Source organism: Sorangium sp. So ce204 (assembly GCF_051526795.1).
GTDB lineage: Bacteria > Myxococcota_A > Polyangia > Polyangiales > Polyangiaceae > Sorangium > Sorangium cellulosum_B.
In genome coordinates this window covers 922,743-1,038,085 of the sequence record NZ_CP150317.1, presented here as the reverse complement: position 1 = coordinate 1,038,085, position 115,343 = coordinate 922,743, and the positions used below count along the sequence as shown (strand labels likewise).

87 protein-coding genes and 1 tRNA gene (2 of these 88 cut by a window edge) are annotated in these 115,343 nt (G+C 71.4%); 31 read left to right on the top strand and 57 right to left on the bottom strand.

Features of this window, described 5'->3' with window-relative positions; all coding sequences use genetic code 11:
* Both WMF22_RS03840 and WMF22_RS03835 read right to left on the bottom strand, forming a co-directional pair.
* Nucleotides 1-167, bottom strand: partial view of an FAD-dependent oxidoreductase gene (locus tag WMF22_RS03840; protein WP_438034872.1) — the 5' end (the start) only. 2,149 nt of this gene lie to the left of the window's left edge; only the first 167 of its 2,316 coding nucleotides appear in the window; the start codon lies at nucleotides 165-167; its stop codon lies off the left edge, out of view.
* 459 nt (nucleotides 168-626) lie between these two features.
* A complete protein-coding gene (locus WMF22_RS03835) occupies nucleotides 627-2,159 on the bottom strand; it encodes a hypothetical protein (protein WP_438034871.1) in 1,533 nt (510 codons plus the stop codon).
* A 545-nt stretch (nucleotides 2,160-2,704) separates the two neighbouring features.
* On the opposite strand from WMF22_RS03835, the gene astD reads away from it, so the two are divergent.
* A complete protein-coding gene (astD, locus tag WMF22_RS03830; RefSeq protein WP_437297758.1) occupies nucleotides 2,705-4,174 on the top strand; it encodes a succinylglutamate-semialdehyde dehydrogenase in 1,470 nt (489 codons plus the stop codon).
* Between the two features lie 246 nt (nucleotides 4,175-4,420).
* Here astD and WMF22_RS03825 read toward each other — a convergent pair whose 3' ends face one another.
* The 4 genes from WMF22_RS03825 to WMF22_RS03810 all read right to left on the bottom strand — a co-directional run bounded on the left by WMF22_RS03825 (nucleotide 4,421) and on the right by WMF22_RS03810 (nucleotide 8,880).
* The gene (locus tag WMF22_RS03825) at nucleotides 4,421-5,710 is read right to left on the bottom strand and encodes a cytochrome P450 (protein WP_437297757.1); all 1,290 of its coding nucleotides are present in this window, start codon (nucleotides 5,708-5,710) and stop codon (nucleotides 4,421-4,423) included.
* 437 nt (nucleotides 5,711-6,147) lie between these two features.
* Nucleotides 6,148-6,840, bottom strand: coding sequence for an ROK family protein (locus tag WMF22_RS03820; protein ID WP_437297756.1), 693 nt, complete (start codon nucleotides 6,838-6,840; stop codon nucleotides 6,148-6,150).
* Between the two features lie 250 nt (nucleotides 6,841-7,090).
* On the bottom strand, nucleotides 7,091-8,188 hold the full coding sequence (locus WMF22_RS03815) for a pectin acetylesterase-family hydrolase (protein ID WP_438034870.1): 1,098 nt from the start codon (nucleotides 8,186-8,188) through the stop codon (nucleotides 7,091-7,093).
* Nucleotides 8,189-8,274: 86 nt separating this feature from the next.
* Nucleotides 8,275-8,880, bottom strand: coding sequence for a hypothetical protein (locus tag WMF22_RS03810; RefSeq protein WP_437297754.1), 606 nt, complete (start codon nucleotides 8,878-8,880; stop codon nucleotides 8,275-8,277).
* 365 nt (nucleotides 8,881-9,245) lie between these two features.
* Here WMF22_RS03810 and WMF22_RS03805 point away from each other — a divergent pair, with 365 nt between their 5' ends.
* The 6 genes from WMF22_RS03805 to WMF22_RS03780 all read left to right on the top strand — a co-directional run bounded on the left by WMF22_RS03805 (nucleotide 9,246) and on the right by WMF22_RS03780 (nucleotide 17,325).
* The gene (locus WMF22_RS03805) at nucleotides 9,246-10,187 is read left to right on the top strand and encodes an aldo/keto reductase (RefSeq protein ID WP_437297753.1); all 942 of its coding nucleotides are present in this window, start codon (nucleotides 9,246-9,248) and stop codon (nucleotides 10,185-10,187) included.
* 5 nt (nucleotides 10,188-10,192) lie between these two features.
* The gene (locus WMF22_RS03800; protein ID WP_438037233.1) at nucleotides 10,193-11,026 is read left to right on the top strand and encodes a 3'(2'),5'-bisphosphate nucleotidase CysQ family protein; all 834 of its coding nucleotides are present in this window, start codon (nucleotides 10,193-10,195) and stop codon (nucleotides 11,024-11,026) included.
* A gap of 6 nt (nucleotides 11,027-11,032) precedes the next feature.
* Complete coding sequence (locus WMF22_RS03795; RefSeq protein WP_437297751.1) at nucleotides 11,033-12,181, top strand: NAD(P)/FAD-dependent oxidoreductase; 1,149 nt, start codon at nucleotides 11,033-11,035, stop codon at nucleotides 12,179-12,181.
* A 117-nt stretch (nucleotides 12,182-12,298) separates the two neighbouring features.
* Complete coding sequence (locus WMF22_RS03790; RefSeq protein WP_437297750.1) at nucleotides 12,299-13,141, top strand: SDR family NAD(P)-dependent oxidoreductase; 843 nt, start codon at nucleotides 12,299-12,301, stop codon at nucleotides 13,139-13,141.
* A gap of 220 nt (nucleotides 13,142-13,361) precedes the next feature.
* Nucleotides 13,362-15,116, top strand: a complete 1,755-nt coding sequence (locus WMF22_RS03785) for a hypothetical protein (protein WP_438034869.1) — start codon at nucleotides 13,362-13,364, stop codon at nucleotides 15,114-15,116.
* 262 nt (nucleotides 15,117-15,378) lie between these two features.
* Nucleotides 15,379-17,325, top strand: a complete 1,947-nt coding sequence (locus tag WMF22_RS03780) for a sigma 54-interacting transcriptional regulator (RefSeq protein ID WP_437297748.1) — start codon at nucleotides 15,379-15,381, stop codon at nucleotides 17,323-17,325.
* A 412-nt stretch (nucleotides 17,326-17,737) separates the two neighbouring features.
* Here WMF22_RS03780 and rsgA read toward each other — a convergent pair whose 3' ends face one another.
* On the bottom strand, nucleotides 17,738-18,802 hold the full coding sequence (gene rsgA, locus WMF22_RS03775; RefSeq protein WP_438034868.1) for a ribosome small subunit-dependent GTPase A: 1,065 nt from the start codon (nucleotides 18,800-18,802) through the stop codon (nucleotides 17,738-17,740).
* A 713-nt stretch (nucleotides 18,803-19,515) separates the two neighbouring features.
* Between rsgA and uvrB the strand changes: the two genes are divergently transcribed.
* From uvrB to WMF22_RS03755, 4 genes are all read left to right on the top strand, one after another.
* On the top strand, nucleotides 19,516-21,675 hold the full coding sequence (uvrB, locus tag WMF22_RS03770) for an excinuclease ABC subunit UvrB (RefSeq protein ID WP_437297746.1): 2,160 nt from the start codon (nucleotides 19,516-19,518) through the stop codon (nucleotides 21,673-21,675).
* 142 nt (nucleotides 21,676-21,817) lie between these two features.
* A complete protein-coding gene (gene serB / locus WMF22_RS03765; protein WP_438034867.1) occupies nucleotides 21,818-23,002 on the top strand; it encodes a phosphoserine phosphatase SerB in 1,185 nt (394 codons plus the stop codon).
* A gap of 292 nt (nucleotides 23,003-23,294) precedes the next feature.
* The gene (locus WMF22_RS03760) at nucleotides 23,295-24,314 is read left to right on the top strand and encodes a LacI family DNA-binding transcriptional regulator (RefSeq protein ID WP_437297744.1); all 1,020 of its coding nucleotides are present in this window, start codon (nucleotides 23,295-23,297) and stop codon (nucleotides 24,312-24,314) included.
* Nucleotides 24,315-24,503: 189 nt separating this feature from the next.
* On the top strand, nucleotides 24,504-26,441 hold the full coding sequence (locus WMF22_RS03755; RefSeq protein WP_437297743.1) for a glycoside hydrolase 5 family protein: 1,938 nt from the start codon (nucleotides 24,504-24,506) through the stop codon (nucleotides 26,439-26,441).
* A gap of 20 nt (nucleotides 26,442-26,461) precedes the next feature.
* Here WMF22_RS03755 and WMF22_RS03750 read toward each other — a convergent pair whose 3' ends face one another.
* From WMF22_RS03750 to WMF22_RS03740, 3 genes are all read right to left on the bottom strand, one after another.
* Nucleotides 26,462-27,145, bottom strand: coding sequence for an extensin-like domain-containing protein (locus WMF22_RS03750; protein ID WP_437297742.1), 684 nt, complete (start codon nucleotides 27,143-27,145; stop codon nucleotides 26,462-26,464).
* Between the two features lie 325 nt (nucleotides 27,146-27,470).
* Nucleotides 27,471-29,672 (bottom strand): ABC transporter permease subunit/CPBP intramembrane protease, encoded by a 2,202-nt coding sequence (locus WMF22_RS03745; RefSeq protein WP_437297741.1) that lies wholly within the window; start codon nucleotides 29,670-29,672, stop codon nucleotides 27,471-27,473.
* Between the two features lie 6 nt (nucleotides 29,673-29,678).
* A complete protein-coding gene (locus WMF22_RS03740) occupies nucleotides 29,679-30,464 on the bottom strand; it encodes an ABC transporter ATP-binding protein (protein WP_437297740.1) in 786 nt (261 codons plus the stop codon).
* Nucleotides 30,465-30,664: 200 nt separating this feature from the next.
* Between WMF22_RS03740 and WMF22_RS03735 the strand changes: the two genes are divergently transcribed.
* From WMF22_RS03735 to WMF22_RS03720, 4 genes are all read left to right on the top strand, one after another.
* Nucleotides 30,665-30,889, top strand: a complete 225-nt coding sequence (locus tag WMF22_RS03735) for a hypothetical protein (protein ID WP_437297739.1) — start codon at nucleotides 30,665-30,667, stop codon at nucleotides 30,887-30,889.
* An 82-nt stretch (nucleotides 30,890-30,971) separates the two neighbouring features.
* Nucleotides 30,972-32,174, top strand: a complete 1,203-nt coding sequence (locus WMF22_RS03730; RefSeq protein ID WP_438034866.1) for a hypothetical protein — start codon at nucleotides 30,972-30,974, stop codon at nucleotides 32,172-32,174.
* Nucleotides 32,175-32,365: 191 nt separating this feature from the next.
* Nucleotides 32,366-33,193: a bifunctional hydroxymethylpyrimidine kinase/phosphomethylpyrimidine kinase gene (gene thiD, locus WMF22_RS03725; RefSeq protein ID WP_437297737.1), complete on the top strand. Its 828-nt coding sequence runs from the start codon at nucleotides 32,366-32,368 to the stop codon at nucleotides 33,191-33,193.
* Nucleotides 33,194-33,518: 325 nt separating this feature from the next.
* A complete protein-coding gene (locus tag WMF22_RS03720) occupies nucleotides 33,519-35,204 on the top strand; it encodes an FHA domain-containing serine/threonine-protein kinase (RefSeq protein ID WP_157906421.1) in 1,686 nt (561 codons plus the stop codon).
* A gap of 185 nt (nucleotides 35,205-35,389) precedes the next feature.
* On the opposite strand, the gene WMF22_RS03715 is transcribed toward WMF22_RS03720, so the two are convergent.
* The 8 genes from WMF22_RS03715 to WMF22_RS03680 all read right to left on the bottom strand — a co-directional run bounded on the left by WMF22_RS03715 (nucleotide 35,390) and on the right by WMF22_RS03680 (nucleotide 42,413).
* A complete protein-coding gene (locus tag WMF22_RS03715; RefSeq protein ID WP_438034865.1) occupies nucleotides 35,390-35,968 on the bottom strand; it encodes a hypothetical protein in 579 nt (192 codons plus the stop codon).
* 407 nt (nucleotides 35,969-36,375) lie between these two features.
* Nucleotides 36,376-36,948 carry a hypothetical protein gene (locus tag WMF22_RS03710; protein WP_437297735.1) on the bottom strand — a complete coding sequence of 191 codons (573 nt, stop codon included), beginning with the start codon at nucleotides 36,946-36,948 and terminating at the stop codon, nucleotides 36,376-36,378.
* 322 nt (nucleotides 36,949-37,270) lie between these two features.
* Nucleotides 37,271-38,605 carry a tolB protein gene (locus tag WMF22_RS03705; RefSeq protein ID WP_438034864.1) on the bottom strand — a complete coding sequence of 445 codons (1,335 nt, stop codon included), beginning with the start codon at nucleotides 38,603-38,605 and terminating at the stop codon, nucleotides 37,271-37,273.
* A complete protein-coding gene (locus WMF22_RS03700) occupies nucleotides 38,596-39,456 on the bottom strand; it encodes a TonB C-terminal domain-containing protein (RefSeq protein ID WP_437297733.1) in 861 nt (286 codons plus the stop codon). Before WMF22_RS03700 ends, WMF22_RS03705 begins: the two co-directional genes overlap by 10 nt.
* A complete protein-coding gene (locus WMF22_RS03695) occupies nucleotides 39,453-39,950 on the bottom strand; it encodes a biopolymer transporter ExbD (protein WP_438034863.1) in 498 nt (165 codons plus the stop codon). The genes WMF22_RS03700 and WMF22_RS03695 overlap by 4 nt, the downstream gene beginning before the upstream one ends.
* Before the next feature lie 20 nt (nucleotides 39,951-39,970).
* Nucleotides 39,971-40,711, bottom strand: coding sequence for a MotA/TolQ/ExbB proton channel family protein (locus WMF22_RS03690; protein WP_437297731.1), 741 nt, complete (start codon nucleotides 40,709-40,711; stop codon nucleotides 39,971-39,973).
* Between the two features lie 150 nt (nucleotides 40,712-40,861).
* Nucleotides 40,862-41,410, bottom strand: coding sequence for an OmpA family protein (locus WMF22_RS03685; RefSeq protein WP_437297730.1), 549 nt, complete (start codon nucleotides 41,408-41,410; stop codon nucleotides 40,862-40,864).
* A 187-nt stretch (nucleotides 41,411-41,597) separates the two neighbouring features.
* Nucleotides 41,598-42,413: a hypothetical protein gene (locus tag WMF22_RS03680; protein ID WP_437297729.1), complete on the bottom strand. Its 816-nt coding sequence runs from the start codon at nucleotides 42,411-42,413 to the stop codon at nucleotides 41,598-41,600.
* A gap of 625 nt (nucleotides 42,414-43,038) precedes the next feature.
* Here WMF22_RS03680 and WMF22_RS03675 point away from each other — a divergent pair.
* The gene (locus tag WMF22_RS03675) at nucleotides 43,039-43,473 is read left to right on the top strand and encodes a DUF6918 family protein (protein WP_437297728.1); all 435 of its coding nucleotides are present in this window, start codon (nucleotides 43,039-43,041) and stop codon (nucleotides 43,471-43,473) included.
* A gap of 102 nt (nucleotides 43,474-43,575) precedes the next feature.
* Here the strand turns inward: WMF22_RS03675 and WMF22_RS03670 are convergent, their stop codons facing one another.
* From WMF22_RS03670 to WMF22_RS03660, 3 genes are all read right to left on the bottom strand, one after another.
* Entirely contained in the window at nucleotides 43,576-44,859 is a 1,284-nt protein-coding gene (locus WMF22_RS03670) for a hypothetical protein (RefSeq protein ID WP_438034862.1), read from the bottom strand.
* Between the two features lie 43 nt (nucleotides 44,860-44,902).
* On the bottom strand, nucleotides 44,903-46,990 hold the full coding sequence (gene fusA / locus WMF22_RS03665; RefSeq protein ID WP_437297726.1) for an elongation factor G: 2,088 nt from the start codon (nucleotides 46,988-46,990) through the stop codon (nucleotides 44,903-44,905).
* A gap of 176 nt (nucleotides 46,991-47,166) precedes the next feature.
* Nucleotides 47,167-47,634, bottom strand: coding sequence for a Tudor-knot domain-containing protein (locus WMF22_RS03660; protein ID WP_437297725.1), 468 nt, complete (start codon nucleotides 47,632-47,634; stop codon nucleotides 47,167-47,169).
* Nucleotides 47,635-47,874: 240 nt separating this feature from the next.
* Between WMF22_RS03660 and WMF22_RS03655 the strand changes: the two genes are divergently transcribed.
* Nucleotides 47,875-48,375, top strand: a complete 501-nt coding sequence (locus WMF22_RS03655; protein WP_437297724.1) for a YchJ family protein — start codon at nucleotides 47,875-47,877, stop codon at nucleotides 48,373-48,375.
* Between the two features lie 44 nt (nucleotides 48,376-48,419).
* Here the strand turns inward: WMF22_RS03655 and WMF22_RS03650 are convergent, their stop codons facing one another.
* From WMF22_RS03650 to WMF22_RS03515, 28 genes are all read right to left on the bottom strand, one after another.
* Nucleotides 48,420-49,661: a patatin-like phospholipase family protein gene (locus WMF22_RS03650; protein WP_438034861.1), complete on the bottom strand. Its 1,242-nt coding sequence runs from the start codon at nucleotides 49,659-49,661 to the stop codon at nucleotides 48,420-48,422.
* Entirely contained in the window at nucleotides 49,658-50,533 is an 876-nt protein-coding gene (locus tag WMF22_RS03645; RefSeq protein ID WP_437297722.1) for a CPBP family intramembrane glutamic endopeptidase, read from the bottom strand. The genes WMF22_RS03650 and WMF22_RS03645 overlap by 4 nt, the downstream gene beginning before the upstream one ends.
* Nucleotides 50,534-50,616: 83 nt before the next feature.
* A complete protein-coding gene (locus WMF22_RS03640; protein ID WP_438034860.1) occupies nucleotides 50,617-52,293 on the bottom strand; it encodes an L-aspartate oxidase in 1,677 nt (558 codons plus the stop codon).
* Between the two features lie 1,182 nt (nucleotides 52,294-53,475).
* Nucleotides 53,476-54,027 (bottom strand): PP2C family protein-serine/threonine phosphatase, encoded by a 552-nt coding sequence (locus WMF22_RS03635; protein ID WP_438034859.1) that lies wholly within the window; start codon nucleotides 54,025-54,027, stop codon nucleotides 53,476-53,478.
* 1,078 nt (nucleotides 54,028-55,105) lie between these two features.
* Nucleotides 55,106-56,677, bottom strand: coding sequence for a PGRS family protein (locus WMF22_RS03630; protein WP_438034858.1), 1,572 nt, complete (start codon nucleotides 56,675-56,677; stop codon nucleotides 55,106-55,108).
* A gap of 20 nt (nucleotides 56,678-56,697) precedes the next feature.
* Nucleotides 56,698-57,060, bottom strand: coding sequence for a hypothetical protein (locus tag WMF22_RS03625; RefSeq protein ID WP_438034857.1), 363 nt, complete (start codon nucleotides 57,058-57,060; stop codon nucleotides 56,698-56,700).
* Between the two features lie 658 nt (nucleotides 57,061-57,718).
* Complete coding sequence (locus tag WMF22_RS03620) at nucleotides 57,719-59,194, bottom strand: hypothetical protein (protein ID WP_438034856.1); 1,476 nt, start codon at nucleotides 59,192-59,194, stop codon at nucleotides 57,719-57,721.
* Nucleotides 59,195-59,319: 125 nt separating this feature from the next.
* A complete protein-coding gene (locus WMF22_RS03615; protein WP_438034855.1) occupies nucleotides 59,320-60,015 on the bottom strand; it encodes a hypothetical protein in 696 nt (231 codons plus the stop codon).
* A gap of 1,056 nt (nucleotides 60,016-61,071) precedes the next feature.
* Nucleotides 61,072-62,631 carry a hypothetical protein gene (locus WMF22_RS03610; RefSeq protein ID WP_438034854.1) on the bottom strand — a complete coding sequence of 520 codons (1,560 nt, stop codon included), beginning with the start codon at nucleotides 62,629-62,631 and terminating at the stop codon, nucleotides 61,072-61,074.
* 56 nt (nucleotides 62,632-62,687) lie between these two features.
* Nucleotides 62,688-63,650 (bottom strand): PEGA domain-containing protein, encoded by a 963-nt coding sequence (locus WMF22_RS03605; RefSeq protein WP_438034853.1) that lies wholly within the window; start codon nucleotides 63,648-63,650, stop codon nucleotides 62,688-62,690.
* A 568-nt stretch (nucleotides 63,651-64,218) separates the two neighbouring features.
* Nucleotides 64,219-65,775: a hypothetical protein gene (locus WMF22_RS03600; protein WP_438034852.1), complete on the bottom strand. Its 1,557-nt coding sequence runs from the start codon at nucleotides 65,773-65,775 to the stop codon at nucleotides 64,219-64,221.
* 32 nt (nucleotides 65,776-65,807) lie between these two features.
* Complete coding sequence (locus WMF22_RS03595; RefSeq protein ID WP_438034851.1) at nucleotides 65,808-66,737, bottom strand: PEGA domain-containing protein; 930 nt, start codon at nucleotides 66,735-66,737, stop codon at nucleotides 65,808-65,810.
* 565 nt (nucleotides 66,738-67,302) lie between these two features.
* On the bottom strand, nucleotides 67,303-68,883 hold the full coding sequence (locus WMF22_RS03590) for a hypothetical protein (RefSeq protein ID WP_438034850.1): 1,581 nt from the start codon (nucleotides 68,881-68,883) through the stop codon (nucleotides 67,303-67,305).
* A gap of 20 nt (nucleotides 68,884-68,903) precedes the next feature.
* Nucleotides 68,904-70,025 (bottom strand): PEGA domain-containing protein, encoded by a 1,122-nt coding sequence (locus WMF22_RS03585; protein WP_438034849.1) that lies wholly within the window; start codon nucleotides 70,023-70,025, stop codon nucleotides 68,904-68,906.
* Nucleotides 70,026-70,039: 14 nt separating this feature from the next.
* Nucleotides 70,040-71,095, bottom strand: a complete 1,056-nt coding sequence (locus WMF22_RS03580; RefSeq protein ID WP_438034848.1) for a hypothetical protein — start codon at nucleotides 71,093-71,095, stop codon at nucleotides 70,040-70,042.
* Nucleotides 71,096-71,124: 29 nt separating this feature from the next.
* Nucleotides 71,125-73,728 (bottom strand): protein kinase domain-containing protein, encoded by a 2,604-nt coding sequence (locus WMF22_RS03575; protein WP_438037232.1) that lies wholly within the window; start codon nucleotides 73,726-73,728, stop codon nucleotides 71,125-71,127.
* Complete coding sequence (locus tag WMF22_RS03570; RefSeq protein ID WP_438034847.1) at nucleotides 73,728-74,216, bottom strand: hypothetical protein; 489 nt, start codon at nucleotides 74,214-74,216, stop codon at nucleotides 73,728-73,730. Before WMF22_RS03570 ends, WMF22_RS03575 begins: the two co-directional genes overlap by 1 nt.
* Before the next feature lie 255 nt (nucleotides 74,217-74,471).
* On the bottom strand, nucleotides 74,472-74,723 hold the full coding sequence (locus WMF22_RS03565) for a hypothetical protein (RefSeq protein WP_438034846.1): 252 nt from the start codon (nucleotides 74,721-74,723) through the stop codon (nucleotides 74,472-74,474).
* Nucleotides 74,724-75,051: 328 nt separating this feature from the next.
* Nucleotides 75,052-75,873: an ATP-binding protein gene (locus WMF22_RS03560; protein WP_437297344.1), complete on the bottom strand. Its 822-nt coding sequence runs from the start codon at nucleotides 75,871-75,873 to the stop codon at nucleotides 75,052-75,054.
* Nucleotides 75,870-77,459 carry an IS21 family transposase gene (gene istA / locus WMF22_RS03555; protein ID WP_438034845.1) on the bottom strand — a complete coding sequence of 530 codons (1,590 nt, stop codon included), beginning with the start codon at nucleotides 77,457-77,459 and terminating at the stop codon, nucleotides 75,870-75,872. The genes WMF22_RS03560 and istA overlap by 4 nt, the downstream gene beginning before the upstream one ends.
* Nucleotides 77,460-77,595: 136 nt before the next feature.
* Nucleotides 77,596-78,015: a hypothetical protein gene (locus WMF22_RS03550; protein ID WP_438034844.1), complete on the bottom strand. Its 420-nt coding sequence runs from the start codon at nucleotides 78,013-78,015 to the stop codon at nucleotides 77,596-77,598.
* Between the two features lie 1,072 nt (nucleotides 78,016-79,087).
* Complete coding sequence (locus WMF22_RS03545; protein ID WP_438034843.1) at nucleotides 79,088-80,665, bottom strand: PGRS family protein; 1,578 nt, start codon at nucleotides 80,663-80,665, stop codon at nucleotides 79,088-79,090.
* Nucleotides 80,666-80,685: 20 nt separating this feature from the next.
* On the bottom strand, nucleotides 80,686-81,717 hold the full coding sequence (locus tag WMF22_RS03540; protein WP_438034842.1) for a PEGA domain-containing protein: 1,032 nt from the start codon (nucleotides 81,715-81,717) through the stop codon (nucleotides 80,686-80,688).
* A gap of 496 nt (nucleotides 81,718-82,213) precedes the next feature.
* On the bottom strand, nucleotides 82,214-83,803 hold the full coding sequence (locus WMF22_RS03535) for a hypothetical protein (RefSeq protein ID WP_438034841.1): 1,590 nt from the start codon (nucleotides 83,801-83,803) through the stop codon (nucleotides 82,214-82,216).
* 28 nt (nucleotides 83,804-83,831) lie between these two features.
* Nucleotides 83,832-84,959: a PEGA domain-containing protein gene (locus WMF22_RS03530; RefSeq protein WP_438034840.1), complete on the bottom strand. Its 1,128-nt coding sequence runs from the start codon at nucleotides 84,957-84,959 to the stop codon at nucleotides 83,832-83,834.
* 14 nt (nucleotides 84,960-84,973) lie between these two features.
* Nucleotides 84,974-86,104: a hypothetical protein gene (locus tag WMF22_RS03525; RefSeq protein ID WP_438034839.1), complete on the bottom strand. Its 1,131-nt coding sequence runs from the start codon at nucleotides 86,102-86,104 to the stop codon at nucleotides 84,974-84,976.
* A gap of 29 nt (nucleotides 86,105-86,133) precedes the next feature.
* Nucleotides 86,134-88,746 carry a protein kinase domain-containing protein gene (locus WMF22_RS03520; RefSeq protein WP_438037231.1) on the bottom strand — a complete coding sequence of 871 codons (2,613 nt, stop codon included), beginning with the start codon at nucleotides 88,744-88,746 and terminating at the stop codon, nucleotides 86,134-86,136.
* Nucleotides 88,746-89,939 carry a serine/threonine-protein kinase gene (locus WMF22_RS03515; RefSeq protein ID WP_438034838.1) on the bottom strand — a complete coding sequence of 398 codons (1,194 nt, stop codon included), beginning with the start codon at nucleotides 89,937-89,939 and terminating at the stop codon, nucleotides 88,746-88,748. The genes WMF22_RS03520 and WMF22_RS03515 overlap by 1 nt, the downstream gene beginning before the upstream one ends.
* 369 nt (nucleotides 89,940-90,308) lie before the next feature.
* On the opposite strand from WMF22_RS03515, the gene WMF22_RS03510 reads away from it, so the two are divergent.
* The 7 genes from WMF22_RS03510 to WMF22_RS03480 all read left to right on the top strand — a co-directional run bounded on the left by WMF22_RS03510 (nucleotide 90,309) and on the right by WMF22_RS03480 (nucleotide 98,112).
* Nucleotides 90,309-90,617, top strand: coding sequence for a hypothetical protein (locus tag WMF22_RS03510; RefSeq protein ID WP_437297710.1), 309 nt, complete (start codon nucleotides 90,309-90,311; stop codon nucleotides 90,615-90,617).
* Nucleotides 90,618-90,667: 50 nt separating this feature from the next.
* Entirely contained in the window at nucleotides 90,668-91,306 is a 639-nt protein-coding gene (locus tag WMF22_RS03505) for a sigma-70 family RNA polymerase sigma factor (protein WP_438034837.1), read from the top strand.
* Nucleotides 91,307-91,572: 266 nt separating this feature from the next.
* On the top strand, nucleotides 91,573-92,388 hold the full coding sequence (locus tag WMF22_RS03500; RefSeq protein WP_438034836.1) for a hypothetical protein: 816 nt from the start codon (nucleotides 91,573-91,575) through the stop codon (nucleotides 92,386-92,388).
* Nucleotides 92,389-93,061: 673 nt separating this feature from the next.
* Nucleotides 93,062-93,889, top strand: a complete 828-nt coding sequence (locus WMF22_RS03495) for an electron transfer flavoprotein subunit beta/FixA family protein (protein WP_437297707.1) — start codon at nucleotides 93,062-93,064, stop codon at nucleotides 93,887-93,889.
* A 99-nt stretch (nucleotides 93,890-93,988) separates the two neighbouring features.
* Entirely contained in the window at nucleotides 93,989-94,993 is a 1,005-nt protein-coding gene (locus WMF22_RS03490; RefSeq protein WP_437297706.1) for an electron transfer flavoprotein subunit alpha/FixB family protein, read from the top strand.
* 181 nt (nucleotides 94,994-95,174) lie between these two features.
* Entirely contained in the window at nucleotides 95,175-97,922 is a 2,748-nt protein-coding gene (locus tag WMF22_RS03485; protein WP_438034835.1) for an ATP-binding protein, read from the top strand.
* Between the two features lie 34 nt (nucleotides 97,923-97,956).
* Complete coding sequence (locus WMF22_RS03480) at nucleotides 97,957-98,112, top strand: hypothetical protein (RefSeq protein WP_438034834.1); 156 nt, start codon at nucleotides 97,957-97,959, stop codon at nucleotides 98,110-98,112.
* A gap of 112 nt (nucleotides 98,113-98,224) precedes the next feature.
* On the opposite strand, the gene WMF22_RS03475 is transcribed toward WMF22_RS03480, so the two are convergent.
* Nucleotides 98,225-98,298: transfer RNA gene (locus WMF22_RS03475), tRNA-Pro, on the bottom strand.
* A 457-nt stretch (nucleotides 98,299-98,755) separates the two neighbouring features.
* Between WMF22_RS03475 and WMF22_RS03470 the strand changes: the two genes are divergently transcribed.
* A complete protein-coding gene (locus tag WMF22_RS03470) occupies nucleotides 98,756-99,364 on the top strand; it encodes a response regulator (RefSeq protein WP_012233257.1) in 609 nt (202 codons plus the stop codon).
* A 77-nt stretch (nucleotides 99,365-99,441) separates the two neighbouring features.
* Here the strand turns inward: WMF22_RS03470 and WMF22_RS03465 are convergent, their stop codons facing one another.
* Nucleotides 99,442-100,200, bottom strand: coding sequence for a TlpA family protein disulfide reductase (locus WMF22_RS03465; protein ID WP_438034833.1), 759 nt, complete (start codon nucleotides 100,198-100,200; stop codon nucleotides 99,442-99,444).
* 77 nt (nucleotides 100,201-100,277) lie between these two features.
* On the opposite strand from WMF22_RS03465, the gene WMF22_RS03460 reads away from it, so the two are divergent.
* A complete protein-coding gene (locus tag WMF22_RS03460; protein ID WP_438034832.1) occupies nucleotides 100,278-101,525 on the top strand; it encodes a chorismate-binding protein in 1,248 nt (415 codons plus the stop codon).
* A gap of 10 nt (nucleotides 101,526-101,535) precedes the next feature.
* On the opposite strand, the gene WMF22_RS03455 is transcribed toward WMF22_RS03460, so the two are convergent.
* From WMF22_RS03455 to cysS, 4 genes are all read right to left on the bottom strand, one after another.
* Nucleotides 101,536-102,981, bottom strand: coding sequence for a protein kinase domain-containing protein (locus WMF22_RS03455; protein ID WP_438034831.1), 1,446 nt, complete (start codon nucleotides 102,979-102,981; stop codon nucleotides 101,536-101,538).
* Between the two features lie 200 nt (nucleotides 102,982-103,181).
* Entirely contained in the window at nucleotides 103,182-104,249 is a 1,068-nt protein-coding gene (locus tag WMF22_RS03450; RefSeq protein WP_438034830.1) for an AgmX/PglI C-terminal domain-containing protein, read from the bottom strand.
* 50 nt (nucleotides 104,250-104,299) lie between these two features.
* Nucleotides 104,300-105,256, bottom strand: coding sequence for a DnaJ C-terminal domain-containing protein (locus tag WMF22_RS03445; RefSeq protein ID WP_438034829.1), 957 nt, complete (start codon nucleotides 105,254-105,256; stop codon nucleotides 104,300-104,302).
* A gap of 158 nt (nucleotides 105,257-105,414) precedes the next feature.
* On the bottom strand, nucleotides 105,415-106,992 hold the full coding sequence (gene cysS / locus WMF22_RS03440; RefSeq protein ID WP_438034828.1) for a cysteine--tRNA ligase: 1,578 nt from the start codon (nucleotides 106,990-106,992) through the stop codon (nucleotides 105,415-105,417).
* Nucleotides 106,993-107,055: 63 nt separating this feature from the next.
* On the opposite strand from cysS, the gene WMF22_RS03435 reads away from it, so the two are divergent.
* The 5 genes from WMF22_RS03435 (at nucleotide 107,056) to WMF22_RS03415 (ending at nucleotide 111,780) form a co-directional block, all read left to right on the top strand.
* The gene (locus WMF22_RS03435) at nucleotides 107,056-107,832 is read left to right on the top strand and encodes a rhomboid family intramembrane serine protease (protein WP_437297698.1); all 777 of its coding nucleotides are present in this window, start codon (nucleotides 107,056-107,058) and stop codon (nucleotides 107,830-107,832) included.
* Nucleotides 107,833-107,985: 153 nt separating this feature from the next.
* Entirely contained in the window at nucleotides 107,986-108,546 is a 561-nt protein-coding gene (locus WMF22_RS03430; RefSeq protein ID WP_437297697.1) for a hypothetical protein, read from the top strand.
* Complete coding sequence (locus WMF22_RS03425) at nucleotides 108,543-109,496, top strand: MlaE family ABC transporter permease (RefSeq protein ID WP_437297696.1); 954 nt, start codon at nucleotides 108,543-108,545, stop codon at nucleotides 109,494-109,496. The genes WMF22_RS03430 and WMF22_RS03425 overlap by 4 nt, the downstream gene beginning before the upstream one ends.
* A gap of 26 nt (nucleotides 109,497-109,522) precedes the next feature.
* Nucleotides 109,523-110,026, top strand: coding sequence for a hypothetical protein (locus WMF22_RS03420; RefSeq protein WP_438034827.1), 504 nt, complete (start codon nucleotides 109,523-109,525; stop codon nucleotides 110,024-110,026).
* Nucleotides 110,027-110,121: 95 nt separating this feature from the next.
* Nucleotides 110,122-111,780 carry a phytoene desaturase family protein gene (locus WMF22_RS03415; protein WP_438034826.1) on the top strand — a complete coding sequence of 553 codons (1,659 nt, stop codon included), beginning with the start codon at nucleotides 110,122-110,124 and terminating at the stop codon, nucleotides 111,778-111,780.
* 34 nt (nucleotides 111,781-111,814) lie between these two features.
* Here the strand turns inward: WMF22_RS03415 and WMF22_RS03410 are convergent, their stop codons facing one another.
* Nucleotides 111,815-112,231: a YkgJ family cysteine cluster protein gene (locus tag WMF22_RS03410; protein ID WP_437297693.1), complete on the bottom strand. Its 417-nt coding sequence runs from the start codon at nucleotides 112,229-112,231 to the stop codon at nucleotides 111,815-111,817.
* A gap of 23 nt (nucleotides 112,232-112,254) precedes the next feature.
* Nucleotides 112,255-115,343, bottom strand: the 3' portion of a protein-coding gene (locus WMF22_RS03405) for a hypothetical protein (RefSeq protein ID WP_438034825.1). Its footprint extends 2,968 nt past the window's final position; only the last 3,089 of its 6,057 coding nucleotides appear in the window; the start codon falls outside the window, past its right edge — the gene reads right to left on this strand; the stop codon is at nucleotides 112,255-112,257.

Sequence of the window (115,343 nt, the reverse complement as noted above, 5' to 3'; positions counted from 1 at the left end):
CTCCAGAGCAATTGGTCGAGTCGGCCTCTTGGAAACTCGGGGACTTCCTGGTCGTACCGGCGACCACGCTCGAGCACGGTCACCGCAAATCCGGCCTGCGCGAGACGACAGGCAGAGACGGCTCCACCAAACCCCGTCCCGATCACGATCGCTCGATGTCGTCCCATGGCTCCCCCCTGGTTCGATGCTGTTCCATGGCTCCCCCCTGACAGACGCGCTGTCGACCCATAGCCGCGGCCCCAATAGACGGGCCGCGATCGCCGGCACCGTCCAGAATCGAGCCTAGTGACCGCGGCGCCTCCCCGCCATCGGGGGTGGAGAACGGAGCCAAGCAACACGATGGAAAAATAACAACGATCTCCGGTTCTCCACAGGAGCCCATCTGGATCTCTGGACCGACAAACGTGCTGAATCCGCCCCGCAGGCTGTGCAGCGAGGGCGGCGCCTCGTGGAGAGCATCAGCAGGAGTTGATGTCGTTTGACCAATCGAGCCGCGACGGCGCTCGCGGACGGGGCCGCCGTTGCCACGGTCGGTGGAGGCCTGGTGCCCCTGGAGAGCAGCAATCCCCTTTGTGAGCGTGCTCCGCGTCGTATCTCTCGATGGGCGCCGGCGGGGCGCCGGCGGACTAACCGCGCAGCGCGGCCGTCGCCTGGGGCCGAAGCGCGGGGCGCGGGCGCTTGGCCATCTCGGCCTTTCTCGGCACGGACGGCCTCGCGTCGGCTCGCCAGGGCTGGAACCGCTCGTCCTTCCACATGACGAGGCCGCCCGACAGGGGCGCCTCGGGGCCCGCATCGTCCTCGGACCGCAGCCAGACGAGCGGGCGCGCCTCGAAGACGGGCTGCGTGCACGCGATGTCCTCGAACGCCGCGGACCAGGAGCCGGTGTTCCCGAAGAACACCCCGCCTTCCCAGCTCCCCTCCGGGTTGTGGGTGTGCCCGAAGATCACGGCCTTGGCGCCGTGCGCCCTGGCCACGGACCGCGCCGCCCGGTTCACGCCCTGCCAGACCGCGTCGAGCGTGGGCTTCGGCACGGCGCACTCGTACGCGACGAGGAGCGTCGGCGCGAGCAACGCCGCCGCCGCGAGCCCCCCCGGCATCCAGCACAGGCACGCGAGCGCCGCGAGGATCCCGACCGCCGCGAGCCCGAGGCGATCCAGCCAGAGCTCGCGCGCCACGCGGCCGAGGCAGTCCTCGGCCGGCCGCGCGAACAGCCGCGCGTGCTTGACCACCGCCGGGAAAGGCGCGCCCGTCTCGCGGGCGGCCGCGGCGAGGTCCGCGCGCCGGAGCGCCCGGCGGCTCGGGTCGCGCCGGCGCACGAGCTCGATCATCGTGCGCAGCGCGCCCACGCCGAACGCGAGCACGAGGGAGCGGCCAGAGAACAGGTAGTACCGCGTCCAGTGAGAGAGGTAGCCGAAGCCGGAGAGCATGAACGACGAGTCGACGTGCGGGTTGAAGTACCCCATGCGCGACACGAGCAGGCGGCTCACGAGCGAGCCCATCGTCGGCTGGATCTCCCCCGGGTTCCGGCCGAAAGGCGCCATCGGGTAGCGATAACAGCAGTACGAGTCGTACTGATTGCCGTGCTCGACGATGACGCCGTCGTGCGTGCGGTGGAACCAGGCGCGGAAGGCCACCCGCGCCGCGAGCGCCGCGCGGAGCTCCTCGGTCGATCCCGCCGGAAGGCCGCCGTCCCGGGTGGCGAGCTCGTGCATGGCCGCGTCCACGACGCTCCGCTGCACCGCCTCGCGCACCTCGGGCAGCGTGAGCTGGATGTCGTGGTTGCCCGCCACGAAGACCGCGGTATGCCCGTCCGCGACGATCCGGCCGACGGCCGCGACGAACACCGGGTGATCGCGCAGGATGGCCTCCATCGCCGGCACGGCGTGCTCGGCGGTGCGCGGCAGGTCGTGGACCACGCTCTCGTTGCCGATCACCCGGGGCGCATCCAGGTCGAAGATGTCGCCGTTCAGGACCAGCGTCAGCTCGTCGCGCTCCGCGCCGAGCCGCCCGGAGCCGCCCGCCCCCTTCCGGACCTCTCCCCGGAGCGCGTCGAGCATCGCCGCGATCTCCCCGTCCGGGGAGTACGGCGCCTGCCGATAGCGCATCCAGAGACCGTCGGTCGGCTCGAGCTCACATAGATGGATGTCTGAGATAGCCACCGTGTGATGCATTGGCGGGAAAACTGACATGAGCACGTCTCCACGCCAGCCACAGGACCGTCAAGACTTGGTGTCACCGGGCGTGGAGAGCGCCCTGCTGCAGTGCGCCCGGAGCGTGATCCAACGCGCACTCACGCTCAGCACACCTGCTCGCCACGGTGCATTCCCGTGAATGTCGCGCGCCCGCCACGAGCGGACTCGGAACGATCGAGCACGAGGCGCATTGAGATCTCGGCTCCTGGATTCTCATCAAGAGAGCAACTGACCGCGCAGACCCCTCTGGTTGGGGCTCAGTCGCGCCGGAACACATGATGTTGTGGTCCCCCCTGACGCGGCGAAGCCCTGGCGAGCTCGGCGAGCGGCCTCATCTTTCCTGGGCGGTCGCCGGCGCGATGCTCCGCCCGGGGGCGCGCGAGCCCTGGGGGCGCCGGCCTCTGGTACGATGCACACTGGCGAAGCGAGGTGGACGCAAACCATACTGGGTGGACGGACTGTTGAGCCCGTGTGGTGTTCCGCGGGGGGAGCTCCGCGACAGAGAGGTGACCATGTCGACCCATTTCATCGACGGCAGCTGGGTGACCGGCGCGGGCGAGCCGTTCGCGAGCCGGAACCCCGTGACGCAGGCGGTCGTCTTCGAGGGGCGCGCCGCGAGCGAGGAGCAGGTCGACGCGGCCGTGACGGCGGCGCGCGGCGCGTTCGCTGCGTGGCGCGATCGCGGCCTGGAGGAGCGGGCGGCGCTGGTGAAGCGGTTCGCCGGCCTCCTGGGCGAGCACAAGGCCCGGCTCGCGGACGTGATCGGGCTGGAGACGGGCAAGCCGCGCTGGGAGGCGCTCACCGAGGTCCAGACGATGATCGGCAAGATCGACGTGTCGCTGATGGCCTGGCGCGAGCGGACGGGCGAGCGTCAGGCCGAGGCGGGCGACGCGACGGCCGTTGTGCGCCACCGGCCGCACGGCGTGGTCGCTGTGCTCGGCCCCTACAACTTCCCGGGCCACCTGCCGAACGGCCACATCGTCCCGGCCCTGATCGCGGGCAATTGCGTTGTGTTCAAGCCCTCGGAGCTCGCGCCGAGGGTCGCGGAGGAGACCGCGCGGCTCTGGGAGGCGGCGGGGATCCCGGCCGGGGTGCTCAACCTGGTCCAGGGGGGGAGGCGCACCGGCGTCGCGCTCGCCGGTCACCCGGGCATCGACGGCCTCTTCTTCACAGGCAGCTCCGGCACGGGCAACGCGCTGCACCGGCAGCTGGCGGGCCAACCGGAGAAGATCCTCGCCCTGGAGATGGGCGGCAACAACCCGCTCATCGTCCAGGACGTCGCGAACACCGAGGCGGCGAACCACCATATCCTTCAGTCGTCCTTCATCTCGGCGGGCCAGCGGTGTACGTGCGCGCGGCGGCTGCTCGTGCCGGCGACGCCGGAGGGCGACGCGCTGCTGGGGCGCCTGGTCGAGGCGGCTTCCCGGCTCAAGGTGGGCAGGTACGACGACGCGGAGCAGCCGTTCATGGGCGCGGTGATCTCGCTCGCGGCGGCGGATCGGCTGCTCGCGGCGCAGGCGCGGCTGGTCTCGCTCGGCGGCGAGGTGCTGCTGGAGATGCGCCGGCTCGAGGAGGGGACCGCGCTGCTCTCGCCCGGCATCCTCGATGTGTCGGCGATCAAGGAGCTCCCGGACGAGGAGCATTTCGGGCCGCTCGTGCAGGTGCAGCGCTATACGAGCTTCGATGAGGCGCTCTCGCTGGCCAACCGCACGCGTTATGGGCTCGCGGCCGGGTTGATCTCGGATCGCAGGGAGCTCTACGAGCGGTTCTGGCGGGAATCCCGGGCGGGGATCGTCAACTGGAACAAACCGCTGACGGGGGCGTCGAGCGCGGCGCCGTTCGGGGGGGTCGGGAGCAGCGGGAACCACCGGCCAAGCGCGTATTACGCGGCGGACTACTGCGCATATCCGGTCGCGGGGCTGGAGGCGGCGGCGGTGGCGCTGCCTGGGCAGCTGGCGCCGGGGATGCGGCTCAACAGCTAGAACCAGAGCCAGGGGGCAACGGCCGCCGGGGAGAGGGGAGGGGGCGCGCGGGGGCGAGGGGGGCCCTTCCCGCGGACTCGCGCCTTGTGGTGGCTATGGCCGGCTGTACGGGACGGGGAGATCTGAGGGCGACAAGCTGCGGTGCGGGCCGGCGCTCGGATCCGCGGGGCCCTTCCCCCTCGCCCCCGCGCGCCCCCTCCCCTCTCCCCGGCGGCTCCAGGATGGAACGGGCGGGGTGGAGAGGGGTCAGGAAGCGGAGCTCTGCGGGCCTAGCTCTATCGGGAGGGCGGTGAGGCCGCGCATGCCGGGGCTCATGCGCCAGGTCAGCGGCCCAGGAGAGAGCTCGGCGTCGGGGAAACGGCGCAGGAACGTGGAGATGACCGCCTGGGCCTCGACGCGGGCGAGCGCGGAGCCGGCACAGTAATGGACGCCCAGGCCGAGCGAGATGTGACGGATGTCCGTGCGGCGGAAGTCGAGCTTGTCGGGGTCGGGGAACTGCGCGGGATCGCGGTTCGCCGCGCCGAGCACCAGGAAGGCACGATCGCCCTTCGGGATGCGCACGCCGTCGAGCTCGATGTCGTCGAGCGCGACGCGGCTCATCCACTGCACCGGAGAGTCGTATCGGAGCAGCTCCTCCACCGCCGGGCCGATCAGCGACGGGGTGGCGCGCAGCGCTTCGCGCTCGGAACGGTGGAGAAGGAGCGCGAGCAGGCCATTGCCGATGAGGTTCTTCGTCGTCTCGTGGCCGCCGAAGAGGAGCATGCAACACGTCGAGAGCAGCTCCTGCTCGCCGAGGATCATGCCCTGCTCCTCCGCGAGGATGAGCTGGCTGAGCAGGTCGTTGCCAGGGCTCTGCCGCCGGGCCGCGATCACGCCGCGGAAATAGTCCTCCAGCTCGGCCACGGCGCTCAGCGCGCCCCCCGCGATCTCCAGCGTCGGCCGGCCCGCGCCAAGGAAGCCGCTGAGCGCGTTGGACCAGCCCTTCAGCCGGTGCCGGTCCTCGGCAGGTACACCGAGCACCTCGCCGATCACGAGCAGCGGCAAGAGATCGCCGAGATCGCGGAGGACATCCATCCGGCCCGCCGGGGCGACCGCGTCGAGCAGCTCGTTGACCAGCGTCTCCACCCGGGAGCGCAACCCCTCGACGAGCCGCGGCACGAACGCCTTGTTGATCAGCGAGCGGATGCGCGTGTGCTCCGGCGGATCGAGCAGCAAGGCCCACGACGCCAGGTTGCGGCGCAACGGCTCCAGCCGCTGCCGCACCTCGTCAGGCAGCTTCGTCACGAAGGCGCTGGAGCGCTTCGCCGACAGGCGCGGGTCACGAAAGCCCGCCGCGACCTGATCGTAGCGGGTGATGAGCCAGCCGTTGTAAGCCGCGCTGAAGTACACGGGCGCTTCCTGGCGCAACCGGGCGTACACGGGGTACGGGTTCGCGAGCGTCTCCGGCGACTGGAGGCGAAACGGATCGAGATCGGCGTCCGCCGCTGGATTGGCCGCGGGCGGTGCGTCGGGCTTCGGTGCGTCGGGCGAGTTCATCGGGCCAGGGTACGACGGTCACGCCCGCTTGGGAACCGGCGCGACCCACGCCCCCGCAGGCCCGCCCCAGGCCGGCCTCTCCGCCAGCGCACGGGCGCGCGGCCGCCCTTGGCTACAGCGGCTTCCGCCCCCCTCTGCCCCATGCCGAGCCGCAGCAGAGCGGCGGTCTCCCGAGCCGCAGCAGAGCGGCGGTCTCCCGAGCCGCAGCAGAGCGGCGGTCTCCCGAGCCGCAGCAGAGCGGCGGTCTCCCGAGCCGCAGCAGAGCGGCGGTCTCCCGAGCCGCAGCAGAGCGGCGGTCTCCCGAGCCGCAACAGAGCGGCGGTCTCCCGCACAGGAGACGGGCCCAGATCGGCGTTTTCGGCGCGCAAGCGCACTCCTGTGCGCTGAGCACCGAAAACGTCGAGGTGGGCCCGTCTCCGAAGCGGGTGACCGCCGCTCTAGGACCAGAGCTTGATTCCGCCGAGCAGGCCAGCGACGTTGTCCACCACGACGACGTTCTCGGGCAGCCGCGAGGCGTCGAGCAGGCGCGCGTTGCCGCCGCCGAGGTAGAGCTTGCGGTAATTGAAGATCGGCTCGAGCTGCTCGATCATCTTGCGCACGCGCTTGTTCCAGCGCTTCGGGCCGATGCGCTTGCACTCGGCGTCGAACACGCGGTCCTCGTACTTCAGGTCCCTCTTTCCGTACGGATGGTGCCCGAGCTCGAGGTTCGGCACGTAGCGGCCGTCGATGTACAGCGCGCAGCCGAGCCCCGTGCCGAAGGTGAGCACCATCTCGAGCCCCTTGCCCTCGATGACGGCGAGCCCCTGGATGCCCGCGTCGTTGGCGACGCGGACAGGCTTGCCAAGGCGGCGCTCGACGGCCTCGCCGAGCGGGTAGCCCTTCCACTTCTCGTTGTCGAGGTGCGGCGCCGTCTTGGTCACGTTCTCCATCACCACCCCGGGGAAGCCGATCGAGACGCGATCGAACTCCCCCTGCGCCCGGGCGATCTCCTCGATGAGGTCGAGGATGGGGTCCGGCGAGGCCGGCTGGGGCGTCAGCACGCGCACGGGATCCGTCATCGGAGTCCCCTGCTCGTCGAGGATGGTGGCCTTGATCCCCGTTCCGCCGATATCGATACAAAGCGTGCGCATGGATCCCTCTGTCTCCCCCCGGAGCTCTTCCTCCAGGGCCGCCGCGGACGCGCCCACGCGCCCGCGTTCGCAGCGGACATAATCTAGAGCTCTGGCTGCGCGTCAACTGGCGCCGCGACGGCGCACGCCCGAGCGGGCGATCACGCCCCCTGAGCCCGCCCTCCCGCGCACACGCCGCCCGGCGCCGACCAGCGGGCACCCCCGCTGCCCCGGTGCCCCGGCCGCCGCGCCGCCCGCCCCCGGGCGACGCTCAAGGCGAGCCGCAAGCGTCGCACGCGACGCTCGGCGGCGGCGCACCGTTTGCGAGCCCGTCGAGCCATTGCACGAGGCGCGCTCCGCGCGACTCGAGGGTGTAAAATTCCGGCCGCCAGAGGATGCAGTGCGCGGAGCCGGCGGCAAGGAACGACCTGAAGTTCGGCGTCGACGCCTCGATCTCGGCGATCTCTGCCCTCATGGCGTCGGACCACGCCTGGGCGTCGCCGCCGCCCATCGCGTTGAAGAAGAAGGCCTGGTCCTCATCATAGACGGTGTTGTACTGCGACAGGCGCATGTCGGGGTAATGGGCGCCGATCTTCTCGTAGAGCGCCGACAGCCGCGCGAGCTCGGCCGGGTCGAGGCCAGGTATCCATGTGGGATAAGCGCCCTCGGGCTTCCAGGAAGGAAGGCTGTCCCTGAAGAACGTCTCCGTGATGATCCCTGCCCCGCTGTCGGCGAACTCGATGACCGACGCGCTCTTGTAGTGCTCTCGCAGGTGCGCGGACCAGAGGATGGCGCCATACGCGCCCGCGCTGCAGCCCGTCACGAAGATCTTCTCTGGCGCGGAGACGTTCTCGTAGATCCAGCCGAGCGCCGCGCGGACGTTGACGGCGCCCTTGTGCTGGATGGTGACGGCCTGGCTCCCCTCCCCGTACGTGGCCACGTTGTCGCCCCAGTGGACGTCCGCGGTGCAATAGGGGATGTACACATGGTGCCAGTCCTTGAAGGGGTTGTCCGGGTTCTCATGATCGTAGATCCCGGTCGTCAGGGCGTCCTCGCCGACCGTCTCCTGGAAGAGCGCTCCCGCGAACGAGCACGTGGTTGCGTCCCAGCACGCGCCGCCGCCGCGGAACTCGACGATGAGGCGATTGACGGTGCCCGGACGGACGAAGTACTTGAAAGGATCACCGCGCGAGCACGTCGTCTCGCCGCCCGGCTCGATGGAGCTCCAGCCAGACGGCAGGCTCAGGATCCCGCCCCGCGGCTCGCTGCTCGCGTCTTCGTGCTCGGCGGACGCGCCGCCACAGCCGAGGACAGCGAGCGGGCAGAGCAGGAGTCGAACCGGGAGGGGCGGAACGATCTTGAATCGCATGGAGGGCAGACAATACCACTCCATGCCGCGCGGGCATCACCCGCCGGTGACGGCCCGCTCGGCGCCCGCTCGGCGGTGCCGTCGCGTCATGGCACAGGGGCGTGCTCTGCCCACAGCTGCGACGCGGCCTCGCCGACGGCGCGGCGGATCGACCCCTCGTCGAGGCGGGCGCGGTCGCGCGGCGCGAGGGCGGCGCAGACGCCGAGCGCGACGAGGTAGAGGGCGCCGATGAGGCCGATCCAGCGCAGGCCGGACGCACCCAGGCGTGAGATGATCTCGATGGGCACGATCTGCGCGCGGATCTGGACGGCCCCGATCACGATCACGGCGCGGTCTCCCTCCTGGAGCTCGATGTCGGCCGGGCCCGTCAACAGGCGCGCGAGCCCGTCGGCGCCGTGGAGGCGCGCCCGCGTCCGCCGCGGGACGTGCAGCACGTAGCGTGCGCCGATCACCTCCGCGATGACCGGGGCCGCTCTATCGAGCTCCCCCGACGGCACGCGCACGATGGACGCGGGCGTGTCGCCGATGTGCGCGCGCCCCTCCGCGAGCACATGGCGGACGCCGAGCACGTCTTTGCCTCGGACGGCGACGAGCTCCAGCGCGCGCCGCGCAGAGGCGCTCGCCGCGGGCGGCCGCGACCTCCGGTCGCTGATGGGTTCGGCCGCCGATGCCTCATTAGGCCCTTTCGCCATACTCTCCAGCCCCCTTCGTCGGCCACCGGCAGGGCTCGACTCGACATGTCACCTGAAGACCCTGCCCCCCGCGGCGCTGCCCCGCGCGCTTCCGCATCACTCCCCTTCCCTGGCTCTCTGGCATGGAGCGTTCCGTGGCCGAGCGCGCAGGGACGTGGCGGACCGACGGCCCGCGCCGGCCGCGTGAGGCCCCGGAGGACGCGCCCTGCCACCGCGCGCCGAGGCGCGACGGGAGACGCCCGCCCCGGGGCAGCTCCGCCGCTCCGGGAAGGGCCCGCGACGCGGCGCGCCGTGCCCGGAGCTCCGCCCCGGAGCTCCGCCCCTATTTCGTGGCGCCCTCCCGGCGCTGGTGTAGATCGCCGCCCGTGAGGAAGCGCCCCCTCGGCAAGACGACCCTTCAGGTCTCGGAGCTCGCCCTAGGCACCTGGGGACTCTCCGGCGACGGCTACGGCCCCATCGCCGACGTCGAGATCGATCGCGTCATCGATCGCGCGCTCGCGGTCGGCATCGACCTCTTCGACACCGCCGACGTCTACTGCCGCGGCGAGATGGAGCGCTGCCTCGGCAGGCGGCTCCAGGGCGCCGGCACGACGTTCGTCGTCACCAAGATCGGCACCGTTCGCGACGGCGATCCCCCGACGAAGCGGTTCGACCCGGCCCACCTCCGCACCGCGTTCGAGCGGTCGCAGGAGCGCCTCGCCCGCGAGGTGGTCGACGTCGTCCTGCTCCACAACCCCACCGTGGCCGCGATGCAATCGGGGGAGGCCCTCGCCTTCCTGAAGGACCTCAAGCAGGCCGGGAAGATCCGCGCGTACGGCGTGAGCGCCGGCTCCGCGGACGTCGCCCGCTCCGCGCTGCGCGACGAGGTCGACGTCATCGAGATCGCCTACAACGCCTTCTTCCCCGGCGACCTCCACGACGTCGCCGGCGACGTCTCCGAGTCCGGCGCGGGCGTCCTCGCCCGATCGGTGCTCGCGCACGGGCTGCTCGCCGGCCAGTGGAGCCCCGAGCGCGAGTTCTACCTCGACGATCACCGCTACCAGCGGTGGACCCGCGACGAGCTCAAGACCCGCATCCGCCAGCTCGACGCGCTCAGGCCGCTCGTCACGGGCGCCGTCACCTCGCTCCGCTCGGCGGCCCTGCGCTTCGTCCTCGCGAACCGCGTCGTCTCTTCCGCCGTGCTCGGCCCCCGCTCGGTCGCCCAGCTCGACCAGCTCGTCCGCGAGGCCGGCATGCCGCCCTACCTCCAGGACACGGCGCTCACGGAGCTCTCCGCGCGCCTCAAGCAGGCCGGGATCGAGGTGTGAGCACGATGGACCAGAACGACAGGGAGCTCGACGAGATCGTCCGCATCGCGCGCGCCGCGGCGGCGATCGTGATGGACGTGTACGCGACGCCGTTCGCCGTCGAGATGAAGGGCCCCGGCGACCCGGTGACCCGCGCCGACCGCGAGGCGAACGCGCTCATCTGCAGCGCGCTCGAGGCCGCGTTCCCCGGCGAGGCGATCCTCGCCGAGGAGAGCGTCCCGACCGGCGACGAGCTCGCCTCGCGCCTGGGGAAGGAGCGGGTGTTCTTCGTCGACCCGCTCGACGGCACGCGGGAGTTCGCGGACAGGAACGGCGAGTTCGCCGTGATGATCGGGCTCGCGGTCCGCGGCCGCGCGGCGCTGGGCGTCGTGGTGATGCCCACGACGGGCGAGGCGCTGGCCGGCCGCGCCGGCGAGGGCGGCGCCGCCTTCCTCGAGGCGAGGGACGGCAGCCGCAGGCCGCTCCGGGTCTCGGCCGTGAGCGCTCCGGCCGACGCGACGCTCGTCGTCTCGCGCTCGCACCGGCCGAAGGAGCTCGAGCCGCTCCTCGCGCGGCTCGGCATCTCGAAGGTCGTCCCCTGCGGCTCGGTCGGCGTGAAGATCGCCCGGATCGCGACCGGCGAGGTCGACCTCTACGTGCACGGCGGCGGCGGCGCCAAGCTCTGGGACAGCTGCGCGCCCGAGGCCGTGCTCCTCGGGGCGGGCGGCAGCTTCACCGACCTCTCGGGCGCGCCCATCGACTACAAAGGCCCCGGGCTCAAGCTCGGCCGCGGCATCATCGCCTCGAACGGCGCCCTCCAGGCCGCCGTCGTCGCCGCGGCGAGGTCGGAGCTCGGCTGAGGCGCGATGCGGGGGCAGGCCGAGATCGTCATCGTCGGCGCGGGGATCATGGGCCTCGCGATCGCGTACAACCTCGCGCGGCACCACGGCGTCACCGACATCGTCGTCGTCGACCGGAGCTACCTCTGCGGCGGCGCCAGCGGGCGCAACGGCGGCGGGGTCCGGGCGCAGTTCTCGAGCGAGGGCAACATCCGGCTCATGCAGGAGAGCATCCGCATCTGCCGGGATTTCGCCCGCGAGATGAAGATCAACATCTGGTTCCGGCAGGGCGGCTACCTCTTCCTCGTGCGCAGCGAGGCCGGCCGCAGGACGCTCGAGAAGAGCGTCGCCGTGCAGAACGCGTGCGGCCTCGGGACGCGGATGCTCACCGCCAACGAGGCGCGCGCGATCGTGCCGCAGCTCTCGACCGACGGCGTCGTGGCGGCGAGCTACAACCCCGACGACGGCGTCGTGTTCCCCTGGCCGTTCGTCTGGGGCTACGCCGAGCGCGCGCAGAAGCTCGGCGTCGACATCGCCACCTTCACGAACGTCCTCGGCTTCCGCACGCAGGGCGCGCGGATCGACGCCGTGGTCACCGATCGCGGCGAGATCCGGACGAACAAGGTCGTCAACGCCGCCGGCGCGTGGAGCCCCGAGATCGCGCGCATGCTCGGCGTTGAGCTGCCCAACCACCCGCACCGCCACGAGATCTGCTCGACCGAGCCGCTCAAGCCCTGGCTCGGCCCGCTCGTCGCGGATCTCTCGAACGGCCTCTATTTTTCGCAGTCGATGCGCGGCGAGATCGTGGGCGGCATCTCCAACGAGGACGTCCCCGACGGCCTCGACATGGGGTCGAGCCACAAGTTCCTCGCCCTGTACGCGCGGGCGCTCGTCGCCGCGTGCCCCCTCCTCGGCAGCGTGAAGGTGCTGCGGCAGTGGGCCGGCTGTTACGACCTCACCCCGGATCAGAACCCGATCGTGGGCGGGGTCGACGAGGTCGAGCACTTCTACCAGGCCTCCGGCTTCATGGGGCACGGCTTCATGATCGCGCCCGTCATGGGCAAGCTCCTCGCGCAGCACATCGCCGAGGGCGCCTCCCTCCCCCTGTTCGATCGCTGGAACCTGCGGCGCTTCAGGGAGGGCCGGCTCCTCAGCGAGGCGATGATCATCGGCTGAGCGCCTGCCCCGGCGGCGCGGCGGCGGCGGCCCTTCAACGCGGTGCGCGCCGCACATGCCGCACATGCCGCGCTCCCCCGCCGCGTCGCGCTTCGCCTATACTCGCGCCCCTTCGCCATGGGTCACCTCGTCCTCGTCACCGGCTCCTCGAGCGGCATCGGCCTCGCGACCGCGGTCGCGTGCGCGGCCGCGGGCCACCGGGTCATCGCCACGATGCGCCGCCCCGAGAAGGCCGGCGCGCTCCTCGCCGCCGCCGGCGCGCGGGGCGTCACGATCGAGATCGAGCAGCTCGACGTCGCCGCGGCGAGCGCGCCCGACAGGGTCCGGGAGATCCTTGAGAAGCACGGCCCGGCTTACGCCCTCGTCAACAACGCCGGCATCGCGGTCGGCGGCGCCTTCGAGGAGCAGGCGGACGGCGACGTCCGGGCGCAGTTCGAGACCAACGTCTTCGGGCTGATGGCCGTGACGCGCGCGGTGCTCCCGGCCATGCGCGGCGCGGGGCGCGGCCGCATCGTCAACGTCTCGAGCATCTCCGGGCTCGTCGGCCTCCCCGGCGTGAGCGCCTACGCGGCGACGAAGCACGCCGTCGAGGGCTTCAGCGAGGCGCTGCGCTGGGAGGTCGCCCCGTTCGGCGTCCACGTCTGCCTCGTCGAGCCCGGCACCTTCAAGACCGAAATTTTCTACGAAAACCAGCGACGCGGCGCCCACGTCTCGCTCGACGGCCCTTACGGCGCGATGACCAGGGCGATCGAGCAGATGATCCTGAAGGACGCCGCCAAGGCGCCGCCGCCCGCCCCGGTCGCGGCGGCGATCCTCCGCCTCATCGACGACGCATCGCCGCCTTTCAGGACCCTTGTCGGCCGGGACGCACGGGCGCTCGTCGCGCTGCGCCGTGTCATCCCCGACCGGCTCTTCGCCACGGGGATCCGCCGGCTCGTCTCGGCGCCGCGCTCGCGTTGACACGTTCTCTGACGGCGAATAGCGTCGGCTTCGCCGTTTCCATGGCGGAGCGGCGCCACGTCGTGGCCGAAGGGGGGCCGCGCCCCCTGCCGCGCGCTGTTTTTGTCCACTTTCGTCCCCTCAGGCTAACGAAGGCTAGCCGCTGACCGCCTCTCCTGAAGCGCGCCGTGCGACGGCGAGGTCAGGCCGGCAGCATCACCGAGGTCCCGGAGGAAACACCATGTCCCGCTCAGCACGCAGCATCCTGCCGCTCCTTCGCTCGCTCCTCCTGGGGGCCGCCACCGCGTCGTCGATGGCGCTCTCCGCAGGGGTCATCGTCGGATGCGGCGACGAGAACGACCCCGAGACGCACGTCAAGCGGCTCGACGACCCGGCCACGCTCACCGCCTCCGTCAACCGGCTCGTCCAGTTCTTCGAAGACGCGATGACGCGTGACAACAAGGACCGGAACGGCCCGACCGTGAAGCCGCTCCTCGACAAGATCATCGAGCCGATGACGCAGAAGTGCGTCGCCGGCGATCTCGACGAGCGCACGAACTCGAAGCTCATCAAGTTCATCTCCGACACGAGGGACCCGCGCGGCGAGGCCTGCCTCATCAAGGCGCTCAAGGACTACAAGCCCGAGTCCACCGAGGAGGACGTCCGCTGGGCCGTGCGCGGCCTCGGCGCGACGAAGTCGGAGAAGGCCGCCGAGCCGCTCATGGCCGTCTTCTCGAAGCTCCAGCACGGCAAGCCGAAGGGCTCGACGATCTCGCGCGACGTGCACGACGCGATGGTCGACATCAACAGCAAGTCCTGGGAAGACGGGCTCATCACGATGATCGGGCGCCCGATCAACGACCCGAAGGACGTCGGCACGATGCGGAACGAGCTGTTCTGGCAGATCACCGCCGCGGAGCTGCTCGGGTGGCAGCGCAGCGAGAAGGCGGTCGTGCCGCTGCTCAAGGTGGTGCTGTCGCCGTTCAAGGCGGACGCGGCCACGACGGCCATCCTGGCGCTCACGAAGATCGGCAAGCCCGCGATCCAGCCGACGATCGCGCTGCTCCAGGGCGACCAGAAGGAGCTCGTCGAGTACTCGAAGGTCGAGAACCTGAAGGGCGCCGGCGACAAGGCGAGCGCGGAGCAGAAGAAGGCCGCGGAGACCGCCCACGTCGCGGCGGCCGCGCTCGTCCTGGCGACGATCGGCCGGCAGGAGTCGTCGCAGCCGCTGCTCGCCGCGCTCGGGAAGGCCGAGGACGTGCCGCGCGCCATCATCGCGCGCGAGCTGACCAAGGTGCCGAGGACGCCGGAGACCCTCGCGGCCTTCCAGGCGGCCTACGAGAAGACGCCCGCGGGGCTCGAGATGCCGCCGGCCGGCATCAACGCGCGGGTGATGCTCGCCGAGGCGGCGAGCAACTTCTTCGACGCGAGCCTCGTGCCGTGGCTCGTGAAGACCGGCCTCGAGGCGCGCGGCGAGGAGGACGACGTCGCGCAGATCCGCGACGTCTCGCTGCAGACGGCGCTCAAGCTGATGAAGCCCGACCAGATCGCCGACGTCGACCGGCTCGCGGGCACCCGCACGAGCGGCGGCGGCACGGTCGGCAAGTCGATGGAGAAGGAGATCAAGATCGCAAAGGAGCTGCTCGGGGCCTGCGGCACCAAGCTCGAGTGTTACGTCGGCAAGCTCGGCGATCCGGCGTCGCAGGCGAAGGAGACGCAGTTCCAGGGGATCAAGTCCGCCTACATGGCGGGCGTGCTCGGCACCCCCGAGGTCCGGCAGCAGATCATCGACGCGATGCCGAAGGTCTCGAACGCGGCCGTCCGCTTCGTCTCGGTCTCGGTCATCGACGCCCTCTCGCCGAAGGGCGACGCCGAGGTCGCGACCAAGCTGCAGAAGATCGTCGACGACGGCGAGGCCTCGAAGGATCCCGAGAAGATCGCCGGCAACGCGCCCTTCAAGACGGTCATCTACCGCCTCACCGCCCGCGCTCAGTGACCGCCGCAGCGCCGTGCGCCCCGTCCCGAGGTCGGGCCGCACGGGGCGCACGGGGCGCATGAAACGCGCAGTCGGGCATATCACTTCGATCCAGATTTTCCTTGATCGACGCCACCCGGGCGCGATGCTTGCGTGAAGCCCGCGCGAAGCCCGCGCAAAGCTTCACCGACGCGCCTGGCTCCTGATTTTTCCTGGCGTCTCCGCCGTCTTGACGGTTTACTCCGGCCCTTGTCACGGGGTCTTTCCGGCTGAAGAACGAACCATGATCGTGCTCGAGGTAACCCAGGGTCTCGCTGCCGGGCGCACCTTCGAGCTCCAGGGCGAGCTGATCACGCTCGGGCGCTCGTCGGACAACCGCGTCGTCCTCGACGATCGCCACGTCTCCGGGGCGCACGCGCGCATCGTGAGCGGCGCCGACGGGGTGATCCTCGAGGATCTGCGCTCGACGAACGGCACGAGCGTGACGCGGCGGGGCGAGCGGCTGGAGCTCGGCGCGGGGCGCAGCGCGCTCGCCCTCCAGACGGGGGACGTCATCGAGCTCGGCTCCGGGGACGCTGTCACCCGGATGGTGGTGAAGATCCCGGAGGAGGCCGACGACGCGCGGGTCGTCTCGATCCGCCGCCTCGACGAGATCGAGCCTGCCGAGGCGAAGATCGAGCGCGACCCGAGCGCGCTGTCGGCGATGTACGCGGCGCAGAAGCGCATCGGCGCGGCGACCGATCTCGACGAGGTGCTCGCCGAGATCGCCGACGCGGTGCTCGCGCTGGTGCCGAGCTCGACGCACGTCACGGTGGTGCTGCGCGACGACGACCAGGAGCCGGGCGCGGCGCCGGCGGCGTTCGTGCCGGTGCTGACGCGGGTCCGGTCCGCGTCGGGCAAAGGGGGGCCGCCTGCAGGGCCGGTCCCGATCACGCGCAGCGTGTACCGGAAGGTGATCAAGGAGCGGGCGGCCGTGCTCGCCGCCGACGCGCCGATCGAGGTCGGGCAGTCCGAGTCGCTGATGGGCGCCTCGATCCGCAGCACGCTCGCCGTCCCGCTCTGGAAGGGCGAGGAGATCATCGGCGTGCTCCAGGCCGACAACCGGAGCGTGCCCGGGATGCTGAACGCCGGCGACCTGGAGACGCTCCTCGTGCTGGCCGCCAACGCCTCGCTCGCGGTGGCGAACGCCCGGCTCATCAAGCGGCTCGTGCTCGCGGAGGAGCGGCTCCAGAAGGAGAACAGCTTCCTCAAGGGGCGCGAGGAGCGCCGCCGGGGCGGCGGCGGGGGCGCGGTCGACATCATCGGCAACAGCGACGCGATGCGCAAGGTGATCGGGCAGCTCGACAAGGTGGTCGACACGCGCGTCACGGTGCTGATCGAGGGCGAGACGGGCACGGGCAAGGAGCTCATCGCCGCCGCCGTCCACTACCGCTCCCGCCGCCGCGACAAGCTGTTCGTTGCGCAGAACTGCGCGGCGCTGGCCGAGAGCCTGCTGGAGAGCGAGCTCTTCGGGCACAAGAAGGGGTCGTTCACGGGCGCCACCGAGGAGAAGAAGGGGCTGTTCGAGATCGCCGACGGGGGCACGCTCTTCCTCGACGAGATCACCGAGACGCCGCTGTCGCTGCAATCGAAGCTGCTCCGGGCGCTCCAGGAGGGCGAGATCCGCCCCGTGGGCGCGACGAGCCCGAAGCACGTCAACGTGCGCATCGTCGCCGCGACGAACCGGAACCTCGAGGACGAGGTGGCCAAGGGGCGGTTCCGCGAGGACCTCTACTACCGCCTCAAGGTCTTCCCGATCCGGCTGCCGCCGCTGCGAGAGCGGCGCGACGACATCTCGCTGCTCGCGGCGCACTTCCTGGAGCGCTACGCGGACGAGATCGGCAAGCCGTGCGGCGGGTTCAGCCAGCAGGCGATGGAGCTCATGGTCGCGTACGACTGGCCGGGCAACGTGCGGGAGCTCCAGAACGAGGTGCAGCGGATCGTCATCCAGCTGGAGCCGGGGGCGTTCGGGACGCCGGAGCTGCTCTCGCCGAGGATCCGGCAGGTCGAGGGGCTCGTCGCGCGGGCGGGGACGCCGAAGGGGTCGCTCAAGGAGATGATGGACGCGGTCGAGAAGTTCTTCCTCCTGGAAGCGCTGCGCGGGCACAACAACAACAAGACCAACGCGGCCAAGTCGCTCGGGATCACGCGCGAGGGGCTGCACAAGAAGCTCCGGCAATACGGGATCTGACGGGGCACGGGGCACGGGGCACGGGACACGGGACACGGGACACGGGACGGAGGGGGAGGGCTTCCCAGGAAGCGAGGGAGCCCTCGGGAGGGGGTGTCGCGCGCGGGGCCGGCGGGGGGCCCTTCCCACGAACTCGCGCCTTGTGGTGGCTATGGCCGGTTGAACGGAGGTAGGAGAACCAGGAGCGAGTGGCTTCGATGCAGGCCGGCGCTCGGGTTCGTGGGGCCCTTCCCCCGCCGGCCCCGCGCGCGACACCCCCTCCCGAGGGCTCTTTCCAAGGGATGGGAAAGAGCGGTTTCGAAGGTGTGCGCGGGCGGGGGCGGGGGGAGGATGCGGGGATTTGCTGGGGGTGTCTACGCGGCGTGGCGGGGACGCTGGGGTCTGGCCGCGGGAGACGGGAGGGCGGCTCTGCTTATCGCTTCGGATTGGAGCGCATCTGCTTCGAGATCTGCTTCCAGCGCCGCTTCTCCTCGATCCTCGCGCGCACGTCCTGCTGCCCGGCGAGGTGGCGTCGCTCGGCACCCAGCTTGAGGTAGGCGCCGAGGCGCTCGGGATCGAGGTCGCCGTCCTTGATGGCACGGAGCACCGCGCAACCGGGCTCGCCGTCGTGCGCGCAGTCCCGGAAACGGCACGCCGCGGCGTGGGCCTCGACGTCGTCGAAGCCGGCCGGGGCGCTGCCGCCCGCGGACCAGAGGCCGAGCTCCCGTATGCCCGGCGTGTCGATGAGGAGACCACCGCCAGGGATCAGGAACAGCTCCCGGTGAGCCGTCGTGTGGCGGCCACGCTCGTCCGACGCCCGGATCGCACCCTCCAGCTGGACCTCCGCGCCAAGCAGGCGATTGCTGAGCGCGGACTTCCCCACGCCGGACGAGCCGACGAGGGCAATGGTCTCCCCTGCCCCGATCTCGGCGCGGAGCGCGTCGAGGCCGGCGCCGGAGAGCGCGCTGACGAGCGCGATCGGGGCGGCAGGGGCGACGTCCCGCGCCGCGTCGATGTACCGCGCCGGATCCGGGCAGACATCGGCCTTGTTGAGCACGAGGACCGGGCGAGCGCCGCTGTCGAGGACGGCGTCGATGTAGCGCTCGAGGCGGCGCAGGTTGAAGTCGGCGTTCAGCGACGTGACGATGAACACCTTGTCGATGTTGGCCGCGAGCACCTGGGCCTCCACCGTGGGCCCAGCGGCCTTGCGGCGCAGGCACGTGCTCCGCGCGAACGTGTGCACGATGTACGAAGGCCCAGCGCCGTCGCCAGGCCTGAGCCCCACCCAGTCACCGACGGTGGGGAGCGCCGCGCGATCCGCGGCCTCGTGCGCGAGGCGACCGCTGACCACCGCGAGGCGCGGGCCATCCGCGGTCTGAACGTGATGCCTGGACGCGGACGCGAGGACGACGCGCGCAGGCTGCACGGCATCCTTGAGACAGGCGAGCTGGCTCGCGAAGAAGGGAGTCCATCCGAGCCCGACCAGATCGGGCCGCATTTCGTGCTGCAAAGACGGATCAACGAGAGAATCGAGGTGAGTTTGCATGACGGACGAGCGCTCCATGGCGTTCGGCCGCGCCCGAGCTTCGGCGCGCGGCGATCGACGGACAGGGCGCGGCGGCGCACAAGCGCGCACGCGCCGGCCATTCCACACGCGGGGCCACCGCGGAGCGGAGCTCGTCGATCGATCAGGACGTCATGCCAGAAGGCACGCCCGGCCAGGGCAGATCCCTGGGAGGGGCACGCGCTCAGGGCACACACGCGCCCCTCAGGGCACGCGGGCGACGTCGCGGAGACGTGGAGACGAGCTCAGCCGGCCGCGGCGGAAACAACGGCGGCGGCGCAATGGGTGTGCGATGTGTTGGCACTCATGACCTGACCTCCGCGTTCGGCTCACGTCACCACGACGCGACAGCACCTAGAATCCTATGGCCCCGCGCCGACGTCAAGCGCTCTCGGCTCGGCCCGGCCGTGTGGACAGCGAGCACAGCGCGCGCGGGACGTGGGGCGCCCTCGTTCCAGGTGAACGACAGTGGGTCGACAATTTCCGCTCGGCCAATGGTTGCCGATAGTTGGAAGACCGACGAAGACCGACGAAGACCGACGAAGCCGGACGAGACCGCGCCTTCCCGGTGAGGCCACCCCGCCCTCCGGCCCTGACGGCCGCGGAGGTTGCGAGGAGCGCCTCGCCGCACTAGGGTCCTCCGCTCCATGCCCACACACTTCGAGCTCGTCTCCGAATTCAAGCCGTGCGGTGACCAGCCTCGCGCGCTCCAGGAGATCTGCTCCGCGTTCGAGCAGGGCGAGGCCTTCCAGGTCCTCCTCGGCGTCACGGGCAGCGGCAAGACGTTCACCGCCGCCAAGGTGATCGAAAAGCTGCAAAAGCCGACCCTCATCATGGCGCCGAACAAGACGCTGGCGGCCCAGCTCTACGGCGAGATGCGGGAGCTCTTCCCCAACAACGCCGTCCACTACTTCGTCAGCTACTACGACTACTACCAGCCCGAAGCCTACGTCCCGACGAGCGACACGTTCATCGAGAAGGACGCGATCATCAACGACGCGATCGACCGCATGCGCCACGCGGCGACGCACGCGCTGCTCTCGCGGCCGGACGTGATCATCGTCGCCTCCGTGAGCTGCATCTACGGCATCGGCTCGGCCGAGAGCTACCACGGGCTCCTGATCAAGCTCGAGCGCGGCACCGAGATCCGCCGCGACGAGCTCCTGCGGCGGCTCGTCGACATCCAGTACACGCGGAACGACGTCGATTTCCACCGCGGGACGTTCCGCGTCCGCGGCGATGTCGTCGAGATCTTCCCGGCCTACGAGGAGGCGCTCGCGATCCGGGTCGAGTTCTTCGGCGACGAGATCGAGGCCATCAAGGAGGTCGACCCGGTCCGCGGCAAGGTGGTGGGCCAGCTCGATCGCTACGCGGTCTTCCCCGGCTCCCACTACGTCACCGAGCAACAGCAGCTCAGGCTCGCGATCCAGGCGATCCGCGAGGAGCTGCGCGAGCGGATCGACTTCTACGACAGGGCCGTGCGCTTCCTCGAGAAGCAGCGTATCGAGCAGCGCACGATGTACGATCTCGAGATGCTGGAGCAGATGGGGTTCTGCAACGGCATCGAGAACTACTCGCGCCACCTCTCGGGCCGGAAGGCCGGCGAGCCCCCGCCGACGCTGATCGACTATTTCCCGAAGGACTTCCTCCTCATCATCGACGAGTCGCACCAGACCGTCCCGCAGGTCGGGGCGATGTTCCGGGGCGACCGGGCGCGGAAAGAGACGCTCGTCGAGTACGGGTTCCGGCTCCCCAGCGCGCTCGACAACCGGCCGCTCCAGTTCGAGGAGTTCGAGCAACACTACGCGCAGGTCCTCTTCGTGAGCGCGACGCCCGGCGACTACGAGCTGCAGAAGTCGGCCGGGTCGGTCGTGGAGCAGATCATCCGGCCGACCGGGCTCATCGATCCGCAGATCCACATCCGCCCGGTGTCCGGTCAGGTCGACGACCTGCTCGCGCGCATCCGGGAGCGGGTCGGCCGCGGCGATCGCGTGCTCGTCACGACGCTGACCAAGCGGATGGCCGAGGATCTGACCGAGTACTACACGGAGCTCGGCATCCGGGTCCGCTACCTCCACTCGGACGTCGACACGCTCCAGCGCGTGGAGATCCTCCGCGATCTCCGGCGCGGCGAGTTCGACGTGCTGGTCGGCATCAACCTGCTGCGCGAGGGGCTCGATCTGCCCGAGGTGTCGCTGGTCGCCATCCTCGACGCCGACAAGGAGGGCTTCCTCCGGAGCCCGCGCTCGCTCATCCAGACGATCGGCCGCGCCGCACGCAACGTGCACGGCGAGGTCGTGATGTACGCCGATCGCATCACCGAGGCGATGAAGCGCGCGATGGACGAGACGAACCGGCGGCGCGCGATCCAGGAGGCGTACAACAAGGAGCACGGCATCACGCCGGCCACGGTGAAGAAGGCGATCCTCGACCTGTCGCCCACCTCGGGCACGCGCGACTACTACGCCGTCCCGAAGGGCCCGGCGAAGCCCGCGGCCGATGCGGCGCGCGCCGCGGTGGACCTGGTCGACCAGATCGACGCGCTCCGGCAGGAGATGTTCGCGGCGGCGGAGAACCTCGAGTTCGAGAAGGCGGCGCGGCTGCGCGATCAGCTCCGGCAGCTCAAGGCACAGCAGGGGGACGGGGACGCCGGCGCGGCGCGCGAGGCGGCCGAGGAGAAGCCGGCGCGGGCTGGGCGGCCGGCGAGCCGGCGCGGGCCGGGCGGCAAGGGGGGCGGGAGGCCGGCGGCGGGCGGCAAAGGGGGCGGACGGGCGGCGGCGGGGCGAGGGGGCGGGCGCTACCGATAGCTACGGAGCCCGCGGGGGAGGAGGCTGCGCGCGCGGGGGGCGGTGGTTTGGCAAACGCTCTTTCGGTGAAGCATCGTTTTGCTTCGTGCGGCGAGCTATCGGCGTCGACCCTGCCGCGCGACGCTGTTAAGGGGGCCCCGGCATGGCAGTCTCGTCCGATCCGATACTCGTCACCGTCACCGGCAAGGACCACCCCGGCATCACCGCTCGCCTCACGGGCATCCTCAGCGATATCGGCGCCACGCTGCTCGACATCGAGCAGGTGGTGGTGCACGGAAACCTGAACCTCGCGCTCCTCGCGCTCTTCCCCGAGACACGCAGCGGACTCAAGGAGCTGCTGTTCGCCGCGAAAGAGCTCGGCGTGACGCTCGACTTCAAGCCGCTCGACGGGGGCGCGCCGCGGCGCACGCCGGGGAGCCGGTACGTGGTGACAGCCATCGGGCGCGAGCTCGGCGCGAAGCCGCTGCACGACGTGGCCTCCACGCTCGCAGCCCACGGCGCGAACATCGAGAAGATCGCGCGGCTGTCGGTCGAACGCCTCTCGTCGGTGGAGATCCAGGTGCTGCTCCAGCGCGAAGAAGCGGCCGACGCCCTCAAGCAGGCCCTCCTCGCCCTCGCGACGCAGAACAGCTTCGATCTCGCGCTGCAACGCGAGGGGCTCTTCCGCCGGAGCAAGCGGCTCGTCGTGATGGACATGGACTCGACGCTCATCCGGATCGAGGTGATCGACGAGCTGGCGCGCGCGAAGGGCGTCGCGGAGCAGGTGGCGAAGATCACCGAGCGCGCGATGCAGGGGGAGATGGATTATGACGAGTCGCTCCGCCAGCGGCTCTCGCTGCTCCGCGGCCTCGACGTCGGCGTGCTGCGGAAGCTCGCCGCAGAGCTCCCCATCACCGAGGGCGCAGAGACGCTCATCCGGGTGCTGAAGCGGCTCGGCTACCGGACCGCCGTGATCTCCGGCGGCTTCTCCATCGCAGCGGAGGCGCTGAAAGCGCGGCTCGGGATCGACTACGCCTACTCGAACGCGCTCGAGGTCGTGAACGGACAGCTGACCGGCCGGGTCACAGGGCCGATCGTCAACGCACAACGCAAGGCCGAGCTGCTCGAGACCATCGCCCAGGCAGAAGGCGTGTTGCTCGATCAGACCATCGCCGTGGGCGACGGCGCCAACGACCTCCTGATGCTGCAAAGAGCCGGCCTCGGCGTCGCGTTCCGCGCAAAGCCCAAGCTGCGAGAGGCCGCCGACACGTCCCTCTCCGCAAGCGGCCTCGACGCCATCCTCTTCCTGCTCGGCATCACCGAACGCGAGCTCCTCGAGGTGGCATGAGCCGCACGACACGGCCCGTCCGCCCAGCAGCGGAGTCCCACGGGACGCAGCGCCGCGCTCGACAGCGGCGCGCTGACCGGGCCCCCGCGGCCGTCCGGCGCGGCGCCTGACCCGCCTCGCCTGGCCAGGCGACGGTGTGGGAGGGGCTGCGCTGGGCGCGTCGCTCGCTCGCGGCGCTCGGCCGTGCGCGGCGTTCGGCTCGCCAGCGGGCCGCCGTGCTATCCACCGGGGCCATGCGGCGGAGCGGGTTCACACGGCAGGCGCGCTCCGTCGCCCGGAGCGGAGGTGATGCGTGAAGCGTCCGACGATCACGGACATCGCGTGGCGGGCGGGGGTATCCAAAGGAGCGGTGTCGTATGCGCTGAACGGCAGGCCCGGCGTGTCGGAGCCGACGCGCGAGCGGATCCTGGCCATCGCGGCGGAGCTGGGCTGGCAGCCGAGCAACGCGGCGCGGGCGCTCTCCGACGGCCGCGCCGGCGCCGTCGGCCTGGTCATCGATCGGCCCGCGCACATGCTCGGCATCGAGCCGTTCTTCATGCAGCTCATCTCCGGCATCGAGGCGGAGCTGTCCGAGAAGGCCGAGGCGCTGCTGCTCAAGGTCACGGAGGATCGCGTGGCCGAGGTGGAGACCTACCGCCGCTGGTGGGCCGAGCGGCGGGTCGACGGGGTGATCCTCGTCGACCTCTGCGACGACGATCCGCGCGTGAAGCTGATCGAGGAGCTGAAGCTCCCGGCGGTGGTGATCGGCGGGCCGGCGGGCAAGGGGCAGCTGCCCGCGGTGTGGAGCGACGACGCGAGCGCCATGCGGGCCGTCGTCGACTACCTGGCCGCGCTGGGCCACCGGTCGATCGCGCGGGTCGCCGGCCCGGCCGAGTTCGTGCACACCGCGGTCCGCACCAAGGCGTTCACCGCGGCCGCGCGCCAGCGGCGCCTGGATCGGGTGCAGACCGTCCACGCCGACTACACGGGCGAGGCAGGCGGCCAGGCCACACGGCGGCTCCTCGCCGAAGCCTCGCCGCCGACGGCCATCGTCTTCGACAACGACGTGATGGCCGTGGCCGCGCTCGCGGTCGCCCACGAGATGCGCGTCCCCGTGCCGGAGCGCCTCTCGATCGTGGCCTGGGACGACTCGGCGCTGTGCCAGCTCGTCCACCCCGCCCTGACCGCGGTGCGCCGCAACATCGCCGAGCACGGCTCCCGCGCCGCCGCGCTGCTCCTCCGCCTCGTCGCCGGAGAGCCGGTCGCCGACGACGAGTGCAGCGCGCCGACGCTCGCGACGCGGGGCAGCACCGCCCCGCCCCCCCGCGCATGAGCCGGCCCGGCCCGAGCGAGGGCCCTGCCCCCCCGCACGGGCGCATAGACTGAACCGATTAAGTAGCGTAAACTGAACCGATTAAGTCACCTGCCCGCCGCTCGCGCCTGGAGCGCGCGGCCCGCGCCGCGAGCAGGAGGACGGACGGTGTTCGAGAGCGCCGCTCTGCATGACCAGGACGAGAGGACTATGCACCGCAATTTCGCCAAAGTCGCAGTTCGTCAACAGGCGGTCGCCTGGCTGGGGGCCAATTTCTGGTCGAGGCGCGGCGGCCCGCTCATGTGGCAGAGCTATGATCCGTCCGTGGTCCGGGAGGAGCTCCGGGTGCTCGCCGATCACGGCCTGACCATGACGCGGTCGTTCTTCTACTGGCCGCATTTCATGCCGGAGCCGGACCGGATCGACGAGGACTGCGTCGCGCGTTATGCCGATTTCCTCGAGGCGCATGTCGAGGCGGGCCTCACGACGATCCCGACCCTCCTCGTCGGCCACATGTCCGGCGAGAACTGGGACCCGGCATGGCGGCGCGGGCGGGATCTCTACGGCGATGTGTGGATGGTGGCCCGGCAGGCCTGGTTCGCCGAGCAGATGGCGCGGCGCTTCGCGGGGCACCAGGCGGTGACGGGCTGGCTCGTCTCCAACGAGATGCCGATCTACGGCGAGCGCGAGCGCTCGATCCGCGAGAACGTCACGAGCTGGGCGAGCCTGGTCGTGCAGGCGCTGCGGGCCGGCGGGGCGAGCCAGCCAATCTCGATCGGCGACGGCGCGTGGGGCATCGAGGTCACGGGGAACGACAATGGGTTCTCCGTCCGCGATCTCGGCGCGCTCGTCGACTTCCTCGGCCCGCACGTGTACCGGATGGAGAACGACCTGGCGCGCCAGCACTACGGCGCGGCGTTCGTCTGCGAGCTCACGGGCTTCCTCGGCAAGCCCGTCGTGCTGGAGGAGTTCGGCGTGTCGTCGGCCTTCGCGTCCGACGAGAACGCCGCGCACTACTACCGGCAGGTCCTCCACAACACGCTGCTCGCCGGCGCCACCGGGTGGATCGGCTGGAACAACACCGATTTCGATCTCATTCACCAGGATCCCTACAGGCACCACCCGTTCGAGCTCCACTTCGGGCTGACGACCGTCGAGGGCCGCCCCAAGCCGCAGCTCGAGGAGATGGCCCGCTTCGCCAAGGTGCTCTCCGACATCGACGTCCTCGGCTGTGAGCGCGAGCCGGCCGACGCGGCGCTGATCGTCCCGTCGTACCTGGAAGGCGCGTTCCCGTTCACGGAGGCGGAGGACCGCAGCTACCTGTTCACGATGCTGCGGCAGGCCTACATCGCGGCGAAGGAGGCGGACCTGCCGGTCGGGCTGACGCGGGAGCGGGACGGGATCGCCGAGGACTGCCGGCTTTACCTGCTGCCGTCGGCCAAGCAGCTGACCGCGCCCACATGGCACCTCCTGGAGCGGCTGGCCTCCGCCGGCGCGGTCGTCTACGCGTCGTACTGCCACGGCACGCACGGGTCGCAGCGCGGGCCGTGGTACGCGCACCTCAACGCGCTGTTCGGCGTCGAGCACCAGCTGCGCTACGGGATGATCGATCCGATCGAGGACGATCGCGCGAAGCTCACCTTCGAATGCCAGTTCGGCACGATCGCGGCGGGCACGACGCTCACATTCCCGGTCTCCGGCACCGAGCACAGCCGCGCTTACCTCCCCGTGCGCCCGAGGGGCGCGGAGGTCGTCGCGGTCGACCAGCGCGGCCGGCCGGCGCTGCTGCGGCGCAAGATCGGGAGCGGCAGCGTCGTGCTCTGCACGGTTCCGATCGAGCACTTCGCCGCGGCGACCCCGCGGATCAACCCGGAGCCAACCTACACGCTCTACGACGCGCTCGCCGAGCTCGCCGGCGTGAAGCGGCCGGTCACGGTGGACGATCCGCGCGTCGCGGCCGACACGCTGCGCCACCGCGACGGCCGCCGCTTCGTGTTCCTTGTCAGCCAGGCGGATCAGCCGCTCTCGGTGGAGCCCGCCGCGGCCTCGGGGCACCTGACCGAGCTGGGCGGCAAGTCCCCCGTCCAGGCCGTGGAGCTCGCGCCGTACGACGTGCGGATCCTCGAGCTGCAGCCGGGGCCGCGGTAAGCGCGGGGCGGCCAGCCGTCTCAGTACCAGCGCGGCGTGCCGCAATCGATGTGCAGGTGGTCCCGGTGGCTTGCGTCGAAGTCCGGGCCGAGGACGCGCGCGGCCGCCCCGTCGGCGCGGAGCCGGCGGGCCACGCCCCGGAGGAAGCGGCCCTCACGGGTGCTCGGATCGTCCCCGTGGAGCACGTAATCGCGGAGCACGCTGATCGCGCGGCCGCGCTTCGGCGAGAAGCGCGCGATATCGAATGCATTGCCGAACGAGTGCTCGCTCAGCCCCTCGCTCCACGGGCGCATCCTGCCGACCACTTCGCGACAAGCATAGCTCCCCAGGGTGTTGATGCGGACGATCTGCGAGCTCAGGTGCGCCTCGGCCTCTTCCTGGATCACGCGCTCCATATCGGCCAGCCGGAGGGCGAGCGAGCAATCGACTTGCAGCGGCGGCGAGTAAACGATGCCGGTCGGCCCGCGGCTCAGCAGCACGCCGTGGGGGATGCCACACCCCTTCTTGTTGGGCTTCACGGTGTCCGGCAGCGACTGGAACCGCGCCCCCGCAACCTTGAGGGCATCGCGGCAATCCGCCCCTGCGGCCGCGGCGATGTGGTTCCACTGGCGCTGCGCCCGCGGAGGCCGCTCGCGGAGGCCGGCAGCGTCCGCGAGGTGCTCGATCCAGGGGCCGGCCCATCCCGGCGATGTCGGCGGCGTCACGGGTGGTCCTGCGGCACCGGCGGGCGCCGCTTCCGCGGAGACCGGCGCCCCCGCGGCCTCAGCCGGTGCTGCTCCAGCGATTCCAGCGAGGGCAGGCGCTTCGCCGGGGGCCGGCGCCGCGAGACGGCCGGGCGCGGTTCCTCCGCGCTCCGCGAGCGTGGGACCGCCGTGAGAGCAGGACAGCGCCGAGGTCATCGCCGCCGCAGCGAACCCCAGAAGAAAGCGTGCGTGCACATCGATGTCCGTACCGCCGCCAGCGGCCGGCGCAAGGTGCGCGATTCCCCTCCACGCGCACTCGCCCACACCGCTGCCGCGTTCGCCAGCCTCAGCCCTGCGCCGCGCCGCCTCCGCCGGCCGCTCCCCCGCGACGCTCGCGCTCGTCCATCTTCGCCTTCCCGTCCGGTTCCGGTTCCGGTTCCGGCGCGCTCGGCGCCGAGAACCGGAGCAGGAGCAGCCCGGCCAGCGAGACGACCATGCCCGCGAACGTCACGCTCCAGGGCAGGAGCTCTCCTTCGAGGAGGCCTTGCGCCCATGACGGCTTGAAATAGAGGAGCGACACCGCGAGCCCGTTGTTCAGGGCGTGAAGCAGCGCCCCGGGCAAAACGGAGCCGGTGCGGTGGCGCGCGTAGCCGAGCGCCAGCCCGAGCGAGAACGTCGGCAAGAGCCGGTACACCGACCCGTGCGCGAGCCCGAAGAGGAGCGCCGATACGCCGATCGCCACCGCGGGCCCGGCGCGGCGCAGGCCTGCGTAGACGAGGCCGCGGAACAGGAGCTCCTCGCAGACGGCCGGCGTGACGGCGACGAGCAGCAGGACGACCGGGTACGGCTGCCCGCCGAGCAGCACGAGCTCGCCCAGCTCGCGGGCGAAGGGCTCCGGCGCCGGGAACCACCGGAGGACGGTGCCGCCGATCGCGGCCCACGCCGCGACCCCGAGGAGCAGCGCCCCGGCGAGGCCCCGGACCGAGGCCAGCCTGAGGCCGAGCGTCGCCCGCGGCGAGTAGCCGAAGCCGGCGACCAGCGCGAGGGTCGGGACCAGGAAGAAGCCGACCTGGGAGACCGCGAGCTGGACCGCCACGCTGGTGCGGGCGATGAGCAGGCTGCCATAGAAGAAGAGCACCTGGACGCCCGCGAACGCCGCCAGCGAGAAGCCCGCCGAGGGCGCCCCGCCGGCCCGGCGCCCCAGGCCGAGCACGGCGCGCGCCGACTCTTGCCCCCCGAGGAGCACGCTCTCGCGCTCGAAGACGCGCGCGGCGAAGAGGAGCGCGAGGCAGGCATAGAGCGCCGAGGAGACGAGCGCGGTGAAGAGGAGATCGGCCGGCGCCTCTCCGACGAACAGCGCCTTGATCAGCACCGCGATGTTGAGGACCGGGGCGTAGGCCGTCCACGGGTTGAGCTCGACCACCGGCAGGGCCGTGATGCCGGCGAGCAGCGAGAGCGGCAGGTACGCCGGCATGAGCGCGTTCTGACCATCCTTGAAGTCCTTCGCGAACACGGCGAGCGCGAGGAACAGCGCCGAGAACAGCAGCGTGACCGGCACGAGCAGCACGAACGTCAGCGCGAAGGTGCCGGGGCCGACGACCATCGCGTCCGGCAGCAACCGGCTCACCGTGAGCGACATGCTCACCACGTTGCCGAGCGCCGTGAGCAGCGAGATGACCCACACGGCCAGGAACTTGCCCGAGATGATCTCGATGGGCCGCACGGGCGCGCACAGCAGCGTCTGCATCGTGCCGCGCTCCTTCTCGCCCGCCGTCAGATCGATCGCCGGGAGGAAGCTGCCGAGGAGCGACATCAGGATCAGCAGCATCGGCATCATCGCGCCGAGGATCTGGCCGACCTTGCGGCTGTCCGCCGCGACGTCGCGCGGCACGACGTCGAACGCGCGCGAGAACCCCTCGGGCAGGCCGCGCTCCGCCTCTCGATCCGCGACGATGGCCCTGCGGGCGCGCTGCAGCGCGCCCTCGAGGCGCGCCTCCGCCGTGGCCGAGTCGGCGCGGACCGAGTCGAAGTAAATCGCGACGGCGCCCTTCCCGCCGCGCCCGAGCTCGGCCCCCATCGATGGCCACGGCACGAGCACCGCGTCGACCTTGCGCTCGCTCACCGCGGCGCGCGCCGCGGCGAGCACGGCGTTCTCCGGCTCGATCCACCTCGGCGGCTCGGCCTCGGCCTCGGGGGGCGCCGCCTCGCCGTCGTCCGGCGCGGGCTCTGGCCCCGCCGGCGGCGCGAGCGCCCCGGAGAGGAGCCCCTCGCGCACGTCGGGGGGCGCGCCGGCCCACGGCGCGAGCTCGATCTTGCCCGCCGCGGAGAGCCTCGCCTGCAGGCCCTCGGCGAGCTCTCCCCAGACCGCGATCCTGGACGGGCGCGCCTCGCGCGCGGCCGCCTCGACGCCGACGAGCTTGCTCATCGCGAGCGCGAAGAGCGGATAGAGGAGGAGCGGGACCACGACGAGGCGCACGAGCGTGCGCCGATCCCGGAGCGACTCGACGAGCTCCTTGCGGAGGATCGTCCAGACGATGGCGAGCCTCACGGCGCGTCAGCTCCCTGGCGCGGGCGCGCCGGCGCGCTCGGGCGTGTCGCGCGCCGCGCCCGGGCGGCTCCGCTCCACGTGGTGGAGGAAGGCGTCGGTCAGGTTCGTCGTGCCGGACCGCCCGAGGAGCTCGGGCAGGGTGCCGGCGTCGACGACGCGCCCCTCGTGCATGAGGGCGATGCGGTCGCAGAGGTACTCGGCCTCGCTCATGATGTGCGTCGAGAAGAGGATCGCCCTGCCCGCGGCGCGCTCCCGCCGGATCGACGCGACGATGAAGCGGCCGCTGAGGATGTCGAGCGCGGTCGTCGGCTCGTCGAGGATGAGCACCTCCGGCTCGTGGAGGAACGCGCGCGCGATGTTGGCGCGCTGCTTCTGCCCCGTGGAGAGCGTGCCGCACGGCCGCGAGGCGAACGCGTCCATCTCCAGGTCGGCCACGAGCGCGTCGATCCGGCGCGAGAGCGCCGCCTCTTCCATGCCGTACAGCCGACCGAAGTAGCGGAGCACCTCGCGGGGCGTGAGCCGCTGGTAGAGCTGCGTGTCCCCGGAGAGGAAGCCGAGGCGCTGCTTCGCCTCGAGCGGCCTCGCGGCCAGGTCGACGCCGCCGACCAGGATCTGCCCCTGGTCCGGCGACAGGATGCCGGCGAGCATCCGCAAGGTCGTCGTCTTGCCCGCGCCGTTCGGCCCGAGCAGCCCGACGACCTCCCCGGCGTACACGGCGAGATCGACCCCGTCCACGGCCGTGACGCCGCCGAACCGCTTCACCAGACGCTCGGCGTACAGGGCGGGGCGCATGGAAGCGTCTCCTAGTTCGGCCCGCGGCGCGGCGCAAAGCGCCCGTCGGACGGCCCCGCACGCCGCGCGTGCCGCGGCGCGCCGCCCATCTGCTCGCGCCGCCCGGTCGCCTCCGTCCAGGCAGCGTCGCGGCGCCGCCCCCTCGACGTCCGCCGCGGCCCCCCTAGACTACGCTGACGTCCATGCCAACGAGCCCGTCGATGCCCTATCGCGACCGTACGACGCCCGAGCCGGTCCAGTGCCCCTGCGGCCATGGTCGCGATCATTACATGGTGAGCGCCGAGGCGGAGTACCGCGTCCTCGGGTACATCCAGCTCGCGTTCGGGATCTCGGCCCGGCCGACGAAGGTGAAGTACAGGTGCCGGCGCTGCGACACGGTCTTCGCGACGACGAAGGATCCCACGGTCCTCGACAAGCATTACTGACGCCGAAGCCTCCAGCGCGGTCAGGCACCTCCCCCTGCCGTGGTCGCCTCGCTCGGCGCGCCCTGTGGCATACTCGTCGCTGATGCGACAACGGCTCTTCGCGATATCGTTCGTGATGCTCGGCGCGGCGGCCCTCCCGGCCGGCTTCCTGGCGGTCGCCTGCTCACCGGCGGAGCGCTCGTTCGGCGATGCCAGCAGCGGCGGCGGCGGGACCGGCGGCGCGTCGCCGGCCGGCAGCGGCGGTGCATCGCCGGCCGGCAGCGGCGGTGCATCGCCGGCCGGCAGCGGGACCGGCGGCGGCGTGAGCGCCGGCGAAGGCGGGGGAGGAGGAACGGGCGCAGCTGGCGGAGGGGACACGCAACCATCGCCCCCGGAGGTCGTCGCCACGGGCCTCGACGACCCGTACTCGATCGCGGTCGACGACCAGAGCGTCTTCATCCTGTCCACCTCCACGTTGCTGCGTTGCCCCCTGGCAGGCTGCCCGGCTCCGGTGGTCCTCGCCGAGGGGCTCGGGCCTCCCTCGGGCGCCGCCATCGCCTCTCCCTACCTCATCGGGGTGGATCCGAATTTCGTGCACTGGCTGAGCTCCCCCAACGATGGAGGGTCCCGCCGCTACTACCGATGCCCGGCGGCCGGCTGCGTCTTCCAATCGCCGGTGCAAGTGTGGGAGTCCATCGCGAGCAACCTGAATCAGATCCAGGTGAGCGATGACGGCGTGGCGCGCATCTCGGACAAGTTCGATGTCCTGGAGTGCGATAACGGCCAATGCGAGCGGATCCGCTGCGTGAACGCGGACGGGATCCGTTCGTTCGTCATGGATGGGACGACCGTGTACTGGGCCCACGCCACCGATCCAGGAGGCGTCTATTTCTGCGATCCCGGCAATGCCGACGGCGCGATCCAGCTCCACGCCGAGCACGGCGTCGTCATGGCGATCCACGACGGGATTCATTACGTGATGAACGCGGCCAAGAGCACCATTTTCGCGTGCAAGAAGACCGGGTGCGGCGGCAGCCCGACGACCTTCGTCGAGGGCGAGCCGTCATTGACCAGCATGGCTGTCGGCCCCACAGGCGTGTACTGGACCGCTCTCGGCACGGGCACGAGCGCGGACGGCGTCGTCAAGATGTGTCCGCTGGACGGCTGCGGCGGCGGCCCTCGGGTCATCGCCTCGAACCAGGCGCGGCCGACGAGCGTCCGCCTCCGGAACGGCTTCGTCTACTGGTCCAACCGCGGCCTGGCCGGGAGCCCGATGTCGGGTGAGATCGTGCGCGCTGGCCTCTGACGCCCGGCCGGGATCGCGGCGCGGGCGCCTCCTCTCGCCGCGCCAGCAAGAACCCCTCGCCACTCGCCGCATTTCAGGACACCCTGCGCGCTCGCCATGCGCGCCTCTCGCAGCTCGCTCCCCGCTCTCCCAGCGCACCTGCCGCGCGGGGGCCGACCGGCCTCCGCGACCGCCCGCCGCCGGAGCGCGCCATGAAAGGACGCGTCCTCATCGTCGCCGGCTCCGACTCGGGCGGCGGCGCAGGAATCCAGGCCGATCTCAAGGCGGTCACCGCGCTCGACGCGTTCGGCGCGACGGCGATCACCGCGCTCACCGCCCAGAACACCCGCGGCGTCGACGCCGTGTTCCCGGTGCCGCCCGACTTCATCGGCCGCCAGATGGAGGTCGTGCTCGACGACATCGGCGCGGACGCCATCAAGACCGGGATGCTCCACTCGGCCGAGGTCATCGACGAGGTGGCGCGCGTCTACGAGCGCCTCGGCCGCGGCGCGCCGCTCGTGGTGGACCCGGTGATGGTCGCCAAGGGCGGCGCCCGGCTGCTGAAGTCCGACGCGGAGGGCGCCCTGCGCGCCCGGCTCCTGCCGCTCGCGGCGCTGCTCACGCCGAACATCCCCGAGGCCGAGGCGCTGACCGGGGTGGTCATCGACAGCGTGGACGCGATGCGCGGCGCCGCAGCGCGGCTGCTCGCCATGGGTCCGCGCGCCGTGCTGCTGAAGGGGGGCCACCTCCCGGGCGCGACGGTCGTCGACGTCCTCCGGGCCGCGCCGGGGCCCGGCGCCTCCGGGCTGCCGGAGGGCGAGCAGCTGTTCGAGGACGCGCGCATCGAGACGCGCGCGACCCACGGCACGGGCTGCACGCTCGCCTCGGCCATCGCCGCTGGCCTCGCCCAGGGCCTCGCCCTCGTCCCGGCGATCGGGCGCGCGCGGCGCTACCTCCGCGAGGCGATGCGCTCCGCGCCGGGGCTCGGCCAGGGCCACGGGCCGCTGAACCACGCCCACACGGCGCGGCCGTTCCCCTGAACAGCGCGGCGCGCCGCGCGCGTCTGTGGACGGCCGCGACGGCCGCGACGGCCGCGACGGCCGCGACGACCACGCCGGCCCCGCGCCGCGGGCCCCGCACGGCGGCCCCGTGCCGCGGGCCCCGCACGGCAGCCCGGCGGCTCTGCGAAGGAGCGGCGGGGCGGCCCGGTGCGGCGCCGAACGGGCCGCGTGCAGCGCTTGTGCAACGACTCGTTGCGCCCGGCGCGCGAATGGACGACCCTGCGCGCAGTCCGTATCGGCGTCCCGGCGCGTCTCCTTCGGCGCCGTCGCGGAGCTCTTCCTCACCCTTCGTGCGCCCGTGGCCGTGACCAAAGATCCCCTCCCTCCCATCGACGTCGGAACGGTCATCAACGACCGCTACGAGGTCCTGAAGAGCATCGGCAAAGGCGGCATGGGCGAGGTGTTCTTGGCCTTCGACCGCCTGACCCAGCAACAGGTGGCGCTCAAGGTGGTGCCCGAGGCCTCCGCCATGCCCGGCGACGACGAGGCGCTGCGGCAGGAGGTGATCCTCGCGCAGAAGGCCCGCCACCCGAACGTCTGCCGCGTGCACGACCTCGCCCCGAGCCCGTGGGGGCCCATCCTCGTGATGGAGTACATCCCCGGGCAGACGCTCCACAACCACATCCGCAAGCGCAAGACGTCGGGCGGGTTCAGCGCCGACGAGTTCCGGAAGATCTCGACCGACGTCTGCGCGGGGCTCGCCGCGATCCACCAGCAGGGGCTCGTGCACGGCGATCTGAAGCCCGGCAACGTGATGGTCGCCGACGATCGGGCGGTCATCCTCGACTTCGGCTTCGCGAAGGAGCGCGCCCGCGCCGCCGTGCGCAAGCCGGGGGCGCCTCCGGACGGCGGCACGCCTCACTACATGTCGCCGGAGCGGCTGCGCAGCGGCGGCGCGAGCCCGGAGGACGACGTCTACGCCGCGGCGCTGACGCTCTGGGAGATGTGGACCTGCCGCGTCCCCGAGCCCGGCTACAAGCCGCGGCTCAAGACGATGAAGCAGCAGATCACGTTCGACGTGCCCGCCGCGCTGACGAACGACGAGATCAGGCAGATCTTCCGCGCGCTGAACCCGGATCCGCAGATGCGCCCGCAGGCGCGGCACATGCGGTTCTTCAACCCGACGCAGACCGCGACCGCGCCGATCCAGCTGCCGCGCGAGCGCATCGATCCCGGCCCCGCGCCTGGGCGAGCCATCAAGACGCAGTTCACGCCGGGCGCGCAGTCGCTGCTCATCACGTACGCCACGAACGCGCCCGACAGCGTCGCCACCCTGTTCCCGCTGCAGAAGCCGGTGCTCTCCATCGGCCGCCGCAGCGATCAGGACCTCGTCCTCGCCGAGGCGACCGTCTCCGGATCCCACGCGCTCCTCCGCTGGCAGACGGGCTCCTGGCTGGTCGAGGATCTCAACAGCACGAACGGCACGTACGCGGACTTCCCCTTCGAGCGCAAAGCGCAGGTCTCGCTGCTCCATGGGGCCGAGGTGCAGCTCGGCGAGTGCCGTCTCATGGTGGTCACGTTCGGGCCCGACTCGCCGCACCACGACAAGGCGAAGCGTTACCTCGCCCGGCGCGACGGCCTCACGGGGCTGCTCGTGCGCGAGCACCTGATGAAGGCGATCGACGAGGATGGCTTCTTCGCCGAGTGGGGCGAGGTGCCGATGCAGATCGCGCGCTTCGAGCTCCGCGGCCAGAACGGCCTCGTGAGCTTGCGACCGACGATCCTCGAGATGCTCGCGCTGCGCAAGGCCGCGCTTCAGGTCGTCGATTTGACCCAGACGCTGCTGCTCAGCCTGACGCCGGCCGCGGCCGGGCGCACCGGCCCGCTCACGTTCGTCGTCTCCATCGTGGGTCCCAACCTGGACGAGGCCCAGCACGTGGTCGAGCAGGTCGTCGCGCAGGTGCAGGGCACGCTCCCCGAGACGCTCGAGCTGACCGCCACGCTCGTGAAGTGCGAGCCTGGCCGCCCCGCGCGCACGCTGATCGACTGAAGCAGACCGCCGGGTCGTCGCTCGACCGTCGCTCGACCACCGGGCGGTGGCTCGAGCGCGTGTTCCGTCACGAAGCCACGGAGCCCATCACCAGGCGCACCGCGCCGGCAGCGCGCCGCGCAGCGCCTGCACCCTGCGAGCGCTCCTGCGCAACGGGGCCGCTCCCAGGCCGGAGCAGCAAGCGGCTACTGGACGGCGAGCGGATGCTGGGCGGTGAGCGGCTGCTGGGGCCCGCTGCAGGCCTCGCCCGGAGCGGCGACACGATCGAGCATCACCTCGCCGGCCGACTTCCGGACGTCGATCTCGCCCTGCCAGATGAGCTCTGCGCTGCCCTGCGCGTCGACGACGTCGCGCAGCAGCCGCACGTAGACCTTGCGCTGGGCGACCTCGGGGATCGCCACCGCGAAGTCGAACGCGCAGACCGAATCACACCTCGGGTTCGCCGCGTCGGGCTCGTCCCGCTCGGTGATCTCGTAGATGCTGTCGATCCTGTCGACGTGCATCGCGCGCTGGCCGCAACAGTTCAGCAGGAGCCGGCTGTCCGCGATCTTCAGGGCGCCGCTCGACGGGTCGTAGCGCCAGCGCAGGACCTCGGCCCCGCAGTAGCTCTCCTCCCCCTCGGAGGCGAGCCGCCGCTCCGGATCCACGAACCCGCCGGCCTCGCTCACGAGCCCCACGTGCGCGGGCTCCGCCTCCAGGCACGCGCTCAGAGCGAGCAGCGACCCCACCGTTGCAAGCGCTCCACAGACCCCCAGGTACTTCATGCCCCGATTTCCTTGACTGTCCGCGACACGGTTAAAATTCGACCAAAAGGCAAAGAACCAGGGCCTCTAGAAACGCGCTTCACGTATCCGCTACGTGCGCCTAGGGATTCAGCTGCAAGCCAACGTACACAAGGTGCGCACATGCGCCGCACCCCGGAGCAGCTGTACGCATATTCGAGTGTGATTTACGGGTTTCTGGAAACCTTGTCCAGGCGAAAGTGGCAGAGTTAGCCCGATTCTCTGACCATGAACGTCATGGCCAGCCAAGCTCCTCCACCGCCCTCCATCATCCCACCCCATGACGCGCTGCCGTGTGCTGCCATGCGCGGCGGGACATTCACGAGCTCCCCCTGCCGCCCGCGGACGCGAGGTGCTGCGGAGCGATCCGGGGGCGTGTGCTCAGCGCCTCATCGCGCGGCGACCGTCTTGCTGCGCTGGCGCGGGGAGCCCTTCGCCTGGCAGCCGGCTTCCGCGGGCGTTTCGTCGAGTACGACCGCGCCGGCGGAGCCCCCCAGATCGAGGGAGCCGCTCCAGATCACGGCCGGGCCGCCCTGCTGATCGACGACGTCGCGCAGCAGCTTCACGTAGACCTCGCCCCGCGGGACGTCGTGCACGCCGACGGACAGATCGAAGGCGCACTGCTCACTGCAGCGACCTCCGGCGCCGTCCGGCGCGTCCCGCTCGGTGACCTCGAAGAGGCTGTCGATCCTCTCGACGTGGATCGCGCGCTTCCCGCAGCAGTCGAGCATCAAACGGGCATCGGCGAGGCGGAGCGTCGCCGCCGGCTCATCGTACTGCCAGCGCAGCACCTCGGCGCTGCAGTAACCCCCGTCCTCTGCCGCGGCGAGCCGGTGCTCCGGGTTCCTGAACCCCCCCTGCTCGCTGATCCTCGCCTCCTGAACCGCCGCCACCTGGCTGCAGCCACCGGAACAGAAGGCCCCGACGATCGCGATGGCGGTCCAGATACGGCTCGACACCATGCACTTCTCCATTTCCTCTTGGCTGGCTGGCCAGGGCGGTTCGTCCCAGCTTCGGTGCAATTTTCCAGCCAACTCTCCCCCTGAGCAGTCCGGAGGCTAACCGCGACCGACGCGGTGGGCCAAGGAAGCGGGGGCTGCCAGCGGTCTCCCTTCACCTTCGCTCGCAGCAGCGGCGCGGGAGGGCGCGCAGGAACTACCCACGTCAGACGTGCCGGGACGTAAAAAGTTGTCGGAGAGAGAACGCCTGGCTCAGCCACGACGTGGGCGGCCCTCGATCGGACACACGCCGGATGTCCGGGCCGTGCCCCGCGGCTCGCCCGCGTCAGTTCTTCGCTTCGACGGCCTTGCCGGGCGGAAGAGGATCCCAGCGCAGCGAGTCCCCGAGGAGGTTCGAGATGCGCTTCGGGCGCTGCCCGTCGACGCGCATGACGTAGAGCCCTGGCCCCTCGCCGGAGGTGCGCGTGGAGAAGAACGCCACGAGCCGCCCGTCGGGGCTGCAGGCCGGGTACCCGTTCCTGCCCTGATTCTGGGTCAACCGCACGAGGCCGCCGCCCGTCTCCCCCGAGGCGACGAGGTCGGTGTTCTTTCCAACGCCGACGGCATAGACGGCCTTCACGCCGTCGGGGTGGTTGCAGAACGTGGGCGCCGAGGCGAAGAGCCCGTCCGGAGAGATCGCCTTGTCGCCGACGTAGATGCGCTGTCCGTACCTGCCCTCGCCGGAGAAGGCGAGCTTGCCGGTCGGCGTGAACACCGGGTGGAGCGCCATCCCCACCTCGGACGCCGGCTTGATGCTCTGGAGATCGGGCCCGGAGAACAGCTTGATCGTCGACCCCACCCCGATGCTGAGGGCGACCTGGGCGCGATCCTTCGAGAACGCGATCCCGTAGACCGAGCCCTTCACGGGCAGCGCGAGCGGGCCGCCGGCGGGCGTGAAGACCTTGTACTCGTCGCCCTTCACGCTCGCCGCGTAGTGGAGCTGCTCGTTCTTCCCGAACGCAGGGGCGATGGCGGTCTGGTCGGGCGGCGAGACGGCCCTGGCGTCGTGGCCGTCGGCGTCGATCGTGAAGACACGCCGCAGCGAGCCCGAGCCCGAGGCGAACGTCATGTGGCTGGCGAAGCCGCCGTTCTGGCCGGTGAGCGCGCCGATCAGCTGGTCGGCCACCCGGTGCGACTCGAAGCGCACGTCGCGGAGGGGCACGATGAACTTCTTGTCGAACACCGGGGCCTGCCCGCGGTTCACCAGGAACGCCTGGCCGACGAGCTCGACCTTGTCAGCGGCGACCTTCTTGCCGCGCACGCTCACGACCGCCTCGACCCCTTTCGCGGACCACGCCTTCACGTCCACCGGGCTGTCGGAGAGGTACAGGCCGTCGGGCGCGGCGCTGTCGGGCAGCACCTCGAACTCGCCGCACAGCTCGAGGTCGCGCCGGACCACGCTGTGGATCGTCACGTCCTCGGGGTCCGAGACGAGCGACGGCAGGACGCCGATCTTCGGGAGCGGGCGCGTCGCGCCGGCCACGACCGTGATGTGGCCGAGCAGCTCGTCCGGGTTGGGCGGCGCCGCCGGGGAGGCCGGCGCCTGCGCAGGAGCAGGGGGAGCAGCGAGCGCGGCGGCGGCGAGCGCCAGGGCGCCGAGGGCAAATCGAGCTAGTCGCATGTGGTCTCTCTACAGACGAACGTGACGCTGACCTGCTTCTGCCCGAGGTTGGGATAATTCTCGGGCGGCGGCGGCAGCGCCTGCCCCTTCGCCGCCTCGAGGGTCGCCTGCGCGGCCGCGTCGAAGGCGGGATTCCCGCTCGGCGTCAGCGTGTAGCTCACCATCTGCCCGTCGGACAGGACGATGACCGCGCGCGGCTTGTGCTTCGTGAGCTCCTCCGGCGGGAGCCCCGAGCCGTTCACGCGGAACCTGCTCGAGAACCACCCCGCGATGCGGGCCAGGTACAGATCCACCGCGCGCGCCTTGAGGGGATCGGTCTCGGTCCCCTCCTTCACGCCGTCCTCGTGGCCCTCCTGGTCGACGTTGGCGGCCGGGGCGGCGTCGGTCTTCGGATCGAGCTCGGTGTCGACCTGCTTCGCGATCTCGGCGTCGGGCGGCGGCGGCGCGGTGCCCGCGTCGGCGATCTTGACCTCCTTGGGCGGGATGTCCGCCTCGGTCTTGCCCGCGCTCGGCGACACGAACGCCTTCTGCTCGACGCGCGGCTTGGGCGCCTGGCGCACCCACCGGTCGGGCAGCTTCATCTTGTCGCGCTTGCCGCCCAGCTTGAGCAGCGGCGTGTCCATGTCGAGCACCGGCACGACCTTCACCGGGACGCTCGGCCCCTTGTCGATCTCGGGCGCCGCCGCGGGCACGGTGAGGTCGGCCAGGCTGACCGCGACGGCGGCCCCCGCCTGCACGGCCATCGCCACCGCGACGGCGAGCGCGATGTCCCGCGGGCGGAAGTCGCTCGCCGGCCGGCGCTGCCCCGGCGGCGTCCTCGGTCCGGGCGCGCGCGCCGCAGCCGTGCTCACGGCGCCGCACCTCCGGGCCGCGGCGCGGCTCCCCCAAGTCGCGGCGCCGTTCCCCCGGGCGGCGGCGGCGCGCCCTCCGGCTCGATCTCCGGCTGGACGAGGAGGTTCAGCCCCTCGACCCCGGCGGCCCGGGCGGCGGCGACGACGCGCGCCACGGCGCCGTAGCGGGCGTCCTTGTCGGCGCGGATGTAGAGCTCCTTCTCCTTCTGGACGCGCCCGTTCGAGGCGAGCACGCCCTCGATGTCGGCGGTCGCGTCGTCCTCGCCGAAGAGGATCTTCTCTTCCTTCGTGACGGTCACGACGAGCTTCGTGTCCTTCGTCGGCGCCTCCTCGGCGGAGACGTTGGGCAGCTCGACCCGGAGCCCGGCCGTGAGCAGCGGGGCCGTGACCATGAACACAACGAGGAGCACGAGCATCACGTCCACGAGCGGCGTGACGTTGATGTCGCTGAAACCGCCGCCGCCGCGCCGCCTGCGCCCTCCACCGACCGACATGCCCATGATCGGCCCGCCCCTCAGCCCTTCGGCATCACCGGCGTGGGCCGGTCGCTCGACCGCTGGAGCGCCAGCGGGATGGACTCCTGCATCCCCCGCGCGGAGAGCGACGCGATCTCCACCCAGCCCTCGCTCGCGGCCTCGAGCGCGGCGAGCAGGTCGTCGACGCGCTTGTTGATCCCGTTGTACGCGATGACCGCCGGGATCGCGGCGAACAGCCCGATCGCGGTCGCGATGAGCGCCTCGCCGATGGCCGGGGCGACGACGGGCAGCGACGCGCTCTTCTGCTGACCGATGCGGAGGAACGCGTCCATGATCCCGTAGACCGTGCCGAACAGGCCGATGAACGGCGACGCCGCCGCGATCGACGAGAGCGTCGGCATGAGCGCGCTCGCCCGCTGCGTCTCGGTCACGATCGCCCGCTTCGCGATCGAGTCGAGGAGCCGGCTCGTCCCGACGCGGCGGCTGAGCTCCATCACGACGCGGGCGCCGGGCGCGTCCGCGTGCCGCTGCGCGAGCGCGAACAGCTGATCGGGCGAGTGGGCGTGCGCCGACTCTTGCTCGAACCGCGCCTGCAGAGAGGCGAGCCGCGCGAGCTGGAGGACCTTGAGGACGGCGATCACCCAGACGAGGATGGCCGCGAAGATCAGCAGCCACACGACCAGGAAGACGGGACCGGAGGCGTGGAGGACCAAGGAGACGGGATCGAGCTTGATCGGGACCGTCATCGCCGGGTCAGGGGCGCTTTGCAGGAAGGCCATTTCGATCTCTTCGGGTCAGGGAGTCGGCTCGTCAGGGTTCCGCGCGCGCGGGCCCGTTCAGTGGAGTTTGCGGCCGCGGCCCCCTCTCTCGCCTGGAAGCGCGGCCGTGGCCCTCTTCAAGTTCGCCCGGCGCCGCACGCGGCGCGGCGCTCAGTCCGCGAGCAGGATGTCGACCTTCCGGTCGCGCGCCCAGCCCTCTTCGTCCGTGCCGGTCGCCTCGAACTCGCCCTTCGACGAGGTCGCGATGCGGCCCTGCTCGAGGCCCTTCTTGCCGAGGTACTCCGCGACGCTGCCGGCGCGCTTCTGGCCGAGGCCCAGGTTGTACTCCGTCTCCCCGCGGGGGTCGGCGTGGCCGATGAGCTTCATCCCCTTGCCCTTGAGCGGACCCGAGACGAAGCAGCGCGCGAGCGCGTCGAGCGCGCCCGCCGCCTCGCCCTCGATCGACGTCGAGTCGAACGCGAAGCGGGCGGTCGGTAGATCGCCGCAGGCCTTGAGGATCTTGTCGTCGATGCGGATCGAGCCGCTCGTCGGCTTCTCGGTGTCCTGCTTCGGGGCAGGCGGGGCGGCGGTCTTCGCCACCGGAGGGGGCGCGACGTCGCTGGCGACATTCGCCGGCGGCTGCGGATCGGAGCCGCAGCCGGCCGCGAAGGCGGCAAGGGGCGCCGAGACCACGAGGATCAACGCAGGCAGTTTTGTCATGGGCATGCCGTTACCACGCCGGGAGGCGCGTTGCAGCATTTTGAGCGCTCGCCGGCGAGCCGGCGCGCCCGGATGACAGGCATTCCGTTAATAGTGCCGCGATGAATCGCTCGATTCCGGCGCGGGAATATTTTGGGCACCAACGGGTTGGCCCGCCCCGCGCCGAGCGCGCGCCCTCCGGCGCGGGCTATTCCTCGCTGGTGTCGGCCTGGCGCCGCGTCTCCGCAGCGGCGGGCGCCGGAGGATCGGCGACGGCTGCAGCCATCGCGTCGGTGAGCGACATCGGCGCCTGAGGCCGCGATACCTCCTCGGACGCGAGCGGAGGCGGCGGCTGACGCTCAGGCCGGGCGCGGGCCCCCGAAGCGGCGGGCGGGCGCACCCCCGCCCCGGAGGCCTCGCGCGCGCCCGCCTCCGGCGCGGCGCGCGGCCGCGGCGCCGTGGCGGGCTCGGCGGCGCCGGCCTCGTCCTCGTCGGTTGCTTGCGCGCGCGCGTCGAGCCCGCGCAGCGCCGTCCTCCGGGGGCCGGGCGCCTCGACCGGCACGCGCACCTCGCGCGCGATCTCCCCGGCCCGGGACACGCCGCGCTGCGCTGCAGGCGGCACGTCATCCCGCGGCGCGCGCGACATCCGGCCAACGACCAGCGTGAGCCCGACAGCGATCACCAGGGCGCCGGCCACGGTCGCCGCCGCGAGGATGCGCACGCGGGCTCGTGATCGCGCCCGCGAGGGCACCGCGACGGGCACGAGCGCGTCGTGGACGCGCATCACGTCGCTCACGCTCGGCGCATCGACCACGACCGGCGCCGTGCCCGCGAGCGCGCTCGAGGCGGTCGCCGCGGTCGACTCCGCGCCCCCGATCGCCTGTGGCGTCGTCAGGCCCACCGCCGCCGGAGCGACAGGGCCGCTGCCCGGCGCGACCGAGCCCGCCGCCGACGCGCTCGACGTCGTCGTCGCGGCGGGAAGCGTCGCGATGAACGACTTCAGCGCGAGCGACCGGAGATCCATGATCGTCGGGTCATCGTCGCTCCGTGGCACCGAGGGCGCGCTCGATCGCCGGAGCGGCGGCGGAGGCCGGCTCGATCGCCGGCCGGCGCCTCCCGCCGGGGGCGCTGCCGCACCCCTCCCGTGCGCACGGAGCATCGCACCGCCGCAGACGCTGCACTCGAGCGCAGCCCCGCCGCGCGCGTCGCTCGACACCGTGGTGACGATTCCGCAGATTTCGCAGGTAACGTCCATGAGCCCCCCGCAGGCCTCGCGACACGACAGCGGCGAGCGCCCGCCACGCCAAACTGTGATTCAAATTACATCTTGAGTATGGCGCGCGAGCGGCGGCCATGCATGCGGTCTCCGCGCGGCATTTCAGAGAATCGAGCGCGTGACGGCGCTGCAATGCCATCCCGGACGGTCGACATCGGACGAGAGCCGTCCTGGACCGAAGGTTTCCCGGGTGGGCGCTTGCGATGCCGGCCTTCGGGCCGCTGTGGTAAGAGCCGCGCTTCGATGTGGTCGGGAGCGGACCACCGGTCCGCTCGACGTGGTCGCGGCTCCCTGCCGGGGGTCACGCGGGGGTCACGCTGACATGGGTCTGGGGGCCGCGACCGGCCTCCGAAGCGCCCGGAGGAGTTCGAGAATGGGTCTCAGCGAAACGCTGCTCGATGCGAACAAGAAATCCAAGGTCGTCGCCGACTGTTGCACGCTGGTCGACGAGGAGGTGGCTTCGAAGAGCGGACTCTCCGGCCTGGCGGTCAAGGCCGGCTACGCGGCCGTGAAGGGCATCAAGCCCGGCTTCATCCAGCAGGTGGTCGAGAAGCTCCTGCCCGAGTTCGCCAAGAAGCTCGACCCCATCTGGACCGAGGCCGCGAGCAGCGGCAACCCGAGCTCCTTCTTCACGTCGAACCGCTCGCGGATCGCGGACGCGCTCCTCAGCATCACCGACGAGAAGGCGAAGTCGTCGTCGAGCGGCGTGGTGCGCGGCACCTACGAGAAGCTGCGCGGCTCGGCGAAGAAGAACGTCGAGGAGGCCGTTCCGCGCCTCGCCCAGCTCATCCAGAAGCACACGGCCTGAGCGGCTCGGCGCGGCAGGCCCGCTCGCGCCGGCCTGCTGCGCGCCGCAGCGAGGCGCCCCCGCGGCCGCGTGCGCGGCGGAGGGCGCCCCCGCGATCGGCGCTCAGCCAGGCTCGCCGAAGCTGCGCGCGAAGAGGTCGCGGATCGCGTCGCGGCCGGCGTCGTTGAGATCCTGCGTGCCGATGCCGGCGAAGTTCTCGCAGGTGATGCTCGGCTGCCGCGCCATCTCCCAGGCCGAGCCGCTCCAGCGGAACCAGCCGCGCTTCTCCTGATCGTAGACGAACAGCTGCTTCTTCCAGAGGCGCGCGAGCTCCGCGCCCCAGCCGGTGCCGCCGCGCACGGTGCCGTCCTCCTGGAGCGTCCCCACGACGAAGACCTGGCTGGCCGCGTTGATCTGGTGCCAGATCGTCTGGAGGATGTTGCGCACGAGCGGGATCTCGCTCAGCACGCGGCCGAGGCGCCGCGACACGTAGACGAGGCTGAAGTCGCCCTTGCGCAGCTCGTCGTCCCCCAGCACGACCACGCCGCGCTGGCGCTCGAGGAGCCGGTGGCCCTCGAAGCTGTAGTTCAGCTCCTGCACCCCGTACCGCTCGGCGCACGCGCCGAACTCGGCCTCCGCCCCCTTGGCGCCGCCCGAGTGCACGCGGAAGGTCCGCGGGTCCTTCGGCCGCTCCGAGGGGGGCCGCACGTCCTCGTCGATGACGCGCATCGAGTGGGGATCGAGCCGCAGGTGGAGATCGGCGAGATCCTTGTTGCCGTGGTCCTTCAGCAGCCGCAGGCGAACCACGTCGCGCTCCGGCTGCAGGTAGACGACCACGTTGAGGTGGCGCTCGACCCCCTGGAGCGCGGCAGGCAGCTTGCCGGGAGGGCCCGCCTCGTCGACCTGGGCCGCGACCCAGACCTCGGCGGAGCGCTCCTTCGCGAGCCGCCCGAGCGCCTCCATCGCCTGCTCCGACGCGACCGCCACGTCGAAGCCGTCGACGATGATCACGTCGGGCTCGAAGTGGGCGACGCCGCGCGCGAACGCCACCGTCTCGAGCATCTTCTCGACCCACAGGCGCGCCGCCTCTTCGGGCGCGTCGGCCGACGCCTTCACGTGGCCGAGGTGCGAGTAGATCTGCCGGTGCCGCTCGACCTCGAGCCGGACGGCCTCCGGCTCCTCGAGCCGCATCGACTGCGCGAGATCGTGGAAGATCTCGTCGTAGTACGCGCGGACGTGATCGACCGCGTTCTCGTGCGAGATGTGGAGGACCCGGCGATCCCGCAGCAGATCGTCGAGCGCGATCTGCACGAGCAACGCCGTCTTGCCCACGCCGGGCCGGGAGACGATGACGCCGACGTTGCCGCGACCCAGCCCGCCGTGCATCGACCCCTCGAAGACCCGCATGGGGCTCCGCTCGTTTACCTCTTTGCGGTACATGCCGACCCCCTCACTTGGCCTTCTTCGCCTGCTCTTCCCGGTATTTCTTGATGAGCTCCTCACCAAGCGCCGCCGGAAGAGGAGCATAGCGCGAGAACTCCATCGTGAACTCGGCTTTGCCCTGGGTCGCGGAGCGGAGGACGGTCGAGAAGCCGAACATGTCGGAGAGCGGCACCTCCGCCTCGACGCGGCAGAAGCCGTCTGCCTCGGTCGAACCGACGATGATGCCGCGCCGCTGCATGAGGATGCCGACGATGCCGCCCTGGTACTCGCTCGGCCCCTCGCAGGCGACCTTCATCAGCGGCTCCAGGATCTGCGGGCCGGCCTTGGGGTACGTCTCGCGCCAGGCGCCGCGCGCGGCCTCCTGGAAGGCGATGTCGGACGAGTCGACCGCGTGGGCCGCGCCGTCGTTCAGCGTGACCGACACGCCCGTGACGGGCGCGCCGATGAGCTGCCCCTTGGCGAGCATCGACACGAAGCCCTTCTCGACCGCCGGGATGAACTCGCGCGGGATCGCGCCGCCGACGACCTGATCGTCGAACCGGAACGGCGCCTCCGTCCACGGCTCGATGAAGCCGCCGACCTTGCCGTACTGACCGGAGCCGCCGGTCTGCTTCTTGTGCGTGTAGTTGAAGTCGACGCGGCGCGTGATCGTCTCGCGGTACGCGACGCGCGGCGGGCTCGTGACCACCTCGGCCGCGTACTCGCGCTTCATGCGCTCGATGTAGACGTCCAGGTGGAGCTCGCCCATGCCCTGGATGATCGTCTCGCCGCTCTCCGGATCCGCCCCGACGCGGAAGGTCGGGTCCTCCTTGGTGAAGCGGCGCAGCGCCTTCGACATGTTCGCCTGGGCCTTGTTGTCCTTGGGCGTCACCGTCAGCGAGATGACGGGGTCGGGCACGTGCATCGACGTCATCGCGACGCTCAGGGTCCCGTCCGTGAAGGTGTCGCCGGAGTTGCAGTCGATGCCGAACATCGCGACGATGTCGCCCGCGCCCGCGGAGTCGATGTCCTCCATCTCGTCCGCGTGCATGCGGACGAGCCGGCCGACCTTGTGGCGCTTGCCGGTGCGGGTGTTCGTGATCTCGCCCCCGCGGGTGAGGTTGCCCTGGTAGACCCGCAGGTACGTGAGCTGGCCGAAGCGCCCGTCCTCGAGCTTGAACGCGAGCATCACGAGCGGCTTGTCCGAGTCGCTCGACAGCACGACCTCGGCCTCGTCCTTGTCGAGATCCACGGCCTTGTTCGTGATGTCGGCGGGCGTCGGCAGGTAGCGGGTCACGCCGTCGAGCAGGACCTGCACCGCCTTGTTCTTGTAGGCCGACCCCATCATCACCGGGACGATCTGGAGCTTCACGGTCGCCTCGCGGATCGCCTTCTGGAGGAGCTCCTCGGTGACGCGCTCCTCGAGGATCGCCTCCGTGAGCTCGTCGGAGTACATCGAGAGCGCGTCGAGCATCTCCTCGCGCGCCGCCTTCGCCTCGTCGGCCATGTCGGCCGGGATGTCGCCGACGACGATCTTCTCGCCGTTCGCCCCCTCGAACCGGTAGGACTTCATCGCGATGAGGTCGACGACCCCCTCGAACTTGTCCTCGAGCCCGATCGGCAGCTGCAGCAGGACCGGGTTCAGGTTGAGCTTCTCGCGCAGCTGCGCGCGGACCCGCAGCGGGTTCGCGCCGGCGCGGTCGCACTTGTTCACGAACGCGATGCGCGGGACGCCGTAGCGGCGCATCTGGCGGTCGACCGTGAGCGACTGGCTCTGCACGCCGGCGACGGCGCAGAGGACCAGGATCGCGCCGTCGAGCACGCGCATCGCGCGCTCGACCTCGATCGTGAAGTCCACGTGGCCGGGCGTGTCGATCACGTTGATCTGGTGCCCGTTCCAGAAGCAGTGCGTGGCCGCGGACTGGATGGTGATCCCGCGCTCGCGCTCGAGATCCATCGAGTCCATCTTCGCGCCGACGCCGTCCTTGCCCTTGACGTCGTGGATGGCGTGGATCCGCTTGGTGTAAAAGAGGATGCGCTCGGTCAGCGTTGTCTTGCCCGAATCGATGTGGGCGCTGATCCCGATGTTGCGCAGCTTGGACAGTTCGCTGATCACAGAAGGCTCCCCGCCGCGCACCCGTGAGGGCGTGCCCGTGGAGGGCGTGCGGCACGCATCGAACGTCAGCCAGGCGGCGCACTCTTGCGATCGCCCAGTCAGAAATTCGGCGCGGCTCTTAATTCGGCCCCATGGCCAGCGCCAGGGGGAAAATGATCGCGCGTGAATATTTCACGCTACTTGGCTTGAATCCTGGAAAGCCCGACCGTCTCGTCCCACTCGGATCCGTAGCCGTCGTAGTGGATGCGGTAGCGCTCCTGCCCCACGATGCCGGTGACGACCGCCGGGTACATCTGCCCGTGCCACTCGACGCGGACCCTGTCGCCGATCTTGTAGACGTTCGTCTGCGACGCCTGCAGCCCCTTGCTCCGGACCTTCGGCGGCGGCGGCGGGTGGACGACGTTGCCCTCGACGAGGCCGCGGATCCGGTCACGAGGTACAACTTCGTCCCAGATGTCGTCGTACCCCTGGTAGTGGATCTTGAACTTCGTCGGGCCCAGGACCTCGATGACCTCGGCCGGGTAGACGTTCCCTTCCCACGTCACGAGGACGTGATCGCCGATGGCGTATTGGCGCTTGCAGCCCCCCAGAACCAGGGCGAGGGCCAGGAGGAGGGCCGCGGCGTGAGCGCGCGCTGCGGGCATACTTCCCGCCCGCCTTACCGTCCTCGCCGGCGCCCCGCAAGAGGCTTCGCTCAGGGACGCGCGCGGGTCGGCGCTGGACGGCGCGACGGCGCCGGGCCACGCCGTGCCGGGTCGTCCTGCGGCAGGCCGCGCCATGCCGCGGTGAGCCGTCCTGTCGCGCGCCCCGCCACGCCCGCCGCGCCCCATCTCGACGCCTCCCAGGGCGCTGCACCGGGGCACGAACCCGTGTAGAGAACGCCCATGACCCGAGATGTTCGTCCTGGTACGGGGACCCTCTCCCGCCCGTGCCCGTGCGGCTCGGGGCGCTCGTACCGCGAGTGCTGCGCCCCCTGCCATCTGGGCGATCGCGAGGCGCCCGACGCCGTGGCGCTGATGCGCTCGCGGTACGCCGCGTTCGCGGTCGGAGACACGGCCTACCTCTGGCGGACGCTGCACATGGGCCACATCGACCGCGGGCGCGACAGGGACCAGGTGCTCCGCGAGCTGAAGGTGACGATCCACCACCACCGGTACCGGGGCCTCCAGATCCTCGACAGCCTGCAGAGCGGCGACTCCGCGTCGGTGCTGTTCCTCGCCAAGATCTTCGAGGCGGGCGTCGATCGATCGTTCGTCGAGCTGTCCGATTTCCTCCACGACGGCGAGGGCTGGCGCTACCTGCACGGCGTCGCCATCCCGCGCGCCCGCATCAGCGTCCCGCCCGACGAGCTGACGATCGCCCGGTTCTCCTCCCTCGCCAGCTGACCGGCCTTCGCCGGCCGAGCGGGCGCTCGGGCGACCGATGCGCCTCAGCCGGCCGACGGGCCCGACGCGCGGGCCTCGTGCCAGCCCATCGCCTCGACCACGGCGCGGTTCTTGTCCATCCACACCGCGATGCGCTCGCGCGTCGTCCGGTAGGCGTATTCGAGGATGGCGCGCCGCGCGCGCAGGTTGGCGGGGTTGTGGAGGAACAGCAGCGCGTCGTTCCGCGCGGGCTCGAGCACGAGGACCTGCATCTTGCCCTCGGCGAGCGCGCGTCCCACCGCCTGGTGGAGCCGCGCGTGCGCGCCGATCCGCATCGCCTGGTTGAAGATCCAGAGCATGCCCTTGTCGCGCACGCTCTCGCGCACCCCGTGCCCTGTCGGGACGGGGCGGTGCGCGGTGGAGACGGGCACGAGCGGGCTCACGACGATCGTGAGCTCCACGCCGGCGGCCTGCGCGAGATCGAGGTGCGCCACGTGGCCCAGCCCGCCGTCGAGGTAGTGGCGGTGCTCGACGCGCACCGGCGAGAAGAACAGCGGGAGCGCGAGCGACGCCGCGCAGGCGAGCGACACCGGGACGTGGTCGAACCCCTCGGCGCCGAAGACCACGCGCTCGCCCGAGTCGAGGTCGTGCGCCGGGATGCGCAGCGTCCGCGGCATCGCGCGGAACGAGTTCGGGATGCCGCGCCGCAGGAAGAACTCGCCGAGGAACCGCTCGTAGCGATCGAGCTGGAAGAGCCCCGCGGGGAGCGAGTCGTTGAAGCGATCGAGCTGCTCGAACAGGTACTGCTGCGCCGGCGCGTTCGGGGTCGCGTCGCCCCGGGTCGTGAGCCGGACGATCGCGTGGCGGAGCGCGACCATGCTGGTGCTGAGCGCGCGCCGCCACTCGCCGACGTCGAGGTGGAGGAGGTGGCTGCGCTCCAGCGGGAAGAAGTTGTCGACCGGATCGAGCAGGGCGCGGTAGAGCCGCTCGATCGGGATGCCGCCCGCCAGGGCCGCGGCGACCGCGGCGCCGCTGCCGTGCCCGAGGTAGAGCGAGAAGCTCTGGTTGTCGATCCCCTCGACGCCATCCTCGAGCGCCGCGAGCGCGCCGATCTGGTAGAGCGCGCCCGTCAGGCCGCCCCCTGGCAAGCAGAGGCTGACCCGCGCCCGCTTCGCCCCGGCGCGCGGGGCGGCGCGGCCCTCGCCGCCCGCGTCCACGGTCCCGGAGGAGCGGCCCTCGCCGTCCCCCGCTGCGATCTGCGCGGATCGGCTCGCGCCGCCGCCTTGGCTCCCGAACGCCGGCATCATGAGAGGTCCTTTTCCCTCGCGCGGGCCGCCCCCTCGGCGCGACGGCCGAGGACGCAGGCGAGCGCGGTCAACACGAGCGCGGAGGCGGAGCTCGCCGCCACGAGCCACGCCGGGCTCGCCGCGGCGTCGGGCAGCGCGGCGCCGGCGGCCGAGGGCGCGCCGTCGGCCGCCCCCGCGCCCGCCGCGGAGAGGAGCGCGAAGCACTGGATGGCGTTGTAGGTGCCGTGGAGGAGGATGGACGGCAAGAGCGACCCGCTCGCGACGCGGAGCACGCCGAGGGCCGCGCCGAAGATCCCGATCGGCAGGAACTTCTGCCACCCGACGTGGGCCACCGCGAAGAGCGCGGCCGTGATCGCGATCACGAGCGGCGCGCGGTGCGTCCAGCGCAGCGGGCGGGCGAGCGCTCCCCGGAAGAAGACCTCCTCCAGCGCGGGGCCGAGCACGATGAAGATGAGGCCGAGCGCGGCCCGCTCGGGCGCGCTCGCGTCGACGAAGACCCGGACGAGCTCGGCGTCGTCGATCCCCGACGGCCAGCGCGCCTCGATCGCCGTGTAGAGCGCGGCGATGGGCCCCTCGAGCGCGAAGCCGAGCGCGATCGCGAGCGGATAGAACGCCACGTGCGTCCCGCGCACGCCGAGGAACTGCCGGATCGACGCGCGCGGCGCGTGCACCTGGAGCACGCCGAAGAGCCCGAGCAGGTACGCCGCGGCCTGGCACGCGAAGCTGCCGATGACGTCGAGCTTCGGCGCCGCCCGGAACGAGCCCGCGCCGTCGAGCGCCGGCTCCATCCGGAAGGAGGAGATCAGGCCGAGCAGGAACAGGAACAGCGCGGTGACGCCCACGGTCCAGCCGATGGCCCCGGGGATCGACATCGGTCGCTCCTCGCCGCCTGGCCGGACGAGCGGACCGGGCCCTCCGCCGCTCGGCGGAGGGTCGGGGGTGCCGTGAAGATCGCTCATCGACCTCGCAGATAAGGCACGACGCCCCGCTTCACGACCGTGTCCGTGCCGAGGCGATCGCTCGTCTCCGGGTAGTCGATCGTCGTGTGCAGCCCCCGGCTCTCGTGCCGGGCGGAGGCGCAGCCGACGATGAGCTCGGCCACGGTGGCGATGTTGCGCAGCTCGAGCAGATCCCGGGTGACAAGGTGCTTCCAGTAGTACTCGCGGATCTCCTCCTGGAGCAGGGAGATCCGCCGGGCGGCGCGCCGGAGGCGGGCGTCGGACCGGACGATGCCGACGTAGTTCCACATGGTGCGGCGCAGCTCGTCCCAGTTGTGGGCGACGACGACCTCCTCGTCGCTGGCGACCGCGTTGCCGACCTGCCACTCGGGCACATCGGGGAACGCGCTCTGCCGGAGCTCGGCGATCTGGGTGCCGAGGCGCGCGGCCGCGCGCTGGCCGAAGACGAGCCCCTCGAGCAGCGAGTTCGAGGCGAGCCGGTTCGCGCCGTGCAGCCCCGTGCACGTGCACTCGCCGATCGCCCAGAGCCCGGGGATGGTCGTCCTGCCGTAGAGGTCGGTGGTGATCCCGCCGCACATGTAGTGGGCGGCCGGCACGACGGGGATCGGCTGCGCGGTGATGTCGATGCCGTAGCGGAGGCACTGCGCGTGGATGGTCGGGAAGTGCTCGCGGACGAAGCTCGCGGGCCGGTGGGTGATGTCGAGCAGCACGTAGTCCGAGCCGGTCCGCTTCATCTCGAAGTCGATGGCCCGCGCCACGATGTCGCGCGGCGCGAGGTCCTTGCGCGGATCGTGGCTGGCCATGAAGGCCGTCCCGTCCGGCAGCCGGAGGATGGCGCCCTCGCCGCGCAGCGCCTCGCTCACGAGGAAGCTCTTCGCCTCCGGGTGGAACAGGCACGTCGGGTGGAACTGGTAGAACTCCATGTTCGCGATCTCGGCGCCTGCCCGGTAGGCCATGGCGACGCCGTCGCCCGTCGCGACGTCGGGGTTCGTCGTGTAGAGGTAGACCTTGCCTGCGCCGCCGGTGGCGAGCACGGTCGCCCGCGCGAGGTAGGTCTCGACGACGTGCGGCTTCGAGGCCGGCCGGTGCCGGGGCGCCGGCCGCTCCGAGTCGCGCTGCCGCGGCCCGTTCAGCGCGGCGTCGGTCTCGTCGAGCACGTAGGCGCCGGCGCAGATGTCCGGCCCCCCGAACCGGGAGAGCGGGATGAGGTCGATCGCCGTGTGGTGCTCGGCGAAGCGGATGTTCGGGTTCTGCCGGGCCTGATCGAGGAGCGCGCGCTCGATCTCGAGGCCGGTGGCGTCGGCGGCGTGCACGATCCGCCGCGCGGAGTGCCCCCCCTCGCGCCCGAGGCGCACCTTGCCGTTCTCGTGATCGAACTGGGCGCCCCGCGCGATGAGCTCGCGCACCCGCTCGGGCCCCTCCCGCGCGCAGATCTCGACGACCACCTCGTGACAGAGGCCCGCCCCCGCCTCGAGCGTGTCGGCGATGTGCGCCTCGGGGGAGTCGTCCGGGGCGAAGACCGCGGCGATGCCGCCCTGGGCGTACTTCGTGTTGGATTCGTCACGCGCGCGCTTGGTGACGATGATCACCTCGCCGTGCTCGGCCGCCTCGAGCGCGAAGGTCAGCCCAGCCACACCGCTACCGATGACGAGGAAATCTGTCGTTATCGCCACGGCCAGGAGGGTAGCAGGAGCGGGGCGCACGGAGGTAGGCCGTGGTGCGCTTCCTGCGTGCGACGGCGCTGCGGCCGGGCGTTCGGGCGGGAGGCCGGCGTGGCCGGGGAGAGCCGAGCGCCGGCGTGAGCCTGCGCGAGGTGTGGGCGCGCGCACGGGCTGATCGCGCTCATGGAGGAGCGCCTCGGCCGTTGTCGACGCGCGCCGGGGCGCACGTCGCGCGCTCGGGGTCACAGCGCGAGCTCATGAGCGCAGTCCATCCATCAGAAGGCGCGACTCACGAGGCGCAGCGGGGATGCCGGAGATGCGGTGTTCTGGCACAACACGGCAGGTTCCCGGAGAGCACATCAGAGCCGGCGTCCCCCACACCATCGATGTCGACTCGCTCGACTCGCTCGCTCCAGACCCTTCGTGAAGGGGCCTCCCGCTCAAGGGTCCTCGCCTTTGCGGTGCACCGAGGGAACGAGCATCAGCTTGGGGCGACGCTTGCTTCGCGCTTTAGGACCCCCTGCCGGGCGTGGGATCTTCGCCCACAAGAGGCTCTGCGACGCGGGCAGTCTGGGCCCTGACGGCGGCGCAAGCTCCTCCGCCGCAGCTTCGCGAGCTTCCCGCTCTGCGATGCAGTGCACGCAATACTTCTCGGGATCCCAGTCGATGTCCTCGAGACCCAGCCTCCGTACCCACATCCGCTCCCACTCCCCCATCTTGCTCAAGCTGGGGCGCTTACCAGAGGGAGGAGGGTTGTCTCCGCGGGACCTTCGGTGCTTCGGCATGGGGCTCCTTGAATTCGGGCGGCGCCCATTCTGCCGGCAACGAATGAGCTCGCCAAGGGGTTTCTTCGAATCAGGATTGCCGTTTTGTCGAGTTACGTTCAGCCGTCCGAAATTGTCACGAAATCATACAGCCTCTCATTTTTTCTGCAGCGCTCGCCGCGATCAGCGCGATCAGCAGTCCAGCGGGCTCTGCTCGCCTCTCCCGCCCCCTCCCCGGGCAGTCCGCCGCGGCCGCGGGGTTCGCCGCGGCCTCCGCTCGCTCCGGCGCCGGCATGGCTCCCGGGAAGATCGCCGCCCCACCCTTCGCGCCGTCACCTTCGCCCACAAGAAGGCTGCCCACCCCGGCCCGTGCTCGGCCCTCCGGGCCCGCGGGCGCTCCGGCGCTGCTGCACCGCGCCTCCTGACGAGTTCAACCCACAGACCCCGCAACACGTGCCAGGACGCACATTGCCTGCTCGGGCTCGCCGTTCTCATGAGCGCAGTCCATCAGCAGGCTCGCCGCAAGGCGCAGCTCACGGTGCGCTGCGAGGATGCCGGCGATTCGCTGCTCGGACATCGAGCCCCGGAGGCCCCCCGAGCACGCGAGGAAGATGTCGCCCGGCTCCGTGTCCTCGACCTGGGCCGTCATCTCCACCGCTGCGTCGCAGCCGAGCGCGCGTGTGGCCGCGCTGGCGTGTTGCCCCAGCACGGCTGGGGCATCCGGCGAGGTGGATCCGTCCAGCGCCCCACCGTCGAGCGCCGCATCTTCACGCGTTCGCGCCTCCAGCTTCCCCCCACGGAACCGGTAGATGTGCATATCGCCGGCGTAGGCGATGTACGCCGCCCCGGGCGCGAGCAGCACACCGGCGAAGGTCACCTGCACGCCGCTCGGTCCCGGCCCCGGACGTTCGTCCTCGGAGCGGCCTGTTCGGCGCGGGCTCATCATGAGCCGCACTTCGTCCCGGCACTGCGGCGCGATCATCGCACCAGCACCAAGGTCGTCCACGCTGGCTGCCTCGACAGCGGGATGCACCATCTCGATCGCCGTGCGGGAGACGGCCTCTCCGCCAGGCCGGCCCGTGACCAGGAAGAGCCCCAGGCAAGGCAATTCCCCGGAGCGCTCCTCGTTGCTCGCACGACGCCTCGACACGAGGGCCTCCGCCCCTGCCTCGATGGCGATCGTTGGACGCACCATCCTCCACCTCGCACGCTCGTCGCAAGGACGAGCCGAGTCAGCGCGCACCACGCTCGCGGTGCGCCGGTCTCCTGTTCTGTCGCCCAGCGCGCGGCGCCGTCGCCGTGCGCCCTCTCGGCGTGCTCAGGTCGTCAGCGGCTGCTCGCTCGAGCTGGGAGCTCGCGACGGGACCTTTCGCTCAGGCGCTCAAAAATCTTCGCGCACGAGACGCGCCAGTCGCACCATCTTCAGCAGCAGCCGCCTGCAGCGGCCCTTGCTCCGCCTGCTTCGCCGACCCGCCCTCGGCGGAATCTTCTCCCACCCAGGGCTCAGCCGCAGCTTCGGCCGGCTCCCCGACCGTGCGGCAAGCTCCTCCATCACCGCTTCCCAGGCCGCTCGCTTCGCGATGCAGTGCTCGCAGTGCAGCTCGGGGTCCCACTCCACGTCCTCGAGACCCAGCCTGCGCACCCACATCCGCTCCCACTCCCCCATCCCGCTCGGGCTGGGGCGTCTTCCGGAGGGAGGGGCATCGTTTCCACTGGAATTCCGGCGCATCGGCAGGGCGCTCCTTGGATCGAGCGGCGCGCATACTGCCGGCCACGAACGGGCTCGCCAAGCGTTTTCGTCCAGAAATCGATGTCTTTCGATTACTTACGCGCAGCCAGGTCGGGTCGTCACAAAATCGTACGGTCGTCCTCACTTTCTTCACCGCTCGCCGGTGGCAGCAGCCCGGCGGGCGCGGCTGGCCGCCGTACATGTCGCCGGCGGGGGCGCGTTGCCTCCTCGATGGCGCGTCGCGTCGCGCGATCGTCGGGGTCGCCTCCGCCACAACTGCGCGGCGGCAGGCGGCAGCAGCGACGAGACCGCCCGCTACCTCGTCGCTCATTTACGGAAGTTGCTGCTCCGCCGCCGCCGTGCCTTCCACGCCCGCGTTGGCCGCCACGTTGTTGCTCCCGCCGGGACCTCCGGCGCCCGGCGTGCCCGGTTGCAGCATCGTCTGCCCTTCCTGCTTCACCGCCTCGCCTCGGTACGCGATCGCGAACGACGGCCCGCCGAGGCCTCCTCCTCCTGGACCACCGTTGCCTCCCTGACCTCCATGCCCACCAGCGCACGCGTGCTTCGACCCGCCAACCCCGATGCCGCCAGCACCGCCGAGCCCGCCCGATCCGCCCGGCTGGAGGTCGCCGCCGGCACCTCCCTTGCCCCCATCGCCCGCCTTCAGCACGCAGTCCTTCAGCGTCACCTTCCCCTCCACGCTCGCCAGCGCGATGCTCGCTCCGCCGGCGCCGCCGCCTTGCCCGGGCAGCCCACCGCAGCCACCAGGGCCGCCGCTGCCTCCGCTCGCTCCGGCTCCGGGCATGGCGCCTGGGCAGATCGCCGCGCCGCCCTTGGCGCCGCCGCCTCCGCCTCCGCCTTGTCCCGGCTTGCCCGGTTCGCCGGCTCGGCCGCTCACCCCCGTGTAGCCCGACGAGCTCAGCGCGCCTAGGCCGCTCGCGGCAACGCCGGCGTCGCCGCGAGCGCCGTTGTCACCAACACCAGCGCCACCATTTGTGCCGCCGACATTGCAGTTCCAGCCATCGCCACTCTCTCCGAGTCCGCCAGATCCATTTCCCGCGCTCACTGGCGTTCCGATATCTCCGCCAGTACCATTCAGCACATTTCCATCACCACCACCACCGCCGATCGACAGCCCCCCGCTGCACTCGTTGACCACTTGGGCGCCACCGGACAGCGTTGTGTCTGGCCCCGGCGTGCCATCAACATCGCTACACGCGTTCGTTCCGGCATTCCCAGGCGACGCCTGCGCCGACGCCTCGCTCGGCGCATCCTCTCCCTCCGCGCCATCCGCTCCGTTCCCCGCGATCAACTCGCACCGCGCCAACTCTGCCGTTGCTCCATCGACCAGCACCGCGATCGACGACGCCCCCGGCGCCCGTGCATCCGTCGCGCGCACCGACACGTCCTCGATCCTCACCGCGCCCTCGCCCCGCAGCACCGTCAGCACGATCCCTTCCTCCCCTGGGGCCACGACCGTCTTCGCCGTCTCGCCGATCCAGGTCCACCCGTTCGCGCAATCGAGACCGCCGAACAGCTTGGCTCCCGCTGGCAGCTCGATCGCCTCCGTAAACGTTTCGGCGCACGCGTAGACTCCGCGACCTTGCTCCTCCGCGCGCCGGAGCGCTTCGGCGAGCGTCGCCACCGGCTCCGCCCGGGTACCTGCATTGTCGTCGTTGCCGCTCGAAGCCACGAAGATCCCGCACGTATCCTCCGCGGCGCCCTCGATCTCGCTCGGCACGCACCCGGAAGGCGCAGCCTCACTGCCCCTGCCCCGGTACTCCTCGCAGGTGAGCATGAACTCGCAGTCGTCCTCGACGTGATACCAAAGCCCGTCGCAGCCGCCGGGGACCAGCGCAATGGCGGCGATCGTTCCAAGCAAGGTTCGCCTGAGCGTTCTCATCGTTCTTCCTCCGGCACCACTCACCATGCGTTCACCATCACGACGCTGACGCCCTGTACCCGCGGATCAGGAAGCACGAGCAACGCTGTAGAGCCCTGCGCGCTTTTCCTGGGCCACAGGGCATACGTCACGGCGCCCGTCGCCAGCAGGCCCGATAGGATGTAGCTGCCTAGCGCGATGTCCCCCAGACGACCGGCGCGCTCGCCGGAGCGTTGGAGCTCGGCGCATCGCTCGGCGAACGACGGCGACGCCACGCAGCTGCCGCCTGCGGCGAAGATCTGGTGCCGTTGAGCACGACCTTCCGAGTTCGCATCGTTCGACGCGACGGTCATCAGCACGCCCACCCCGAGCCACACCGCGCTCACTGCTCCCAGCGCGATCACGGGCCCCCAGCTCCTCTTCTCCGGCAGCGGCTGCGCCTCTACCGACACCACGAGCGGCCCCGCCGCGGGCCCTTCGGCCCCCGTCACCGGCACACGCTCTTCGCACCAACCCACACGCGCAGGCGCACAGCACAGAACTACCGCGAGAAGGTAGCTGCCCACCCCCGGCCCGTGCTCGGCCCTACGGGCCTGCGCGCGGTCCGCCCCTCCCACGTCCCACGCTCCGCGCGGGACGGGAGGGGCCTCGGTTGCAACGGCGGTTCGGGATCCAGCGCCACTGCGCCTCTGCTCCGCCGCCACGGCACCGCGATGCTCCGACGCCGCGCAAAAGCGATCTGCTGCCGGGCTGCCTTCAGCGACCGTAGGATGGTATCCGGGTTTGCGGCCCGACGCAGAAGCAGTCAGCAGATCATCGGTCCCTCCGCCCGCGCCTCTTGCGATCCACGCCAGGGTGGTGAAGTTTTCAGCGCCGGGCAGCCCACCGAGCCGCGTCTCCGCGACAAAAGAGTCCCTATCACCCCAGCTCGGGGCGTGTCCATTCATTTATTGTCTCCTCCTTCAGTTCAGCTGCTCACGGAGCACCGCGCTCGTCCGTCGCTCCTCCGCATTGCGCTCAGCCACGAAGAATTCTCACTTATTCTCACCACGCCGCTTCACTTCACCGGCCGCAGCTCGCATTGCCCATGAAGTCCCAACATTCTCCGCTCACGCCTGCGTCGCCGGCGTTTCCTCCCGGCGCCGTGCCTCCGCCATCGCCCGCTGTACCCTCAATGAAGTTCGCCAGCATCACCGCAGCGCCCGGCGCCGCCGCGTAGGCGATGCCCACCGCGTGGCCGCCTCGGCCGCCGGCTCCGGGGCCGCCCATGCCTCCCTGACCGCCATCGCCGCCTCGGCAGCCGATGGATCCACCAAGGGGCGAAGCGGTACCTCCGGTCGCGCCGCTGCCTCCAGGAGCGCCGCCTCTCCCGCCGGCTCCGTTGCCCCCCTTCCCCGCCGTGCCCACCGCGACGGTCACCTCCTTCAGCACAAGCTTCGTCCCGAGACTCACGATCCCGAGGCTCGATCCACCGGCCTTTCCGCCGCCGCCTCCTTTACCGCCGCAACCTCCGGCGCCACCGCCGCCTCCGCTGGCGCCGGGGCCGTCGAAGGTGTTCGCGCCGGCCTGGCAGAAGTGCCCTGCCTTCGCTCCACCGCCTCCGCCGCCCCCTTGACCGCGGGTTCCCCTCTTGCCACTGCCTCCGTCACCGCCAGCGATGCCGGCCAGCATCAGCTGCGTGTCGCTGCTACCGGCGCCGGAATCGCCGCCAGTGCCGGGCAAGCCATCTTCTCCACGCCGGCAGTTGGCGTCGGCCTGCCCAGCGCCACCGAGGCCGGACGCGTCCGGGTTCGGCTCTGGCAACGGCATACCATCCGCCCCCTTCTGCCCGTTGCCGTCGTCGGTACCCGTGATCCCGCCAAGCCCTCCGGCGCCCCCGCGCGTCTCGCCGTCCTCGCACGCCGTCGCGCCGGGATCGCCGCCGTGCACGAGCTCGTCCCGTGCACACGCCGCCGATGCACTCGTCATCGGCGCGCCCGCCCCGCCCTGCGGCGCCTCCGTCGGTGTCTCGCCGTTTGCACCGTCGATCGCATCGCCCGCCGTCACGTCCACCTGCGCGAGTTCCGCCTCGACGTCCGCCACCACCACGCCGATCGACGACCCGCCCGGCTCCGTCGCGCTCGCCGCACGGATCGCGAAGCTCCTCACCGTCGCCCCGCTCGCGCCTCCCGTCATCGTGAGCGCCACCGCGCCCGCCGGTCCCTCGATGGCGCTACGCGTCTCTTCGCTCCACGGCCACTCCGCTTCGCAGTCGAACCCCCCGATCACCTCGACCCGAGCCTCAATCGTCACGCTCTCCGCGAAGGCTCCGCTCGCGCACGCCAGCACCCGTTTGCCGTTCGCTTTGGCTACGGCCTCCCCGAGCGACGCGTACGGCTTCGCCTTCGTCCCGTCTCCCCCCGCCTCCGCCGTCGCGCTCGCGAACACCGCGCACTCGTCTGTCACCGTGCTCGCGTCCTTCGTCGGATCCGGCTCGCATGCGGGGTTCGGCACGCTGCCTCCGGTGCCTGCGGAAGCAAAGTGATCGCAGGTCAGCATCCGCTCGCAATCTCCTGATACGTCGCTCCATATAACGTCACAGCTGCTCGCAACAAGAAACAGCACGACATTCGCCACAATCCAGCGCCTTGCTTTCGTCTTCATCACGTCCTCTCCCGAACTCATCACCACGTACCGAGCACGACGACGGCAGCCCCCGTCGGGAGTGCGCTGGCAGCCACGCGTGCCTGCCCGATAGCCTTGGTTTCATCGCCCGGCCACAGCGCATACGTCAGCCCCGCGGCCGCAAGTACGCCCGATGCGATATATGCGACACCTGCCACACTACCCATCGTGTCGACTCGCTCTCCAGCGCTGTTCAGCTCTGCGCAAACGTCAACAAAAGCCGCCGGCGGCCTCGCGCACTGCCCGCCAGCGTCAGCGATCGCCTGCCTCTGCACGCGCAGTTCGTCGAGCACGTTGCTTCCCGCCATTGTCGCCCAGATCCCCAAACCGAGCCCCAACGCACTCGCCACATCCAGCACAACCGCCGGCACCCAGCTCCTCTTTGTCGGCAGCGCTACCGGCTTCGCAGGTGCCTCCCGCGCAACCGGCCCGCCAGCCCCCGGCCCCGGCGCGGCTCCCTCTTCGCCTCCCTTCGCCGACGGTGTCGCCAACTGCGCCTCGCTTCTCGCCAGCGCCACGTCGACCTTCCCTCCCTTGGCCACCTTCACCGTCTGGCTCGCTGGCACATATCCATCCAGCCTCGCCTCTGCCGAATGCATTCCTGTCGCCGTGACGCGCGCGGCATCCTTCTCCTCGCACCACGCGGCCCGTGCTGGCGTGCAGAGCAGGACGGAGAGCACGATAGCGATGCCCACCCCCGGCCCGTGCTCGGCCCTACGGGCCTGCGCGCGGTCCGCCCCTCCCAGGTCCCGTGCTACGCGCGGGACGGGAGATGTCTCGCCTGCAACGGCAGTCCGAGTACCAACCTGGCGGCGCTCCCATCCCCCTGCAGCCGCGCCTCGAAGCTCTCCCGCTACGCAAAAGCGATCTGCTGCCGGGATCCCTTCAGCGACCGTCGGATAACATCCGCTCTCGCGGCCCGACGCAGAAGAAGTCAGCAGATCAACGGTACCTCCGCCCGCGCCTTGGGCAGTCCACTCGGACGGGGTGAAGTTGTCAGCGCCGGGAAGCCCACCGTGCCGCGTCTCCGCGACAAAACGGTCCCTACCACCCCGACGCGGGGTGCGTTCAACCATTTCTTGTCTCCTCCTTCAGCTCAGCTGCTCACAGACTGCAGCCCTCGTCTGCGACTCATCGCATTCCCTTGAGCACTACACAATTGTCACTCGGCAGCACTTATTTCTCGCCGCCCAGGCGGCCACAATCGAGAGCATTCCCTTGAGAACTAGGAAATTGTCATGCAACACCACTTTTTCTCTCACTGCCACAGCCCTCGTTTCCACCGAAGCTCCGGCACGCTCCGCTCGGCCCCAGTTCGCCAGTGTTCACCCGGCCTCGTGTTGCCTCCGTCGCGTGCGGTACCGGCGGAGCAACCGCTTGCGGCCGCGCGGGTCACCCGCAGGACGCACCTCTCCCCGTCGATCGCGTTCCATGCAATCGACAACGCCTTCATCCACTGCACTTCGCGCTGGCGAGCGACGCCATCGACGACGACGCCCGCTACCTCATCGGTCGCTTACGGAGACGCCTGCTCCGCCGCTGCAGGGCCTTCCGCCCCCGCGCTATCCGACACGTTGTTGCTTCCGCCGGCTCTCCTCAACGCCCGGCGTGCCGGGCTGTAGCGTCGTCGGATCTTCCTGCTTCACCGCCCCGCCTCGGTAGGCGATCACGAACGACGGCCCACCGAGGCTTCCTCCTAGAATTGCATTCCGTTGAGCTCTACGAAATTGCCACGCAGCAACACCTTTTTCTCACTGCCCGCAGCTCTCATTTCCACCAAAATTCCAACACGCGCCGCTGACTCCGGGCGTACCCGCATTCCCGCCCGGCCCCGCACTGCCGCCGTCCCCAGTTGCGCCTTCGGTGAAGCCCTTCAACGCAACCGCTGCGCTCGGCACCGTGGCGTATGCGATGCCCACCGCATGGCCGCCTCGACCGCCTCCCCCGGGTCCACCCGCTCCGCCTTGACCACCTCGACCGCCATCGCAGCCCCGGGTCGAGGGAGAGGTTCCCGAAGCAGTTCCGCCGGCGGCGCCGACGCCGCCATCGGCACCGCTCTGTCCGGCCACTCCATCTCCTCCCTTCCCCGCCCTACCCACCGTGACGCTCACCTCCGTCAGCACCAGCTTCGTCCCCAGGCTCACGATCCCGAAGCTCGACCCGCCGGCCTTCCCGCCTCCGCCTCCCTTGCCGCCACACCCGCCGGCCCCGCCACCGCCGCCGCTCGCGCCGACACCGTCGACGAGAGTCGAGCCGAGCGAGCAGAAAATCCCCGCCTTGGCCCCACCGCCGCCACCGCCCCCTTGGCCGCGGCTGCCCGTCATGCCTTGGCGGCCGTCTCCACCGCTGAGCCCGGCGAGCGTCAGCGTCGCGTCGTTGTTAGCAGGGCCGGCGGCACCGAGCGCACCGGGCGCACCATCTTCTCCACGCCGGCAATTGCCCGCCGTGGTCTGTCCAACCCCGCCGAGCCCGTACTCCTCGAGGTTTTCTTCCGGCAACGGCGCACCGTCCTTCCCGCGCGCTCCATTGCCCTCTTCCGTCCCCGTGATCCCCCCGGTTCCGCCGTCTCCCCCGCGCGTCTCGCCGTCCTCACACGTCGTTACACCCGCGGTGCCGCCGATGACCAGGTTCGGCGCCGCACACGCATTCGACGGCCGCGTCTGCTCCGTGTCTGGTGCGTTGGCTCCCACCTGCGGCGCCTGCGTCGGTGTCTCGCCGTTTGCACCGTCCATCGCATCGCCCGCCGTCACCTCCACCTGCGCGAGTTCCGCCTCGACGTCCGCTACCGCCACGCCGATCGACGATCCTCCCGGCTCCGTCGCGCTCGCCGCGGTCACCGCGAAGCTCCTCACCTTTGCTCCGCTCGCACCTTCGCCCAGCGTGAGCGCGATCAGGTTCGCGGGCGCCTCGATCGCGCTCCGCGCCTCATTGCTCCACGTCCACTCCGCCTCGCAGTCGAAGCCCCCGATCACCTCGACCCCAGCCTCGATCGTCACATTCTCTCGGAAGGCTGCACTCGTGCACGCAAGCACCCGCTTGTTCCCCGCGTTCGCCACCGCCTCCGCGAGCGACGCGTACGGCTTCGCCTTCGTCCCGTCTCCCCCGGCTTCTGCGGTCGCACTCACGAACACTGCGCACTCGTCCGTCACCGTGCTCGCGTTCTGCGTCGGATCAGCCTCGCATCCGGGGTTCGGCACACTGCCGCCATTACCTCCAGATGCGAAGTGATCGCACGTCAGCATCAGCTCGCAATCCTCATCCATATTGTCCCAGAACCCGCTGCACCCGCAAACTGCCGTGGCGAGTCCCAAGCCTGCTACGATCCAACACCTTCGGCCCATGGTCGTTGTTCCTTCGCTCGAGCTCACTACGCACCCAACACGTCGATTCCAACACTACCTGCCTGAACCCGGGGCAATGCGCGAACGCGCTCCGTTGGTGTCGCTTTGGTTCGAGGCCATACGGCATATGTCACCGCAGCGATCGCCAGTGCTCCCGATGCGATGTAGGCCACCCGTGCAGCGTCGCCCAACGTCGCGCCTCGCGAGCCGATGCTCTGAAGCTCTTCACATGGCTTGACGAACGCGGAAGGTGTCGCGCATTGTCCGCCGGCGCTAAGAATCACTTCGCCTTTAGAGCGTGCGTCATCGTGCGCGCTGTTCCTCGCCACCGTCATCGCGATCCCCACGCCGAGCCCCACCGCGCTCGCCGCGCCCAGCGCGATCACCGGCACCCAGTTCTTCTTCGGCGGCGGCCCCACCGGCCCCGCCGGCGGCTGCCCCATCACCGGCCCCGCCGGCGGCTGCCCCATCACCGGCGCACCGGCCGCCACGCCCGCCGCGCCCGCGCCGCCCTCCGTCATCGCGCCCGCCGCCTGCGCCTCGCTCTTCACCGGCACCATCGCCAGCCCCACGTCCGCCGTCTCTCCCTTGGCGCTCTTCGCCGTCTGGCTCACCGGCGCGTACCCCTCCAGCCTCGCCTCTACCCGGTGCTCCCCTGGCTCGACGAACACCTCTCCTTCCAGCGGCGCTCGGCCCACGGCCTTGCCGTCCACAAGCACTTCCGCTCCCGCCGCGCTGACTGTCACCCTCAGCGCACCCACCTGCGCTCGCGACTCCGCCAGCCGCTGCTCCGCCGTCGGCTTCAGCTTCGCCACCGTCTTCACCAGCGGCCAGTTCCTCAGCGCGAACGACAGATGCTCCGCTGCTTCTCGGTACTTCTTCAGCTGGTACTTCGTGTTCCCGAGGTTGTACGCCACGTCGAACGTCGGGTTCAGCTCCCACGCCGACTGCAGCTCAGCCTCCGCCTCCACGTACTTCCTCGACGCCATCGGAGCCGATGAGCCGCGCTCTTCGCACCAACCCACACGCGCAGGTGCGCAGCACAGAATTACCGCGAGAACATAGCTGCCCACCCCCGGCCCGTGCTCGGCCCTGCGGGCCTGCGCGCGGTCCGCCCCTCCCAAGTCCCGCGCTACGCGCGGGACGGGAGGGGTCTCGCCTGCAACCGCGGTTCTGGGTCCAGCGCCACTGCCCCTCTGCCCCGCCACTACGGCACCGCGATGCTCCGATGCCGCGCAAAAACGATCTGCTGCCGGGCTGCCTTCAGCGACCGTAGGATGGTATCCGGGTTTGCGGCCCGACGCAGAAGAAGTCAGCAGATCATCGGTCCCTCCGCCCGCGCCTCTCGCAGTCCACTCCAGGGTGGTGAAGTTTTCAGCGCCGGGCAGCCCACCGTACCGCGTCTCCGCGACAAAAGAGTCCCTACCACCCCGGCGCGGGGTGCGTCCAACCATTTCTTGTCTCCTCCTTCAGCTCAGCTGATCACGGTTCAACGCGCTCGTCCGCATTACCTTCAGCCCGCCCAAATTCTCACTCCGTCTCAACCGTCGTCGACCTTCACTGGTCGCAGCTCGCATCGCCCGCGAAGTCCCAGCACTCGCCCACTCTCCCCAGGTCGCCCGCGATACCGCCAGGACCCCCGAGACCACCCTCACCCGCTGTGCCCGCCACGAAGTTCGCCAGCGTTACCGCCGCTCCCGGCGCCGCGTACGCAAGCCCCACCGCATGACCGCCTCGGCCGCCCGCGCCGGGGCCACCAGCTCCACCTCGACCGCCTTTGCCCCCGTCGCAACCGGGGATGGAGGGTGACACCCCCGATGCTGCTCCACCGGAGGCACCAGCCCCACCGTTGGCCCCGCTCTGTCCGGCGACTCCATCTCCGCCCTTGCCCGCCTTGCCCACCGCTACGGTGACGTCGGTCAGCACCAGCTTCGTCCCGAGGCTCACGATCCCGATGCTCGACCCGCCCGCCTTGCCGCCCCCCCCGCCCTTTCCACCACAACCGCCGGCGCCACCGCCGCCGGCGCTGGCGCCAGGACCGACCATCGGGTTCGCTGAGGGCCCGCAGAACAGCCCTGCTTTCGCGCCCCCGCCGCCACCTCCCCCTTGCCCCTTCTTCCCCGTTCTACCTTCACCGCCGTCGCCTCCGGCAATGCCAGCCAGAGTCAACTCCGTGCCGCTCCCAGCCTCACCGGTCTCGCCGTCAGTGCCGGGAAAACCATCTTCCCCGCGCCTGCAGTTGGCGTCAGTTTGCCCAGCTCCGCCGAGCCCGTACGCATCGGGGTTCGGCTCCGGCAACGGCGCGCCATCCGCCCCCTTTTGTCCGTTACCCTCGTCGGTACCCGTCATCCCGCCGAGTCCACCGACGCCGCCGCGCGTCTCACCGTCCTCACACGTCGTCACACCGGGCTCGCCGCCGAAGACAACGGTATTGCACGCATTCGACAGCTCTGCCGGTGCGCTCGCCCCCGCCTGCGGCGCCTCCGTCGGCGTCTCACCACTCACACCGGCCATCCCGTCACCCGCCGTCACATCCACCTGCGCGAGTTCTGCCTCGACGTCCGCCACCGCCACCCCGATCGACGATCCGCCCGAATCCGTCGCGCTTGCCGCACGGATCGCGAAGCTCCTCACCTTCGCCCCGCTTGCGCCCTCCGTCATCGTGAGCGCCACCGCGCCGGCGGGTCCCTCGATCTCGCTCCGCGCTTGTTCGCTCCAGGTCCACCCCGCCTCGCAGTCGAAGCCCCCGATCACCTCCACCCCGGCCTCGATCCTCACGCTCTCCGCGAACGCACCGCTCGTGCACGCAAGCACTCGCTTGCCCTTCGCGTTCGCCACCGCCTCGCTCAGCGACGCGTACGGCTTCGCCTTCGTTCCGTCTCCCCCCGCCTCTGCCGTCGTGCTCACGAACACCGCGCACTCGTCCGTCACCGTGCTCGCATTCTGCGTCGGATCAGCCTCGCATACCGGGTTCGGCACGCTGCCTCCGGTGCCTGATGGATAGAAATGACCGCACGTAACCAGGAGCTCGCAGTCGTCCGCGAGGTGGCTCCAGAAGCTATCGCACCCCCCTACCGCCAAGACGAACGTCAACCCGCCGAGCGCTTTGCGCATGTTCCGCACGTGCTTTGCCTTTCGGAAGTCCATCACCAAGCCCCCATCACGGCCAAGCCCGCACCACTCGAGTGCACCACGGGCATAACAAGGGTCGGCTCCGAGCGCTTCGACTTCGGCCAAAGCGCATAAGTCACTGCACCGATCGCGAGCACGCCCGAAGCGATGTATGCGACCCGAGCAACGTTCCCCAATGTGTCGGCACGCGATGCGTCGCTCCGCACCTTTTCGCATGGCCCGACCCACGACGCTTCAGGCCTCACGCACTGCGCACCGGCCTCAATGATCGCGGTGCTCTGCGTGTGGGCATCCCCGCTCGCGTTGTTCGACGCCACCGTCGTCCCGATTCCCACGCCGAGCGCCACCGCGCTCGCCGCGCCCAGCGCGATCACCGGCACCCAGTTCTTCTTCGGCGGCGGCTCCACCGGCCCCGCCGGCGGCTGCCCCGTCACCGACGCACCGGCCCCTACGAACGACCCGTTCGTCCCCCCATCCGTCTTCACGCCCGCCGACGCCTGCGGCGCGGCCTTCACCGGCGTTATCGCCAGCTTCACCTCCGCCGTCCCTCCCTTCGCCACACCCACCGTCTGGCTCGCCGGCTCGTAGTCCGGATGTCTCGCTTCCACCCGGTGCTCGCCGGGGTCGACGAACACCTCCCCTTCCAGCGGCGCCCGGCCCACGTTCTTGCCATCCACCAGCACTTCCGCTCCCGCTACGGTGACCGACACCGTGAGCGCACCCACCTGCGTTCGCGACTCCGCGAGCCGCTGCTCCGCTCTCGGCTTCAGCTTCGCCACCGCCTTCAGCAGCGGCCAGTTCCTCAGCGCGAACGAAAGGTACTGCGCTGCTTCTCGATGCTTCTGCAGCTTGTATTCCGTGTTCCCGAGGTTGTACGCCACGTCGAACGTCGGGTTCAGCTCCCACGCCGACTCCAGCTCCGCTTCGAAATACGGGTCTGACACCGTGCCAGGCGACGACCCGAGTTCTTCGCCCCTCGCAGCACGTGCAGGCGCACAGCACAGAAGAGCAGCGACAAGATAGATGCCCACCCCCGGCCCGTGCTCGGCCCTACGGGCCTGCGCGCGGTCCGCCCCTCCCTTGCCCCGCGCTACGCGCGGGACGGGAGGGGTCTCGGTCGCGACGGCCACTCCGCGTCCAGCGCAGCGGCGCGTCCGCCCCCTCGCGCCCCGCGGCCCCCCCGCCGCGCAAAAGCGCTCTGCCGCCAGGCTGCCTTCAGCGACCCTAGGATGGTATTCGGGTTTGCGGCCCGACGCAAAAGCAGTCAGCAGATCATCGGTCCCTCCGCCCGCGCCTTTTGCGATCCACTCCAGGGTGGTGAAGTTTTCAGCGCCGGGCAGCCCACCGTGCCGCGTCTCCGCGACAAAAGAGTCCCTATCACCCCGGCGCGGGGTGCGTCCAACCATTTCTTGTCTCCTCCGTTAGCTCAGCTGCTCGCGGAGCAACGCGCTCGTCCGCATTACCTTCAGCTCGACAAAATTCTCACTCCATCTCAACCGTCGTCGACCTTCACTGGCCGCAGCTCGCATCGCCCGCGAAGGCCCAGCACTCGCCCACTGTCCCCGGGTCGCCCGCGATACCGCCAGGACCCCCGAGACCACCCTCGCCCGCTGTGACCGCCACGAAGTTCGCCAGCGTTACCGCCGCTCCCGGCGCCACCGCGTACGCAAGCCCCACCGCATGACCGCCTCGACCGCCTGCGCCGGGGCCACCAGCTCCACCTCGGCCGCCGTCGCCGCCTTTGCAACCAGAGATTGAGTCGCCAAGACCCGACCCGAGGCCTCCAGTAGCTCCGATTCCACCCGTCGCCCCGGCCTGGCCCAGTGATCCATCCCCTCCCTTGCCCGCCGTGCCTACCGTGACGGTGACGTCGGTCAGCACAAGCTTCGTCCCGAGGCTCACGATCCCGATGCTCGATCCGCCCGCCTTGCCGCCCCCCCCACCCTTTCCGCCACAACCGCCGGCGCCCCCGCCGCCGCCGCTGGCGCCAGGACCAACCATCGGGTTCGCTGAGGGCCCGCAGAACAGCCCTGCTTTCGCGCCCCCGCCGCCACCTCCCCCTTGACCTCGTTTCCCAAATGTGCCGTTCTGGCCGTCGCCGCCAGCGATACCGGACAGCGTCAGCGTCGTGTCGCTGCCGGCGGTTCCGGGGTCACCGGCAGTTCCTGGCGCGCCGGGCTCTCCTTGTCGGCAGTTGCCACCGGTCTGTCCCACGCCGCCGAGGCCGTACTCGTCGGGGTTTGGCTCCGGCAACGGCGCACCATCCGCACCCTTCTGCCCATTACCCTCGTCGGTACCCGTGATCCCGCCGAGCCCGCCAGCGCCACCGCGCGTCTCACCGTCCTCACACGTCGTCACACCGGGCTCGCCACCGAAGACAACGGTATTGCACGCATTCGACAGCTCTGCCGGTGCGCTCGCTCCTGCCTGCGGCGCCTCCGTCGGCGTCGTGCCGTTTGCGCCGTCCATCCCATCGCCCGCGGTCACATCCACCTGCGCAAGCTCCGCCTCGACGTCCGCCACCGTCACGCCGATCGACGAGCCGCCGACCACCGTCGCGCTCGCCGCGCGGATCGCGAAGCTCCTCACCTTCGCCCCGCTCGCGGCCTCCGACACCGTGAGCGCGATCTGGTTCGGCGGTCCCTCGATCGCGCTCCGCGCCTCTGCGCTCCACGTCCAGTCCGCCGCGCAGTCGAAGCCCCCGATCACCTCGACCCCAGCCCCGATCGTCACGCTCTCCGCGAACGCACCGCTCGTGCACGCGAGCACTCGCCTGTTCCCCGCGTTCGCCACTGCCTCCCCGAGCGACGCGTACGGCTTCGCCTTCGTCCCGTCTCCCCCCGCTTCCGCCGTCGCGCTCGCGAACACCGCGCACTCGTCCGTCACCGTGCTCGCGTTCTTCGTCGGGTCCGCCTCGCACTCGGGGTTCGGCACGCTGCCTCCGGTGCCATCCCACAACCCGCGGTGGTGCTCACACATCAGGGTGAACTCGCAGTCCTCCGCGACGTTGCTCCACACCGTATCGCAACCGGCGGAGCAAACGACAAACCCCACGGAGCACAGCTGCCAGCGAACTCGATTCCTCTTCATCGCACCCTCGTGTCGGCTCTTCACCATGCCCCCTGCACCACAATTCCCCTGTAACCCACCTGCGTTTCGGGCAGGACACGCACCTTGCTTGCCGCCTTGGTCCCCGAGCGCGGCCACAGCGCGTAGGTCACGGCTGCAATGGCGAGCACGCCCGACGCCGTGTACGCCACGGTGGCTGCACGCCCGAACGTGTCGACCCTCGAAGCCGTCGATCGGAGCTCAGAGCACGCTTGACTGTATGCAGCCGGTGCATCCGGGCAACCGCCCCCCGCCTTGAGGATCGCATCCGCTTGCGCGTGCCCATCTGCGCTCGCGTTGTTCGACGCCACCGTCATCGCGATCCCCACGCCGAGCCCCACCGCGCTCGCCGCCCCCAGCGCGATCACCGGCACCCAGTTCTTCTTCGGCGGCGGCTCTACCGGCCCCGCCGGCGGCTGCCCCATCACCGGCGCACCGGCCCCCACGCCCGCCGCGCCCGCGCCCCCCTCCGGCGTCGCCCCCGCCGACGCCTGCGGTGCGGCCTTCACTGGCGTTATCGCCAGCTTCACCTCCGCCGTCCCTCCCTTCGCCACACCCACCGTCTGGCTCGCCGGCTCGTAGTCCGGATGTCTCGCTTCCACCCGGTGCTCGCCGGGGTCGACGAACACCTCTCCTTCCAGCGGCGCCCGGCCCACGTTCTTGCCATCCACCAGCACTTCCGCTCCCGCTACGGTGACCGACACCGTGAGCGCACCCACCTGCGCCCGCGACTCCGCGAGCCACTGCTCCGCTCTCGGCTTCAGCTTCGCCACCGCCTTCAGCAGCGGCCAGTTCCTCAGCGCGAACGACAGGTACTGCGCTGCTTCTCGGTGCTTCTGCAGCTTGTATTCCGTGTTCCCGAGGTTGTACGCCACGTCGAACGTCGGGTTCAGCTCCCAGGCCACCAGCAGCGCCGCCTCGGCTTCTTGGTACTTGCCCTCCAGATAGAGCGACTTCGCTTTGTCGACGAGCGCTTCGGCGCGCTTCGCCGCGTCGGCGCCGCTGGCAGGCCCCGTCCCTGGCGCGGCAGGCGGCGCCGCCGGCTGCGCGGCAGCGATGTCAGGGTCGGCGATCAAGGTCGCAACGGTCAGCAATGCAACAAGCGATCGGCTGGTCATCATCATGGCTCCACGCGGTCTCACTCCATCCATCCTTCGTCTTGTGGCCGCTCCGTGGGCGCCGGCGCGGCCGGAGTCTGCGGTCGATGCGGCACCACACCCGTCGGCCGCGCGGGCACAGGCGTCACCGGCGCAGGCGGCGCTGGCGGCGCTGGCGGTTGGCTCGCCGTCGCGGTGTCGTCGAGGCTTGGCTCGACCGCATCCGGCGGTCCCGGCACCACCGGCGCCAGCAGCTCCGAGGCCTCCGGCGGCGCCTGCGTGCTCGGCGCCGGCGCCCCGCTCGACGGCAGCGCCGGCTCCGGCTCTTTCGGCGGCTCCTCTCGCCCCAGGATCCTCGCCAGCACGAACGGGCCGCTCACCGCGATCACCGCGAGCAACACCATCAGCCACGTCGGCATCCACTGCCGGCGCTTTCCCGTCGTCTCCGTGGCGGCCGGCGCCTTCGGCACCGCGACCGGCGGCGGCGTCACGGGTAGCAACGACGATGGCAGCAGCGCCTTGTCGATCGGCGGCAGCGCTCGATCCGCCCACTGGCTCGGCGCCGTCGCGCCCTGCGGCGCAGCCGCGCCCCCGAACACCGGCACACGCTGCGTCATCGTCGCGCCGTGGTGCGCCGCCGCCGCCCCGTGCTGCACCGCCGCGCCATACTGCACCGGCACACGCTGCGTCATCGTCGCGCCGTGGTGCGCCGCCGCCCCGTGCTGCACCGCCGCGCCGTGCGGATGCGCCGCCGTCACCAGCGGTCCTGCCGGCTGCTGCGCCGTCGCCGGAAACGGCGGCGGCACAGCTTGCGCCGGCGCCGCTTGCGCCGGATACGGCGGCGGCGCCGCCTGCACCGGCAACGGCGGCGGCACCGCGGGGTGCCCCTTGGCCAGCGCAGGCACCACCGGGAACTGGAACAGCGGCTGTCCCGTCGGCTTCTGCTGCTGCATCTCCGTCAGCGCGCGGTCCAGCTCCGGATTGTTCTGCGCCTGCCGCAGCTTCCGCTCCGCCACCTCCGGATCCGCCTCGCGCCGGATGCTCTCGAGGTCCGGCAGGTACTGCCGGATGTCGTCGCTGTCCTTGTTGCTGCCCATCGAAGACCTCTCTCCTCAGCGACCACACACTAGAACGGCCTGCACCCCGCCGTGGCGCATGGCCCGGCCGGCTTCGCGCCCTGTTGCTTCGCAGGCGCCGCCGGCTTCGCGGGCGCCGCCTTCTTCCGCTCCTCGATCACCCGCAAAAACGACGGCTTCTGACGCTTCGGCATCGGGTAGAACTCCTCGTCGTCCTCCGCCGCGGCCGGCGCTGCCTTCACAGGCGCCGCCTTCGCTGGCTCTGCCTTCACCGCCGCCGCTTGCTCCTTCGGCGCCGCCGCTTGCTCCTTGCGAGCAGGCGCCTCAGCCTCCGCTGCCGCCCCTGTCTTCTCCACGGCTCCGTCCTCCACCGCCGCCTCGGCCGTGCTCGCCGCCTCCGCGCTCGCCGCCTCCGGCGCGGGCGCCTCCGGCACCGCCTCGGCCGGCGGCGCCGCCACCGGCACCGTCTCGGCCGGCGCTGCCGCGCTCGCCGTCGCGCTCTCCACCGGCGCCGCCGTTGCCGCCGGCTCTCCCGTCACCGCCGCCGGCCCGGCGTCGCGCGCCGAGCGCAGCCCCAGCACCACCCCCACGCCCCCCAGCGTCAGCGCCAGCGCCACCAGCGGTGCCAGCACGTACGCTTTCGGCGCCCGCCGCGGCTGCGTCAGCAGCGCCGCCGGCGCCGGCGTGGTCGGCGTCTCTTTCTTCAATGCCTCCACCGGTCCCGCGCTCGGCGCCGTCACCGAGCTCGGCGCCACTGGCCGCGCCGCGACCGGCTGCGCCGCGACCGGCTGCGCGGCCGGCTGCGGCGCCGATGCCGCTCGTTGCATCTCCATCAGCGCCGCCGGCGGCTTCACGTACGGTGCCCCTGCTTCCGGCCGCGGCGGCGCCGCCGCCGCTGGCTGCTGCGCCATCACCGGATACCGCGGCGACGCCGCCGTTGGCTGCTGCGCCATCACCGGATACGGCGGCGACGCCGCCGCTGGCTGCTGCGCCATCGCCGGATACGGCGACGACGCCGCCGCCTGCGGCCCCGTCACCGGCAACGGCGGCGGCGCTACGTACTGCGGCGTCACGTACGGCGGCTCGACCTCCGGCCGCGACGGCACCGCCGCTCGGTGCGTCTCTCTCCACGACGGCTGCGACGGCGCTACGTACTGCGGCTCCATCGCCGCCCTCGGCGGCGGCACCGCGTAGCTCTCTGCCCTCACCTCCGCCGCCCTCGGCGGCGGCACCGCGTAGCTCTCCGCCCTCACCTCCGCTGGCCTTTGCGGCGGCACCCCGTACCCCTGCGCTCCCGCCTGCGGCAGCGGCGGCGGCCCCGTCCGCTGCGCCATCCGCTCCGCCCACGTCCCCCCGAGCTTCGCCGTCGACTCCAGCGGCTTCAGCGCCGGCAGCGGCTCCGTATGCCCCACCCCCCGCCCCCGCGGCACGCGCGACGCCGGCGCGAACGGCAGCGCGCTCGCCGGCGCCACGAACTGCTCCAGCGGCGCCGTCTCCCCGTGCACCACCCGCCTCCCTCGCCTCTCTCCCCTCTCCTTCTCCTCTCCCGCCGCCGCGCTCCCTCGCTGCATCCCGCCCTCCACGCTCTTCCCGCGCGCCTCCTCCGTCTCCTCCTCGCCCGCCCGGCCCGCCGCGCCCCTCTCCTCCTCCACCGGCGCGCTGTCCTCCAGCGCCACCCCCGCGAACGCCGCCTGACGCTCCGCCTCCATCCGCTCCCGCGCCAGCCGCTGCGCCAGCACGTGCCCCGCCGGCACCGTCTCTCTCAAGAGCCCCCGCAGGTCCCGCGCCACGTCGTCGAACCTCGGATACCGCTCCTCCCGGTCGATCGCGATGCACCGCGCCACCACCGGCCACACGAACTCCGGGCAATCCGGCACGATCTCGTGCACTGGCTCCGGCGCCGCAACAAGGTGCCCTGTCAGCGTCTCCTCCGCCGTCGCCGGCTCGCTGTCGTCCAGGAACAGGTGCTTCCCCGTCAGCACCTCATAAAAGATCGCTCCGAACGCGTAGATGTCCGTACGCCCATCCGGCCTCGCCCGCTCCACGCGCTCGGCCTTCCTCGAGCTCGTGTACAGCATCTTCACCTGCTCCGGCGAGATGTACCTCACCGTCCCGACGTCCGGCAGATCATCGGTGTTCATCCCCCCGTCCGCGAACTTCGCTATCCCGAAGTCGAGCAGCCACACGTGCCCTTTCGCGTCCGCCTTCGTCCCCACCATGATGTTCTCGGGCTTCAGGTCGCGGTGCCATATCCCCTTCGAGTGCACGAACGTCATCGCGTCCGCCACCTGCAGCATCACGTGCATCGCGCTCAGGAAGTCCAGCCGGTACGCCTTGTTCAGGAGCTTCCTCAGCGTCCTCCCCTCGAGGTAATCCATCACGATGTACGCCACGTGATCCGGCGACACCCCGGCCTTCTTCATCCGCACGATGTTCGGGTGCTTCAGCTTCGGATAGAACTTGCACTCCTGCCGGAACCGCCTCGCGAAGTCCTCTCTCTTCAGGTGCCGTGGCAGCATGCACTTGATCGCCACGACATCCTCCGAGTAGTCCTCCACTGCCTTGTACACCTCTCCCATCCCACCCGCGTCGATCACCTCCGTGATCCGGTAGTCAAGGAACACGTCCCCGGCCTTCAGCGCCTCCCGCGCCATCACCACACCCCCATCCCGCGCAGCACCAGCGCCGCGATCGCCGAGAACACCACCGTGCTCGCAAGCGTCAGCCCCGCGAACAGCCGCGCGTCCACCGGCGCCGTCCCCGCCTCCACCGCCACGCCCGCCACCCCCGCGCCCGCCCCCGCCCCGCTCGTACCCTCCGGCCCCGCCTCGAACCACGCCCTGCTCTCGGGCCCCCACCCCGCCTCCGCCTCCGCCGTCCGCGCCGCTCTCCCGCTCCCGTCCTCCTCCGCGAGCTCCGCCCCGATCCGCCCCAGCTCCGCCGCGAACGCCTCGGCGCTCTGGAACCGCTCCTCCGGCCGCTTCGCCAGCGCCTTCAGCACCGCACGGTCCAGCGCCCCCGGGAGCCGCTGCGCCGCGTACCGCGACGGCGGCGCCGGCGTCTCCACGACGTGCGCGCGCAGCAGCGCCAGCGCGTCCTCGACATGGGCGAACGGACCGTGCCCCACAACCAGCGTATACATCAGCAGCCCCACCGCATACACATCCGCCCGCGCATCCACAGGCTGAGATCGACGAACAAATCGAAATGGAAATGCATAAGGTAGAAGAATAAGAGAGGAGGATGCCCTCCCCCGGTCGGTGCTCGGCGCTTCGCGCCTGCGCGCCGCCCGCCCCTCCCAAGTCCCGCGCTACGCGCGGGACGGGAGGGGTCGCCCCGCCATAGCGTCGCGGTCCTCTTGTCCTTGATCACCGCTCCTCCTACTGACTCCCAATCGTCACATGTCGCCGACGCGCGCGAGAAGGCACGTCACCTGCTCGCCGTTCTCATGAGCGCAGTCCATCAGCAGACTCGCCGTCAGACGCAGATCACGGTGCGCCGCGAGAATGGCGGTGATGCGGCGCTCGGCCACAGCACTCCAGAGGCCGCCCGAGCACACGAGGAAAACGTCACCCGGCTCCGTGTTCTCGACCTGGGTTTTCATCTCCACCGCCGCCTCGCAACCCAGCGTGCCACGTTTCAGGGTCATGGGGCCACCCCGTTTCAGTGTCATGGGGCCAGGGGGAGACGACGTGATCGGCCTCGACGATGCCCGAGACCGCGAAGCGTGTCGAGGTCCCCGGAGCCGGGAGCGAAGCGACCGGCGACGTCTCTCTTTTTTGCAGGGTCATGGGGCCACCCAGGCCCCCTGGTAGGCTCTGGCGGAGAGCAGGGGCCACGACGCTCACGAACAGGTCCCCCGGCCCCCGCGGCACCGGCGGTTACCTCGACGAGGGCGGGCCAGGCGCGCCGCGGGGAGCGAGGGGGTCAGAGGCGGCGCGGCCCCGGGGGCGACGTCCTCGCCGGGACCGCAGCGGTCATCGACGCTTGGTGCGTGGATGGGTGGGCGGCTTGCCGCGCGCGGGCCGCGGCGCGGCCGTGCTGCTCTCGTCGAGCTTCGGCTTGAGCCGTGGCCTGTACGACTCGCCCTCGATGATGAAGTCGAACGCCGCGTTCTTGAACCGATCGACGGCGCTCTGCGCGAGCAACACGTCGTCGAACATCCCGAGCCACTCGGCCGTGTCGCGATTGCTCGTGACGATCATCGACCCGCGGCCCGTGCGTTCGAGGAAGAGCTGGTAGACGTCACGGCTCTCTTCCTTGTTCATCGCCTCGAGCGCGAAGTCGTCCAGGATGAGCAGGTCGACGGTCGTGAGCGCGATCATCTCGGCGTCGCGTGAGTTGTCGAGCCTGCTCTGGCGCAGCCTGCGCAGCATCGCGTCGGCGCGCAGGAAGCGCACGCTGTAGCCGTGCTGACACGCGAGGTGTCCGAGCGCGTTGGCGAGGAAGGTCTTGCCCACGCCGACGGAGCCGAGGATGACGATGTGCTTGTGCTCTTCGAGGAAGAGCAGGCTCGTGAACCCACCGAGCAAGCGCCTATCGAAGCTCACCTTCGCGGTCTTGTCCCAGAGCTCCAGGCGCATGCTTGGGTCGAGCCCGGCGTCGCGCACGCGGCTGTCCGTCGCGCTCGCCTCGCGGCGCGCGATCTCGTCAGTCAGCAGCATGAGCAACATCTCCTCGTGCCCCATCGACTGCTTCTCGGCGAGCAGGAGGCGCTCACGCAACGTCGCTGCGATGCGGCCGAGACGCAGCCGCTTGAGCGCCGTGACGAGCGCAGGGTCGACGTCGTTGGCGCTCATCGCACCTCCTCCTTCGTCACGGCAGCCGCCGTCGTACGTGTCGCGAAGTGCTCCGTGCTGCGCGCGAACCGCGGCGTGGGGAGCGCAACGACCTTGCGGTCCTCGGTCGACGGTGACGCGGCCGGCTTCGCCGTCTCGAGCATGCGCGTCACGCGCTGCACGTCGACGACGTCGAAGGCGAGCGCGCTCTGGCAGATCGCCTCGACGCGCCCATCACCGAACTTCTTGCACAGCCGCAGCAACGCATAGACGAGCCGCATGCGCGTCCAGGGCAGCGGCACGTCGAGCAGCCGCTCGGCGTAGATGCCGACGTGCGCCCCGCACTTTCTCGCGCTCGCGACGAGCGAGGCCACGTCGCGCACCGCCGCGACGGCCTTGCCCGTGGGGTAGTCGCTCGGGTCGGTGGAGCGCTTGCCCGGAGCGACCCGCGCGTGCAGCTTCACGAGCTCGGTACCCGCGTAGATTCTCACCGACGCGCGGTCGGCGCGGACGCGCACCGTGCTGCCGACGTAGCGCGTGGGCACGCTGTAGAGCGACCGGAGGACCTGCACATGATGGTCGGGGTGCACCTTCGCGTCAGTCCAGTGCGGCACGTCGAACGGCGCTTCCGGCGCCGGCCTCATGGCGCCCTTCTCGCGTGACTCGAACACCTCGCGCGGCACCTCGCGTGTCGTGCCGTGGATGCGCGCGCCGGCGACATCGCGACACCACAGCTCCGCGGATGCGCGGGCCTCGTCGAGGCTGGCGAACGACTCGCCGTCGAACCAGCTCTCGCGCACGTAGGCGACCTGGTTCTCGACGCGCGCCTTGTCTTTGGGCGACCTGACGCGTGCGGCATCGACGAACAGCCCGCGCGTCTGTGTGTAGTCGAGGAAGGCCGGCACGAGCACGACGGCGAGCTCGTCGGCGCGCAGCACGATGGCCTTCATGTTGTCCGGCAGGATCACTCGTGCCATCGCACCGAAAAACTTCCACGCCGTGTCCAGGCCCGCGCACACCGCCGTGGTGGTCTGCTCGAACGACGGCCACACGAACTGGTAGCGGCTGTACGCGAGCGTCACCACGAGCACCCACAGATTGCGAACCCGCTGCGTTGCTGGGTCGAACAGTCTTCCCATCAGGCCGAAGTCGACCTGCGCGATCTCGCCGGGCTCGGTGTCCGCGACGCGAACCGTCGGCGTCTTCTTGCGCCACGCGAGCTCCTCCATGGCGAAGCGCCGGAGCGTGCCGTAGCTCGCGCTGACGCCGTGATCGCGCTTGAGCAGCACGTGGATCTTCGTCAGCTTCAGCGGCCGGGGCTGGGCGAGCCAGGCCTCGATACGTGCGCGATGCGTGCCGATCTCTTTCCACTCCTCGCTCGTGTCGGGCACGGGGCGCGCCTGCACGCGCTGGGCGATCGCGTGGATCTCCTCGTCCGTCGGCTCGCGGTCACACGGCAGTGGCAACGTCGTTGCAGCCTCGAAGTACCTGCCGACCGTCTTGCGATCGAACCCTGTCGCGCGCGCCACATGACGCGCGCTCTGCCCCGCCGCACGACGGCGGAGCATTTCCTTGATGTCAACCATGATCAGCTCTCGGTAGGGCATCGGCCTCCTTCCGACGGCGACCCGCGCCGTCATCGGAAGGAGCCCGTCTCAGATCCCGACCTCGGCGTCCCGAGCTGGCCCCATGAGGCTGCAAAAAACCTCGGAAGCTGGCCCCATGACCCTGAAAAAAACTGGGTCACGCCCCCGCGCGGGTGGCCCCATCCTCCTGGATTTGGGGTGGCCCCATGACCCTGAAAAAAACGCCGTCAGGTGGCCCCATGAGACTGAAAACTGGCACCAGCGCGCGCGGCGCCGCCTTTGCATGTTGTACCAGCATGGCCAGCGCATCCGGCGAGACGGTTCCATCCGACACGCCACCGTCCAGCGGCACGAAACCACGCGTTCGCTCCTCCAACCTGCCGCCACGGAATCGATAGATGCGCATCTCGCCGACGTAAGCGATGTACACCGCACCCGGCGCCAGCAGCACACCCGCGAAGCTCACCGGCGCGCCGCTCCGGCCCGGCTCCGGACGATCGCCCTCGGGGCGGAAATGACATGTTCGACGAGGACTCATCATGAGCCGCACTTCGTCCCGACACTGCGGTGCAGTCATCTCGCCAGCACCCGCTCCTTCCACACTACCCTCCAAGCATGCGTGCACCAACTCAACAGCAGTACGGGAGGCAACCTCTCTGCCAAATCCACCCGTGACCAGGAACAGCCCCAGACAGGGTAGCTCACCAGAACGCTCCTCGTTGCTCGCACGACGCCTCGACACGGGGGCATCCGCCCCCGCCTCGATGGCGAGCATTGGACACACCATCGTCCACCTCGCACGCTCGTCGCAAGGACGAGCCGAGTCAGGGCGCACCACGCTCGCGGTGCGCCGGTTTCTACTCTGTCGCCCAACGCACCGCGCCGCCGCCGTGCGCCCTCGGCGTGCTCAGGCCGTCAGCGGCTGCTCGCTCAAGCTGAGAGCTCGCGACGGGACCTTTCGCTCAAGCGCTCAAGAATCCTCGCGCACGAGACGCGCCAGTCGCAGCATCTTCAGCAACAGCCGCCTACAGCGGCCCTTGCTCCGCCTGCTTCGCCTACCCGCCCTCGGTGGAATCTTCTCCCGCCCAGGGCTCAGCCGCAGCGTCGGTCGGCTCCCCGACCGGGATGCAAGCTCCTCCATCACCGCTTCCCAGGCCGCTCGCTTCGCGATGCAGTGCTCGCAGTGCAGCTCAGGGTCCCACTCCACATCTTCGAGGCCCAGCCTGCGCACCCACATCCGCTCCCACTCCCCCATCCCGCTCGGGCTGGGGCTGCGGCGTCTTCCGGAGGGAGGGACATCGTTTCCGCTGGACTTCCGGCGCATCGGCAGGGCGCTCCTTGGGCTCGCGCGGCGCCCATTCTGCCGGCAACGGAAGCGCTCGCCAAGGGCTTTCTTCGGAAATCGACGGCTTTTCAAGTAGTTACGCCCAGCCATGAGGGATTGTCACTAAATCGTACGGTCTCCTCACTTTCTCCCCCGCTCGCCGGTAGTAGCGGCCCACCAGACTCTGCTCGCCGCCGGGCACCTCACCTGCGGGGCACACCTCTCCCCTTCGATCGCGCTTCTCGCGATCGCCAGCCCTCCTTCCACGCTTCGCGGCGACGCGAGCGGCGCCATCAACGACGCCGCCCGCTACCTCACCGCTCGCTCACGGAAACTCCTGCTCCGCCGCCGCCGTGCCTGCCGCGCCAGCGTTCTCGGACACGTTGCTGCTTCCGCCGGGTCCTCCAGCGCCGGGCGTGCCCGGTTGCAGCATCGTCTGCCCTTCCTGCTTCACCGCCTCGCCTCGGTATGCGATCGCGAGCGACGGCCCGCCGAGGCCTCCTCCTCCTGGACCGCCGTTGCCTCCCTGGCCTCCCTTCCCGCCATCGCACGCAGCCTTCGAGCCGCCCACGCCGGTGCCGCCAACGCCGCCGAGACCGCCAAGCCCACCAGGCTGAAGGTCACCGCCGGCGCCTCCCTTGCCTCCTTCGCCCGCCTTCAACACGCAGTCCTTCAGCGTCACCTTCCCGTCCACGCTCGCCAGTGCGATGCTCGCTCCTCCCGCTCCGCCGCCTTGGCCGGGTAGCCCGCCGCAGCCACCGGGTCCGCCGCTGCCTCCGCTCGCTCCAGCTCCCGGCATGGCCCCCGAGCAGATCGCCGCGCCGCCCTTCGCACCGCCACCTCCGCCCCCACCTTGCCCGGGCGTACCCGCTTTGCCGGGTCCGCCGCTCACGCCCGCGTAGCCCGACGAGCTCAGCGTGCCGAGGCCGCTCGCGGCGTCGCCGGCTTTGCCCTCGGAACCGTTCGAACCATCGTCGCCTCGGCCATTGGGTTCAGGCCCGCTGCAACTCCAAGCCCCTTCCGGCGGTTCGCCGACACCTGCCGCTCCAAAGGTTCCGCTCTGGCCTACCTGCCCAGAATCGCCGTTGTTCACCTTCCCATCGCCACCTTCGCCACCGATGGTCAACGCACCACCACATGCGTTTTCGACCTGCTCCCCGCCAGCTAGCGTGGAATCGGGTGCTCCCGATGTATCCAGATCACTGCACGCGTTCGTGCCGGCATTTCCAGGCAACGCCTGCTCCGGTGCCTCGGGATCCGCATCCTCTCCCTTTGTGCCAGCCGCTCCCTTGCCTGCGACCAGCTCGCACCGCACCAGCTCCGCCTCAGCACCATCTACCAGTACCGCAATCGACGACGCGCCCGGCGCCTCCGCATCTGCCGCGCGCACCAACACATCCTCGACCCTCACTGCGTCTTCGCCCCGCGTCACCTTCAGCGCGATTCGCTCTTCCCCCTCTTCCCCGGGCGCCACGACCGTCTTCGCTGTCTTGCCGATCCAGACCCAGCCGTTCGCGCAGTCGAGGCCACCGAAGAACTTCACGCCCGCAGGCAGCTCGATCGCTTCCTCGAACGTCTCGGCGCACGCATAGACCCCCGTCCCATTCCCGGCGGCGCGCCGCACCCCCTCGGCGAGCGTCGCGACCGGCTCGGCCCGGGTACCTAAGTTCTCGTCGTTGCCTGTCGAAGCCACGAAGACGCCGCACGTCTCGTCCACGGCGCCGTCGATCTCGCTCGGCACGCATCCGGCAGGGACGACTTCGCTGCCCCTGCCCCGGTATTTCTCGCACGTGAGCATGAGCTCGCAGTCGTTCTCGATGTGGTACCAAAGCCCATCGCAACCACTTGCAATCAACACAACAGCGACGGCCGATCCAAGCAGGGTTCGCCCAAGCGTTCTCATCGTTCGTTCTCCGGCTCGACTCACCACGTGCTCACCATCACAACGCCAAGGCCATCAACCCGCGGCGCGGGCAGTACGAGCAGCGCTCTCGACTTCTCACCGCTCGTCACTGGCCACACGGCGTAGGTAACGGCGGCAACGGCGAGGACGCCCGACGCGATGTAGCTGCCCAACGCGACATCCCCCAGCAGACCTGCGCGCTCACCCGAGCGATGGAGCTCCGCGCATCTCTCTGCGAACGACGGCGACGCGAGGCAACCTCCGCCCGCGACAAAGATCTGGTCCTTCTGCGCGCGAGCCTCCGAGTTCGCGTTGTTCGACGCCACCGTCGTCCCGATCCCCACGCCGAGCCCCACCACGCTCGCCGCGCCCAGCGCGATCGCCGGCACCCAGCTCTTCCCCGGCAGCGGCGGTGGCGGCTCCACCGGCGCCGGCGGCTGTCCCACCACCGGTCCACCACCCGTCGGCCCCGCCGCGCTCCCGTCCCCCTCCATCTTCACGCCCGCCGACGCCTGCGGCGCGGCGTTCACCATCGCCATCGACAGCTTCACCTCCGCCGTCGCGCCCTTCGCCACACCCACCGTCTGGCTCGCCGGCTCGTAGTCCAGATGCCTCGCTTCCACACGGTGCTCGCCCGGGTCCACGAACACCTCACCCTCCAGCGGCGCCCGCCCCACGCCCTTGCCGTCCACCAGCACCTCCGCTCCGGCCATGCTGACGGTCACCGTCACCGCACCCACCTGCGCTCGCGACTCCGCGAATCGCTGCTCCGCTGTCGGTTTCAGCTTCGCCACCGTCTTCACCAGCGGCCAGTTCCTCAGCGCGAACGACAGATACTTCGCTGCCTCACGGTGCTTCTTCAGCTGGTACTTCGTGTTCCCGAGGTTGTACGCCACGTCGAACGTCGGGTTCAGCTCCCACGCAGACTGCAGCTCAGCCTCCGCCTCCACGTACCTCATCGACGCCATCGCAGTCGATGAGCCGCGCTCTTCGCACCACCCCACACGCGCTGGCGCGCAGCACAGAACTACCGCGAGAAGATAGCTGCCCACCCCCGGCCCGTGCTCGGCGCTACGCGCCTGCGCGCGGTCCGCCCCTCCCCCGTCCCGCGCTGCGCGCGGGACGGGAGGGGTCTCGCCTGCAACGGCGGTTCGGGGTCCAGCGGGGCGGCGCGCCCATACCCCTGCGGTCGCGCCTCGAAACTCTCTTACCGCGCAAAAGCGATCTGCTGCCGGGCTCCCTTCAGCGACCGTCGGATAACATCCGCTCTCGCGGCCCGACGCAGAAGAAGTCAGCAGATCAACGGTCCCTCCGCCCGCGCCTTGGGCAGTCCACTCGGTGGTGGTGAAGTTGTCAGCGCCGGGGAGCCCACCGTGCCGCGTCTCCGCGACAAAAGAGTCCCTATCACCCCGGCGCGGGGTGCGTCCAACCATTTCTTGTTCGCTCCTTCAGCTCAGCTGCTCGCGGAGCAACGCGCTCGTCCGTCGCTCCTCCGCATTGCGCTCAGCCACGAAGAATTCCCACTCATTCTCACCACGCCGCATCACTTCACTGGCCGCAGCTCGCCTTGCCCGTGAAGTCCCAGCATTCTCCGCGCACGCCTACCTCGCCGGCATTCCCACCTGGCGCCATGCCTCCGCCTTCGCCCGCTGTGCCCTCAATGAAGTTCACCAGCGTTACCGCAGCGCCCGGCGCCGCCGCATAGGCGATGCCCACCGCGTGGCCGCCTCGGCCGCCTGCCCCGGGGCCGCCCTTGCCTCCTTGACCGCCATCTCCGCCTCGGCAGCCGAGAGATCCACCAAGGGGTGAAGCAGCGCCACCCGCCGCACCGCTGCCTCCGGGCGCACCATCCCGACCCCCGGCTCCGTTACCCCCTTTGCCCCCCTTTCCCACCGCGATGCTCACCTCCTTCAGCACAAGCTTCGTCCCGAGGCTAACGATCCCGATGCTCGACCCGCCGGCCTGCCCGCCGTTGCCTCCCATACCGCCACAGCCTCCAGCGCCACCCCCGCCGCCACTCGCGCCGGGGCCCTCCACGGTGTTCGCGCCCGCCGGGCAGAACAGGCCGGCCTTTGCGCCACCGCCGCCTCCTCCCCCTTGACCTCGCTTGCCAATTCCGCCTTCACGGCCATCGCCCCCAACAATACCGGCCAGCGTCAGCTGCGTGTCGCTCCTAGCCTCGCCGACTTCGCCGCCAGCGCCGGGCAAGCCATCTTCTCCGCGCCGGCAGTTGGCGTCGGCTTGCCCAGCGCCACCAATGCCCGACGCGTCCGGGTTCGGCTCCAGCAACGGCACGCCATCGGCACCTTTATCTCCATTGCCGTCGCTCATGCCAGGAATCCCGCCGAGTCCACCGGCTCCGCCATGCGTCTCGCCGTCCTCGCACATCGTCACGCCGGCGTCGCCGCCTCTCACGGCCGCCGGCAACTCGCACGCATTCGACGGCCGGGTCTGCTCCGTGTCTGGCGCACTGGCTCCCGCCTGCGACGCCTTCGTCGGCGTCGTGCCATTCTCTCCGGCCATCCCATCGCCCGCCGTCACATCCACCTGCGCGAGTTCCGCCTCGACGTCCGCCACCACCACGCCGATCGACGACCCGCCCGGCTCCGTCGCGCTCGCCGCACGGATCGCGAAGCTCCTCACCGTCGCCCCGCTCGCGCCTTCCGTCATCGTGAGCGCCACCGCGCCCGCCGGTCCCTCGATGGCGCTACGCGTCTCTTCGCTCCACGTCCACCCCGCGTCGCAGTCGAACCCCCCGATCACCTCGACCTCAGCCTCGATCGTCACGCTCTCAGCGAACGGCTTGCTCGCGCACGCAAGCACCCGCTTGCCGTTCGCGTTCGCCACCGCCTCTCCGAGCGATGCGTACGGATTCGCCTTCGTCCCATCTCCCCCCGCTTCCGCCGCCGCGCTCGCGAACACCGCGCACTCGTCCGTCACCGTGCTCGCGTTCCGCGCCGGGTCCGCCTCGCATCCGGGGTTCGGCTGTCCGCCGCCCGCTGCTTGGAGCCAGTCGTGTTGTGGGCCCTTCAGCATGTAGTCAGGGTCGCTGGTCAGGCCGATCGACAGCGCGTCGCACCCGACGGCCGCAAGCACCGCGCAGAGGGTGCCAGCCGTGATGCCACTAAGTCTTTTCACGTTCGCATCCTTTCCTTCCCGCCGCTGCTCACCACACACCAACGACTCCCAGACCTCGCACTCCTTGCGCTACCCAAGCCGTCGGCAGCACACCCACCGCGCTGCTCGATGCAGATGAGCGGGGCCACAGCGCATAGACCAACGCACCTGCGGCCAGCGCACCGGACGCCGCATAGGCCACGACGGCTCCGGTACCGAACGTTTCAGCTCGCCCCGCTCTCTCGTCGAACGTGCTGCACGCACTCGCAACATCGCTCGGCGCGTGAACGCACCCAGGCCCCTGCGACAGGATCGCAGCGCGCTGCGCATCCGCGTCGCTCCGCGCGTTACTGGACGCCACCGTCATCCCGATCCCCACACCCAGCCCCACCGCGCTCGCCGCGCCCAGCGCTATCACCGGCACCCAGTTCTTCTTCGGCGGCGGCGGCTCCACCGGCCCCGCCGGCGGCTGCCCCATCACCGGCGCACCGGCCCCTACGAACGACCCGTTCGTCCCCCCATCCGTCTTCACGCCCGCCGACGCCTGCGGTGCGGCCTTCACTGGCGTTATCGCCAGCTTCACCTCCGCCGTCCCTCCCTTCGCCACACCCACCGTCTGGCTTGCCGGCGCGTAGTCCAGATGCGTCGCCTCCACCCGGTGCTCGCCGGGGTCGACGAACACCTCGCCTTCCAGCGGTGCCCGGCCCACGTTCTTGCCATCCACCAGCACTTCCGCTCCCGCTACGGTGACCGACACCGTGAGCGCACCCACCTGCGCCCGCGACTCCGCCAGCCACTTCTCCGCGTTCGGCTTCAGCTTCGCCACACCCTTCAGCAGCGGCCAGTGTCTCAGCGCGAACGACAGGTACTTCGCTGCTTCCTTGTGCTTCTTCAGCTGGTACTCCGTATTTCCGAGGTTGTATGCCACGTCGAACGTCGGGTTCAGCTCCCACGCCGCCAGCAGCGCCTCCTCGGCCTCTTGGTACTTGCGCTCCAGATAGAGCGACTTCGCTTTGTCGACGAGCGCCTCGGCGCGCTTCGCCGCGTCGACGGGGCTGGCAGGCGCCGTCCCTGGCGCGACGGGCGGCGCCGCCGGCTGCGCGGCAGCGCTGTCAGGGTCGGCCATCAAGGTCGCAACGGTCAGCACTACAGCAAGCGATCGGCAGTTCATCATCATGGCTCCACGCGGTCTCACTCCATCCATCGTTCGTCTTGTGGCCGCTCCGTGGGCGCAGGCGCGACCGGTGCCTGCGGAACGGGCGGCGCTGCACGCGTCGGCCGCGCGGGCACAGGCGACACCGGCGCTGGCGGCGCTGGCGGCGCTGGCGGTTGGCTCGCCGTCGCGGTGTCGTCGAGGCTTGGCTCGACCGCCTCCTCCGGTCCCGGCACCACTGGCGCCAGCAGCTCCGAGGCCTCCGGCGGCGCCGTCGCGCTCTGCACTGGCGCACCGCTCGGCGGCAGCGCGGGCTCCTGCTCTTTCGGGGGCGCAGCTCGCTTCAAGATCGTCGACAGCAAGAACGGGCTGCTCACCGCGATCACCGCCAGCACCACTATCAGCCACGTCGGCATCCACTGACGGCGCTTTCCCGCCGGCTCCGTGGCGACCGGCGCCTTCGGCACCGCGACCGGCGGCGGCGTCACCGGTAGCAACGACGACGGCAGCAGCGCCTTGTCGATCGGCGGCAGCGCTCGATCCGCCCACTGGCTCGGCGCCATCGCTCCCGGCTGCTGCACCGGCGCGCCCTGCGGCGCCGCCGCGCCCCCGAACACCGGCACTCGCTGCGTCATCGTCACGCCCTGCGGATGCACCGGCGCGCCCTGCGGATGCACCGGCACTCGCTGCGTCATCGTCACGCCCTGCGGATGCACCGGCGCGCCCTGCGGATGCACGGGCACTCGCTGCGTCATCGTCACACCGTGTTGCGCCACCGCCGCGCCGTGCTGCACCGGCGCCACCCCGTGCTGCGCCGCCGCGCCCTGCTGATGCGCCGTCGTCACCTGCGGTCCTGCCGGCTGCTGCGCCGTCCCCGGAAACGGCGGCGGTCCCGCTTGCGCCGGATACGGCGGCGGCGCCGCCTGCACCGGCAACGGCGGCGGCACCGCGGGGTGCCCCTTGGCCAGCGCAGGCACCACCGGGAACTGGAACAGCGGCTGTCCCGTCGCCTTCTGCTGCTGCATCTCCGTCAGCGCGCGGTCCAGCTCCGGGTTGTTCTGCGCCTGCCGCAGCTTCCGCTCCGCCACCTCAGGATCCGCCTCGCGCCGGATGCTCTCGAGGTCCGGCAGGTACTGCCGGATGTCGTCGCTGTCCTTGTTGCTGCCCATCGAAGACCTCTCTCCTCAGCGACCACACACTAGAACGGCCTGCACCCCGCCGTGGCGCACGGCCCGGCCGGCTTCGCGCCCTGTTGCTTCGCAGGCGCCGCCGGCTTCGCGGGCGCCGCCTTCTTCCGCTCCTCGATCACCCTCAGAAACGACGGCTTCTGACGCTTCGGCATCGGGTAGAACTCCTCGTCGTCCTCCGCCGCGGCCGGCGCTGCCTTCACCGCCGCAGCTTTCGCCGGCTCTGTCTTCGCCGGCTCCGCCTCTGCCTTCGCCGGCGGCGGCTCCTTCGCCGCCTCCGCTTGCACCTTGGAAGAAGGGGCCTCGGCCTCCGCTGCCGCCCCCTTCTCGGCTGCTCCGGCTTCCGCTGCCGCCTCGGCCGTGCTCGCCGCCGCCTCCGGCGCGGGCGCCTCCGGCACCGCCTCGGCCGGCGGCGCCGCCACCGGCACCGTCTCGGCCGGTGGCGCCGCGCTCGCCGTCGCGCTCTCCGCCGGCGCCGCCGTTGCCGCCGGCTCTCCCGTCACCGCCGCCGGCCCGGCGTCGCGCGCCGAGCGCAGCCCCAGCACCACCCCCACGCCCCCCAGCGTCAGCGCCAGCGCCACCAGCGGTGCCAGCACGTACGCTTTCGGCGCCCGCCGCGGCTGCGTCAGCAGCGCCGCCGGCGTCGTCGGCGTCGGCGTCTCTTTCCTCAATGCCTCCACCGGTCCCGCGCTCGGCGCCGTCACCGAGCTCGGCGCCACTGGCCGCGCCGCGGCCGGCTGCGGCGCCGATGCCGCTCGCTGCATCTCCATCAGCGCCGCCGGCGGCTTCACGTACGGTGCCCCTACTTCCGGCCGCGACGGCACCACCGCCGCTGGCTGTTGCGCCATCGCAGGATACGGCGACGACGCCGCCGCTGGCTGCTGCGCCATCGCCGGATGCGACGGCACCACCGCCACTGGCTGCTGCGCCATCGCAGGATACGGCGGCGACGCCGCCGCTGGCTGCTGCACCATCACCGGATACGGCGACGACGCCACCGCCTGCGGCCCCGTCACCGGCAACGGCGGCGGCGCTACGTACTGCGGCGTCACGTACGGCGGCTCGACCTCCGGCCGCGACGGCACCGCCGCTCGGTGCGTCTCTCTCCACGACGGCTGCGACGGCGCTGCGTACTGCGGCTCCATCGCCGCCCTCGGCGGCGGCACCGCGTAGCTCTCCGCCCTCACCTCCGCCGCCCTCGGCGGCGGCACCGCGTAGCTCTCCGCCCTCACCTCCGCTGGCCTTTGCGGCGGCACCCCGTACCCCTGCGCTCCCGCCTGCGGCAGCGGCGGCGGCCCCGTCCGCTGCGCCATCCGCTCCGCCCACGTCCCCCCGAGCTTCGCCGTCGACTCCAGCGGCTTCAGCGCCGGCAACGGCTCCGTATGCCCCACCCCCCGCCCCCGCGGCACGCGCGACGCAGGCGCGAACGGCAGCGCGCTCGCCGGCGCCACGAACTGCTCCAGCGGCGCCGTCTCCCCGTGCACCACCCGCCTCCCTCGCCTCTCTCCCCTCTCCTTCTCCTCTCCCGCCGCCGCGCTCCCTCGCCCCATCCCGCCCTCCACGCTCTTCCCGCGCGCCTCCTCCGTCTCCTCCTCGCCCGCCGCGCCCCTCTCCTCCTCCACCGGCGCGCTGTCCTCCAGCGCCACCCCCGCGAACGCCGCCTGACGCTCCGCCTCCATCCGCTCCCGCGCCAGCCGCTGCGCCAGCACGTGCCCCGCCGGCACCGTCTCTCTCAAGAGCCCCCGCAGGTCCCGCGCCACGTCGTCGAACCTCGGATACCGCTCCTCACGGTCGATCGCGATGCACCGCGCCACCACCGGCCACACGAACTCCGGGCAATCCGGCACGATCTCGTGCACTGGCTCCGGCGCCGCAACAAGGTGCCCTGTCAGCGTCTCCTCCGCCGTCGCCGGCTCGCTGTCGTCCAGGAACAGGTGCTTCCCCGTCAGCACCTCATAAAAGATCGCGCCGAACGCGTAGATGTCCGTACGCCCATCCGGCCTCGCCCGCTCCACGCGCTCGGCCTTCCTCGAGCTCGTGTACAGCATCTTCACCTGCTCCGGCGAGATGTACCTCACCGTCCCCACGTCCGGCAGATCATCGGTGTTCATCCCGCCGTCCGCGAACTTCGCTATCCCGAAGTCGAGCAGCCACACGTGCCCTTTCGCGTCCGCCTTCGTCCCCACCATGATGTTCTCGGGCTTCAGGTCGCGGTGCCATATCCCCTTCGAGTGCACGAACGTCATCGCGTCCGCCACCTGCAGCATCACGTGCATCGCGCTCAGGAAATCGAGACGGTACGCCTTGTTCAAGAGCTTCCTCAGCGTCCTGCCCTCGAGGTAATCCATCACGATGTACGCCACGTGATCCGGCGACACCCCGGCCTTCTTCATCCTCACGATATTCGGGTGCTTCAGCTTCGGATAGAACTTGCACTCCTGCCGGAACCGCCTCGCGAAGTCCTCTCTCTTCAGGTGCCGTGGCAGCATGCACTTGATCGCCACGACATCTTCCGAGTAGTCCTCCACTGCCTTGTACACCTCTCCCATCCCACCCGCGTCGATCACCTCCGTGATCCGGTAGTCAAGGAACACGTCCCCGGCCTTCAGCGCCTCCCGCGCCATCACCACACCCCCATCCCGCGCAGTACCAGCGCCGCGATCGCCGAGAACACCACCGTGCTCGCAAGCGTCAGCCCCGCGAACAGCCGCGCGTCCACCGGCGCCGTCCCCGCCTCCACCGCCACGCCCGCCACCCCCGCGCCCGCCCCGCTCGTACCCTCCGGCCTCGCCTCGAACCACGCCCTGCTCTGCGGCCCCCACCCCGCCTCCGCCTCCACCGTCCGCGCCGCTCTCCCGCTCCCGTCCTCCTCCGCGAGCTCCGCCCCGATCCGCCCCAGCTCCGCCGCGAACGCCTCGGCGCTCTGGAACCGCTCCTCCGGCCGCTTCGCCAGCGCCTTCAGCACCGCACGGTCCAGCGCCGCCGGGAGCCGCTGCGCCGCGTACCGCGACGGCGGCGCCGGCGTCTCCACCACGTGCGCGCGCAGCAGCGCCAGCGCGTCCTCGACATGGGCGAACGGACCGTGCCCCACGACCAGCGTATACATCAGCAGCCCCACCGCATACACATCCGCCCGCGCATCCACAGGCTGGCACCGCGCCTGCTCCGGCGAGGCCGTCCGTGGCGTCCCCACCAGCAGTCCGGCGTCGGTCGGATACGCCGGCCCGTCCACCGCAGGCGGCGCCCCCGGCGCCGCGCCGGCCAGGGCACCATCGAGCACCTTCGCGACGCCGAAGTCGAGCACCTTCGCGACCCGGGCGTCGCCCGGCGCCGCCGCCCCCGGCGCGCACAGGAACACGTTGTCGAGCTTCACGTCGCGGTGCACGAGCCCCACCCGGTGCGCCGCCGCGAGCCCCGCCAGCACCTGCCGCACCAGCTCGATCGCCTCGGCCACCGGCAGCGGACCGCGCCGCTGGAGCTCCTCCGCCAGGGTCCGCCCTTCGAGCCGCTCCATCACGAAATACGGACGCCCCGACGGCGTCTGTCCCAGATCGAGGACCGACACCACGTGCGGCGACGACACCGCCGCCAGCGCCCGCGCCTCCACCTGCAGCCGGTCCGTGAACCGCGGATCGTGCGCCAGCGCGCGGCGGACGAGCTTCACGACGACCCGCTTCCGGAGCGCGCGGTGCTCCGCCTCGACGACCTCCCCCATGCCCCCGCGCCCGAGCACCCGGACCGCCCGGTAAGGTGTGCCTTCCAGCACATCCCAGGCACCGCCCGAGCGCCCTGAGCCGTCTGAGGTGCCGCGTTCCACCAGCGAGGTCTCCTGAGATGGAAATCACGACCAGGGCGCCGCTTCAGACAAAGAAAATGCACCGGCGATGCCGATTCCTGAAAACTACGTTAATTCAAGCTGTTACCAGCCCTCGCGGCCACGGCCACGACCACGGCAGCGGCGCCGCCCGGCGCTCCGGCGCACGCTCCGCCCCTCCCCTTGCCCCTCCCCTTGCCCCTCCCCTTGCCCCGGCACCCGCCCGCGCCCGGCGACGGCGCGCCTCCGGGGGCGGGGCGCGACAAATCGATCCCGGCGTGTCGCTTTCCTTGTCTGAACCGGCCACCCGGCAGTGATTTAGGAGAAGGAACGGGCGCCGCACGCACGCGGGCCCCCTTGCGCGAGGTCCCCATGACGCACGACGCTTCCGACCAGCACGACGACCTGGAGCCGCCCGGCGACGCCGATCCCATCGTGGAGGCCTGTCTCGCCGACGCGCTCGGCCCGTACCTCGGGGTGCTCTCCCCCGAGGAGCTCGAGGATTACCGCAGGTACCTCACGGTCTTCATCACGACCCACCCGGCGGCGGCGCCGCTCCACGCTCGCTTGCGGGCGAAGGGCTACGTCCCGGCCGGGAGCGGCGCGATGGCCCGCGAGGGCGAGGGCGCGAGCGAGGAGGCGGCGGCGCCCGACGACGGGACCTCCGGCGGGCGGCATTGATCAGGGACCGGCGTCCTCCTCCTTCACCTCACCCTCCGCGGGAGCGCATCATGGCGGCGCTCCCCCTCGCTCGCCGCGTCGCCAGGGCGACCGCGCGGATCTACGGCGTGCGGACGCGCCAGGGCATCGAGGACTGCGAGCAGACGGCCTACCAGGCGCTCCTGGAAGCCGGGCTCGGCTTCGATGAAACGCGCGGCGTCCCCCTCGGCATCTATGCCTGGAAGCGGGTCGCCGGCGCCGTGATGCGGCAGCTGACCCGCGACGCGCCGATCCGTCGCGCCGGCGCCGCCGCCGCGCTCGACGCGGCCGAGTCGATGCGCGACACAAGCGATCCGTTCAGCGACGACGACGACGACGCGTCGGGCCAGCTCATGGCCCATTGCCGGACGCTCGCCTTCACCCGCTTCGTCGGGGACACGGGCGAGCGGCTCAGGGCGCCCCCGGAAGACGCGCTCGCGCGCACGCGCGCCTTCGAGGCGCTCGCCGCGGCGCTCCGCGGCCTCGACGAACGGGAGGCGCGCCTCATCGAGCTGCGGTACTGGCAGGAGCTCTCGTGGGCCCAGGTCGCCGCGGCGCTCGGCGTCCACGAGAAGTACGCGACCCGCATGGACGAACAGCTGCGGAAACGCCTTCGGGGCGATCTGCAGACGAGCCACGTCGAGGAGCCGCCGCCGAGCGAGGGGACCTGAAGGGATCTCCGCGCCGGACCACCCGAGCTTCCGGCGCAAAAGGCAATTACAGGCGATAACACCGTCCTCCCCCTCAAGCCCCTCTCGAGCCGCGAATCAGCTGTAATTGAGCGGTAATGGCGCCGCGGCGCCCCTCCCGGGCGCGCCGCGGGCCGACTCGAAATCTCGCGCCGAGCACAAGAGCCTTTACAATGCCCATCCGGACTGAGAGCTTGACGAATGGTGCATTCCCCGGCGCGTCGCCGGAGGACAACCAAGGAGGCACCATGGCCCTCAAAGACCTCTCTCCTCGTCAAATGGTCCAGATCACAGGCGCATGGCTCGACCCGGAGCGCGAAAGGCCGCGCATCGTGTCGCTGAAGCGGTGCGCCCCGCTCATCGACGATATCGAGGAGGCACACGAAGGCGTCTTGAAGTCGCACCGGCGGCAGAAGAAGGCGGACGACCAGATCTCGGAGATCCAGCAGAAGCTGGTCGCGACCGATCAGATCCATGATCGCAAGGCCCGCGGCGCCCATGCGGTGCTCACCGGCTTCGCCGATCTGGCCGACGATCCCGAGGACGCGGCGATCTACCTCGAGATCCGCGATCAGCTCTTCGCGGATGGGCTCAGGTTCATCGGGGCGAGCTACAGCGATGAGGCGGGCGAGGTGAAGCTCGCGCGCGACCGGCTGACGCCGGAGTCCAAGGCGGCGCTCAGGGCGCTGCCGACGCCGGGGGGCAACCTGCTCAAGGCGGTGCAGGCGTGGTTCGCCGCGGGCGACGAGCTCGGCAAGCTCGACGCGCAGCGGATCCACCTTTCGGCGGAGGACCGGCCGGGAGCGGCCGAGTCGCCCGGCGGGCAGCTCCGGGCGCGCAACCGCTGGATCAAGGTGGTGCGCAGCGTCCTCCAGATGCTGGAGCTCGAGGGGGCCGATGAGGAGACGGCGCGCCGGCTGCTCGCGCCGCTCCAGCGGGAGACGGCCAAGGCCGAGCGCCGGCGCGCGGGCGGCAAGGAGGAGACCGACGAGGAAGGCGGCGCGCCGCCCGACGCCGGCGAGCCAGCGATCGACGAGGGAGCCCCCGCGACCGGCGTGGATTGACGGGGCCGCCCCTCCGCCGGGCCCTCCGGGCTCACTCGATCCGTCAACCCCCCCTCCGCCGGGCCCTCCGGGCTCACTCGATCCGTCAACCCCCCCTCCGCCGGGCCCTCCGGGCTCACTCGATCCGTCAACCCCCCCTCCGCCGGGCCCTCCGGGCTCACTCGATCCGTCAACCACCCCCCTCCGCCGGGCCCTCCGGGCTCACTCGATCCGTCACCAACCCCCCTCAGCCGGGCCCTCCGGGCTCACTCGATCCGTTAACCACCCTTCCGCCGGGCCCTCCGGGCTCACTCGATCCGTCACCAACCCCCTCCGCCATCCCCCCTCTCAACGGATCGCGTCCATCACCAACCCCCTCCGCCGCCCCCCTCTCAACGGATCGCGTCCGCCACCACCCCCCTCCGCCACCTCCTCACAACGGAGCACCTCTGTCTCCCCGCGCTCCGCGAGACCCCTCACAATGGCTCGCGCCCTTCGAATAGGCCGTCGCGTCTGCTTGACGCACCACGTCGGCGCTGCCATGACCGGCTCCCTCCGCCTCGGGCGTGCTGTTTCAGCCGCGCGCGCCGGGTCCACGCATGGGTCCGCCGGCCCGGCTGTCGCAGGCGTGGCGCGTCCTTGCCGAGGCGGACTACGCTCTGCGTTACCACACAGCAACAGGAGCCACCGAGCCGTGAAGATCCTCGTTCCGCTCAAGCGCGTCGCCGATCCGGATAACGCGAACAAGGTGAAGATCCCCGCTTCCGGGGACAAAATCGAGACGACCGGGCTCGAGTGGAAGCCGAACCCGTTCGATGAGTACGCGCTCGAAGCGGCGCTCCGCCTGACCGAGGACGGCAAGGCGCCGAAGACGCGGGCGGGCGAGGTCGTCGTCGTCACCTTCGGACCGAAGGAGACCGAGCAGACCCTCCGCGCCGCGCTCGCCACCGGCGCCGACAAGGCCATCCGGGTCGACGTCACCGACGACAAGCTCGACGGCGACCTCGTGGCCCGCGCGCTCAAGACGCTCGTCGAGCGCGAGAAGCCCGACGTCGTGCTGATGGGCAAGCAGGCCGTCGACGGCGACTCCAACCAGGTCGGCCAGATCCTCGCCGAGCTGCTCGACTGGCCGCTCGCCACGTTCGCCGCGACCATCAAGGAAGAGAAGGGCGCGCTCCTCGTCGGCCGCGAGGTCGACGGCGGCGTCTCCACCCTCCGCGTGCGCCTGCCGGCCGTCGTCACCGTCGACCTGCGCATCGTCGCGCCGACCAGCGTCTACTCCCAGAAGACCGCGCCCGCGTTCAAGTACAACGACGGCGTCCGCTTCGCGGCGCTGCCCGCGATCATGGCCGCCAAGAAGAAGCCCCTCGCCGAGGTGAAGCTCGCCGACCTCGCCGCGGACCAGGCGCTCAAGGTCCAGTACACCGCGTTCCAGCCGCCCCCCGCGCGCAAGGCGGGCATCAAGGTGAAGGACGTCAGCGAGCTCGTCTCGCGCCTCAAGAACGAGGCGAAGGTCCTCTGACGGGGCGCAGCGAGACGAGACGGGACAAGAGGTCGATGACATCGAGGGTGCCGCCGACGCGGACCCCGACCCGCAGCGGCGGGTCGCGCAGGAGGGATCATGGCTGACGTTCTCGTGGTGGCCGAGGCCGCCGATGGAAAGCTGAAGAAGACGACGCACTCCGCTGTCACGTTCGCGCGGCAGGCGGCGGCGGCGCTCGGCGGGACGTACTCGATCCTCGTGATCGGCGACGCCCTCGGCGACGCGGCCGCCGAGGCCGCGACGCTCGGCGCGGCCAAGGTGCTCGTCGCCCAGGCGAGCTCGCTCAAGGACTACGTCGCCGAGCGCTACGTGCCGACCGTCGCGGCCGCCGCCAAGGGGACCGCGAACGCGGATCCCCGCACGCCGGCGACGTACGCCGTCGTCGTGGGCACCGCGAGCGCCTACGGCAAGGACCTGCTCCCGCGCGTCGCGGCGCGGCTCTCGGCAGGGTTCGCGAGCGACATCTCCGAGCTCCTCCCCGAGGGGGGCAAGCTCAAGTACAAGCGCCCCATGTACGCCGGCAACGCGTACGGCGTCTGCACCGTCTCGACCCCCGTCCAGGTCGTGAGCGTCCGCCAGAGCGCGTTCGCCGCCGCCGAGCCGACCGGGTCGACGTCGCCGATCGAGCAGGTCGCTGTCGTCCCGCCGAGCGCGGCGGCCGAGCGCGTCGAGTTCGTCTCCTTCGACCAGGTGAAGAGCGAGCGCCCGGAGCTCACCGAGGCGAAGGTCGTCGTCTCCGGCGGCCGCGCCCTGAAGGAGCGCTTCAACGAGGTCCTCGACCCGCTCGCCGACGTCCTCGGCGCCGCCGTCGGCGCCAGCCGCGCCGCGTGCGACGCCGGCTACGCCGCGAGCGACCTCCAGGTCGGCCAGACGGGCAAGGTCGTCGCCCCCTCGCTCTACGTCGCCGTCGGCATCTCGGGCGCCATCCAGCACCTCGCCGGGATGAAGGGCTCGAAGGTCATCGTCGCCATCAACAAGGACGCCGACGCGCCCATCTTCCAGGTCGCCGACTACGGCCTGGTCGCCGATCTCTTCGCGACCGTGCCCGAGCTCGTGAAGCAGATCCAGGCAGCCCGCAGCTGATCCTCGCGCGGCCGACACGGCCGGGGTGCACCTCGTCCGCCCTCCAGGGATGCGGGCGTACCCCGGCTCACCGGATGAGTCCGTCCAGCGAGGAGTCCACGTTCACGGGCGCGATTTCCTTGTCAGGTCGCGCACGTAGCATCTTGTTCGCGTCCTGCGGCCGTGGGATCCCTTGAGCTCTATGCCCGAACGCCCGGACATGCCGATCGTCGCGGCGCTCGCGCAGGCGCGGGCATTGCTGTACGACGCGGCCAGCACCACGGAGCAGCGGCGGCTCATCGGCCCCACGGTCATGGAGATCGACCGCGCGATCGTGAGCCTCGATCCGACAGCGAGCGCCTCCTTCGAGCTCACGCCGCTCGCGGCGTCGGTGCCGCCGGTCGACACGGAGATCGAGGCGCTGCGCCGCGAGGTCGAGCGGCTGCGCGTGATCACCCAGCACGAGCGCGGGCTCCTCGACGCGCTCCTCAGCGAGAGCCCGCACGGCATCATCGTCTCCGACGGCCAGGGCAAGCTGATCCTCCAGAACCGCGCCTCCGAGCGGATCTGGGCCGGCAGCTCCACCGCCGAGAACGTCGAGGGCTGGGGGCGCTACCGCGCGTTCCACCCCGACGGGCGGCCGTTCGAGGGCGGCGACTGGTCGATGGCGCGGTGCCTGTCGCGCAGGGAGACCGTCCCCGCGGAGGAGATCCACTTCCAGCGCTTCGACGGCACCCACGGGATGCTGCTCGGCAGCTGCGCGCCGCTCTTCTCGCCGGAGGGCGAGATGCTCGGCGCGGTGTCCATCTTCGCCGACATCACCCAGTTCAAGCAGCTCGAGGCGGATCTCCGGGTCAGCAAGACCAAGTTCTCGACCACGCTGAAGAACATCGGCGACGCGGTGATCTCGACCGACGGCACCGGGCGGATCGACTTCATGAACGCCGTGGCCGAGACGCTGACCGGCTGGACGCTCGACGAGGCGAAGGACCGCCGCCTGTCCGACGTCTTCCGGATCATCTCCGAGCAGACGCGCCACGACCTCGACAACCCCGTCACCGAGGTGCTGCGCCACGGCGGCATCATCGGGCTCGACGACACCACGCTGCTCCTGCGCAAGGACGGCTCGGAGCTCGCGATCGACTCGAACGGCGCGCCGATCCGGAGCGAGGAGGGCGAGCTCGTCGGGCTCGTGCTGGTCTTCCGCGACGTGACCGAGAAGCGGCTCGCCGACAAGCGGCGCTACTTCATCGGCGAGGCGAGCCGGCAGCTCGCGCTGTCGGGCCTCGACTACGAGAGCACGCTGGCCAACGTCGCCCGCCTCGCGGTGCCGCACATCGCCGACGCCACGGTGGTGGACATCGTCGAGCCGGACGGCTCGCTGGGCCGGCTCGCGGCCGTGCACGCGAGCGAAACGAAGAAGGCGCTGGGGCGGGATCTGCCGGCCCGCTACCCGACGGATCCCGAGGTGCCGCGCGCGGTGCACGCGGTGCTCCGGTGCGGCGAGTCGCTCCTGCTCCCCGACGTCGAGGGCATGGCGTGGCAGCGCGCCGCGTCGCTGAAGCCCGGCAACGAGTGCTGGTCCGGCGCGCACGACCCGGCGTACCTCGCGCTGCTCCGGGAGCTCGGCGTCCGCTCGGCGATGATCGTGCCGCTGCGCGCCCGCGACCGGACGCGCGGGGCGATCACGCTGCTCTCGACCGAGCCGAGCCGGCGCTACACCGTCGAGGATCTCGCGCTCGCCGAGGAGCTCTGCAACTTCGCCGCGCTCGCGCTCGACAACGCCCAGCTCTACCGCGAGTCGCAGCAGGTCAACCGCGCCAAGGACGAGTTCCTCGCGACGCTCTCGCACGAGCTCAGGACCCCGCTCACCGCGATCCTCGGCTGGGCGCGCATGCTGCGGCAGGGCTCGCTGAAGCCGGACACGCACGTCCGCGCGCTGGAGGCGATCGAGCGCAACGGCACGCTCCAGGCGCAGCTCGTCGAGGACCTCCTCGACGCCTCCCGCATCATCACCGGCAAGCTGCGGCTCGACGTGATGCTGGTGGACCTGCCGCCGATCATCAACGCCGCCATCGACGCGGTCCGCCACGGCGCGGACGCGAAGGGGATCGAGCTGCTCGTGCAGCTCGACCCGAACGCGGGGCCGATCTCGGGCGACCAGACGCGGCTGCAGCAGGTGGTGTGGAACCTCCTGTCGAACGCGATCAAGTTCACCCCGCGCGGCGGCAAGGTCTCGATCCAGCTCGGCAGGGCCGAGGGGCTGGCCCGCATCCAGGTGAGCGACACGGGCCAGGGCATCGTGCCGGAGTTCCTGCCGTACGTGTTCGACCGCTTCCGCCAGGCCGACAGCACGAGCACGCGGCCGCACAGCGGCCTCGGGCTCGGCCTTGCGATCGCCCGCCACCTCATCGAGCTCCACGGCGGCACCGTGAAGGCGGAGAGCGCCGGGGACGGCAAGGGCGCGACGTTCACGGTGGAGATCCCGCTCGCGCCCCGGGGCGCCATCGCGGCCCTCCGGAGGGCCGACGGGCTGGTCCCGCTGTCCAACGAGCTGGAGCCGACGCTCCAGGGCGTCCGGGTGCTGATGGTCGACGACGAGCCGGACGCGCGGGAGCTCGTGACCACGGTGCTGGAGCGCAAGGGGGCGAGCATCACCGCGGTCGCGACGGTCGACGAGGCGCTGTCCGCGATCGAGCGCGAGAAGCCGGACGTGATCCTGAGCGATCTCGGGATGCCCGGGGAGGACGGGTACAGCCTGATCCGGCGCCTGCGCGCGCAGAGCCCGGAGCAGGGAGGGCGAATCCCCGCGGCGGCGCTGACGGCGTACGCGAGCGCACAGGACCGGACGCGCGCGCTGCTGGCGGGGTTCCAGTCGCACGTGCCGAAGCCGATCGAGGCGTCGGAGCTTGCGGCCGTGATCGCCAACCTCGCGGGGCGCACGGGGTAGGACCGCAGCCGCTCATGCCTACCCTGACGAGCACGTGCACGCGCACGCGCACGAACACGCGCACGAACACGATCACGAACACGAACACGAACACGCGGACATGGACGAGCACGTGGACGTGCGCGTGCGCGTGTTCGTGCGCGTGCGCGTGATCGTGTTCGTGATCGTGGACGTAAACGACCAGCCGTAAACGTAACCGCCGACGGCCAGGAGCCCCCCCGCTCCCGGTCTCCCTGCCGGCACCCCCAAACGACGAAGGGCGGCCATCAGGCCGCCCTTCGTGGATCCCCAGCTGAACTGAGTCGGGGCGAGAGGATTTGAACCTCCGACTCCTCGGTCCCGAACCGAGTGCGCTACCAGGCTGCGCTACGCCCCGTTCGCTGCCCCAAGAGCAACGCCCGCTGAACAGCGGGCGCGCAACATCGCCAAGAGCGAGCCTCTTGTCAAGACGAAATGATCCGGGCTCCACCGCTGCACCGCGAGCTCTCAGCCCTTCCCCGGAAGCGCCCGCGCACCGCATGACGGCCAGATGACAAAAAACGGCAAGAATTCGCTCACTTCAAGGCCACCCCGGCGCCCCGGACGTTTCACGAAGCCAAGAATCGTGGGAGCGCAAGAAAAATGTCCCGTCCCAACTTGCTCAGGCCGTGTTAAAGTGTCACTGGAATCCCGATGTTGCCGAAAGGAAGCAGAGAGCGAGGCGTCTGGTGCGCCGGTGAGGGCCTCGCCCCCTGCTCGCGCAACTTGAGCAGGGGACCGCACGGGCGGCCCCTTCCAGAACGGACCAGGGCGACCGGCCGGCTCCGGCGGTCGTGACGTGAGAGGAGGAACAGGTGGCAATTGAGCTTCCCGCTGTACGCATTCTGATCGTCGACGACGACCGCGCGATCTGTGACTACATGCAGACGCTGCTCGAGCGCGACGGGTACCAGGTCAAGACGCTGGGCGACCCCACGACCGTGGAAGAAGAGGTGCGCACGGGCGGCTACCACCTCATCATCCTCGACCTGATGATGCCGAAGCTCGACGGCATCGAGGTGCTCAAGCGCATCCGCAAGGTCGACAACGACATCGCCGTCGTCATCTTCACCGGCTTCCCCAACCTCGAGAGCGCCGTCGCGTCCATGAAGCTCGACGCGGTCGACTACATCAAGAAGCCGTTCAACGTGGACGAGTTCCGCGAGGTGCTCGCCCGCGTCATGCGCAAGAAGGGCCTCGCGCGCACGCCCGAGGAGCAGCTCCACCGCGTCATCGGCGACACGATCAGGAACCTCCGCAAGGACAAGGACCTCACGCTGAAGCAGATGGCGCGCCGCACGGGGCTCAGCGTGTCGCTGCTGTCGCAGATCGAGCGCGCCGAGTCGTCGGCGTCCATCTCGTCGCTCTACAAGATCGCGGTCGCGCTCGAGTCGCGCATCCAGGACCTCTTCGGCCACTACTGATCCGCTCGCCGGGCGGCGACGCCTGGCCCGCCGCGCGCGCAGCATGGACGCACGCGCGCGCCCGGGCCGGCGCCGGCTCAGCGCCGCGCGCCGCGCTCGATCGCCGCGTCGAGTTCGTCGAGCGCGAGGCCGGCGATCGCCTCGGCCCGCGCGCCCGACGTGTCGAAGACGATCACGTACGGCAGCTTCGAGACCTGCTTCAGATACCGCCGGGCGAGCGGGCTGTCCCAGTCGACGATGTCGAGCTTGCGGTACGCGACGTCCTTGCGGGCCTCGAGCACCGTGACCATGTGCGCGTCCAGCTTGCGGCAGGGCATGCACCAGGCCGCCACGAAGTCGATGACCGTGACTTTGCCCGGGACGATGTGGGCGCCGAGGTCGGGGATGTCCGCGCCGCCGTCCTCGATCGTCCGGGCGTCCGCGCCCTCGGGGAACGTCGCCCAGCCGAGGTACTGCCCCTGGCCGGCGCCGAGCACCGCCTCGAACCCCTCGTCGGCGGCGAGCCGCTTCACGGTCCCCGCGACGTCGAACGACCGCGACGCGGTGACGGAGATCTCGGCGCGGCGCCTGTCGAAGGCGGCCGAATAGACGCCCGGGCGCTCGCGGAGATCCGCGACGAGCTCGGCGCCGCACGCCTCGCAGTCGATCTTCCGCAGGGAGACGACCGTTGTGCTCGCGCCCTCCGGGACGGGCTGCACGCCGCCGCAGGCGATCAGCAAGCCGCCGCAGGCGATCAGCAAGCCGCCGCAGGCGCTCAGCCAGCCGCCGCAGGCGCTCAGCCAGCCGCCGCAGGCAGCCAGACGAAGGGCCGAAGAGAGGGCGTTCGCGCTTCGCACCGCGTCCTTCGAGCTACCTTGCCCGCCTTCTCCGCGCGGCGCAACGTCGTGTAGGCTGGGCCGCGATGAGCTCCGTCGTGACCCGTACGCTGCCGGCCGATCACGTCACGCCGGTCCGCGCCTACGCCGCGCTCCGCGCCCAGTCGCCGGGCCGATCGTCGTTCATGCTCGAGTCCGCCCTGCCCGGCGAGCGCTGGGGCCGCTACGCGATCCTCGGCTACAGGGCGCGCGCCGAGACCCTCCTCCCGAGCGGGTTCGACCCGTTCGCGACGCTCGCGGACGGGCTCGCGCAAGCCGCGGCGGCGGACGCGTCGAAAGCGCCGGACGCACAGGGCACGGCGCGCGACCTGGCGGCCGGCGTCTGTCAGGCCTGGGTCGGCTTCCTCGCGTACGACGCGGTGCACCTGCTCCTGGGCGTCGAGCCGTGGCCCAACGAGGCCTACCTCGGACGGGTCATGAAGGACGCGACCGTCGTCGTGTTCGACAGCGTGGCGCAGACCATGACGATCGCCGGCCAGTCGCAGGGCGCCGTGAGCCGATGCGCCTGGGAGCTGTCGCACGGGCCAGAGCAGATGAGCCTGCCCGCGCTCGATCCACACGCCCTGCCGGAGCACGTCGAGACGCCGGTGGCCGACGAGGACTTCGCCGCGAAGGTGGCCGCCGCGCACGAGCGCGTCGCGGCCGGCGAGGCGAAGGAGGTCGTGCTCGCCCGCAGGTTCCGGGCCCCGCTGCGCGGCGCGGATCCGTTCGACGTGTACCGGGCGCTGCGGGTGCTCGCGCCGTCGACCCACCTCTACTTCCTCGACTTCGCGGAGTCGCCGTTCGCGCCGGGGCTCACCGTGGCAGGCGCGTCGGGCGAGACGCTCGTCCGCGTCGAGCGCGATCCATCGGCGGGGCCGAGCGCAGGCGGCGCGTCGCCCGTCGAGGCGCTGCGCGCCGCCTTCGCGCGCGGCAGCGCGGTCGGCGCGCCGGCGGCGCATGCGAGCGGCGTCAGCCGGCGCCTCGAGGCCGGCCCGCGCCAGATCTACGGCGGCTCGGTCGGGTACTTCGGGCCGGAGGGCGCGGAGATGGCGCACGCGCTCGGCGCCATCTGGGTCGAGTCGGGCTACTTCGAGACGATGACCGGCGCGCGCATCGGGAACGGGAGCGACCCGCGCGCGGCGTCGGAGCGGACGCGCGGCGACGCGCGCGCGGCGCTGTCGGCGATCCGCGCGGCGCAGGAGGCGCGCAGGGCGAGCGACGCGGCCGCGGAGAAGAGGGCCGCCGCCGAGAAGGCCGCCGCCGAGAAGGCCGCCGACAACGACGACGCGGTCCGGAGCGCGTAGCGCGCGGCGCTCAGTCGGGCAGCAGGCTCTGGCGCACGCGCGCGCCCGTGGGGGCCGCCCCCGTGGCGGTGCCTGGCCGCGCGAGGCGCGACGACGCGGCGGCCTGGGGCGCGGTCGCCGCCGCGCGGGCGCCGCTCGGAGCAGGCTCGGGAGGCGCCGGCCGCGCCGGCGGCGAGGCGATCGCCTCGAGCGCGGCGGCGCGCGCCGCCCGGGCCTTGCCGGCGGCGAGCACCGCCGCGAGCACGGCCGCCCTGGCGCCGGTCGCGGCCATCACAGGCCTCGGGCGCTCGGGCCGCGTGAGCGTGACGAACGTCGCGACGCCCATCAGCGCGACGAGGCCGACGGGGAGGAGCCAGCCGAGCCGCGTGGGCGACGCGAGCCCGCGCAGCACGCTGGCGCTCTCCGCGCCGAGCAGCGTGTCCGGCGGCGTCGTGCGGCTCGCGGTCGGCGGCTCGGAGCCGGCCTCCGGCCGCACGACGGCGCGAGGGACCGCGGCGCTCCCCTGCGCGAACGCCGCGACCGGCGCCCGCGCCGAGGCGGCCCCGGCAGCGCGCGCCGACAGGGGCGGGCGCTGGAGGCCAGAGGAGGGCGGCGGCGCGTGCTCCGCGATGCGAGCGAACGACGACACCATCTCCTCCACCGAGCGGAAGCGCCGGGCCCGGTCGCGCGCGAACGCCTTCTCGAAGAAGCCGTCCAGCGCGGCAGGCAGCCTCGGCGCGAGGCGCGTCGCGATGGGCACCGGCGCGAGCAGGATCTTCGAGGCGACGACGCTGGCGATGTCGCCGGGGAACGGGAGGTGACCGGTCACCGCGCGAAACAGGATCGCGGCCAGCGACCAGAGATCGGTCTGCGCGTCGAGGGTCCGCTCCGCACGGATCTGTTCCGGGCTGAGGTAGTGGAGCGCGCCCGCGCTGATCTCCGCCGCGATCTCGCCGACGAGCCGCGGCGCGACCGCCCTCGGGAGGCCGAAGTCGAGCACCTTCACGACCTCCTCGTCGCCCTCCAGCGCGAGGAAGAGGCTCTCCGGCCGGAGGCCCTGGTGAAGGAGGCCCGCCGCGTGGGCGGCCTGCAGGGCGTCGCCGGCCTGCGCCGCGACGCGCGCGGCCTCGTCCAGCGAGAGCCGGCCGCGCCGGACGAGGCGCGCCGCGAGATCCTCGCCGGAGAGCAGGTCCATCGCCAGGTAGACAACGCCGTCCTCGGCGCCGTGATCGCGCACGCTCACGACGTGCCGCGACGAGAGCTCGGCGGCGGCGCGGACCCAGCGGTCGAGCCAGAGGATCTCCCCCGTGGCGCCGGCGTCGGGGTCGAAGAGCTTCAGGGCGACGCGAACGCCCAGCCGGAGCTCGCGCGCGGCCCAGACCGAGCCGCGGTCGCGCGCGATCCGCGCGAACGGACGCGCGAGCTGCCTCTCCAGCAGATACTTCCCCCCAACGATGGTGCCCGGTGAGATATCCATGGGTTACCTGAGCCTCCTCCCCCACCGTAAAGTTGCACATACGCCATGCGGCGCAATTTGGCGTTGCGGGTCGCTGCACGGTTTGCTTGTGCGACCGCCTCGACCGTGCAGGCGGCGGGAGCGTTCGCACCACACGCCGCGCGCGGGAAGAGGCGAGTCGTACCGTGGAGCACAAGGGGCCCGTCCCGGTTGGGGCGGACCTAGGGCGCCGAGGGCTGCGGCTCGGGCGACAGCCGGAGCGGTACGACGAAGCGCAGGTCGCCACCCTCCGGCGCCGGGAACGTGAGCGCTCGCGCGCGCCGGAGCACGCAGCGGGTGAGCCGTTCGTCCGGGAAGCGCGACTCGGCCTCGAAGGCCTCGTCGACGGCGCCGCTGTCGGTCACGTGAAAGCGGATCGCGAGGCGGCCCCAGAGCGCCGGCGCGCCCGCGAGGGCCTCTTCGTAGCAGCTCCGCCACACGGGCAAGGCCTCGGCCAGGGCGGCGGAGATCGCGTCCGGCTGGAGCTCGCCCGGGCCGGGGGCGAGGACGGACGGCGGAGGCTCGACCGGCTCGTCGCCCGGATAGACCTGCAGCGTGGCCACGACCGTCGAGCCGGCCTTGGCCCCGGGGAGCGGGAGCGACCGGGCGCGCGCGGCGAGGCACGAAACGACGTCCGGCGCGGAGAGCGTGGACGAGGTGGCGCGCGCCCCGGTGACCTTGCCGGCGCGGCTCACCGTGAGCCGCACCGTTGTCTTGCCGTGAAGCGTCGGGTCCCTGTACGCGCGCAGGCGGTAGCACGAGTAGACGTGGATCCAGAGGTGCCGCCGGGCGATGCGCTGCACCTCGCTCGCCTTGAGCGGACCCTTCACGTGGTCGACGTCCACGATGATCCTCGGCAGCGGGTGCCCCTCGGCCGGAGGCGGCGGCGCGGGAGGATCCCCCCTGCCCCCGGCGTTCCAGCGCTTCTGCTCCGCCGCCTCGGCCTTGCCGCGAGGCACGAGGTGGCGGCCGAGCTTGTAGGGCGGATCGATCGCGATCGAGGGCCCCTGCGAGGCGGCGCGCGCGTCGCCCTCGGCGGCCGCCGCGGACGGGTCCCCGAGGGAGGCGCCCGGCGCCGCAGGCGAGAGCGCCGGAGGCGCGGCCGGGGCGGGCGGCTCGGTGGAGGAGGCGGCAGGCGCCAGGGCGTCCACCCGCCTGGGCGGACCGGCGGCCGGGGCGGAGAGGCCGGCGGCGCGCGGGACCGGGCGCGGCGGCGCCGGCGAGGCGCACGCGGCGAGCGCGATGGCCACGGCGAGGAGCGGACCGTACGCGCGGCGCGCGCCGCGCCGGGAGGCCGCGCTCAGAACCGGAGATCGCCGCGCGGCGCCTCCACCTTGCCGTCGAGCGCGTCGATCGCCTTCGCGACCTCGGGGTCGTCGGCGGTGGGGACGTGCACCACGAACTTCACGTAGAGATCCCCGGGCTCCTTCGCCTTGCGGGCGATGCCCTTGCCGCGCAGCCGCATCACCTGGCCGGTCTGGGTGCGCGCCGGGATCTTGAGCGTCACCTCGCCGTCGGGCGTGGGGATGCGGATCTTCTCGCCCCGGTAGGCCTCGCCCAGGGTGACGGGGACGTCGAGGTGGAGGTCGTCGCCCTCGCGCTTGAAGAACGGGTGCGGCGTGACGTGGATGTTGAGCAGCAGATCGCCGGGCTCGCCGCCGCCCATGCCCGGCGCGCCCTGGCCGCGGATGCGCAGGCGGCTGCCCTCGGCGGCCCCGGGCGGGACGCGCACCGTGACCGGCTCGGGATCACCCTCACGCTGGAGCTGGAGCGTCGTGCCGCGCACCGCCGACACGAAATCGATGGTGAGGTTCTGCTCGATGTCGCCGCCGCGGCCGCGCGCCGGCTGCGGGCGGCGGCCCGCGCCGGCGCGGCCACGGCCAAAGAGGTCGCCGAGGATGTCGCTGAGGTCGCCGCCGGCGGGGGCGTTGCCGAAGATCTCCTGGACGTCGAAGCCGCCGGGGCCGCGGCCCCCGCCGCCGGCCCGCGCGTTCGCGTAGCGGCGGTAGGCGCGGGCGCGCTCGGGATCGAAGTTCTGCGAGAGGCTCTCCTCGCCGAACTCGTCGTAGAGCGCGCGCTTCGTCTTGTCGCTCAGCACCTCGTGAGCCTGGTTGATCTCCTTGAACCTCTGCTCGTTGGCCTTCCCCGGGCTCTTGTCCGGGTGGTACTTCATCGCGAGCTTGCGGAACGCCTTCTTGATGCTGTCCTCGTCCGCGTCGCGCGAGACGCCGAGCACGGAGTAGAGATCACGAGCCATGGTCGTCCGTCATCGTTCTGGTCCGCGGGAGGTGCGAGGCGCGCGGACCGCTGCGGGCCTTCATCGGGCCGAAACCTAGATCTGCCGTTGGTCCTCGTCCACTGGGGGCCGCCGCCTGCGCGAGCGCCAGCCGTGGAACGCGCAGGGCGCGGCGCGCCTCAGGCGCTCACCCGGAAGGTCGTACCGGTGGGAGAGTCGGCAACCTCGATGCCGTCGCGCTCGAGCTCCTTCCGGAGGGCGTCGCCCCGCGCGAAGTCCTTCGCGGCGCGCGCCGCGGCGCGCTCGGCGAGCTTCGCCTCGATCGCCTGCCGGGTCGTGCCGAGGAGCCCGAGGCGCTGCTCCTGCGTGCGGGCCTGGTAGACCGGAGAGGGCGTCTGCAGCAGGCCGAGGACGTCGAGCGAGGACCGCAGGGCCGCGTGGAGGCGGCGCGCGAGCGGCGGGGCGGCGCGGGCGACGTCCTGGTCCTTCCCCCGCCGCTGCGCGGCGTCGGCGAGCTCGTTGGCGGCCTTGGCGACCTCGGCGATGATCGAGAGCACGACGGGGGTGTTGAGGTCGTCGTCGAGCGCGGCGGCGGCGCGGCCCGGCGCGCCGTCCGCGAGCGCGGCGAGCGCCGCGAACCCCTTCGGGAGCCGCGCCGGCAGCTCCGGCGCGGCGCCCTCGCCGGCGGGCGGGCCGGCGAGCGCGGAGAGCGCGGACAGTCGATCGAGCGTCGCATACAGGTAGTCGACCCGGCGCTCGGCCTCGACCACGCCGGGGAACACGACCCGGCCGTCGTCGCGCTTGTGGGTGTCGAACTCGAGCGGGCCCCGGTAGTGGACCGTGAGCAGGAAGTAGCGGAGCGCCTCCGGGTCGTTGCGCGCGTAGACGTCGCGGAGCTTGACGAAGTTGCCGAGCGACTTCGCCATCTTCTCCTTGTCGACGTTGACGAAGCCGTTGTGGATCCAGATCGAGGCGAGCGGCGCGTCGTCCGGATGGGCGGCCTCGCTCTGGGCGATCTCGTTCTCGTGATGGGGAAAGACGAGATCCATGCCGCCGCAGTGCACGTCGAAGCCGGCCCCAAGGTAGCGGCCCGCCATGGCGGAGCACTCGATGTGCCACCCGGGGCGCCCCTTGCCCCACGGGCTGTCCCAGCCCCACCCGCCGGGGGCGACCCCCTTCCAGAGCGCGAAGTCGAGCGGATCGCGCTTGTCCTCGCACGGACCGACGCGCGCGCCGACCCGCAGCTCGTCGAGGTTGCGCTTCGAGAGCTTGCCGTAGGAGGGGAAGCTGCGGACCGAGTAATACACGTCGCGGACGTCGCGAACGTCGCCGGGCCGCTCGACGACATAGGCGGCGCCTCGCTCGATCAGCCGCTCGACGAGGGCGATGACCTCCGGGATGTGCTCCGAGACCTTCGGCTCGACGTCGGGCGCCAGACAGCCGAGGGCGGCGACGTCGTCCTGGTACAGGCGAGCCATCCGCGCCGACAGGTCCATGGGGGGCTCGCCGGACTCGGCCGACCGCTGCAGGATCTTGTCGTCGACGTCCGTGACGTTTCGAACGTAGACGACGCGGAGGCCGCGCGCCCTCAGGTGGCGGACGAGGATATCCGGGGCGAGCGCGGCGCGGCCGTGCCCCACGTGCGCGACGTCGTAGGTCGTCGGGCCGCAGCAGTACATGCGGACCTCGCCAGGCCGCCGTGGGGCGAGCGGGGCGAGCTTCTGGGTCAGCGTGTCGTGGAGGCGCAGGGCGGACATCGGCCGGGGGTCTATCAAGGCAGGCGGATGCTGTCACGGGCCCGCGTGCTTAAGGTGACCGCGATGCTGCCCGTCCGTGACCAACTGCCCACCCGCAAGCTGCCGGTCGTCAACTACCTGCTGATCGCGCTCAACGTCCTCGGTTTCTTCTGGATGCGATCGACGATCGCGGCCGGGTTGCCGCCCGACCGGCTGCTCTCGGCGTGGGGCCTCGTGCCCGAGCAGCTCCTGGAAGCGCCGAGCGACGCGTGGTGGACGGTCTTCAGCAGCATGTTCCTGCACGATCCGACGGGGTGGGCCCACCTCGGCGGGAACATGCTGTTCCTCTGGATCTTCGGCGACAACGTCGAGGACGCGCTGGGCAGCGCCCGCTACGCGGCCTTCTATGTGCTGTCCGGGATCGCCGCCGCGGCCGCGCAGGTCATCATCGATCCCGGCTCGACGATCCCGATGGTGGGCGCCTCGGGCGCGATCTCGGGCGTGCTGGCCGCGTACGCGTCGCTCTACCCGCGATCGCCGATCACGGTGCTGAACCCGATCTTCCTCCTGTGGTTCATCTTCGGGCTGTTCCTGGAGCTCCCGGCGTGGCTGGTCATCCTCGAGTACTTCGTCGTGAACCTGCTGAACGGGCTCGGCTCCATCGGCGTGCGCGGCGGCGGCGTGGCGTTCTTCGCGCACCTCGGGGGGTTCGTCGCCGGGCTCTTCCTCGTCCGCATCTTCATGGCAGGGCGCGCCCGGCGCGAGCACGAGCGCTGGCAGCACTTTCGCCCGTCCCCCCGGCGCCCCGATGCCCGCCGGCCCCCGCCGTGGGACGCGCCGCGGCGGCGAGGCTCCTGGTGACGGCGAGCTGCGACCAGGAGCGCCCCGAGGTGCGGCGGCCCGTACGCGGCGCGCGGCGAAAAGGCCGGTGAGATCCGAAGGATCTCGCCGGAACGGCCAGGCTGCTCGCGGTTCGCCCAGGATGCAAAAGCGTGATAGCGTCGGCCCGCAGCGATGCGACGACCCCTTCGAAGGCGCCTCACCGCCGCGGGTTCTGCGGGCGAGGCAGCGGACCCCCGAGCCTGGCTGCTCGCCGTCGCGATCGCGCTCGCCGCCTGCGGAGGGCCGTCGTTCGACGGGACGGTCTACCGCAGCGCGGACGTGGCGTTCCGCGTGCCCCCGGCGCCGGCGACCTGGGAGCGGCTCGATGTGTCGGACGCGGCGGTGGCGTACCGCGACGACACGAACGGGGCGACCATCGCCCTCAACGGGCGCTGCCGGAACGAGGAGGACATCCCGCTCGTCTCGCTGACCAACCACCTCTTCCTGCACTTCACCGAGCGCGAGGTGCTGAAGCAGGAGGTCGTGCCGTTCGACGGCCGCGAGGCGATGCACACCGTCATGTCGGCGAAGCTCGACGGGGTGCCGAAGGTCTTCGACATCTGGGTGCTCAAGAAGAACGGCTGCGTGTACGACATGCTCCTCATCGCCGATCCCGCCCGCTACGCCGGAAGCGAGCCGGCGTTCACGCGGATGGTCCGCGGCTTCTCGACCCTGCGCACCGATGACCGATGACGACTGATCGCAAACGGCCCGCGGCGGCGCCGCCGCCCGCCTCGAACGGCCCGCCGGCCGCCTCCTCCGGCGGGGGCTCCACCAGCGTGCCCCCGCAGAGCACGCAGCCGACGAGCGTGCCCCCGCAGAGCCTGGCGCCGAACAGCCTGCCCCCTCCGCCGCTCCCCCCGCTCCTCGCCCGGATCAACGAGAACGCGGTCGGGTTCGTCGAGCACCTCGGGCAGTTCGGGCGGATGACCTGGGGGGCGCTCAGGTCGATGTTCGAGCGGCCGCTCGAGATCCGCTCGACCCTCTACCAGATGGAGGCGCTCGGCGTCCGCTCGGCCGCCATCGCGTCGGTGACGGCGCTCTTCGTCGGGATGGTCATGGCGGTGCAGTTCGCCATCGGCCTGCAGAAGTTCGGCGGCATGGAGTACACCGGCCGCATCATCGGCCTGTCGTTCTCGCGCGAGCTGGCGCCGACGCTGACGGCGGTGATCGTCGGCGGCCGCATCGGCGCCGGCATCGCGGCCGAGGTGGGGTCGATGGCCGTCACCGAGCAGATCGACGCGATCCGCGCCCTCGGCGCCAGCCCGCTGAAGAAGCTCGTCCTGCCGCGGCTGCTCGCGAGCGTCGTGGTGATGCCCGTGCTCGGCGCGTTCGCGCTCGTGCTGGGCTTCGGCGGGGCGATGCTCGTCTGCGCGACCGAGTTCGGCATCCCCGCCGGCTTCTTCCTGCGAACGGCGCTCGGCTCGGTCACGTTCAACGATTACTTCAGCGGGATGTACAAGACGCCCTTCTTCGGGGCGATCATCGCGCTCGTCGGGTGCCACTTCGGGCTGATCACGCGGGGCGGAACGGAGGGCGTCGGCCACGCGACAACGCGCACGGTGGTGGTGACGTCGATCGCCATCCTGATCGCCGACTTCTTCCTGACCAAGATGTCCATCCTGCTCTTCCCGACCCGGTGAGCAGGGGCGGTCCGGGAGGCGCCCAGATGCCGCCGCCGACGTCGCAGCGAACGCTGGCCGGGCTCCTGCCGGTGCTGCTGTCCGGGGTGCTGGGCGGGGTGCCATTCGTGGTGCCATTCGTGGTGCCATTCGTGGTGCCATTCGTGGTGACTGCGTGCCAGGGGGACGCCGGGAGGGAGGGCGGGGTCGCGGAGGCGAGCGACGGCGGCGCCGCGCTCCCGGAGGGCACGCCGGCGCCGCGGCGGCCGACGCGGCACTACCACCTCCGCCGGACCGACGACGGGTGCGAGATCTTCTGGATCGACGGGGATCTCGTCTCCGCGTCCCAGGCGGTCGTGTGCCCGGCCGACCTCGAGGTGGGCGAGCGCCTCCGCCTGACCGGCAAGACATGCCTCCGCGAGTCGGCGCAGACCCCCGCGCGCGCCGTGCCCGTCGTCTGCCCGCTGCCGCTCATGAACATGGAGAAGGCGGACAGGGCGCCGCCCGACGCCGGGGCGCCGCCCGACGCCGGCAAGCGAGGCGGCGGGTAAGCGACGGGGAAGCGACGAGCAAGAGGCGGGGCCATCGAGGGCACGAGCGCGCAGCCGACCACGTCCCTGGAGCATCGTAGTCCGGGGGTAGCGTCATGCAGCACGCGGATACCGTCGTGATCGGATCGGGCGCCGGCGGGCTCACTGCGGCGCTCGCGCTGGCGCGCGCGGGACAGAAGGTGCTCGTCGTCGAGCAGCACTACCTGCCCGGCGGGTGGACGCACAGCTTCTCGTTGAACGGGTACCTGTTCAGCCCGGGAGTCCATTACATCGGCGGGCTCGGCCCGGGGGGCGCCGTGCGGCGGCTCTACGAGGGGCTCGGGCTCTCGGGAGATCTCGAGTTCTGCGAGCTCAACCCGGACGGGCTCGATCACCTGATCATCGGCGATGAGCGGCTCGACGTGCCCAAGGGCCTCGATCGGCTCATCGCCCGGCTCACGGCGCGGTTCCCGCACGAGGCCGCGGGGATAGCGCGGTACTTCCGTGTGCTGCGCGGGGTCAACGACGATCTCGGGCGGCTCGAGGCGATGCTCGAGTTCCCGAGGGTGCTTCTCGCGCCGTTCAAAATGCCGAGCCTCGTGCGCTGGGGCCTCCGCACCCAGGAGGATCTGCTGGACGCGACGATCCGCGATCCCCTGCTGCGCGCGTTCCTGTCGGCGCAGGGGGGCGATCATGGGCTGTCGCCGTCGCGCGTGGCGCTGCCGGTCCACGCGGGCATCGTCTGCCATTACATGGATGGCGGGTACTACCCGCGCGGGGGCGCGAAGCGTATCCCGCTCGCGATGATCAGGGCCCTTCGCCGGCTCGGCGGGCAGGTGCGGACGCGCGCGCGGGTGAAGCGCATCCTCGTCGAGCGAGGGAGAGCGGCCGGCGTCGAGCTGGAAGGGGGAGAGATCCTGCGCGCGGCGAGCGTCGTCTCGAACGCGGACCCGGCGATCACCTATGGAGAGCTGCTGCCGCCCGAGCTGACCGCCCGCGAGCGCCGCAAGGTCCAGCGGATGGAGTACTCGGTCAGCCTGCTCAGCGTGTTCTGCGCGGTGGACATGGACCTCCGGTCGATGGGTTACGACTCGGGCAACTACTGGTGGTACCGCGGGCGAGACGTGGGGCGCCTCTATGAGCGCATGGAGCGCCAGCTGCCGTGTGGGGCGGTGGACGGGCTGTTCTTGACCATCACGACGCTGAAGGACCCGGGCCACCCGACCCGGGGCGACCACCACACGATCGAGATGTTCACGTTCGTGCCCCACGGCCCCTTCACGCGCTGGGAGAAGACCCGCACGGGCGAGCGAGGGGCGGAGTACGACGCGTTCAAGGAGTCGATCGGAGATCAGATGATCGCGGCGGCGGAGAACGTCATCCCCGGGATCTCGCGCGCGCTCGTGTTCCGCTCGGTGGCGACGCCGCTGACCAACGACTTCTACTGCGCCACGTACCGCGGCGCCGCCTACGGCACCGCCAAGACGAGGTGGCAGCTCGGCCCGCTGTCGTTCTCCATCGGGACGAGGATCCCGGGGCTGTACCAGTGCGGGGCCAGCACGCTGAGCCACGGGGTGGCAGGCGCCGCGATGTCAGGCCTCATGGCCGCGCAGCGGATCACGGGCGCGGCGCGCGCGGAGGATCTGCTCGGGCCGGCCGACGGCTCGCTGCGGACCTACCCCGCCGATCGACCGGAGGAGTGGCTGCACGAGCGGAGGAAGGCGAGCGCGGCGGCGCAGGCGGACACGGGCGACGAGGTGCCCGAGTGGACGTGAGGGGACGTGAGCCGCGCTGCCGCCCTATCGAGCGCTAACCGGCCGGCGTCCTGGACCGGAACGTGATCTGCACGAGCGGCATCACGTCGGGATCGTCCTGTGTCTCCCGCTCGAACTGGAGCACGTCGTAATAGCCGCACCGCGGCCTGCCCGGGTAATCGCGGCAGACCTCGGGCCGGGCCTCGTAGATGGTGCAGCCGCGGGTCGTGAGATCGAGGAAGCGGCATACCCTGCCGAGCACCGGATCCGACTGGCGCCGGAGGATGCGCTCGTCGTTGTAGCGCTTCGTGAAGCGCTCCTCGGCTGCCTCGAGCGTGAGGCCGAAATGGCGGGCGAGCCGCCGCATGTCGCGCGGCGTGACCTCGACCCGCTCGTAGATGGAGCAGCAGTAGGCCGGGCACTTCGAGCAATCGTAAGAGACGCGGGGCTTGGCCTTGAGGGTCGTCGTCATGGATCGTGGGGGGGGACGTGCCTTCACTCGTTGAAGCCGAGCTGCTCCCGCGCCTCGGTCAGGCCGTCGCTCACGGCGAAGACGATGAGGTCGCGCGCCTCCGCGTTGCGCCCGATCCACGTGACGCGGTCCTTGCCCGCGGCGGGAGGCGCGTTCGTGTTGCCGCCGGACCAGGCGATGCCCGTGAGGACGACGTTGATATCGCCCACGGCGAGGAACGCGGCCCGGTTCCCCCAGCCGTTGATCGCGGTGTTCAACGTCGAGGCGCGGTTGCCGATGGAGCCGATGACGTCGGCGGCGAGCACGCTGATCTTCGGATCCACGCCGCCCGCCATCACCCGCTCGATGCGGCCGTGGTACTCGCGCAGGCGCCCGGCGTCCGCGCCCTGCGGCGACCACGTCGGGACGAACGCCTTCAGGTAAGCCGCGAGCAGCGGCCAGAGATCGATCGGCGCCGTCCGCGAGAAGGCCGAGGCGTTGGTCTGGAGGATCTTGACGGCGCGGTGGATGAGGGCGACCCGGACGTCCTCGCGCGGCGAGGTGACGAGCGCCTGGCCGAGGACGATCTTGGGCGGGCTCGTGGACGCCGGCACGCAGACGGCGCCGAGCGCGCCCGTCATGTAGACCTGCAGGCCGGGCAGGCCGTACGCCGCGCCGATGCCGCGCGCCAGATCGGTGATCTCGGCGTGCTGGGGCGGCAGCGGCGTCGCGCGGATCGAGTCCAGATCGAACGGCACCGCGGCGTCGAGCAGCGGGCCCGTCTTGAGCAGGAGCTCCCGGAACGCCGGGGTCATGAGCTCCGGCGCGAGGTGGGCGTCGAGGCGGGCCGCGCCGGCGGCGTTGCCCGCGCCGCCCATCGCGGCGTCGCGGCCGTCGAGCGCGTCGACCGTCGCGCGCGCGATCCTCGCGGCGCCGGCGCGGCCGCGGAGCTCCGCGACCGTCGCGACCGTCGAGAAGAGGTAGGGCTCGAAGCGGCCGGTGTTGAGCGCGCGGCGCGCGTCGGCGAGGGCGCGATCGAGCAGGGTGGTCGCCGCGGCGGTCTGCTCGGTGCGCTGGTAGTAGCGGGCCAGCGCGCCGAGGGCGAAGTCGTCCTTCGGCCACGTCTTGCGGGCCGTGAGCAGCGTGGCCTCGGCCTTCTTCGCGTCCCCCATCGCCTCGTAGATCTCGGCGAGCTCCGCGGTGCGGCGGCACTTCTGCTCGGGCGCCTCCGCGGCGCCGATGAGGAGGTTCTGCTGCTCGAGCGCGCGGGCGCCGTCGCCGGCGCGCTTGTAGAGCGAGACGAGGCGCTCGCGCGCGCTCACGTCGCCCGGCGAGCGCTTCAGGATCTCCTGGTACGCGAGCTCGGCGCGCTCCGCGTTCGGGAGGTGCTCGTCGTAGAGCTCGCCGAGGCGGAGGTAGATCTCGACCTGCTTCGCGGGCTCGGGCACGAGGCGCGCGAGGCGGATCCACGCCTGCTCGGCGCCGGCCCAGTCGCCCTCGCCGGCGCAGACGTCGGCGAACGCGGACAGGGCCTCGACGTGATCGGGGTTCGCGTCGAGCGCGGCGGCGAGCGCGCGCTTCGCGGCCGCCGCGTCGCCGACGTCGGCGAGCGCCCGGCCGCGCAGGACCTCCATCTCGACCCGCTCCGCGGGATCCGTCACCGCCTCGAGGCGGCGCTCGAGGAGCGCGGCGAGCTCGGCGCGCGCCCCCTCGGCGATGTAGATGGCCCTGAGCCGCGAGAAGACGTCGGCGTACGAAGGATCGACCGTGGCGACCGCCTCGAGGACGTCGCGCGCCCGCGCGACGTTCTGGACCTTGTCCTGCCAGAGCACGGCCGCGGCGTAGAGCGAGTGCGCGCGCCCCTCGGGGCCGACGCTCGCGCCCGCGGCGGACTCGAGCGCCGCGGCGGCGGCCGCCGGGTCGCCGCCGCGATCGAGCGCGTCGGCGAGATCGAGGTGCGCGACGAGGTAGTGCGGGACGAGCGTGATCGCGTGCCGGAAGAAGGCGACGGCGTCCTCGATCGAGCCCGCGAGCAGGGCGTCCCTGGCGGCGCGCACCGAGAGGGCCGCGGCCTCGGACGGGCGATCGGTGCGCTCGATGAGCTGGCGATCCGCCTCGATCGCGAGGGCGTGATCCGCCTTCGCGCGGGCCTGGGCGGCCATCTGGCGCAGCGCCCAGATGCCGCGGGGCTCGTTCCTGTATGCGATCTGCACCGGCTCGAGCGCCTCCTCCCACGGGAGCACGCGCAGGCGCAGCCGCGCCGACAGGAGCGCGTGGGCGATCGCCTCCGGGCCGTCGAGGACACGGGCGATCTCCAGGGCGATCGGCTCGAGCTCCTCGTCGCGGCCCTCGCCGATGAGGTAGGAGGCGACCCGGCGGAGCGTCGGCAGGTGGTGCGGCGTCTCCTCCAGGATGGATCGGCGCCAGAGCAAAGCGCTGCCGGCGTCCTTGCGCCCGTGCTCGTCGAGCTCCGCGAGGCGCTCGTAGATGTCGAGGCGCTCCGCCGCGTCCGCGGCCTCGCGGGCGCGCGGGATCAGGGCGTCGACGAGCTCTCCTGCGCCGTGGCCCGCGACGGCCGCGCGGTAGAGGGCGATCGGCGCGAGCGCGTTGTCCCCGGCGGCGATCGCCTGGCGGGCGCACGCGGCGGCCTGCGCGAGATCGCCGGCGCGCTCGTGGTCGAGGGCGGCCTCGAGCGCGAGGCGAGCGGCCTCGATGCCCGCGGCGGCGCGGTCGTCACCCGAGAGGCCGGCGTCGCCGTCGCCGCCTGCGTCGAGGGCGCGCAGGAGCTCGGCGGCGCGCTCGGCGCGCCAGGAGGCGCGGTCGGCGGGCGGCTCCGGCGCGAGCCGCTCGAAGAGCTCGCGCAGGCCGATGTCCTGGGGGCGCGAGCGGTGCGCCGTCTCGAGGAGCGACGCCGCGGCCGCGGGGTCGGCCTCGGCGACGAGGAGCGCCTCGCGGACGAGATCGTGGGCCCGCTCGAGAGGGTCGGCCGCGCCCTCGCGGCGGGCCCTGAGCCACTCGAGGAGGCCGTCGCGGTCCACCCGGGCGCGCGCGCTCCGCTCGCCGAGGTGGAGCGCGACGGGGAGCTTCGGATCGATCTGGGCGGCGCGCGAGAGCAGGCGCTCGCCCTCCTCGT

What these genes read in the sequence shown, in the direction of transcription:
- astD (WP_437297758.1), top strand. Translation starts at nt 2,705, where the DNA reads ATGTCGACCCATTTCATCGACGGCAGCTGGGTGACCGGCGCGGGCGAG.
- WMF22_RS03825 (WP_437297757.1), bottom strand. Translation starts at nt 5,710, where the DNA reads ATGAACTCGCCCGACGCACCGAAGCCCGACGCACCGCCCGCGGCCAAT.
- WMF22_RS03820 (WP_437297756.1), bottom strand. Translation starts at nt 6,840, where the DNA reads ATGCGCACGCTTTGTATCGATATCGGCGGAACGGGGATCAAGGCCACC.
- WMF22_RS03815 (WP_438034870.1), bottom strand. Translation starts at nt 8,188, where the DNA reads ATGCGATTCAAGATCGTTCCGCCCCTCCCGGTTCGACTCCTGCTCTGC.
- WMF22_RS03810 (WP_437297754.1), bottom strand. Translation starts at nt 8,880, where the DNA reads ATGGCGAAAGGGCCTAATGAGGCATCGGCGGCCGAACCCATCAGCGAC.
- WMF22_RS03800 (WP_438037233.1), top strand. Translation starts at nt 10,193, where the DNA reads ATGGACCAGAACGACAGGGAGCTCGACGAGATCGTCCGCATCGCGCGC.
- WMF22_RS03795 (WP_437297751.1), top strand. Translation starts at nt 11,033, where the DNA reads ATGCGGGGGCAGGCCGAGATCGTCATCGTCGGCGCGGGGATCATGGGC.
- WMF22_RS03790 (WP_437297750.1), top strand. Translation starts at nt 12,299, where the DNA reads ATGGGTCACCTCGTCCTCGTCACCGGCTCCTCGAGCGGCATCGGCCTC.
- WMF22_RS03785 (WP_438034869.1), top strand. Translation starts at nt 13,362, where the DNA reads ATGTCCCGCTCAGCACGCAGCATCCTGCCGCTCCTTCGCTCGCTCCTC.
- WMF22_RS03780 (WP_437297748.1), top strand. Translation starts at nt 15,379, where the DNA reads ATGATCGTGCTCGAGGTAACCCAGGGTCTCGCTGCCGGGCGCACCTTC.
- rsgA (WP_438034868.1), bottom strand. Translation starts at nt 18,802, where the DNA reads ATGCGGCCCGATCTGGTCGGGCTCGGATGGACTCCCTTCTTCGCGAGC.
- uvrB (WP_437297746.1), top strand. Translation starts at nt 19,516, where the DNA reads ATGCCCACACACTTCGAGCTCGTCTCCGAATTCAAGCCGTGCGGTGAC.
- serB (WP_438034867.1), top strand. Translation starts at nt 21,818, where the DNA reads ATGGCAGTCTCGTCCGATCCGATACTCGTCACCGTCACCGGCAAGGAC.
- WMF22_RS03755 (WP_437297743.1), top strand. Translation starts at nt 24,504, where the DNA reads ATGCACCGCAATTTCGCCAAAGTCGCAGTTCGTCAACAGGCGGTCGCC.
- WMF22_RS03740 (WP_437297740.1), bottom strand. Translation starts at nt 30,464, where the DNA reads ATGCGCCCCGCCCTGTACGCCGAGCGTCTGGTGAAGCGGTTCGGCGGC.
- WMF22_RS03735 (WP_437297739.1), top strand. Translation starts at nt 30,665, where the DNA reads ATGCCCTATCGCGACCGTACGACGCCCGAGCCGGTCCAGTGCCCCTGC.
- WMF22_RS03730 (WP_438034866.1), top strand. Translation starts at nt 30,972, where the DNA reads ATGCGACAACGGCTCTTCGCGATATCGTTCGTGATGCTCGGCGCGGCG.
- thiD (WP_437297737.1), top strand. Translation starts at nt 32,366, where the DNA reads ATGAAAGGACGCGTCCTCATCGTCGCCGGCTCCGACTCGGGCGGCGGC.
- WMF22_RS03715 (WP_438034865.1), bottom strand. Translation starts at nt 35,968, where the DNA reads ATGAAGTACCTGGGGGTCTGTGGAGCGCTTGCAACGGTGGGGTCGCTG.
- WMF22_RS03710 (WP_437297735.1), bottom strand. Translation starts at nt 36,948, where the DNA reads ATGGTGTCGAGCCGTATCTGGACCGCCATCGCGATCGTCGGGGCCTTC.
- WMF22_RS03705 (WP_438034864.1), bottom strand. Translation starts at nt 38,605, where the DNA reads ATGCGACTAGCTCGATTTGCCCTCGGCGCCCTGGCGCTCGCCGCCGCC.
- WMF22_RS03695 (WP_438034863.1), bottom strand. Translation starts at nt 39,950, where the DNA reads ATGTCGGTCGGTGGAGGGCGCAGGCGGCGCGGCGGCGGCGGTTTCAGC.
- WMF22_RS03690 (WP_437297731.1), bottom strand. Translation starts at nt 40,711, where the DNA reads ATGGCCTTCCTGCAAAGCGCCCCTGACCCGGCGATGACGGTCCCGATC.
- WMF22_RS03685 (WP_437297730.1), bottom strand. Translation starts at nt 41,410, where the DNA reads ATGACAAAACTGCCTGCGTTGATCCTCGTGGTCTCGGCGCCCCTTGCC.
- WMF22_RS03680 (WP_437297729.1), bottom strand. Translation starts at nt 42,413, where the DNA reads ATGGATCTCCGGTCGCTCGCGCTGAAGTCGTTCATCGCGACGCTTCCC.
- WMF22_RS03675 (WP_437297728.1), top strand. Translation starts at nt 43,039, where the DNA reads ATGGGTCTCAGCGAAACGCTGCTCGATGCGAACAAGAAATCCAAGGTC.
- WMF22_RS03670 (WP_438034862.1), bottom strand. Translation starts at nt 44,859, where the DNA reads ATGCGGGTCTTCGAGGGGTCGATGCACGGCGGGCTGGGTCGCGGCAAC.
- WMF22_RS03660 (WP_437297725.1), bottom strand. Translation starts at nt 47,634, where the DNA reads ATGCCCGCAGCGCGCGCTCACGCCGCGGCCCTCCTCCTGGCCCTCGCC.
- WMF22_RS03655 (WP_437297724.1), top strand. Translation starts at nt 47,875, where the DNA reads ATGACCCGAGATGTTCGTCCTGGTACGGGGACCCTCTCCCGCCCGTGC.
- WMF22_RS03650 (WP_438034861.1), bottom strand. Translation starts at nt 49,661, where the DNA reads ATGATGCCGGCGTTCGGGAGCCAAGGCGGCGGCGCGAGCCGATCCGCG.
- WMF22_RS03645 (WP_437297722.1), bottom strand. Translation starts at nt 50,533, where the DNA reads ATGTCGATCCCCGGGGCCATCGGCTGGACCGTGGGCGTCACCGCGCTG.
- WMF22_RS03635 (WP_438034859.1), bottom strand. Translation starts at nt 54,027, where the DNA reads ATGATCGCGCCGCAGTGCCGGGACGAAGTGCGGCTCATGATGAGCCCG.
- WMF22_RS03630 (WP_438034858.1), bottom strand. Translation starts at nt 56,677, where the DNA reads ATGAGAACGCTCAGGCGAACCTTGCTTGGAACGATCGCCGCCATTGCG.
- WMF22_RS03620 (WP_438034856.1), bottom strand. Translation starts at nt 59,194, where the DNA reads ATGCTGACCTGCGATCACTTTGCTTCCGCAGGCACCGGAGGCAGCGTG.
- WMF22_RS03605 (WP_438034853.1), bottom strand. Translation starts at nt 63,650, where the DNA reads ATGGCGTCGAGGAAGTACGTGGAGGCGGAGGCTGAGCTGCAGTCGGCG.
- WMF22_RS03600 (WP_438034852.1), bottom strand. Translation starts at nt 65,775, where the DNA reads ATGCGCAAAGCGCTCGGCGGGTTGACGTTCGTCTTGGCGGTAGGGGGG.
- WMF22_RS03590 (WP_438034850.1), bottom strand. Translation starts at nt 68,883, where the DNA reads ATGAAGAGGAATCGAGTTCGCTGGCAGCTGTGCTCCGTGGGGTTTGTC.
- WMF22_RS03585 (WP_438034849.1), bottom strand. Translation starts at nt 70,025, where the DNA reads ATGATGATGACCAGCCGATCGCTTGTTGCATTGCTGACCGTTGCGACC.
- WMF22_RS03580 (WP_438034848.1), bottom strand. Translation starts at nt 71,095, where the DNA reads ATGGGCAGCAACAAGGACAGCGACGACATCCGGCAGTACCTGCCGGAC.
- WMF22_RS03575 (WP_438037232.1), bottom strand. Translation starts at nt 73,728, where the DNA reads ATGGCGCGGGAGGCGCTGAAGGCCGGGGACGTGTTCCTTGACTACCGG.
- WMF22_RS03570 (WP_438034847.1), bottom strand. Translation starts at nt 74,216, where the DNA reads ATGTATACGCTGGTTGTGGGGCACGGTCCGTTCGCCCATGTCGAGGAC.
- WMF22_RS03565 (WP_438034846.1), bottom strand. Translation starts at nt 74,723, where the DNA reads ATGACCCTGAAACGTGGCACGCTGGGTTGCGAGGCGGCGGTGGAGATG.
- WMF22_RS03560 (WP_437297344.1), bottom strand. Translation starts at nt 75,873, where the DNA reads ATGAGCGCCAACGACGTCGACCCTGCGCTCGTCACGGCGCTCAAGCGG.
- istA (WP_438034845.1), bottom strand. Translation starts at nt 77,459, where the DNA reads ATGCCCTACCGAGAGCTGATCATGGTTGACATCAAGGAAATGCTCCGC.
- WMF22_RS03550 (WP_438034844.1), bottom strand. Translation starts at nt 78,015, where the DNA reads ATGACTGCACCGCAGTGTCGGGACGAAGTGCGGCTCATGATGAGTCCT.
- WMF22_RS03545 (WP_438034843.1), bottom strand. Translation starts at nt 80,665, where the DNA reads ATGAGAACGCTTGGGCGAACCCTGCTTGGATCGGCCGTCGCTGTTGTG.
- WMF22_RS03530 (WP_438034840.1), bottom strand. Translation starts at nt 84,959, where the DNA reads ATGATGATGAACTGCCGATCGCTTGCTGTAGTGCTGACCGTTGCGACC.
- WMF22_RS03525 (WP_438034839.1), bottom strand. Translation starts at nt 86,104, where the DNA reads ATGGGCAGCAACAAGGACAGCGACGACATCCGGCAGTACCTGCCGGAC.
- WMF22_RS03520 (WP_438037231.1), bottom strand. Translation starts at nt 88,746, where the DNA reads ATGGCGCGGGAGGCGCTGAAGGCCGGGGACGTGTTCCTTGACTACCGG.
- WMF22_RS03510 (WP_437297710.1), top strand. Translation starts at nt 90,309, where the DNA reads ATGACGCACGACGCTTCCGACCAGCACGACGACCTGGAGCCGCCCGGC.
- WMF22_RS03505 (WP_438034837.1), top strand. Translation starts at nt 90,668, where the DNA reads ATGGCGGCGCTCCCCCTCGCTCGCCGCGTCGCCAGGGCGACCGCGCGG.
- WMF22_RS03500 (WP_438034836.1), top strand. Translation starts at nt 91,573, where the DNA reads ATGGCCCTCAAAGACCTCTCTCCTCGTCAAATGGTCCAGATCACAGGC.
- WMF22_RS03490 (WP_437297706.1), top strand. Translation starts at nt 93,989, where the DNA reads ATGGCTGACGTTCTCGTGGTGGCCGAGGCCGCCGATGGAAAGCTGAAG.
- WMF22_RS03485 (WP_438034835.1), top strand. Translation starts at nt 95,175, where the DNA reads ATGCCCGAACGCCCGGACATGCCGATCGTCGCGGCGCTCGCGCAGGCG.
- WMF22_RS03455 (WP_438034831.1), bottom strand. Translation starts at nt 102,981, where the DNA reads ATGGATATCTCACCGGGCACCATCGTTGGGGGGAAGTATCTGCTGGAG.
- WMF22_RS03445 (WP_438034829.1), bottom strand. Translation starts at nt 105,256, where the DNA reads ATGGCTCGTGATCTCTACTCCGTGCTCGGCGTCTCGCGCGACGCGGAC.
- cysS (WP_438034828.1), bottom strand. Translation starts at nt 106,992, where the DNA reads ATGTCCGCCCTGCGCCTCCACGACACGCTGACCCAGAAGCTCGCCCCG.
- WMF22_RS03435 (WP_437297698.1), top strand. Translation starts at nt 107,056, where the DNA reads ATGCTGCCCGTCCGTGACCAACTGCCCACCCGCAAGCTGCCGGTCGTC.
- WMF22_RS03430 (WP_437297697.1), top strand. Translation starts at nt 107,986, where the DNA reads ATGCGACGACCCCTTCGAAGGCGCCTCACCGCCGCGGGTTCTGCGGGC.
- WMF22_RS03425 (WP_437297696.1), top strand. Translation starts at nt 108,543, where the DNA reads ATGACGACTGATCGCAAACGGCCCGCGGCGGCGCCGCCGCCCGCCTCG.
- WMF22_RS03420 (WP_438034827.1), top strand. Translation starts at nt 109,523, where the DNA reads ATGCCGCCGCCGACGTCGCAGCGAACGCTGGCCGGGCTCCTGCCGGTG.
- WMF22_RS03415 (WP_438034826.1), top strand. Translation starts at nt 110,122, where the DNA reads ATGCAGCACGCGGATACCGTCGTGATCGGATCGGGCGCCGGCGGGCTC.
- WMF22_RS03410 (WP_437297693.1), bottom strand. Translation starts at nt 112,231, where the DNA reads ATGACGACGACCCTCAAGGCCAAGCCCCGCGTCTCTTACGATTGCTCG.